We start from the raw sequence: 113,258 nt of genomic DNA on the forward strand, positions 1-113,258 counted from the left end.
ATGGCCACCGGAGTGGGGTCCGGGTGGCGAAAACGTAAGAAATACTCGTCGAATTGATTGTTTTTTGATCATTTGGCGAGTTTAAAAGTTGCGCTAGGTGGTATGCCGGGGAAATACATGGCTACTTCAGACCATCCCTAATGGGCTTGCACAAGAAAATATGCGCCATTACTACGAGCGTTATAATTCCGAATGGAACAACGATAATTTCTCACACGAATGGAGTGCACTTGAAAGCTACGTTATATGTGATGCAAATACTCAGGTTGGATTTTTTAGCTTAAGCATACACGGCTCAAACCTATACATACGCGATATACAGATTACAAAAAAACATACCGGCCAAGGTGTCGGAACTTGGGTAATATCTCAGATCACATCAATTGCAAAAAATCGAAATCTACAATCCATTCGCCTAAAAGTATTTATTGATAATCCAGCGAAAGATCTCTATCAGCGACTTGGCTTTCTCGTTGTAGGCAGCGAGCCTAATTTACTTCGAATGGAGCGCGGTGTTACCCCCTAACAAGTGACTCCAACCGTTCCCCCCACTCACTGCAACTGGCCAGGCCCCTCTCCCCTGCAAGCGCTTCACTTTCAGCTATTGCATAGCGCAACGGCCAACTCCCGCCACGCTGAACTGCTAAGGTCACGCATGGGCTCGCCTCATGTGGGCGAGCAGAGCCCAAGCCTATGTGGGCTGCTGCACTGAATCCACAGGGTCAACACGTACGCTCAGGCCGCTCTGAGCGAGTAACCGCCACCGATTCAGTTGCAGAGCACCGAAATGTCCGCCAAACCCCAGCCCGAACCCCAGCAGAATCATCTGCTGGCAGCCTTGTCGCCAGAGGTGCAATCCCGGTTGTTCCCGCACCTGGAACTGGTGCCATTGCCGTTGCGCGCAGTGTTGTATGAATCCCGCCGGCCGATGCGTCACGTTTACTTCCCGACGGACTCCATCGTCTCGCTGCAGTACGTGATGGAGAACGGGGCGTCAACCGCCATCCTGGTGGTGGGTAATGAGGGGCTGCTCGGCATCAGCCTGCTGATGGGCGGGGAAAGCACGCCGAGCCGTTCGCTGGTGCAGAGCGCCGGCTACGCCTATCGGCTCCCCAGGCATCGGGTGAAAGAGGAGTTCAACCGGCATGGCCAGCTGTTGATGCTGATGCTGCGTTATACCCAGGCGCTGATTACGCAGGTCTCGCAGACGGCGGTCTGCAACCGGCATCACTCGATCGACCAGCAGCTCTGCCGCTGGCTGCTGCTCTCCATGGATCGCCTGTCACACAACCACTTGACCATGACCCAGGAATTTATCGGCAACATGCTCGGCGTTCGCCGCGAGGGCGTCACTCAGGCCGCGTTAAAGTTGCAGCAACTCGGCGTGATTTCATATTCACGCGGCTTGATCAAAGTGCTTGATCGGCCAAAACTGGAAGCGCTGACTTGCGAGTGCTATTCGGTGGTCAAAAAGGAAACAGACCTGCTGCTTGATTACATACCGCAGCGCCAAATCATCACCGATACCGACGCCATTCCCACTGCAACGCTGCCCACGCTGTAGCACTGCGCTGATCACAGCCGCCTAGCGCCGGGGAAACTCAGCCTCTACCGCTTATTGGCACGCCACACGACGACCTATGAACCCAGAGATTCAGGCCAGATTTGATAGTTATCCGATAGCCGCTAAGCAGCAGCTTGAGCGGGTACGCGCGCTGATTCTGGCCATTGCCGCTGAGTACAAGCTGGGCAACGTAGAGGAAACGCTGAAGTGGGCCGAGGCCAGTTATTCGGTCAAGGGCGGTTCGCCGATTCGCATCGACTGGAAAGCCAAAGAGCCGAGTGCGATCAAGGTGTTCTTCCATTGCCAGACGCGCCTAGTGGCCACCTTCCGGGAAATCTACCGTGACGAGTTCGTCTATGAGGGCAACAGAGCAGTGGTGATCCCTCTGGATAGCGATATTGAGCAGGTGCCGCTCAGGCATTGCCTGCTGCTGGCACTGCAGTATCAGCGTCTGAAACACTTGCCACTGCTGGGCGCATAGGCTGACTGGCCGTCGACCAACACCCAATCCCTCTTCAATAAATCCGAGACAAACATGGACGTCAGAAAATCCGCACGCTTATTGATCGTCGATGCCGATGGTCGGCTGCTGCTGTTTAACTACAAAGACGAACATCAAGCGCCCTTCTGGGCGACCGCAGGCGGCGAGTTGAAGGCGGGTGAAGATTACCGGGCTGCAGCCGCCCGCGAGCTGTATGAGGAAACTGGGCTCAGGCTGGAAATCGGCGCGTTATTGAAAGAGCGGGATGAGGTTTACGCCGTAGCCCGTTCGGTGCCGGCCAGATGGCTTGAGCAGTACTTCCTGGTGGAGTGCCCGGCCAATACACCGGTGTTTGCCGCCGACTGGACGGAAGAAGAACAGAGCACGATTCAGCAGTGGCAGTGGTGGGACCTGGCGCAGCTGCAGCAAGCGCCGCCGTCACTCTTGAAACCCGAATGGCTACCGGAGTTGCTGCAATCCCTCTTGCTCGCTCGTCAGTCCTAACCCGCGCCGCGCAAGACTTCCCGCTGAAAACCCGGATAATGGCCGCCATTCGTTTAGCCCGTATTCTGGTAATCCCGCATGGAAATCAAGGTCAAGTTTCTCGACAACCTCCGACTTGAAGCCAAGTTCGATGACTTCACGGTGGTGGCTGACCAGCCCATCCGCTACAAGGGCGATGGCTCGGCGCCGGGGCCGTTTGATTACTTCCTGGCCTCTTCGGCGCTGTGTGCGGCGTACTTTGTGAAGCTGTATTGCGACACGCGCAATATCCCCACCGATAACATCCGCCTGTCGCAGAACAACATCGTTGACCCGGAAAACCGCTACCAGCAGATCTTCAAGATTCAGGTCGAACTGCCGGCGGATATCTCCGAGAAGGACCGCCTGGGCATTCTGCGCTCCATCGACCGCTGCACGGTGAAGAAGGTGGTGCAGGCCGGGCCAGAGTTCGTGATCGAGGAGGTGGAAAACCTCGATGCCGACGCCCAGGCGCTGCTGATGCCGGCGCTAACTGCCGGCGAGGGCACCCGCATCCTCGGCAAGGACCTGCCCCTCGAAGAAACCATCGCCAATATGTCGGGGATCATGGCCAAGCTCGGCATGAAGATTGAGATCGCCTCGTGGCGCAATATCGTGCCCAACGTGTGGTCGCTGCATATCCGCGATGCGCACTCGCCGATGTGTTTTACCAACGGCAAGGGCGCGACCAAGGAAGGCGCGCTGGCGTCGGCGTTGGGCGAGTTTATCGAGCGGCTGAACTGCAACTTCTTCTACAACGATCAGTTCTGGGGTGAGGAAATCGCCAATGCTGCGTTCGTGCATTACCCGGATGAGCGCTGGTTCAAACCGGGTCCCAAGGACGCGCTGCCAGCGGAGATTCTCGACGAGTACTGCCTGGCGATTTACAACCCGGACGACGAGCTGCGCGGCTCGCACCTATACGACACCAATTCCGGTAACACGCTGCGCGGCATCTGCTCGCTGCCCTTTGTGCGTCAGTCCGATGGCGAGGTGGTGTACTTCCCCTCCAACCTGATCGAAAACCTTTATCTCAGTAACGGCATGAGCGCCGGCAACACCCTGGCCGAGGCGCAGGTGCAGTGCCTGTCGGAAATTTTCGAGCGCGCGGTCAAACGCGAAATCCTCGAAGGCGAGCTGTGCCTGCCGGACGTGCCGGCAGAGGTGCTGGCCAAGTACCCGGCCATTCTCGCTGGGATTCAGGGCCTGGAAGCCCAGGGCTTTCCGGTATTGGTGAAGGACGCCTCCCTGGGCGGCGAATTCCCGGTGATGTGCGTGACCCTGATGAACCCGCGCACCGGCGGCGTGTTCGCCTCGTTCGGCGCGCACCCAAGCTTCGAAGTAGCGCTGGAGCGTAGCCTGACCGAGCTGCTGCAAGGCCGCAGCTTCGAGGGGCTGAATGATCTGCCGCCGCCGACCTTTGAAAGCCAGGCGCTGATGGAGCCGAACAACTTCGTCGAGCACTTTATCGACTCCAGCGGTGTGGTGTCGTGGCGCTTCTTCAGCGCCAAGGCCGACTATGAGTTCGTCGAGTGGGACTTCTCCAGCCAGGGCGAGCACGCCAACGCCGAGGAAGCCGCGACCCTGTTCGGCATCCTCGAAGCCATGGGCAAAGAAGCCTATACGGCGGTGTACGAGCACCTGGGCGCCACGGCCTGCCGCATCCTGGTGCCGGGCTATTCGGAGATCTATCCGGTTGAGGACCTGATCTGGGATAACACCAACAAGGCGCTGCTGTTCCGCGCGGACATCCTCAACCTGCACAGCCTGAATGATCGCGGCCTGAAATCCCTGCTGCGCAATCTGGAAAACAGCGATGTCGACGATTACACCGATATCACCACGCTGATCGGCGTCGAGTTCGACGACAACACGGTGTGGGGCCAGCTGACCATTCTTGAGTTGAAGCTGCTGATCAACCTGGCACTGAAGAAGTACGACGAGGCCAAGGAGCTGACCGAGGCCTTCCTGCAGTACAACGACAACACTGTCGAGCGCGGCCTGTTCTACCAGGCGCTGAACGCGGCGCTGGAGGTGCAGATGGACGACGAGTTGGCGATGAGCGACTTCGAGCCGAACTTCCGCCGTATGTTCGGTAATGAACGAATGGATGCGGTACTGGGCTCACTGGACGGCAGCGTGCGCTTCCACGGCCTGACGCCGACCAATATGCAGCTCGAAGGGCTGGACCGCCATCTACGCTTGATTGAGAGCTACAAGAAGCTGCACGCGGCGCGGGCCAGAGTGGCTGCTGTGTCGGGTTGAACACCACGCACACCCAATCACCACACACACGAGGGATTGTATGAACGTTGTAATAGGGAACTTCAAATGGCTAATGCTGGTGTCCGGCGTGCTCACCGCCAGCATGTTCTACGGCCTGTTCGCGCCGCAGGCGGCGCTTGAGTCGATGTTTGGCGTGTCGTTTACCGGCCAGCTGGAATCCATCGTGATTCGCAGCTGGTCAGCGCTGGTTGGCCTGATGGGCGTGATCCTGATTTATGGCGCGCTGAACGAAAAATACCGCGCCTTCTGCGCCACCATCGCGGCAACGAGCAAGGCGATTTTTATCACCCTGGTGCTGGTGTATGGCCAGGCGTTTCTCGGCAAGGCCGCAGCGGCGATCATCATGGATATCCTGGTGATCGCCGCCACGCTGATCTTCCTGCTGGCGTTGCGGATCAAGCGCTAGAGCGCTTAGCGTCATCCACCCTACGCTCTGGCTTATGGCGCTGCGGCCAGCACCGCGCAGTTGCGGCCCTGGTGTTTGGCTTTGTAGAGCAGGCGGTCCACGGTTTCGAGAAAGGCCTGGGGCTGATCGAGCGGGCCGGGGGTCAGGGTGCCGACGCCGAGGCTTAAGGTCAGCAGTGGGCTGACCTGAGAGTGGGCGTGCTGGATATTCTGCTCGCGAATCAGCTGGCGGCAGCGCTCGGCGACCTGGGCGGCGGCCTGGGCATCGGTTTCCGGCAGCAGCAGGACGAACTCTTCACCGCCATAACGGGCCATCAGGTCGCGCGGGCGCACGGCAGCGCCGCTCAGGGCCTGACCTACGCTTTTCAGGCAATCGTCGCCCTGGATATGGCCGTAGTGGTCGTTGTATTCCTTGAAATAGTCGATATCCAGCAGGATCAGTGACAGCGGCTGACCGGTGCGCTGGGCGTTGCTCCACTCCACCTGCAGGCGGCTGTCGAACATGCGCCGGTTGGCCACGCCAGTAAGGCCGTCGAGGTAGGACAGCTCTTCGAGCTGTTGCTGCAATTGCAGCAGCTGCTGCTCGGTCTGCTTGCGCTGGCTGATATCAAACATAAAGCCGATCAGCGACTCGACCTCGCCAGCCTCATTGCGCAGTACGTGCACCACATCGCGAATCCACACGTAGTCGCCATCGCGGGTCAGGGCGCGGTAGTCGGCTTCATGGTCGGTGCCGGCCTGGGACTGCGACACGCAGAAAGCCACTACGCTGTCGCGGTCTTCGGGGTGCATGCGCTCGGCCCAGTCGTTGGCGCTGACCCAGCTGGCCTGCGGCCAACCGAGCAGGGTTTCGATCTGCGGGCCGATATAGGCGAAGGTCATGCTGGCCCAGTCGATCTTCCAGGGGATGGCCTTGGTCGACTCCAGCAGGGTCTTGTACACCGCGCTATCGGTAATCATCGAGTTAGGCATGGCGAGCAATCCGGGCGAGGTATAGCGCAGGTTGTAACCAAGATCGGCAACCGACGCAACCGCAGGGCGGATGACTGGCCAGTACTGCCGCAGAATGCACAAGGGCCGCTAATGCGGCCCTTGTGGGTTACGCCGGGGTGCGATCAGGCATGCACCTGGGATGGGTCCCGACGGCTGTCCGGGCCGTTCATCAGCGCGGCACCGGTGGTTTCATCCATGGCCTGCTGCAGGGCTTTCTTGCGCTTCTCTTCGGCACGGTGGGCGAAGAACCACACCAGGAAGGTGGCGAAGGAAACCGCCAACAGGATCAGGCTAGCCACGGCGTTGATTTCCGGCTTCACGCCCAGACGCACGGCAGAGAAGACTTCCATCGGCAGAGTGGTCGAACCCGGCCCGGAAACGAAGCTGGCGAGTACCAGATCGTCCAGCGACAGGGCGAAGGACATCATGCCGCCGGCCGCCAGCGAAGGCGCAATCATCGGGATGGTGATCAGGAAGAACACCTTCCACGGTTTCGCGCCCAGGTCCATGGCCGCTTCTTCGATGGACAGGTCCAGCTCACGCAGACGCGACGACACCACCACGGCCACGTAGGCCGAACAGAAGGTGGTGTGGGCGATCCAGATGGTCAGCACACCACGCTCGGCAGGCCAGCCGATCAGCTGGGCCATGGCCACGAACAGCAGCAACAGCGACAGACCGGTGATCACCTCGGGCATCACCAGCGGCGCGGTGACCAGGCCACCGAACAGCGTGCGCCCCTTGAAGCGGGTAACGCGGGTCAGCACGAAGGCGGCCATGGTGCCCAGCGCTACGGCGGCAATCGCGGTGTAGCAGGCGATTTCCAGCGAGCGCATTACCGAGTTCATCAGTTGGGTGTTGTCGAGCAGGCCGACGTACCACTTCACCGACCAGCCACCCCACACCGTTACCAGCCGCGAGGCGTTGAACGAGTAGATGACCAGAATCAGCATCGGCAGGTAGATAAAGGTCAGGCCGGCCCACAGCATAAAGTTGGAGAAACTGAAACGCTTCATGGTCGACCCTCCATTTCTTTGGCCCGATTCTGGGTGGAAAGCCGGTTAAACAGAATGATGGAGGCTATGCCAGGGAACTGCTTCATGGCCGACCCTCCATTTCTTTAGCTTGGTTGCGGTTAAACAGAATGATGGGGACGATCAGGATCGCCAGCATCACCACAGCCAGAGCAGAGGCAACCGGCCAGTCGCGGTTGTTGAAGAACTCCTGCCACAGCACCTTGCCGATCATCAGGGTCTCCGGGCCGCCGAGCAGTTCAGGAATCACGAACTCACCCACCACCGGGATAAACACCAGCATGCAGCCGGCGATGATGCCGTTCTTGGCCAGCGGCACGGTAATTTTCCAGAAGCTGTTGTAGGTGCTCGAGCCCAGGTCCGCGGCCGCTTCCAGCAGGCTCTGGTCGTGTTTAACCAGGTTGGCGAACAGCGGCAGGATCATAAAGGGCAGGTACGAATAGACGATACCGATGTACACCGCCAGGTTGGTGTTGAGGATCTGCAGCGGCTCGTTGATCAGCCCCAGCCACATCAGGAAGCCATTGAGCAGGCCGTTGTTGCTGAGGATGCCCATCCAGGCATACACGCGGATCAGGATCGCCGTCCAGGTCGGCATCATGATCAGCAGCAACAGCACCATCTGCTTGTCCTTGTCGGCACGGGCGATGGCGTAGGCCATCGGGAAGCCGATAACCAGGCAGAGCAGCGTGCTGATCGTGGCCATCTTCAGCGAGCCCATATAGGCCGCCAAGTACAGCGCATCCTCACTGAGGAAGATGTAGTTACCCAGGTTGAGCACCAGGGTGAATTTGTTTTCCACCCAGGTGTACACGTCGGTGTACGGCGGGATGGCCACGTCGGCTTCGGCGAAGCTGATCTTCAGAACGATGAAGAACGGCAACATAAAGAACAGGAACAACCAGAGGAACGGCACCCCGATAACCAGGTGCCGGCCCGTGGGCATGCGGCGGCTGATGCTTCGGATAATGTTCATGAGCGCAATGCCACCCCGCTATCGTCCTCCCACCAGACGAACACTTCATCGTCCCAGGTAGGCCGAGCGCCACGCCGTTCGGCGTTGGCAACGAAGGACTGCACCACCTTGCCGCTTGGCAGCAGCACGTGGAATACCGAGTGGCCGCCGAGGTAGGCGATGTCGTGCACGGTGCCGCGCGACCAGTTGTGCTCGCAGGTTGGCTGCTCGGTGGTGACCAGCAGTTTTTCCGGGCGGATGGCGTAGGTGATGCTCTTGTCCTGCACCGAGGTGCTGACGCCGTGGCCGACGAAAATATTGCGTTCCAGGTCCGGGCTGGCGATCAGCGCATGACCTTCCATGTCCTCGACCACTTGGCCTTCGAACAGGTTGACGTTGCCGATAAATTCGCAGACCAGGCGACTGGTTGGGGTTTCGTAGATGTCCACTGGGCTGCCGATCTGGGCGATCCAGCCCAGGTGCATGATGGCGATGCGCTGGGCCATGGTCATGGCCTCTTCCTGGTCGTGGGTCACCATCACGCAGGTCACGCCGACGCGTTCGATGATCTCGACAAGCTCAAGCTGCATCTGCGAACGCAGCTTCTTGTCCAGAGCACCCATGGGTTCGTCGAGCAGCAGCAGTTTCGGCCGTTTGGCCAGCGAGCGAGCCAGGGCCACGCGTTGACGCTGGCCACCGGAAAGCTGATGCGGCTTGCGCTTGGCGTACTGGGTCATGTGCACCAGCTTGAGCATTTCTTCGACGCGGGCGTCGATTTCGGCTTTCGGCAGTTTGTCCTGCTTGAGGCCGAAGGCGATGTTGTCAGCCACGCTCATGTGCGGGAACAGCGCGTAGGACTGGAACATCATGTTGATCGGCCGCTCGTAGGGCGGCAGGTCGGTGATGTCTTCACCGTCGAGCAGGATGCGCCCTTCGGTCGGACGCTCGAAGCCGGCGAGCATGCGCAGCAAGGTCGATTTACCCGAGCCGGAGCCGCCGAGCAGGGCGAAGATTTCACCCTTGTTGATGGTCAGCGAAACGTCTTCGACAGCAATCGTTTCGTCGAATTTCTTGGTCACGCGCTCGATCTTGACCAGCACCTCTTTCGGTTGCTGATCACCCTCGAGAACCTTTTTATAGGCACTGGAAGCAACTGCCATTACCAAAACTCCCGCAAAGAATGGGTCGTGGACCCGAATATAATCTGCCGCGCGTGGCGCAGCGGGCCGTACGGTCAGGCCAGGCCTGCCGTACGCTGTGTTGCAGTTTCCGCTTAGCGACCCGACTTGATCTTCGACCAGGCGCGCGTCATCGCACGCTGGATCGTCGGTGGCAGCTCAGCAGAGATGTAGAGTTTGTCCAACACGGCCTGCTCTGGATAAACCGAAGGGTCGTTACGCACCTCCTGGTTCATCAACTCACCCGCCTTGAGGTTAGGGTTGGCGTAACCGACATAGTCGCTGACCTTGGCAATCACCGCCGGGTCGAGCAGGTAGTTGATAAAGGCGTGCGCTTGCTTGACGTTCTTCGCATCGGCCGGAATGGCCATCAGGTCAAACCACAGGTTGGCGCCTTCCTCGGGGATGCTGTAGGCAATTTCGATGCCCTTGCCCGCTTCCTCGGCGCGAGCGGCCGCCTGGAATACGTCGCCGGAGTAGCCGAACGCCACACAGATGTCGCCGTTGGCCAGGTCGCCGATGTACTTCGAGGAGTGGAAGTAGGTGACGTAAGGACGCACGGCCATCAGCTTGGCCTCGGCCTTCTTGTAGTCTTCTGGATCGGTGCTGCGCGGGTCGAGGCCCAGGTAGTTGAGTACGGCAGGAAACATCTCATCGGGCGAGTCCATAAAGGCCACGCCGCAGGCGTTGAGCTTCTTCAGGTTCTCTGGCTCGAAGAGCGTGGCCCAGGAGTCGATTTCGTCGACCCCGAGCACTTCCTTGACCTTGGCCACGTTGTAGCCAATGCCGTTGGTGCCCCACAGGTACGGCACCGAATACAGGTTACCGGGATCGTTAACATCCAGTTGCTTGAGCAACGCCGGGTCAAGGTTTTCCCAGTTCGGCAGCAGGCTGCGGTCGAGCTTCTGGAACGCGCCCGCCTTGATCTGCTTGCCGAGGAAATGGTTGGACGGCACCACGATGTCGTAGCCGGAACGGCCCGCCAGCAGTTTGCCTTCCAGGGTTTCGTTGGAGTCGAACACGTCGTACATGGCTTTGATGCCCGTGGCCTTCTGGAAATCGGCCAGGGTGGTTTCGCCGATATAGTCAGACCAGTTGTAGACATTGACCACAGGCTCAGCGGCTTGCACGGCGCTGATGCTGACGGCGGCGGCCAGCAGGCCAGCCAGAAGTGGAGTACGACGCATAGGAGCTTCCTTATTGTTGTAGGGCATGCGGCGGAGCAACCCGCCGCACACCATTAGGGCTATGGCCTCTTGCCGTTATGGCATTAGCGACCCGATTTGATCTTGGTCCAGCTGCGGTTCATCGCGCGCTGCGCGTTCGCTGGCAGATCCGGGAAGGTGTAGATCTTGGCCATGGTGGCCGCGTCCGGGTAGATGCCCGGATCGTTACGCAGTGCTTCGTCAACCAGCGGGGTGGCCGCGGCGTTGCCGTTAGGGAACTGCACGAAGTTGGTGATGTTGGCCATGACGTCTGGCTTCATCAGGTAGTTGAGGAACACGTGAGCGGCTTCGACGTTTTTCGCATCAGCCGGGATGGCCATCATGTCGAAGAAGCTGCCAGCACCTTCTTTCGGGATGCTGTAGGAGATGTTCACGCCGTTCTTGGCTTCTTCAGCACGGGACTTGGACTGGTAGAGGTCGCCCGAGTAGCCGATGGCCACGCAGATGTTGCCGTTGGCCAGGTCGCCGATGTACTTGGAGCTGTGGAAGTAGGAGGTCGAGGAACGGATCGAGAGGAACAGCTCTTCGGCTTTCTTCAGCTCGCCAGCATCGGTGCTGTCGGACTTGAAGCCCAGGTAGTTGAGCGCTGCCGGGATGATTTCGGTCGGCGAGTCAAGGAAGGACACGCCGCAGTCTTTCAGCTTGGCGATGTTTTCCGGCTTGAACACCAGGTCCCAGGAGTTGACCGGAGCGTCTTCGCCCAGTGCCGCCTTGACCTTGTCGACGTTGTAACCGATACCGATGGTGCCCCACATGTAGGGGATCGAATACAGGTTGCCTGGGTCGCTTGGGTCGAGCGCCTTGAGCAGGCCCTTGTCGAGGTTTTCCCAGTTTGGCAGCTTGGATTTGTCCAGCTTCTGGAACACACCGGCCTTGATCTGCTTGGCCAGGAATGGGTTGGACGGCACGACGATGTCATAACCGGAGCTGCCAGCCAGCAGCTTGGCTTCCAGGGTTTCGTTGCTGTCAAAGACGTCGTAGACGACCTTGATGCCGGTTTCCTTCTGGAAGTTGTCGAGGGTGTCTTCTGCGATGTAGTCGGACCAGTTGTAAACGTGCAGGACCTTGTTATCCGCGTGCGCGGCACTTACCACAGCCCCAGCAAGGGACAACGCGAGAAGGGTTTTGCCGAATGTGTTCATGCGTACAGCTCCTGTTGTTGTAGTCGTTTCCGGAAGATGCGCAGCCATCTGCAGCACCTTCCGGCGAGCCTGACCTACGCACTGGCGCAGTCTGGCAAGGTCACCCTCGGTTGACAACTTTCAGACGTAAGCATCTGAAACCAAAGATTATTAAACCTTAAACCAGCACCTCTGCAGCGGTCAGGTCGAGGCATTTACGGGCCTTTTCCAGCAGTTCGTCGATCTCAGCAAAGCTGATTACCAGCGGCGGCGAAATGATCATGGTGTCGCCTACGGCGCGCATGATCAGACCGTTAGTAAAGCAGTGCTTGCGGCATACCATGCCCACGCTGACATCGGCGGCGAAACGCGTGCGGCTGGCTTTGTCCTGCACCAGCTCAATGGCGCCCAACATACCGACGCCGCGCACCTCACCGACCAGCGGGTGATCGGCCAGCTCACGCAGACGCTTTTGCAAATACGGTGCCGTTTCTGCTTTGACTCGTTCAACAATCTTCTCTTCACGCAGGATGCGCAGGTTTTCCAGGGCCACCGCAGCGGCCACCGGGTGCCCGGAATAGGTAAAGCCGTGGTTGAAGTCGCCGCCCTGGTTGAGCACCTCGACGATATCGTCGCGCACGATCAGCCCGCCCATCGGGATGTAGCCGCTGGTCAGGCCCTTGGCGATGGTCATCATGTGCGGGGTGTTGCCGAAATAATCGCTGCCGAACCATTCGCCGGTACGGCCGAACCCGCAGATCACCTCGTCGGCCACAAACAGAATGTCGTACTTGGCGAGGATTTCGCGGATGCGCGGCCAGTAGCTGTCCGGCGGGATGATCACGCCGCCCGCGCCCTGGATCGGCTCGGCAATAAAGGCGGCGACATTCTCTTCGCCGACTTCAAGGATTTTCTGCTCCAACTGGTCGGCGGCCCAGATACCGAACTCTTCAGGGCTCATATCGCCGCCCTCGCCGAACCAGTACGGCTGCGGAATATGCACAATGCCCGGAATCGGCAGGTCGCCCTGCTCGTGCATGTACTTCATGCCGCCCAGGCTGGCGCCAGCCACGGTGGAGCCGTGGTAGCCGTTGACCCGACTGACGATCACCTTCTTGTTCGGCTGGCCCTTGATCGCCCAGTAATGGCGCACCATGCGCAGCATGGTGTCGTTGCCTTCCGAGCCCGAACCGGTGAAAAACACATGGTTCATCCCAGCCGGGGCCAGCTCAGAAATCGCCTTGGCCAGCTCCAGCGCAGGAGGCGTAGCGGTCTGGAAGAACATGTTGTAGTAGGGCAGCTCTTGCATCTGTTTCGCGGCGGCGTCTGCCAGTTCCTTGCGACCATAGCCGATTGCCACACACCAGAGCCCGGCCATGGCATCGAGGATCTTGTTGCCCTCGCTGTCCCACAGGTACACGCCGTCGGCCTTGGTGATGATGCGCGGCCCATTTTCCGCCAGCTGTTTGAAATCGCTGAACGGCGCGAGGTGGTGATCACGGCTCATGACCTGCCACTCGCGGGTTTTCGGGTTGGTCACTTGACTGTTCATAACAACACCTTGATTACACCGGCTGCGTGTTGCCGCAGCCGCAGAAAATTCTTGGCAGTGGCTGGCGCAGGGATCACCCGCGCCAGCCGCCTGAGGGTTACACCGACAGCAGCAGGAACTCACGCTCCCAGGAGCTTATGACCCGCTTGTAGTTCTCGTGCTCGGCGCGTTTTACCGCGACATAGCCGCGCATAAACTTGTCGCCCAGGTACTTCTCCGCTTCCTTACAGGCTTCCATGCGCTCCAGCGCGTGCTCGATGGTGATCGGCAGGCGCAGGTTGCGGCGCTCGTAACCACGGCCCTTGACCGGAACGCTTGGCTGCAGACCATCGACCATACCCATATAACCGCACAGCAGGGAGGCGGCGAGTACCAGGTAAGGGTTGGCGTCGGCACCGGCCAGGCGGTTTTCCACGCGGCGGTTCTGCGGCGTGGCTTCCGGTACGCGCAAGCCCACGGTGCGGTTCTCTTCGCCCCACTCAACGTTCACTGGCGCCGAGGTGTCCGGCAGGAAGCGGCGGAACGAGTTGACGTTCGGCGCGAACAGCGGCAACAGCTCGGGGATGTACTTCTGCAGGCCGCCGATGTGCTGCATAAACAGCTCACTCATGCTGCCGTCGGCATTGGAGAACAGGTTCTGCCCGGTCTTGATGTCCACCACGCTCTGGTGAATGTGCATCGCGCTGCCCGGCTGATCGGTGATTGGCTTGGCCATAAAGGTGGCGGCCACGTCGTGCTTGAGCGCCGCTTCACGCATGGTGCGCTTGAACACGGTGATCTGGTCGGCCAGGTGCAGGGCTTCGCCGTGACGGAAGTTGATTTCCATCTGCGCCGGGCCGTCTTCGTGGATCAGCGTGTCGAGGTCCAGGCCCTGGATTTCGCACCAGTCATACACGTCTTCGAACAATGGGTCGAATTCGTTGGCGGCATCGATGGAGAACGACTGACGGCCCACTTCCGGACGACCGGAGCGACCCATCGGCGCCACCAGGGGGAAGTCCGGGTCGCTGTTGCGTTTGGTCAGGTAGAACTCCATTTCCGGCGCGACGATTGGCTTCCAGCCCTTGTCAGCGTAGAGCTTGAGCACATTCTTGAGAATGTTGCGCGGCGACAGCTCGATCGGGTTGCCCTGCTTGTCGAAGGTGTCGTGGATCACCATCGCAGTCGGCTCAATGGCCCAAGGCACGAGGAACACGGCGTTCTCGTCCGGGCGGCAGAACATGTCGATGTCCGCCTCGTCGAGCAGGTCGTAATAGATGTCGTCCTCGACATAGTCGCCGGTTACGGTCTGCAGCAGCACACTCTCGGGGAGGCGCATGCCTTTCTCGTCGAGGAACTTGTTGGTCGGCGAAATCTTGCCACGGGCAATGCCGGTAAGATCGCTGATCAGGCATTCAACTTCGGTGATTTTGCGTTCTTTCAGCCAGCTCGAAAGCTGGTCTAATTTGGTGCTCATAGAGACCTCAGGGTTGGTTAGAGCCGACCTATATATAGTCGGCTCAGCGTTGCCCCGCCGTCTTCCTGCAAGCCTCACCAAAGGCCTGGAAGATGGCGAGATAATTCGGGTTGGATCGTACCTGCCATTCAGGGTGCCATTGCACCCCCAATGCGAAGCTTTTGGCACCTTCGACGGAGAAGGCTTCGATCAACCCGTCAGGCGCCAGTGCTTCTACGCGAAGGCCCGGCGCCAGACGCTGAACGCCCTGGCCATGAATGGAATTGATAAGAAACTCGTCCGGCAAGCCGATGCCGGCGAGCAGCCCGCCCGGCTGCACATGCAGCGCGTGACGCAGGCCATATTGCTGATCCGCCGGCAGCCCTTCGGGCTCGCGGTGATCCATATAGCCTTCGACCTCCTGCACCTTCTGATGCAGAGTGCCGCCAAAAGCTACGTTCATCTCCTGAAAGCCACGGCAAATGCCGAGCACCGGGATACCGGCGGCAATTGCTGCTTTAATCAAGGGAAGGGTTGTACTGTCACGCGCCGGGTCATGGGCGGTGCCGGGTTCGCTGGCATCACCCGCATAGTGGTGCGGTTCAACGTTGGATGGCGAGCCGGTAAACACCAGGCCATCGAGGTGCTGCAGCAGGTAAGCCTGATCAAGCTGCTCGCCCAGTGCGGGAATGATCACTGGCATACCGCCAACCACCTGAACGATGGCCTGCAAGTATTTATCGCCTGCGGTGTGGTAGATGTTGTGCCCGATCTGCTTGGTGCAGGCACTAACGCCGATAATCGGCTGGCGCGACATGAGACACCCGTTTTATTGCTGTTATGGGTTTCGACCGAGCTTAGCCTTGTTCATTTTTTTTCACAATAGTCATGTAAAAAATTGAACACACCCGACTGAGCACCCCGGCAGACAAGGCCTCCAGCAGGGCTGCAGTGCCCTGTAATGCCCTAAAACTGGCCATCAAGCCCCCTTTTGGGGCAAAATGCGCCTCTCTTGACAGCATCTGGTGTTTAAGATTGACTCACACCCGTGCAGTTGCATGATTGATATTTTTAACAAAAAAGGTGTTGCATCATGTCGGTACCCCCGCGTGCCGTTCAGCTTAATGAAGCGAACGCGTTCCTTAAGAAACATCCTGAGGTCCTGTTCGTCGACCTTCTGATCGCAGATATGAATGGTGTGGTGCGCGGCAAGCGTATCGAGCGTGCGAGCCTGCATAAGGTTTACGAACGCGGCATTAATCTCCCGGCTTCTCTGTTCGCCCTGGACATCAACGGCTCGACGGTGGAAAGCACCGGCCTGGGTCTGGATATCGGCGACGCCGACCGTGTCTGCTTTCCCATCCCCAACACCCTGTGCAATGAGCCATGGCAGAAGCGCCCAACCGCGCAACTGCTGATGACCATGCATGAAATGGAAGGCGAGCCGTTCTTTGCCGACCCACGGGAAGTGTTGCGCCAGGTGGTTGCGAAGTTCGACGAACTGGGCCTTACCATTTGCGCAGCCTTTGAAATCGAGTTCTACCTGATCGACCAGGCCAACGTGAACGGTCGCCCACAGCCGCCGCTGTCGCCACTGTCGGGCAAGCGCCCGCAGTCGACCCAGGTGTACCTGATCGATGACCTCGACGAATATGCCGAATGCCTGCAGGACATCCTCGAAGGCGCCAAGGAGCAGGGCATCCCTGCTGACGCCATCGTCAAGGAAAGCGCCCCGGCGCAGTTCGAGGTCAACCTGCACCACGTCGCCGACCCGATCAAGGCCTGCGACCACGCGCTGCTGCTCAAGCGCCTGATCAAGAACATCGCCTACGACCATGAGATGGACACCACCTTCATGGCCAAGCCCTACCCCAATCAGGCGGGTAACGGGCTGCACGTGCATATCTCGATTCTCGACAAGCAGGGCAACAACATCTTCGCCTGCGATGACCCGGTACAGAACGATTCCCTGCGCCACGCCATCGGCGGTGTGCTGGAAACCATGCCGGCCTCGATGGCCTTCCTCTGCCCGAACGTCAACTCCTACCGTCGTTTCGGCGCGCAGTACTATGTGCCGAACTCGCCGTGCTGGGGCATCGATAACCGCACCGTAGCGCTGCGCGTACCCAATGACACGGCCGACGCCGTGCGCATCGAGCACCGCGTGGCCGGCGCCGACGCCAACCCTTACCTGCTGATGTCAGCCGTGCTGGCAGGCATACACCATGGCCTGACCAACAAGATCGAGCCAAACGCACCGGTAGAAGGCAACTCCTACGAGCAGAACGAACAAAGCCTGCCGAACAACCTGCGCGATGCCCTGCGCGAGCTGGACGACAGTGAAGTGCTGGCGCGTTATATCGACCCGAAATACATCGATATCTTCGTCGCCTGTAAGGAAAGTGAGTTGGCCGAGTTCGAAAACTCGATCTCCGACCTCGAATACAACTGGTACTTGCACACGGTTTGATGCAACACCCAAACGCCGGCCTTTGAGCCGGCGTTTTCTATTCCACACGCTGCGTAGCACCTGCCCTTTTATTCACGCCTCGGCGTGATGACGGGCAACCTGCGCCGCGAATTCCTGCTGACGCGACATCAACCTATTCAGGAGATCTCCATGCCTCGCCTGTTTGCCTCACTGCTGCTTGCCCTGACGCCGCTGCTGGCCAGCGCCGAAGAGGTGATTCGCGTCTACAACTGGAACGACTACATCGCCCCGCAGGTGCTCAAGGATTTCGAGGCCGAAACCGGCATCCGCGTCGACTACCAGACCTACAGCACCGCCGAAGAACTCGAAGCCGTGCTGGCCAGCGGCGAAGCCATCGATGTCGCCGTGCCGTCGCATGACGCCCTGCCGGCGATGATCAAAAGCGGCACCCTGCAGCCGCTGGATTTCAACCTGCTGCCCAACCGCAAGCACCTCGACAAGCAGCTGCTCAGCACCCTGGTCGCCCTCGACCCGGCCAACCGCCATGCACTGCCCTACCTGTGGGGTGCAGTCGGCCTGGCGATCAACACACCACAGGCCGAAGCCGCCTTTGGCGGGCCGCTGCCCAATAGCTGGAGCCTGCTGTTCGATGCCGAGCAGAGTTCGCGCCTGGCCACTTGCGGCATCAGCGTGCTGGACGCTCCTGACGAGACCCTGACCCTGCTGCTCAACTACCAAGGCCGCAGCTTGGCGCGCAGCGCACCGAGCCGCATCGAGCGCTCCAGCCAGGTGCTGGATGACCTGCGGCCGAACCTGCGCTACGTCGACAGCGAGCGTTATATCGACGACCTCAACCAGGGCAAGCTGTGCGTGGCCATGGCCTGGGTCGGCGATGCACTGGCCGCCGCCGATGCGGGTCAACCCGTGCGCTTTTTAGTGCCGGATGAAGGCTCGATCCTGTTTATCGACAACCTGGTGATTCCCAGCAGCGCCAAGCGCGTCGACCTGGCACACCGCTTTATCGACTACCTGATGCAGCCCAAGGTTGCCGCGCTGATCACTGCGGAAACCCTGTACCCCAGCGGCAACGCCGATTCCCGCGAGTTTCTCGACGAAGCCCTGCGCAACCAGCCAGACCTCTACCCGGACCGCGACACCAAACGCCGCCTGCACCCGCTGGAAACCCTGCCAGAAAAGCACAGCGCGACCCGCGATGCCGTATGGACGCGTTTTCGGGATGGCAGTTGAGTGAAAACAGATATGTGGGAGGGGCTTCAGCCGCGACAAGAACAACAAGCTCGCCGCTAAAGCGGAATGCCGCCCAGCGCCTCCCACAGAGCCCTGCTGGTCTTACTTGACCAGCTGGCGCCAAGCCTTTAACGAACCGATGGTCAGCAGCTGCGCCTTGCGCGCAGCCAGCACTTCCGGGTCGATGGGCTGATTGGCCAGCTCCGCCAGCTTGTTCAGTTCACCGTACAGACGGTCGACTTCCGCCACGTCCAGCACCTCGCGGGCCAGATGCAGCCAGACCAACAGGCGCTCGATGCGCGGCAGCTGTTCGGCCAAATCTTCCGGCTGCTGCTGATAACGACGCAGTTGCAGGGCCGCGCCTTCTTCGGCAATCAGCGTCGGCAGCCAGTTGCCCAGCGGCGCAGCGCCCTGGCGATTACCCCGGTTGTTGCGTTCCAGCGTCCAGCTGCGGGCCAATAGCCAACGCGACAGGTTCAGCGAGAACAACCCCCAGCGATTGCCCTGCAGTTCGGCGGCGAACAACGCCGGGGCGTTCTTGCGCAGGCTGTCATCGTCCTGACCGGCCAGCAGGCGCGGACGCCACTCCAGCAGTAAGGCATCCAGCAATTCACGCAAGGCATGGCTGCTAGCACGCGGCGCGGCCTGGCCCAGGCTGCTGAGCAGCGCGCGCAGGCCGATCAGCTGTTCCAGCCAGTCGACCAGCAAGCGCCAGTGGCCATTGAAGCGGTACTGCTCGGCCAGACGCTGGCTGCTGCCCAGCAGGTGCCAGGCCAGTGCCGCAACGCTGTCATCCAGGCTGGTTTCCGCGCTCAGGCTCGGCGCCGGCAGACTCAGGCTGTAGCTGCCAGCATCAAACAGGCGATAACCGCGCTCGGCCTTGCTGATATCGCAGGGCATCAGCGCCAGGTCGGCCGCCAACTCGGCGGCCAGTTCCAGCAGCGCCTCAGGCTCACCCTGACGCAGCTCCAGCTCGCAGATTTCTTCTTCGCCTTCGCCAGCAATCACCTTGCCCAGGTCCAACGCGGCCTCAATTACCACCTTGGCCTTACCGCGACCCCAGGCGATTTCCGCCTTCTCGCGGATAAAGTCGGTGGTGAAGATCGGCACCAGCTGCTTCTTGTCCAGCTCGGCCAGGGCCGCTGGCCAGCAGCTGTCATCGAGTTTTTTCAGGTCCAGCTTGGCCTTGGCCAGATTCCAGTCCCACTCATTGCGCTCGGACAAACCGGCCACGCTTTGCCCACGGGTTTTCAGGGTCTGGATAAACTGCTCGCCATCACGGCGCACGCGCAGGGCCACCTTGGCGGCGGCCAGATCGCGCTCGGGGGTATCGAAGTACTGATTGAACAGTTCGCGCTGCTCCCAACCACTCTTGTTGCGTTTCTTCAGCAACGGGTGATCACGCAGGGCGGCCAGGGTTGCACGGCTAACCCGCAGTTTAATTTCGGTTTCTTTGTTCATGATGGTGGGGATCAACGCCTACTATGAAATTGTGACAGTCCGATTACCTGCGCTGGCGAGCCTGCGGACTGATCCGTATACTTGCCGCCTTCTTAACGCCGGGGTTCACCCTATGCCAGTCAATCCATTTGCCAGCCTGTTTGGCCGCTCACCGATTGGGCCGATGCAAAAACATTTTGCCAAAGCCCACGAGTGCGCAGCCAATCTGGTGCCCTTCTTCGAAGCCGTGATGGTGGAAGATTGGGCCAAGGTGGAACAGGTACAACAGGAAATGGCTAGCCTCGAACATGAGGCCGACAAGCTCAAGAAAAGCGTGCGTCTGCACCTGCCCAAGAGCCTGTTCCTGCCCGTACCGCGCTCGGATCTGCTTGAGCTGCTGAGTGTACAGGACAAAGTCGCCAACCGCGCCAAGGACATCGCCGGCCTCATGCTCGGCCGCGAAATGGCCATTCCGCAGGCTCTGCAGCCGCTGATGCGCGCCTTTGTGCAGCGTACTGTGGATGCCAGCGCGCAGGCGCTGAAAGCCATGAACGAGCTCGACGAGCTGCTGGAAACCGGCTTCGGTGGCCGTGAAGCGGCGCTGGTCGAATCCATGGTCATGGAGCTGGAACAAATCGAACGCGACACCGACAAGATGCAAATCGAAGTGCGTCGTGCGCTGTTCAAACTGGAGAAGGACCTTCCCGCTGTCGATGTGATGTTCCTCTACAAGATCATCGAATGGATCGGCGACGTAGCCGACCGTGCCGAACGTGTCGGCAACCGACTGGAACAACTGCTGGCGCGCTAAGCGCCAGTGTCCTTTCTGGAATCTACGGATTAATTATTTATGTCTCTGATTGCGGACTACGGCCTCGTATTGCTGCTGCTTGCCTGTCTCTTCGGCTTTTTCATGGCCTGGGGTGTGGGCGCCAATGACGTGGCCAACGCCATGGGTACTTCGGTGGGCTCCAAGGCCCTGACCATCAAACAGGCGAGCCTGATCGCCATGGTCTTCGAGTTTGCCGGTGCCTATCTGGCCGGCGGCGAGGTGACCGAAACCATCAAGAGCGGCATCGTCGACGCGTCGATGATCACTCCAGACCTGATGGTCCTGGGCATGATGTCGGCGCTGTTGGCAGCCGGCACCTGGCTGCTGGTGGCTTCTACCAAGGGCTGGCCGGTTTCCACCACCCACTCCATCGTCGGCGCGGTGATCGGCTTTGCCGCCGTTGGCGTGTCCATGGACGCGGTTCACTGGGGCGGCGTTGGCCCCATCGTGGCCAGCTGGGTAGTCTCTCCGGTGCTGTCAGGCATCGTCGCCTTCGGCCTGTTTGTCAGCGTGCAGAAGCTGATCATCGACACTGACAACCCCTTCCTCAACGCCAAGCGCTTCGTGCCGCTGTATATGTTTGCCACCGGTTTTATGGTCAGCATCATGACCCTGACCAAAGGCCTCAAGCATATCGGCCTGAACCTCTCCAGCACTGAAGGCTTCTTCCTTTCGCTGGGCGTAGGCGGCCTGATCATGTTGCTGGGCATCGTTCTGCTGAGCCGGATCAAGATCGACGTCGAAGCGGACAAGGACTTCCACTACGCCAGCGTGGAGAAAGTCTTCGCCGTACTGATGATCTTCACCGCTTGCGCCATGGCCTTTGCCCACGGCTCCAACGACGTGGCCAACGCAGTTGGCCCGCTGGCGGCGATTGTCGGGGTGATCCAGTCCGGCGGCGAAATGGCTGTTGGTGCCAAGTCGGCCGTACCAGGCTGGGTGTTGCTACTCGGCGCGGTGGGTATCGTGATCGGCCTCGCCACCTACGGCTACAAAGTGATCGCCACCATCGGCAAGGAAATCACCGAGCTGACCCCAAGCCGTGGTTTCGCCGCCGAACTGGCCACCGCCACCACCGTGGTTGGCGCCTCGGCCATCGGCCTGCCGGTGTCCACCACCCACACCCTGGTCGGTGCGGTACTCGGCGTCGGCCTGGCGCGCGGCATCGGCGCGCTGAACCTGGGCGTGATCGGCAAGATCTTTATGTCCTGGCTGATCACCCTGCCGGTGGGTGCAGCGCTGTCGATTTTCTTCTTTTATATCCTGCGCGGCATTTTCCTCTAAGAACCTATCTACGATCTGCTACGCGTCGGCCCTGCGGCGTTAAAAACAGGCTCGGCAAGCCACTTGTGGCTAACGCGCTTTAGCGCGGCCCGTGGGGCGAGTGAAACGAGTAATGCTCTTAATCACTCGCACCGCGGTTTTATCTGCGCAAGCGATGGCCCTATGATGGGCCTCGCTTGCGGAGATGACCGATGCCCCTGCCCTCCTTCAAAGAGCAATTCGCTGCCCTGATCGCCGCCCCGTCGGTGAGCTGCACCCAGGCGCATTGGGATCAGTCCAACCGCGCGGTGATCGAACTGCTGTCGAGCTGGCTCGGCGACCTCGGTTTCGCCTGCGACGTGCAGCAAGTCGCCCCCGGCAAATTCAACCTGCTCGCCAGCTATGGCACCGGCCCAGGCGGCCTGGTACTGGCCGGGCACAGCGACACCGTGCCGTTCGACGCCGCGCTGTGGCAGACCGACCCGCTCAAGCTGAGCGAAGTCGACGGCCGCTGGGTGGGCCTCGGCAGTTGCGACATGAAGGGCTTTTTCGCCCTGATTATCGAAGCCGTACAGCCTTTGTTGGAGCAGCGTTTCCAGCAACCGCTGCTGATTCTCGCCACCTGCGATGAAGAAAGCTCGATGTCCGGTGCCCGCGCCCTGGCGCAAGCTGGACGGCCGCTGGGCCGCGCGGCGGTGATCGGCGAACCGACCGGCTTGCGGCCGATCCGCCTGCACAAGGGCATCATGATGGAGCGCATCGATATTCTCGGGCAGAGCGGCCACTCCTCTGACCCCAACCTCGGCCATAGCGCCCTGGAAGCCATGCAAGACGTGATGCTTGAGCTGCGCGGCCTGCGTGCGCAGTGGCAGCGTGAGTACAACAATCCGCAATTCAGCGTGCCCAAACCGACCCTGAATTTTGGCTGCATCCATGGCGGCGACAACCCCAACCGTATCTGCGGCCAGTGCTCGCTGGAATTCGACCTGCGCCCGTTGCCGGGCATGCAGCCGGAAGCCCTGCGCGCGGCGATCCGCCAGAAACTGCAGCCGCTGGCCGAGCAGCATCAGGTGCAGATCGATTACGCCCCACTGTTCCCCAGCGTGCCGCCGTTCGAGCAGAACGCCGACAGTGAGCTGGTACGCATTGCCGAACGTCTGACCGGGCATACCGCCGCCGCAGTGGCATTTGCCACCGAAGCGCCTTATCTTCAGCAGCTTGGCTGCGAAACCTTGGTGCTCGGCCCCGGCGATATCGACTGCGCCCACCAGCCAGGCGAATACCTGGAAATGTCACGTTTGCAGCCTACTGTGCGTCTGCTGCAACAGCTGATTGAGCATTACTGCCTACAAGCCAAACAACCTGAGTCATCCGGAGGAGAGAACGCGTGAAGCTGCCCCAACTGCGACGATAAAACCGCTGCTCTCGGCTGCCGCCTGGCGCAACTCTGCGCCGTTCCCATGCGTTCCGTCTTCGACACAGGTTCTTCAAACAATGCACGACCACGTCAACTGGCTCCGCCACGCTTCGCCCTATATCAATGCCCACCGCGACTGCACCTTTGTGGTGATGCTGCCCGGTGAAGGCGTTGCCCACCCGAATTTCGGCAATATCGTTCACGACCTGGTGCTGCTGCACAGCCTCGGCGTGCGCCTGGTGCTGGTGCATGGCTCGCGCCCGCAGATTGAAGCGCGCCTGGCCAGCAACGGCCTGACCCCGCGCTTTCACCGCGACCTGCGGATCACCGACAGCCCGACCCTGGAATGCGTGATCGATGCGGTCGGCCAGCTGCGCATCGCCATCGAAGCGCGCCTGTCGATGGACATGGCGCGCTCGCCGATGCAGGGCTCGCGCCTGCGCATCACCAGCGGCAACTTTGTCACCGCGCGGCCGATTGGCGTGGTCGATGGCGTTGACTATCACCACACCGGCGAAGTGCGGCGCATCGACCGCAAAGGCATCAATCGCCAGCTGGATGAACGCAGCATCGTGCTGCTGTCGCCGCTGGGTTACTCGCCCACCGGGGAGATTTTCAACCTGGCCTGCGAAGACGTCGCCACCCGCGCCGCCATCGATCTGGACGCCGACAAGCTACTGCTGTTCGGCGCCGAATGCGGCCTGCTCGACGAAGCCGGCAAGCTGGTACGCGAGCTGCGCCCACAACAGGTGCCGGCGCATCTGCAGCGTCTGGGCAGCAGCTACCAGGGTGAACTGCTCGACGCCGCCGCCGAAGCCTGCAAGGCCGGGGTACGCCGCAGCCATATCGTTAGCTATGCCGAAGATGGCGCGCTGCTTAGCGAACTGTTCACCCGCACCGGCAACGGCACCCTGGTGGCCCAGGAGCAGTTCGAATCGCTGCGCGAAGCGACCATCGAGGATGTCGGCGGGCTGATGGAGCTGATCACCCCATTGGAAGATCAGGGCATTCTGGTGCGCCGCTCGCGTGAGGTGCTGGAGCGCGAGATCGAGCAGTTCAGCATTGTTGAACGTGAAGGGCTGATCATCGCCTGCGCTGCGCTGTACCAGATTGCCGACTCGGATTTCGGTGAGCTGGCCTGCCTGGCCGTCAACCCGGCCTACCGCCATGGCGGCCGTGGTGATGAGCTGCTCGAACGCATCGAGGAACGCGCCCGCGCCCAGGGTCTGAAAACCCTGTTCGTACTCACCACCCGCACCGCCCACTGGTTCCGCGAACGCGGCTTTATGCCCAGCAGCGTCGACCGCCTACCGGCCGCCCGCGCCTCGCTGTACAACTACCAGCGCAACTCGCAGGTGTTTGAAAAGGCGCTGTGAATCCAGCGGTACATAACCATTGTGCCAACCCACCCGTAGCCCGGATAAGCCCTAGCGCAATCCGGGAAACATAACGCCGCCAAAACCATGCCCCGGACTGCGCTGCGCTTGTCCGGGCTACTCCTCATCAGCCGGTGCTTTACTGGCTGCGTTTCGGCAAATGGGTCGGCAGATACAAACCCAGATAAGCATCAAACACCCGCATACCTTCCTCGGCCATACGCGGAGTGATTTCGCCGTGCAGCTGCACCGAGCGGGCATACACCCTGTCGCCCAGCTCCATGGCCAAGGCGAATACATCGACATCATCCGGCAGTTGCGGCAACGGGAAGTGGCGGTCGAACAACTGCTGCATCAGCTGGCCCAGCTCGATGTCGTGTTGCCTATCCGCCTGGGTCACTTCCGCCAGGCCGTGCTGCGCCAGAATCAACTGACGCGCGGCGGCATCAGCGGCATAGATCGCCAGCATGCGCTGCTCGACCAGCCGCGACAGATCACGCCAGTCGCGCAGCTGGGCATGTTCAATCGGTTCCTGCAGGCAGGCGCGAAACGCACTGTGAATATCCGCCGTCAGCCCTTCCAGCAAAGCCGGCACGCTGGCGAAGAAGTGATAGACCGAAGACGGTGGAATCTGCGCGCGTTCCGCCACGCTGTAGATCGACAGGCTGGCCACGCCCTGCTCAGCGAGCAATTCACGGGCAGCCGCCAGAATACCGGCAATGCGGCTTTGGCTACTGGCGCGGGGTTTGCGAGCAACAGGCGTACGTGACATGGCGAGACTCGGAGCAAGGAAATAGGGCGGATGACATTTCGCCGCCTACCCTACACCGAACCCGTAGCCCGGATAAAATCCGGGAAGGGTTTTACTGGCAATAAATGCTCCCGGATTGCACCCGGGCTACCAGAGCTATGTAGGGTGGATGACGCTGTTTTCATCCACCAATGCAGTGGTGGATGGATGAAGCGTCATCCACCCTACAAGCACGCGTTAACCACGCGCGCCGCGCACACCTTCAGCCAGCGCCGCACACAGACTCAGCACGCCATCCACCGCCTGCTCGCTGCTGCTGGCGTTGGCGATCTGGTCGATCAGCGCCGAGCCCACCACCACACCATCGGCAAGACGGGCGATGGTCGCCGCATGCTCCGGGGTGCGGATGCCGAAGCCGATGCACAGCGGTAAATCGGTGTGCCTACGCAGGCGGGCAACAGCCTGTTCGACGTGATCCAGGGTCGCCGAGCCAGCACCGGTCACACCGGCCACCGAGACGTAATAGACGAAGCCGGAGCTGCCGTTGAGCACCTTCGGCAGGCGCTTGTCGTCGGTGGTTGGGGTGGTCAGGCGGATAAAGTCCAAGCCCGCGACCTGAGCCGGATCGCAGAGGTCGACGTTATGCTCTGGCGGCAGGTCGACCACGATCAGGCCGTCAACACCGGAGGCCACGGCTTCGGCAATAAAGCGCTCCACGCCGTACTTATGGATCGGGTTGAAGTAACCCATCAGCACCAGCGGCGTGGCCTGCTCACCCTCACGGAACTCGCGGACCATCTGCAGGGTTTTCGCCAAGTCCTGACCGCCTTCCAGGGCGCGGATATTCGCCAGCTGGATCGCCGGGCCATCGGCCATCGGGTCGGTAAACGGCATGCCCAGTTCGATCACGTCGGCGCCAGCCGCCGGCAGGCCCTTGAGGATGGCCAGGGAGGCGTCATAGTTCGGGTCGCCGGCGGTGACGAAGGTCACCAGGGCGGCGCGGTTCTGCTGTTTCAGTTCGGCAAAGCGGGTTTGCAGGCGGCTCATCAGTGTTTCTCCTGCGCAGTGTTTTCCATGTGGTGCATAACGGTCTGCATATCCTTGTCGCCACGGCCGGACAGGTTGATCACCATCAGGTGCTCCTTCGGCAGCTTCGGCGCACGCTTGAAGGCTTCGGCCAGGGCGTGGGCACTTTCCAGGGCCGGGATAATGCCCTCCTTGCGGCAGCAGGTGTGGAACGCGGCCAGGGCTTCTTCGTCGGTTACCGAGGTGTATTCAACCCGGCCGACGTCATGCAACCAGGCGTGTTCAGGGCCGATACCGGGGTAATCCAGGCCGGCGGAAATCGAGTGGGCGTCGATGATCTGGCCGTCGTCGTTCTGCAGCAGGAAGGTGCGGTTGCCGTGCAGTACGCCCGGTACGCCGCCGTTGAGGCTGGCGGCATGCTTGCCGGTTTCGATGCCGTAGCCGGCTGCTTCAACGCCGACGATCTGCACGTCTTTATCGTCAAGGAAGGGGTGGAACAGGCCGATGGCGTTGGAGCCGCCGCCGATGCAGGCCACCAGGCTGTCGGGCAGACGGCCTTCCTGGGCGAGGATCTGATCGCGGGTTTCCTTGCCGATCACCGCCTGGAAGTCGCGCACCATCGCCGGGTATGGGTGCGGGCCGGCCACGGTGCCGATCATGTAGAAGGTATTGTCGACGTTGGTTACCCAGTCGCGCAGCGCTTCGTTCATCGCATCCTTGAGGGTGCCGGTGCCGGCGACCACCGGGATCACGGTGGCGCCCAGCAGCTTCATGCGGAACACGTTGGCCTGCTGGCGATCAATGTCGGTGGTGCCCATAAAGATCACGCATTCCATACCGAAACGCGCCGCAACGGTGGCTGTGGCCACACCGTGCATGCCGGCGCCAGTCTCGGCGATGATGCGTTTTTTGCCCATGCGCCGCGCCAGCAGGGCCTGGCCGATGCAGTTGTTGATCTTGTGCGCGCCGGTGTGATTGAGCTCTTCGCGCTTGAAGTAGATCTTCGCGCCGCCGCACATCTCAGTCAGACGCTCGGCGAAATACAGCGGGCTCGGGCGGCCGACGAAATCACGCTGAAAGTAGGCCAGCTCTTTCTGGAACTCGGGGTCGAGCTTGGCCTTCTCGTATTCGGCGGCCAGGTCGTGGATCAGCGGCATCAGGGTTTCGGCGACATATTGGCCACCGAACGAGCCGAACAGGCCGTTGGCGTCAGGGCCAGTGCGGAAGGAAGTCATGGCGTTCTCCACAGCAAGATAAAAAGGGTAGGAGCGGGGGGACGCCTAGTCGCCATGCCCGCGAATCGCGCCCATGGGGCGCTCCTACAGCGATGGACACAGGATAAAGCTGTGGCGCGCGCGGCAAAAGCGATAAGATCGCCGCAACCTGTCAGGAAAACTCACAGATGAGCCAAGACCTTCCACCGCTTAACGCCTTGCGCGCCTTCGAAGCGGCCGCGCGACTGAACAGCATCAGCCAGGCCGCTAATGAACTGCACGTCACCCATGGCGCAGTCAGCCGGCAGGTTCGTGCCTTGGAGGAATACCTGGGTGTGGCGCTGTTCAGCAAGGAAGGTCGCGGCCTTAAACTCACAGATTCGGGCATTCGTCTGCGTGATGTCAGCGCCGAGCTGTTCAACCGCCTGCGCAGCACCTGCGCCGAGCTGCAGCAGGGCCAGGCCGACGCGCCGTTTGTGTTGGCCTGCCCGGGCAGCCTGCTGGCGCGCTGGTTTATCCCGCGCCTGGACCGGCTCAACCGCGAGCTGCCGGAACTGCGTCTGCAGTTGTCCGCCAGCGAAGGCGAGCTGGACCCGCGCCGCGCTGGCGTGGACGCCACCCTGTGGTTCGCTGAACCGCCGTGGCCAGCGGATATGCAGGTCTATGAATTGACTGTGGAGCGTATCGGCCCGGTGCTTAGCCCACGCTATGCGCACTTCGCGGCACTGCATCAGGCACCCGCCGCCGCGCTGCTCGGTGAACCCTTGCTGCATACCAGCTCGCGCCCGCAGGCCTGGCCCAGTTGGGCCAGCAGCAATGCCTTGGATGCCGGCGCGCTAAAGCTCGGCCAGGGCTTCGAGCATCTGTATTACCTGCTGGAAGCCGCAGCCGCTGGCCTGGGTGTGGCCATTGCGCCGCAACAACTGGTGGCCGACGATCTGGCCGCCGGCCGCCTGGTTGCGCCCTGGGGCTTTGTCGAAACCTCGGCTCGCCTGGCCCTGTGGGTGCCGGCACGCCGCCTGGACAAGCGCGCCGAGCAATTGGCCAAGTGGCTGCACCACGAGCTGGAAGGCTAAGCGACTGAGTGGGCAGAACTGCGGCGACTCAACTAGCGTTGAATCATCAACCTGTGGAGAACACCCATGTCTGATCATCACACCTACAAGAAAATCGAAATCGTCGGCTCCTCGAAAGTCAGCATCGAAGATGCCATCGAAAATGCCCTGGCCGAATGCGCCAAGTCGGTACGCAACCTCGACTGGTTCGAGGTGGTGGAAACCCGTGGGCATATCGTTGATGGCAAGGTCGGCCATTATCAGGTCACCCTGAAAATCGGTTTCCGCCTGAGCAGTAGCTGACCCACACCACGGGCCGTCGCTTGCGCACGGCCCGGTTATCGCCGCCAGACCACCTGCCCCTTGGAATCCGCAGAACAAGCCCCACTATCTAACTCAGGTATTGGCGCTTTGTTGCGCCCGAACAAGCGGATAACCAACAGGTAGGCCCGATGAGCGCACTCGCACAGAGCAAGTTTTCCACCCTCGATCTCGCCCCGGTGCGTGACGACGGCAACGCCGCCCAGGCGCTGCATAACTCCCTGGCTCTGGCGCAGCATGTCGAGCGCCTGGGCTTTGAGCGCTTCTGGGTGGCCGAACACCACAATATGGATGGCATCGCCAGCTCGGCCACCGCCGTGCTGCTGGGTTATCTGGCCGCCGGTACGTCGAAGATTCGCCTGGGCTCTGGCGGAGTGATGCTGCCTAACCATGCGCCGCTGGTGATTGCCGAGCAGTTCGGCACCCTGGCCACGCTCTATCCCGGCCGTATCGAACTGGGTCTGGGCCGCGCACCGGGCGCCGATCACTTCACCGCCCAGGCGCTGCGCCGCGATCGGATTGGCAACGCCGATGACTTCCCCGCAGATGTCGAAGAACTGCAACGCTACCTCGGCCCGCGCACGCCGGATCAGCGGGTGATCGCCATGCCCGGCACTGACACCAATGTGCCGATCTGGCTGCTCGGCTCCAGTCTGTTCAGCGCCCAACTGGCAGGCGAAAAGGGCCTGCCCTACGCCTTCGCCTCACACTTCGCGCCGCGCTATATGCATGAAGCGATTCGCGTCTACCGCAATCACTTCAAGCCCTCGGCGGTGCTCGACAAACCCTATGTGATGCTCGGCGTACCGCTGATTGCCGCCGACACGGACGAGCAAGCCGACTACCTGGCCACCTCGGCCTACCAGCGCATTCTCGCGCTGATTCGCGGCCAGAGCCTGGTGCAGAAACCGCCCGTTACCAGCATGCAGGGCCTGTGGTTGCCGCATGAGAAAGAGGCGGTGAGCAGCTTCCTCGGCATGGCCATGATCGGCGGCCCGGAGAAAGTACGCGCGCGCCTGGAGGTGCTGCTGGAGCAGACCGGTGCCGATGAACTGATCTTCACCTGCGACCTGTATGACTTTGCCGACCGTCTGCATGCATTCGAGCTGGTCGCACAAATGCGCTAGAAGTTTTTCGAACTTGTGCCGCCCGAGCCTGCTCTCAACCCTATAACCCACGCACAGGAGTATTCGGATGAAGAAGACAGCCTCAGCTCATTGGCAAGGTGGCATCAAGGACGGCAAAGGTACGATCTCGACCCAGAGCGGTGCCCTGAAAAATGCGCCATACGGCTTCAATACTCGCTTCGAAGGGCAACCCGGCACCAACCCGGAAGAGCTGATCGGCGCCGCCCATGCCGGCTGTTTCTCCATGGCCCTGTCCAAGGAACTTGGTGAAGCCGGGATGACCGCCGAAAGCATCGACACGCAAGCAGAGGTGACTCTCGATAAACAAGATGGCGGCTTTGCCATCACCGCCGTGCACCTGACGCTCAAGGCACGCATCCCCGGCGCCGACCGTGCGGCCTTCGAGAAGGCCGTGGCAATTGCCAAGAACGGCTGCCCGGTGTCCAAGGTGCTGAACGCCGAGATCACCCTGGAAGCGGTGCTCGATAGCAGCCTCTAATTCAGAACCTGCTCACGATCTAGCGAGCTAGAGCACTGCAAGGCAAAAACAGGCAAGGAAGCGGACTGGGCTCGCACACGAGTGTACTTTTGTACATGAGCATTCCGACTGGGCTCGCATCCGAGCCTGTTTTTAACGCAGCAGGGCCGACGCGCAGCAGATCGTGGGCAGGTTCTTAGAAGGTGCCGCAGCGCAGTACCTTACCCCGCGCCAGCACATTGCGCTGCTCATCGTAGAGCCAGGCCTGCGCCTTCATTAGCAAGGGCCTGGCTTCCAGCCGGTAGCGCTGGCCGGCGACAAAATTGTCATGCCGCACGCGAATCTCGCAGGTCACCTGGCGTGGCTCATAGGCGCCATCCAGGCCACCGCCGCTGTTCACTTCAAACTGAAAGCGTGCCTGCAACTCATGGGCCCCGGCGGGCACCTGAAAGTAGCGGCCATCGCTCAAACGCTGACCATCGAGCCGATCCGCCATCAGCAGCGTGCCGCCGCTACTGCGCAGCTCGACCCAGGCCTGATTCGGATCAGGCGCAGGCACCGGCGAGGCGCAGGCACTGAGTACCAACGCAGCACTAAGCACAGCCAGATAACGCATGGGGCACCTCCACAAATCGCAACAACCGTTAGCCTACGCCGATCCCGCGCTGGAGGCAGCAGCGCCGATGCGCTAGCGTGGCAGCCTGATTCCTCACGGGTACTGATCAATGTTCGACGCCCTGCTCTTACGCTGGGTTCCACTGGCCGCCGCGCTGCTGCTCAGCGGTTGCAGCACCCTGGATTACTACAGCCATCTGGCCGGCGGGCATCTGCAATTGCTGCAGGCGCGCGAGCCGATTGCCGAGCTGCTGGAGAACCCGACTGCCGACCCTGAGCTGAAGCAACGCCTAGCCCTGGCTCAGCAAGCACGGGATTTTGCCAGCGCTCAGTTGGCCCTGCCCGACAACGGCAGCTACCGCCTGTACGCCGATATCCAGCGACCCTTTGTGGTGTGGAATGTGTTTGCCACCCCGGAGTTTTCCCTGTCGCCTGAGCTGCACTGCTTCCCGATTGCTGGCTGCGTGGCCTATCGCGGCTTCTACAGTCAGGGTCGGGCGCGCGGCTCGGCAGCGCTGCTCAAACAGCAGGGTCTGGATACCTACCTGGGCGGCGTCGAAGCTTACTCAACCCTGGGCTGGTTCGATGACCCGATTCTCAACACCATGCTGCGCTGGAGCGATGAACGCCTGGTAGCGGTGATCTTCCACGAACTGGCGCATCAGCAGCTGTATGTGGCGGACGACACTGCGTTCAATGAATCCTTCGCCAGCTTTGTCGAGCGTGAAGGCCTGCGCCAATGGCGCGCCAAACAGGGCCTGCAGCCCAGCGACCCGCAGGGCGAACAGCAGCGCGAGCAATTTATCGCGCTGGTGCTGGCAAGCCGAACGCGGCTGCAACAGCTCTACGCCAGTGATCTGCCGCCCACGCAGATGCGCAGCGGCAAGCAGGCCGAGATCGCCCGCCTGCGCGCCGAATACCATGCACTCCGCAAACGCGAGTGGGGCGGCAGCGGGCGTTACGACGACTGGATCAACGCGCCGATCAACAACGCCAAGCTGTTGCCGTTTGGCCTCTATGATCAATGGGTGCCGGCCTTTGCCGCGCTGTTCGAGCAGGTTGAGCGTGACTGGTCGCGCTTCTATCAGCGTGTCGCCGCCCTGGGCAAACTGCCCGAGGTAGAACGGCATCAGGCACTGGCCGACTTATCTTCAGGCTCTTAGAACTTACGTACCTAAAAACCACTCCAACCCCTGTAGTTTCTGTTCACGCAAAAGGAGCGATGCAATGAACAAATTCACCCTGGCCGTGCTGCTTGGTCTACTTAGCACCAGCGTATTGGCCGCACCCAAGCCCTGCGAAGAGCTGCGTGCGGAGATTGAAGTGAAAATCCAGGCTGCCGGCGTGGCCAGCTACACCCTGGAAATTGTACCCAACGAAGAAGCCCAGGACCCCAATATGGTGGTCGGTAGCTGCGACGGCGGCACCAAGAAAATCATCTATCAGAGAAACGGCTAACCGTGCGATGGGTTACGCCTACGGCTAACCCATCCGATTTAGCCCACGAACGCCTGGTGCAACTCGGCCAGGCTGTGGAAGTGATAGGTAGGCGCCTCGGCCTGCAACTCGGCAAAACTGCCAAAGCCATACCCCACCGCTGCCGCATCCAGGCCATTGCGCCTGGCGCCGATCAGGTCGTGCTTGCGATCACCGATCATCAGCGTCGCCTCTGGCGCAAGCTGTTCCTTTTCCAGCAGATGGGCGATCAGCTCGACCTTGTCGGTGCGCGTGCCGTCTAGCTCGCTGCCGTAGATCACCTTGAAGTGCTGGGCAAAGCCAAAGTGCCGGGCAATCTGCTCGGCAAACACCGTTGGCTTGCTGGTGGCGATATACAGCGTGCGCTGCTGGTTCTGCAGTAGCTGCAACAGCTCGCCCACACCGTCGAACAGCTGGTTTTCATACAGGCCCACCTCGCGGAAACGCTCGCGGTAGTGGTTCACCGCCTGCCAGGCCGTGGCCTCGTCAAACTGGTATGTGTGCATAAAGCACTGCAGCAACGGCGGGCCGATAAAGTGCTCCAGCGCCTGCAGATCAGGCTCATCAATGCCCAACTTGGCCAAGGCATGCTGCACCGAACGGGTAATCCCCTCACGCGGGTCGGTCAGGGTGCCGTCGAGGTCAAACAGGATGGTCGAGTAATGCAAAGCCGCTTGAGTCATCAGCTGCCGTAACCTTCCATCAGGTGCTGATCCTTCAGCCGTACGTAGTTGTCAGCGCTGTAGCGGAAGTAGCTGCGCTCCTTCTCGCTCAGTTCGCGGGCTTGTTTGGCCGGGCTGCCGACGTACAGGTAGCCACTTTGCAGATGGCTGCCTGGCGGCACCAGGCTGCCGGCGCCGAGCATCACCTCGTCATCGATAACCACGCCATCCATAATGATGCTGCCCATGCCGATCAGTACCCGGTTGCCGATGTTGCAGCCGTGCAGGGTGACGTTATGGCCGATGGTCACATCGTCGCCGATATTCAGCGGATAGCCGCGCGGGTTGAAGGGCCCGGCGTGGGTGATGTGCAGCACGCTGCCGTCCTGGATGCTGCTGCGCTCGCCAATGCGGATGCTGTGCATGTCGCCACGGATCACCACCAGTGGCCAGACCGAGCTGTCCGCGCCGATTTCCACATCGCCGAGCACCACGGCTGAGGCATCGACAAAGGCCCGTGAACCGAGCAATGGGGTGAACTGTTGGTAAGTACGAATTGCCACGATAGAAACCTCTTAGGCTGCGTCTGGCCTTGATTGTAATTAAGATGGCACCCATGTTCAGGATATGCGCGCTGTTTTGTCGATGGCGGTATCCACTCAAGCCTGCCCCTGGGAGCCTTTTGCGCCCGCCGGGGTCACAGCTGCAAACCCATTCCGTTACAGGTGACCTGTCGTGACTGCCAACAATCCACTGCTGCAAGCCTTCGATCTGCCGTCCTATGCCGCCATCCGCCCGGAGCATGTCGAGCCGGCGGTGGACAGCATTCTTGCCGACAACCGCGCGGCCATGAGCCGGCTGCTTGAACAACAGTCTGGCACACCGAGCTGGGATGGCTTGGTGCTCGCGCGGGATGAGTTGCGCGCACGCCTGAACCAGGCGTGGGGGCCGGCCGGCCACCTGAATGCCGTGTGCAATAGCCCCGAGCTGCGCGCCGCCTACGAGGCCTGCCTGCCGAAGCTGTCCGAGTACTGGACCGAAATCGGCCAGAACCAGCCGCTGTTCCAGGCCTATCAGAAGCTGGCTGAAAGCCCCGCAGCCGCCGGTTTCGACGTGGCGCAGAAGACCATCCTCGAACACGCCCTGCGTGATTTCCGCCTGTCCGGTATCGACCTGCCGGCCGAACAGCAGAAGCGCTACGGCGAGATCCAGATGCGGATATCCGAGCTCGAAAGCCGCTTCTCCAATCAGTTGCTTGATGCTACCCAGGCCTGGACCAAGCACATCACCGACGAAGCCGCTCTGGATGGCCTGACCGACTCCGCCAAAGCGCAGATGAAGCAGGCCGCCGAGGCCAAGAGCCTGGACGGCTGGCTGATCAGCCTGGAGTTTCCCAGCTACTTCGCGGTGATGACCTACGCCAATGACCGCGCCCTGCGCGAAGAGGTGTATGCCGCCTACTGCACCCGCGCCTCCGATCAGGGACCGAATGCCGGACAGAACAACAATGGCCCGGTGATGCTGGAAATCCTCGCCCTGCGTCAGGAGCTGGCCAAGCTGCTGGGCTTCGACAATTACGCCGAGCTGAGCCTGGCCAGCAAGATGGCCGAGACCACCGATCAGGTGCTGCACTTCCTGCGTGACCTCGGCGTGCGCGGCAAGCCGTTTGCCGAGCAGGACCTGCGCGAGCTGCAAGCCTTTGCTGCCGAACAGGGCTGCAACGATTTGCAAAGCTGGGATGTGGGCTACTACAGCGAGAAACTGCGCGAGCAGCGCTACAGCATTTCCCAGGAAATCCTCCGCGCCTACTTCCCCATCGACAAGGTGCTCAGCGGCCTGTTCGCCATCGTCGAGAAGCTCTACGGCATCCAGATTGAGGAGCTATCCGGCTTCGACAGCTGGCACCCGGATGTGCGCCTGTTTGAAATCAAGGAGAACGGCGCCCACGTCGGCCGATTCTTCTTCGACCTTTACGCCCGCGCCAACAAGCGCAGTGGCGCCTGGATGGACGGCGCGCGTGACAAACGCCGAGACGCTGCTGGCAAGCTGATCAGCCCGGTGGCCAACCTGGTGTGCAACTTCACCCCGGCAGTCGGCGGCAAGCCGGCGCTGCTGACCCACGATGAAGTCACCACCCTGTTCCACGAATTTGGCCACGGCCTGCATCACCTGCTGACCCGCGTCGAACATGCCGGCGCGTCAGGCATCAACGGCGTGGCCTGGGATGCCGTGGAGCTGCCGAGCCAGTTTATGGAGAACTGGTGCTGGGAGCCCGAGGGCCTGGCGCTGATTTCCGGCCATTTTGAGACCGGCGAGCCGCTGCCACAGGACCTGCTGGACAAGATGCTGGCGGCGAAGAACTTCCAGTCCGGCTTGATGATGGTGCGGCAGATCGAATTCAGCCTGTTCGACTTCGAACTGCACGCCACCCACGGCGACGGCCGCAGCGTGCTTGACGTACTCGAAGGCATCCGCCAGGAAGTCTCGGTGCTGCGTCCGCCAGCCTACAACCGCTTCCCCAATAGCTTTGCGCACATCTTCGCCGGCGGTTATGCGGCCGGTTACTACAGCTACAAGTGGGCCGAAGTGCTGAGCGCCGACGCCTTCTCCAAATTCGAGGAAGAAGGCGTATTCAACAGTTCCACCGGTCGCGCCTTCCGTGAGGCGATTCTGGCCCGCGGCGGTTCGCAGGAACCGATGGTGCTGTTTGTCGACTTCCGTGGCCGCCCACCCTCCATCGACGCCCTGCTGCGCCACCTAGGCCTGAGCCAGGAGGCCGCATGACAGATGCACCTGTAAATGTCAGCGCAAAACGCTTTATCGCCGGGGCGGTCTGCCCGGCGTGCAGCGAAATGGACAAGATCCAGATGTGGAATGTGGATAACGTGCCGCACCGCGAATGCGTGGCCTGCGGCTACGCCGACACCCTGGACGAACGCGGCAACTCGGTGCCGCGCGAGCTGCCGACGCGGGTCAATATCAGCGCACTAAAACCCAAGGTCGCCGACCCCAAAGTGCAAGTTGTGCAGTTCTTCCCTAATCCGAAGTTAAAAAAACCAACCGAATAAACAAACCGCCAAGGAGGGCATATGTGGCATCTGGTCTGTGGCGATGCAGCAGCCGAGGGGGTGGGCTTCGCCCTCGGTGAAAGCGTGGCGCGCACAGCTTTGCGGGTGATGCGTGATGATCTGGCAGTCGGGCCGCTGCAGGATATCGACAGCCCGCCGTGCAGTACACGCAGCGCCTACTGGCAAAGCGTCTGGCCGCACGCGGTGCAACCGGCGCCGGATTTCACTGCCGAACTGTCGGCCGATGCGCGGTGGCTGGCCGAACTGGCAACTGGCGAGCGCGCGGTTACCGTCTGGCATGGCGACAGTTGCTCCGAGCAATTGCTGCTGGCTCGCGTAGCCCATGCGTTGGCCGGCTCTGCTATCGAGTTATGGGAAGTCGCCTGCGGCAATCCACAGCTACCACCGCGCCGGGCGGTGTCCCTGCGGCGCCCTGAGGAACTGCCGGCGCTGTATCAGCAGCGCCAGCAACTGGATGCCGCCAGGCGCAGCTTGCTGGTCGAGCAGTGGCAGCAAGCGAAGCAGCACAACACGGCTATCCGTATCTGGCATGCCGGGCGCTTCAAGTATCACGAGCACGACTTGGTCGATAACCCCTTGCTGCAGCATTGCACCGAGGATTGGCGGCCATTGGCTCGAGTGATGGCCGAGGTGATGGCGCAGTGCAAAGGCTTCTTCCCGACAGATTCCTTTCTGCATTGGCGCGCCTGTGAGCTGGCTCGCGCTAAGCAGTTGCAGCTGTCCCAACCGTTAACGGCAGCCTACGCCGATCAGCAGGTACGCCAGCTCAAGGCGTAGCGCTTTCGCCCTGCTGCTGATGGCGATCAAGCATGCGCTGGTAATCGCCATTGGCGCGCAATTGCGCCAAGCCCTGGTTGAACTGCGCGATGATCACCGCCGCTTGCGGGTGACTGCGCGGCACGATCAGGTGCAAGGTACTGCTGCTGATCGCACTGTTGGAGCGGCGAAAGCGTTCGCTAGGCACTCCGGTCAATTGCAGCGCGGTTTCACCCAGGCGCCGATCGGAGATAAAGAAATCATCGCGATCCATCAATAGCAGGCGTGCGCACTCATTCAGCCCGGCCGGGGAGTGCCGGTTTAACTGCCCATCATCAAGCAACTGCTGAATGATCGGCGGTGGCTGCCAACCGAGTGGATAACACAGGCGGCGGCCCTGCATGCTGGACACATCGTCGACCTCGATCACCTCACCAGCACGGCTGAAAATATGCTGTTCGGCGATAAACAGCGGCTCCGAGTAGAGAAATACCTCTTCGCGCTGTGGGGTGCGTACGTAAGGGAAAGTCGCGTCATACTGCCCGCGCAGGGTTTTCAGGTATCCGCGGTTCCATGGCTGCCAATCCAGGCTGCTGTCGATACTGCTGCGCTGCAATGCCGCGCGCACCACCTGCGTCAGCATGCCACCTGCAGGCAGCGCCTTACCGGTAAAGGGCGCGTAGTCATCGCCAGTAACCAGACGCAACGGCGCCGCCAGGGCGCTGGTGCAGAGCGCTAGGCTTAAGAACAGACAGATAAGTGTTCGTGCAGGCATCAACCTGACCTTAGCGCGGGACGCGCAACGCAGAGCAGCAGTGATCCTGACTCCAGTGTAGGCGGCACTATGCGCATAACTAGTCAAATAACCCTAGCTGGCCATTGGTCGCGGTGGGGGCATCAGCATGCACAGCCGCAGGTGCATTGGCCAACCGCTCAGCCAGCCCCGCTGCCCGCTCCGCGCGGGTGGCCACGGCCTCGCTTAAACGCGGCGGCAAAGCCCAGATTTCCACCTTGTGTTTGGCGCGGGTGATGCCGGTGTAGAACAGGCTGCGGCTTAGCAATGGGCTGGGTTGCTCGGGCAACACCAGCAGCACTTCGGCGAATTCCGAGCCCTGGCTTTTGTGCACGGTCATGGCGAAGGCGCTGTCGTGGCTGGGCAAGCGCGCCGGGGCGAAGGGGCGGTAGCCTTCTTCACCCTCAAAAAACACTCGCAGGCCGTACTCAGTGTGTAGGCAGATACCGATATCGCCGTTAAACAAGCCAAGGGCGTAGTCGTTCTGCCGCACCATCACTGGCCGACCAACGTACCAGCGCTCGCGGCTGGCAACATGACTGCGGCGCTTGATCCGTGCCTCCAAGGCCTCGTTGATCCCAGCCACGCCCCAGGCACCTTCACGCTGGGCGCAAAGCGCGCGGAAGGTATTGAACGCGGCGAAGGCCGCAGCAGGGTCGGCACTTTTGGCAGCGCTGATATAGGGCGCGTAGCCCTGATCCAGACGCTCCAGCAGCTCGTTGGGCGTCGGCTGGGCATTCCAGGCCAAGTCGTGGCGGTCTTCCTTGAGCAGGTTCAGCGTACCGCTGACATCGCCGCTATTAATCCGCCGCGCCAATTCACCAATGCCGCTGTCGCCGGCAAAGCGGTGGCTGTGGGTCAGCAGTACCACGGCGTCGCCCAGTTGCGAGCTGGGTTGGCTGACCTGCACCTGCTGGCCGGTGATACGTTGCAGCTCGCTGGCGGCCTGAGCATCAAAGCCACGGCCCTCGCAGAGTTCGGCAAACACCGCGCCGGCTTCCACGGCGCACAGCTGGTCCTTGTCGCCGAGCAGGATCAGCCGCGCAGTGGGCGGCAGTGCATCGAGCAGCTTGGCCATCAGCGCCAGATCGACCATCGAGGCTTCGTCCACCACCAGCACGTCCAGCGCCAGCGGGTTGGCAGCGTGATGCCGCACCTGCGGGCTGTCGCCCCGGCTTCCGAGCAGGCGGTGCAAGGTGCGCGCCTCATCGGGCAGCGCGGCTTTGATCGCCTCGCTGACCGGCAATTCGGCTTTGGCATTACGAATGGCTTCGGCCATCCGCGCGGCGGCCTTGCCCGTTGGCGCGGCCAGGCCGATGGCCAGCGGAGCGCCGCCCGGATGTTCGCAGCCAGGTTGTTCTAATAACGCGGCGAGCAGACGCACCACAGTGGTGGTTTTGCCGGTGCCGGGGCCGCCGGAGATCACCGCCAGCTTACGCCGTACCGCTTGTGCGGCGGCCAGGCGCTGCCAGTCGGGTTGTTGCTGCCCCGCCTGTGATAAAGAGTTGAAAGCAAATAGCCGGGCCAGGCTTTCGCTCAATTGCGCCTCATCCACTACCGGCAAATCGGCTGCACGCCGCAACAACTGTTCGGCCAATTGACGTTCGTAGGCCTGGTAGCGCGCCAGATAGAGGCGGCCGTGTTCGAGAATCAGCGGGGTGAAATCACCGTCGCCGCCCACCAGGGCCGAGGCCTCAAGCTGAGCTTGCCATTCACCCAGCGCCGGCACGTTAAACGCGTGCTCGGGCCAGGGCCGCTGCCCGGCCAATCGCGCCAGTGGCAGGCACACATCGCCTTTATCCAACGCCATACACAGCAACGCCGCCGAGGCCAGCACCACAGGTGACGCCGTAGGATCAAGGCGCTGCAGGCTGTCGACCAGCGCGCGTTCCAATGGGCCAAGGGGTAGATCAGACAGCATGGCGATACCCCTGTAGGAGCGGGCCATGCCCGCGATGGTTTTGCGCTGCCACATTTTCGCGGGCATGGCCCGCTCCTACGCAAGATCCATAGCTCGCAGCCCGGATGCAAGCCGGGGCATGCGTGAGGCGGTACGATGACCTTTCCCGGATGGCATCCGGGCTACGAAGCGGCATCATCGGCCCTCCGCAAACAAGGTATCCAGCGCATCGAGCAGCCCATCGCTGGGCCGCGAAAAATACACCCCGGCGCTCGGCATGCCGCGCAGAAACAGGTAATAGGCGCCGCCCAGTTGGTCATTGCTGAAGTCGTCCAGGCGCTGACGCAGAAAGCGCCGCAACGCCACCAGATAGATCAGGTATTGCAGGTAGTAATGCTCGGCGGCCAGGGCTTGCAGCAGTCGTTCGCCGCCGTAGTAGCTGGCGTCCGGGCCGAGCCAGTTGGACTTGTAGTCGGCGATATACCAGCGCCCATCGTGCTCGAAGGTCAGGTCGATAAAGCCCTTGAGAAAGCCCTTGAGGCTGTCGAATTCCAGCCGCGCCGCTGCCTCGCGCATCGGTGCCGCCAGGCCATGGGCCGGGTCGCAGAGAATGGCGCGCAGGCGCTGCACATCCAACCCTGCCAGAGGGAAGGTAAAGCCCAGCTCAGGCAAACGCCGCGCCGGGTTGAGGCCGGCGAGGGTCAGGCCATTGCCATCCAGATCAGCGTCGATCACCAGTTGCAGGTGGGCCAGCGCCACCGTCTGCCAGTCGCTGCTGATACCGTGGCCGCTTAGCCCCGGCTCGATCAGCTCAGCCAGCGCGCCTTTGCCGCGCGCCCAGTCTTCGAGAATGGCGTGCAGGCAAGTACCGGCACGCGCACCACGGGGGAAGGCAAAGAAGCCGCTGCCCGGCTCGCTGGCATCCGGCAGCACCAGGCCGTCACGGTCCGGCGCTTCCATATGCATACCGGCGGCCAGCCCGGAGAAGCTGCCGATGCGCCAGGCGCTGTGCAGGCTGCGTTGCAGGCTGGCGAGTTGCTGCGGGGCTGGGGCACGCTGCTCATCGGCGGCGCTGGCCTCACCCTCACGCAGCGGCTGGATAATCATCTGGCCCTGGCTGCTGGCGATCAGTTGTTCAATTTCTGCACGCAAACCCTGCGGGCTAAGGCTTTGCAGATGACCAGCCAGCTCGGCCAAGGCATCCTCACCCGGCAACGCGCGGCCGTGCAGCAGCCAGGCCAGAGCGCTGCTGTGCAGGCCGCTGTCACCGAGGGTGCCGTCCTTTTTCGGTTTGCAGTCCACCGGCCCCCAGTGCAGCCACAGGCGATCCCGCGCACGGGTCAGGGCCACATAGGTGAGGCGCAGTTTTTCGGCGAAACGCTCATGACGGGCGCGCTCGCGGTGTGTGTCGAGCTGTTCGCTGCCGAGGTCCAGCAGCGGCGTGCCGTCGTCGGCGTGGCAGCTGATGTCTTCATGCTGGCGCAGCAGCGCGCCGTCCCACAGGTAGGGGCAGAACACCAGCGGGTATTCCAGGCCCTTGGAGGTGTGGATGGTGACGATCTGCACCCGTTCGGCATCGCTTTCCAGACGCAGCAGGGCGTCTTCGCCGTGGGCCTCAGCGCTGCGCTGGGCGTTGAACCAGGCGATTAATTGCTCCAGACCGGGGCGTTGCAGGCTTTCGGTTTGCAGCAGTTCGGCCAGGTGCAGCAGGTTGGTCAGGCGCCGTTCGCCATCGACCAACGCCAGCAGGCGCTGGGCCACCTGTTGCTCATCCAGCCAGGCGCGGAAGGCGCGCATAAAGCCCTGTTGCTGCCAGAGTTGATGGTAGCGTTCGGCGGCTTCGCGCTCGCGGTCCCAGGCTTGAGCGTCCTCACTGCAGGCGGCGAGATCGGCGGCACTACGACCCAGCAAACGGCTGGCCAGGGCATAACGCAATGCGCCCTCGCGGCCCGGCTCGGCATAGGCGGCGAGCACGGCGGACAGCTCATCGGCCTCCTCGCTGTGCCAGACGTTCTCCTTGCCTCGGCGCACGCTGGGCACACCACGGGCGGCCAGCTCGGCGGCCACTTCACCGGCCTGACGGTGACTGGCCACCAGCACAGCGATATCCCCGCCCTTGAGCGGTGTGCGCGTGCCATCCTGGTCAAAATAGGCCTGGCCCTGACTACTGGCGCTGAGCACCGCCGCAATGCGCCGCGCCGTATCCCGTGCCACCAATACGCCCGCTTCGCCCTTGCCCAGGTAGTCGTTATCCAGCCAGACCAATGCCAGCGGTGCGTCGGTTTCATCCTCAATACGCGGCAATACCAGTTGCGCCCGCGCCTTGCTGCTGGCCCCGACCTGTTGGTAAGCCAAGCCTTTCTCGGCAAAGGGCATGGACCGGTCGAACAGCTGATTCAGCGCGGCGATCAGCTCAGGCGTGGAGCGGTGGTTGGTGGCCAGGCTGTACTGGCGCGCGGCTTCACTGCGGGCCTTGAGGTAGGTCGCCAGATCCGCACCACGGAAGGCGTAGATGGCCTGCTTGGGGTCGCCGACAAAACACAGGTCGCCGGCGTCCTGATAAATACGGTGAAACACCCGGTACTGCACCGGGTCGGTGTCCTGAAACTCATCGATCAACGCCACCGGATACTGCGCACGCAGGGTGCTCGCCAGGTGCTCGCCGCCCTCGCTCTGCAAAGCCTGCTGCAGTTTGTTAAGCAGATCGTCAAAGGCCAGCAGCCGCTGCGCCGCCTTGCGCGCGGGCAGTTGCTCGTTGAGTTGATGGATCAAACGCACCTGCAGATCGATCAGGCGTTGCTCGGCCTCGGGTTGCGCGGCGTCGAGGGCATCGCAGAGTTCCTGTAGCGCAGCGGCCAGCGGATTGGCCGGGGCTTCGCAGCCCTTCTTGCTGGCCTTGTTCAAGCCTTCGCGGGCCAGGCGGCGATGCGCTTCGGTCTTGCTGAACAGCGCAGCGGCGTCGCTGAAATAACCGTCCAGCTCGGCCTGCCAAACGCCCAGCTTGGCTGGGTTGCACATATTGCTCTTGAAGCCATCGAAGGCCTTGAGCTGCGCCAGCCAGCCGGCGCTTTCACTCAACCAGAGGCGCTGCGTCTGCTGCCAGGCGGCGCGTAGGGCGCTCATTTCACTGCGCGTGCCCGGTTGCGGCTCGATGCGCAGGTACGGCTTGCCCAGGTGATTGCGCAGGCGCTGACGCAGAACTTGCGGGGTGATCTTCTGCTGCACCAGAAACGCCGCCCACTCCGGCTCGGCGCTGGCCAGCTCATGGCGCCAGAGGTCGGCGAGCAGGGCGTCGATAATTTCGCGGTCGTCGTGGGTCAGTTCGTTGTCGAAATCGCCACCCGCTTCAAACGCGGCGTCCTGCAAGGCGCGCTGGCAGAAGCCGTGGATGGTGAAGATCGCCGCCTCGTCGAAACCATGTACCGCCAGGAGCAAACGCCGATGACTGGCGGCATCCGGATACTGGGCATGCAGCTCGTTTAGCAACGCGTCGTCGCCAGGCCCCTGTTCGTAGACCACCAGCAGCTCGGCCAGACGTTTACGAATGCGCTCGCGCAGCTCGGCGGTAGCGGCGGTGGTAAAGGTCACCACCAGACTCTGGCTGACGTTGAGCTGCTTCTCCAGCAACAGGCGCGCGTACAACGCGGTCAGGGTCCAGGTTTTGCCGGTGCCGGCGCTGGCCTCGATCAACGAACGGCCGGTGAAGCTGTCGTGCAGCAGGTTCAGGCTGGCGCTGCTCATGCTTCGTCCTCGTCACTGCCTTGCAGGGCATCCAGCGCTGGGCCGTAGAGTTGTTCGGCCAGCGCTTCGAAGCGTTCGTCCAGCGGCTCACGGTCGCGGAAGGCTAGGGCGTTCCAGGGGTCTTGGCCTTCGCCGGTCATAAAGTCATTGCCTTGCCACATCACCCGCGCTTCGCTGCGGGCGGCGTCAATCGGCTCCTTGCGCCCAGGGTTGCGCCATTTGCGGGCAAAACCGTGGCTGCACTTGGCGAACAGCGGCAGCGGCTCGCATAACGCGCTTTTGTAGGCCTCCAGCCAGGGCAACAGCAGCTCACGGGCATTCGCCAACGCGCCCAGACGCCATTCGCTTTTCGGCGAGAGCAGGCGGCTGTCGCGGCTGATCTCGGGACTGGCGGCGCAGTTGAGCAGCAGGTGACGCAGCCAGAACGGCGCCAGCTCCCAGGCGCCGAGATCCCGCAGGCGGTAGTCGAACAGCCCGGCACTGGTCACGCCATCCAGCCAGCCGTGGATGCGTACGCCGGCCAGCTCGATATCGACCAACAGCGGTTGCGGCGCGTCATCCGGGCGCTCATCGAACAGCGTCGGGGCAAAGGCGCGGATCGGCCCGCGAATCTGTCCCCAGTGCGCCTGACCCAGCTCGCCCACCGGCAGCCAGCCCGACGCGGCGGCTACGGCGCGCTCCTGACGTTCGCTCCAACCCTGCTCGATGGCCTGCAAGGCCAACTGACGCAGGCCATGCTGGCTGGTCCACTCGACACTGAACGGCTCGTCGCCGGCCAGGGTTTCCTCGCTCTGCGCCAGGCGCAGGCCGAGGCGCTGTTCCAGCAGGTAGCGCGCCGGGTGTTTAAAGCAGTGAATCAGCTGGCTTGGTTCGATGCTTAACCAGTCCGCATCCGGCGCATCCAGAGCGCTGGCAAAGGGCGCGGGGGCTTGCACCGCCTGACTCAAGCGCTGCGCAGCGTGGAACCAGGGCGCGGCAAAGCCGGCATGGCGGTTGCCGGCGAAGTTGCCTGGCGCGAAGGGCTGCAACGGGTGGTGATGGGTGATATGGGCGCTGGCTCGTTTCTGGCCGGTCTGCTCGTCGCGGCTAAAGCCCCTCCCACAATCACCTTCACAAACAGCGGTGAGGTCGACCACATCCAGCAGTTCACTGACCAGCACCGAGGGCGGCAGCTCGGCGTTGCTGCGCGGGTCGCGGCCGACGTAACTCAGGTATAGGCCGCCACGGGCCGAAAGCAGGGTTTCCAGCAGCAGGTAGCGGTCATCCAGACGGCGTGCGCGGTCGCCACGGCGGGGCTTCTGGCTGATCAGATCGAAACCGGCGGCGGGGGTGCGCCGTGGCAGCGCACCGTCATCCAGGCCGAGCAGGCAGACCAGACGGAACGGCAGGCTGCGCATCGGCACCATGGTGCAGAAGGTCACCGCACCAGTGAGAAAACCCGAGGCGGCGCTGCCCTGCTCCAAGGCAGCGGTCAGCTGCTGACGAATCAGCGCCAGCTCAATCGGCCGCTCAACCCCCGAGGCCTCGCCCTGCTCCTTGAGCGCGGCGCAGGCCTTGGACAGCAGTAACAGGGTCTCGCCGGCCTCGCGCTCATCAAACAGCTGATCGATCAGCCCTTGCAGGCTCTCGGCCCATTCGCCCAGGGCGCGCGGCCGTTGCAGGCTCTGCGCCAGAACGGCCAGGCGCTCGACAAAACCCGCCAACCGCCCAAGCAGTTGTGCGCGGCCGCCTTCCAGCGCATCCAGCGGCCAACTGTCGCCCAGCAACGGTGCTGCCAGGCCTGCTAATTGCGGCGGCGCGGCAAAGCCCAGTAGCAGGCGATCCAGCCCTTGCCGCCAGGTAAAGGCCGCATCCGCCGGCAGGCCCAGTTGCTCGCGGTGCGTTGCATCGCGGCCCCAGCGCACGCCGGCGTCGCGCAACCAGTCGCGCAGCAGCGGTAAGTCTTCTGCCTCAATACCGACGCGGCGGGCGATGGCCGGCTGTTCCAGCCAGGCAAGGATTTCCTCGGCGGCGAAGCGGCTGTCCGGCAGCGCCAGCAGGTTGAGGAAGGCTTCGATCAGCGGGATTTCCGCACGCAGGCTGCGGTCGGCCAGGCTGAAAGGAATGCGCGGCACACCTTCGCGGGGGGCGAACACCGCCTCGATATAGGGCGCGTAACGCTCGATATCCGGGGTCAGCACCACCACCTGATCCGGAGTCAGGCCAGGCTCGGCGGCAAAGCGCGCGAGCAGCTGGTCATGCAGGATTTCCACCTCGCGCAGCGGCGAGTGGGCGACGTGCAGCTCCAGCGAGCGGTCGTCTTCGCGCAGCAGCAAACGTTCATCGGCGGTGCGGGTGCACAGGCGCAGGATGTCGTTCTGCAATGCCTGCAACAGGCTGGCGTCGTGCAGATCAACGTCTTCGGAATACAGGCCGATTTCCTGACTGCCCTCGCTGGAAGCAAGGCTAAACAAGCTGTCGAAAAAGTCGCGACCCTGCTTGCCCAGGCTTGCCAATAACGGATGGCCGACATCCAAATACCAATCGTCCGGACTGAGTTCGGGTTGTCTGGCCAACTCACGGATATCGCGAATCTCCCCCCAGGCTTCGCGGCACGGGTTAAGGGCGAAAACAATCACCTGGGTATGCCGCGCCAGGCCTTCGAGCACGCGCATATGGTGCGGCGGCAGCGAGCTGATGCCGAACACCAGCACGCGCTCGGGCAGCCCGGCGATGGGCGTGGCGTCATACAGGCGGGTGAGCAGCTCTTCCAGCAGACGCGCGCGGTGCGGGTGGCCGTCTTTGGTCAGCTCACGCCAGAGCAGCGCCTGCCAGCCTTCATCCGGGCCGAGATCGAGCAAGTCGTTGCGCTCCCAGCTGGCCAACCAATCGTCGCGATACAGCAGGTATTGGTCGAATACGTCGGCGATCTTCACGGCTAATGACAGCCTGCGGCGTTCATCGCCACCTTCCAGGTAATGCGCCAGGCGCGGCGCTTCGGCCAGGTGAGCCGGTTCGCACAGCCAGTCATACAGGCGCCAGCTCAGGCTGCTGGGACTAAAAGCCGATTGCTCCGGCAGCTGGCCCAAAGCCAGGCGCGACAAGTCCCAGACAAACTTGGCCGGCAGCTGCACCTCCAGCTGCATGGCGATGCCCTGCTTGCGCGCCAGCTCCAGAGTCAACCAGCGCCCCATGCCCTGGCTCGGTACCACCACCAACGCCGGCGCAAAGGGCTCGCGCATCGGCGTGGCGAGCAGGGTGGTGGCCAGCTCGCCAAGGGTTTCCAGATCGGGGGCGTGGTAGAGAGTGAGCATCGGAGGGGGCGCTTCCGTTCAGTAGCGGGCAAGAACCTGCTTACGATCTGCTGCGCGTCGGCCTGGCGGCGTTAAAAACAGCCTCGGAATGCTCATTTACAGCTCGTAAACTCCGCTTCCTCGGCCGTTTTTGCCTTGCCCGGCTCTAGCTCGCTAGATCGTAAACAGGTTCTAAGGTTATCAGCTCACGCAGCCTGGCGGGATTACGCGACAGTCTGTGTCGCGCGCTGGCGCGGATGGCCAACCCCAGCTAAAGCTAATTACAGGGCCTGCGCTTCTACAAGATGGGCCTTTATAACAAGTAAAAACCACGCGTCACGCTGCAACCGGGCTGACGCGCCAGGGAGCAGCACCATGCTCACCCTGCTTAATCTTCTGTCTGCCGTCGCCTTGCTGATCTGGGGCACCCATATCGTCCGTACCGGCATCCTGCGGGTGTATGGCTCGCACCTGCGCAAGGTGCTTAGCCATAACGTCAGCAAGCGGCCGCTGGCCTTTGCCGCCGGCATCGGCGTTACCGCGTTGGTGCAGAGCAGCAACGCCACCGCGCTACTGGTCACCTCGTTTGTCGCCCAGGGCCTGATGGCGTTGACTCCGGCGCTGGCGATCATGCTCGGTGCGGATGTCGGCACGGCGCTGATGGCCCGCGTGCTGACCCTAGACCTGAGCTGGCTGAGCCCGCTGCTGATCTTTCTCGGGGTGGTGTTCTTTCTCTCGCGCAAACAGACCCGCGCCGGCCAACTCGGCCGCGTAGCCATCGGCCTAGGCCTGATGCTGCTGGCACTCGAATTGATCGTCGCCGCGGCCACGCCAATCACCCAGGAGCAGGGCATCCGCGTGCTGTTTGCCTCACTGACCGGCGACCTGCTGCTGGATGCGTTGGTCGGCGCCTTGTTCGCGCTGATTTCCTATTCCAGCCTGGCCGCCGTGCTGCTCACCGCAACGCTGACTGGCGCTGGCTTAATCAGCCTGCCGGTGGCCATCGGCCTGGTGATTGGCGCGAATATCGGCAGCGGCGTGCTGGCCTTTCTCACCAGCAGCCTGCAAACCCCGGCAGGCCAGCGCGTGGCCCTGGGTAGCCTGCTGTACAAGCTGATTGGCCTGCTGCTGGTGATGCCGTTCCTCGACCCGCTGGCCAACTGGCTGGACAGCCTGAACTGGCGCCCCGAAGAGTTGGTGATCGCTTTCCACCTGCTCTACAACGGCCTGCGCTGCGTGCTGATGCTGCCCACAGTCGGATTGATGGCGCGCTTCTGTAACTGGCTGCTACCGGATCGCCCAGACGAAAACGGCGTCGCCCGCCCGCGCCATCTCGACCCCACCGCGCTGGCCACTCCCAGCCTGGCGCTGGCCAATGCGGTGCGCGAAACCCTGCGCATCGGCGACCTGATCGAGACCATGCTCAGCCACCTGCTGGAAGTGCTGCACGGTGGGCAAACCGCCCTGGGCAAAGAGCTGCGCCGCCTGGATGATGATGTCGATGCGCTCTACAGCGCGGTCAAACTCTACCTGGCGCAGGTGCCACGCGAGGTGCTGAGTGAGCACGACAGCCGGCGCTGGGCGGAGATCATCGAACTGGCGGTCAACCTTGAGCAGGCCGGCGACATCATCGAACGCATGCTCGGCAAAGTGCAGGATCAGAAGACCGCGCAGCGCCATTCGTTTTCAGACAGCGGGCTGGAGGAACTCACCACCCTGCACGCCCAGTTGCTGGCCAATCTGCGCCTGGGCCTCTCGGTGTTTCTCTCCGCCGACAAGGAAAGCGCGCGCCAGCTGCTGCGCGAGAAACGCCGCTTCCGCGCCCAGGAGCGCCGCCTGGCCCACGCCCATGTCAGTCGTCTGCACCATCAGGTGGTGCAAAGCATCGAAACCAGCGCCCTGCACATGGAGCTGATCGCCGATATGAAACGCCTCAACTCGCTGTTCTGCGCCAGCGCTTATGTGGTGCTGGAAAGCAGCGAGACAGGCGACCTGCATCACGAGGACGGCGGCGCGGAGTAACAACACAAGCAAATTGGTCTATACCACCAAACCTTAGTTGGGTTGAGGCAATCCAGGGCATAGGCTTTAAGTTGGCGTGCGGCATTGCAACAGTTCTGCCATCAATGCTCGCTAATACTGCTCAACTCCAACAACAAAAGAGCGCCTTCCCTATGAAAACCCTCACCTCCCTGGTCGTTGGTCTAGGCCTGGCTTTTAGTGCCAGCCACGCCAGCGCCTGGTCGCAACCTACACACAAGAATATCGTCAAGGACGCCCTGGCCTTCCTCAACTCGGCGCACGCCACGCCCGAGATGAAACGCGCCTACCAGTTCTACGTCGGCGCAGCTGGCAGCGAAGCCCGCGCGGGGGAAATCCTCGGCCAGGCAGCCTACGACGTCGATGACTTCCAGGACACCCGCCTGGGCGGCTGGTGGGTCGGCTACGAGCACGCGCCGGTGTATGGCGCAGCGGCTTCGCTGGTCAACTACACCTCCTATTGGCACTTTATCAACATGGCCCGCCAGGGCGACGCCCACGGCAACGACCACGGTGGCTACGACTACCGCTACCGCAAGGTGGACGGCAGCTGGAGCGGCGACGTCGACTGGTACGCCATGGTCTACCTGTACAACCGCGAGCTGAAGAAGAGCGACTTCGACACCACCGAAGCGCACTACCGTCAGGGCACCTACTCCAACTGGCAGACGCACTACGGCGACTTCCAGACGGCGGCCTTCCAACCCATCGATAACCTGGCCAAGTACTGGTTCGATCAGTTCAAGAACGCACCGTCCCTGCAAACCATCGGTTACTCGCTGCACACCACCGGCGATGTCGCGCAGCCGCACCATGCCTGGGTTACGTCGGGCAATGGCCACTCCGGCTGGGAAGGCTGGGTGGACGACCACTACTTCAGCGAAGGCCTGAACAATATGGCGGCAGTGGCCAACCGCGTCGGCAGTTACGACCCGCAGAAGCCGATCCGCGATCTGCTGACCCAGACCGCCCAGGTCGCCTACCAGCGCCCCGAGCCACTGTACGACACCAGCTACGCCACCCGCCTGCGAGTGGCCAAGGAGCTGATTCCCGAATCTATAGCTCTCACCGTCAGCGTGCTGACCAAGGGTGCCAACACCTTCTACGGCCAGGGTGGCCTGTAAGGTGCGCGCGATCATCCAGCGCAGTTTGCTGGTACTGGGGCTGACCGGCATCTGCCTGTCAGCCCTGGGCAGCCAGGACATGCGCATCAACGGTGAACGCCTGCCAGGCAAAAGCATCGGCCTGCTGGAGCAGGCCATGACCCGGGTCAAATTCAATACCGACCTGCGCCTGCTGCGCACAGGCCTGGCGGAAAACCACGTGCTGGCCCGCGAGGTGGAAGCCGAGCTGAATGCCAAGTACAGCGGCGATCTGGATGCCTTAGTCGAGCGCGAAGCCGCCAACCTGATCGAGCAGGTCTACGGCCGCCAGTTCGACCACGATGTGCGGCCCTTCCTGCGCCAACCACAAGCGCTGAGCAGTGCACGGCTGCGCCAGGTGCTGACCATGCAGACGCAAGGCGTGGTGCTCGATAGCCTGCAACTGAGTCCCCAACAGCAGGCCGACGCCGCGCAGGTGCAACTGATCAGTTGGCAATTCCCCGGCCAGGCCGAACAACGCCTGAATCTGCTCGAGCTGTATCAGGGTGATAACGTACAAGGTCGAGTGGAGCTGCAGCAGGGCAACCTGGTGTACCTGGCCGAACAGGTGCGTCAGCAGGCGCTGCGTGACTACCTCTGGTATCAACTCGGAGAGAAAGGCTTCAGCGCGGACGAACAAGCCGGCATCCGCCAATTGGTGCGCGACAAACTGATCCGCCACAAGTACCTGCATCAGCTTGGCCTGCACAACGACTTCCACCATGAGACCACCAGCCTGCGCGAGCGCGCAAGCCGGGTCAGCGATGCGGATGCCGAGGCCTACTACCAGCGCAACCTGCAGCTCTACCTGAACGTTGCTCAGGTGCAGGCCAGCCATATCCGCCTGGCTGATCAAGCCGGTGCCGACCGGGTGTATGCCGAACTGCAAAAGGGTCTGAGCTTCGATGACGGCGTGCGCCGCTACTCACTGGCCGAAAACAAGAACCACACGCCACCCGGTGACCTTGGCCTGATTCGCCCACAGGATGCGCAGCTGGACTTTCTGCGCAAGACCGCCCTGCTGCAGAAGGCCAATAGCATTTCCCAGCCGATGCTGATCGACGGCGCGTTCGAGATCGTCCAGGTGCGCAGCCGTGAGGATCGCCAGCTGCCACTCAGCGATCCGAGCGTGCGTTATGAGGTCAACCAGGCCGTCGCCAAGGAACAGCTGACACAAGCCTTCCAGGCCCGCGTCGACGCCCTGCTGGCCAACGCCAAGGTAGAAGGGCTATGAAGGCCTGGCTCGGCATCGGCCTGCTCGGCGTGATCACGGCCGTGACCATCGTCGTTGTGCGCACACTCCAGGCCGACACCGCGCCAACCGTTGCGCCCCAGACGGCAACGCCACCCAGCACACCCATTCGCTTGCCAGAGATGCCCGCCGCGCAGCCGACACAACAGCCAGAAGCAATCCCAGCGCCTGCAGAAAAGCCTGTGGACGCGCCGCCCAGTGAGCCGCACCTGAATGCCCAGGAAGCGCAAATGCTGATCCAGCTAATGGCCGACCAAGGCGACCCTCGCAGCCCGGCCCTAGGCCAACTCAAACCGCGCCAACCCGCATCCGCCGTCCAGCTGGCCGACCCGGCGCAGTACAACGCCTTCGAAGAACAACAAACCCGCGACCAGATCATGGCCTACGCCAGCGGCGTGCAGCAGATCCCCGCAATCCGCGAGCGCATCGAACAAGCCGCGCAATCCGGCGAACGCAGCCCAAGCGAACTCATTGAGGCCCGCGCCGCGCTGGAGCAGCTGGAAATGCTGCAGAGCAAACTGCAGAGGGAGAGGCCGGAGTTGTTGCCAGAGTCGCCCCTACAAAAACCCTAAATAGTGAAAAGCAGTCACGGGAAGTTTAATCAGTCTGCTCTAGAGAAGAGAGCGGGTAAGCCTGTCGAAGATACTGCTCATGGACGATTATTGACTCATAGTATTTCACTACACATCGCCACTCAAAACTGCAGCACTGAGACACTTTGCTCGCTGCACGGCAAAGTCTTTAACTTATCCAAAACCAAGCTTAGATGCCTGTCGAACTGGCTTTTGTTGGAAAAAATATAAAAAGGCCAATCAACATATTGGTTTGAATGCGGGCTAAGCCAAGAGGATTCAAGACAGATTATCTTCTTGGGCCGATCAATTATTACGCTCTTAAACTCACTCCAGTTGTACTCGAAGGTATTGTAGTCAGTATGCATTTCTTGGAATTTCTTTGAGTTGGCTAAGCCTAGGTACAGCAGCCCCATACCACCAGGCCCTGCAAGAGCAATCAATGCAGAAGAAGGATCAAGCGCGATAACAAACATAACGGCGATAGCGGCAATAACCGTCAGCCACTTCAGGGCAATCATCCAGCCTTTACCGGGGGCTTTCCATTCGCATACTTCAATACCTAGCTCGGTAAAGCGGTATGCAAATTTAGTTTTTTGATGCGTAGCCCCGTATAAAGCGAGAAAAAACATTATAAACCCTGGCACCGCAATAAAAAGTGTTTCTGAAACTGAAAAATGAGCACTTCTATAGAGTAGAAAATAGCTAAAGACAGACACGACGACTAACATAAATACAAACATCGCGTTCGCGACGGTTGTATTGTATGGCCGAGCATTTATTCTCCATTCCAACAGAGTGGGAAGATTGGCGTGCTTCCACTGATGATGCTCTGGTAGCTCAATGGGTTTGTTCCAAGGGAGAGCACGAGTAAGCCTGTCGAAGATACTACTCATGGACGATTATTGACTCGCATTCGGAATGTTCAGGGTAAGCAGTTGAGTGCCCTGTGAAGAGAGCACCATATCCGCATTGGGTTCCTTGCTGAAGGCATCACTTTTCAGGTCGGCCTCATCCGAAAATTAATCTACAACAAAGCGAAAAATACAATCCGCTCGTGGCGATTGTCAGCGTTTGTTAAGAAACACACTGTCAATATACGTAGGCGCATCGTGCAAATGAAAATAGAAGTCCAGAAACGGCCCACTCAACTCAGCCATCAGTAAATATCAAAAGCCTCATATGCTGATGGAATGCCAGGCAACTTCTCCCCAACCACGCCTAGGGTGCTATTAAGCTGGATTTCCTTACAATATAAAAAAAGCACACCTTTATCTATCGATTGCTGAGACGTGTTGAAGTAGTCAAAGTGCAGACCTATAACAGGCCGCTTGGGGTGAATTGATATTTTTTTATACCTATCCCAACTGTGGTCGCGGTGATGATACTCGGTGTGCATTTCCTGGTATTTACTGGAGTTAGCAAGGCTTAGATAAAGTAACCCCATACCACCTGGGCCGGCGAGCGCAATCCAGAATGCTGAGGGATCAAGAGCGATAACAAATATAACAGCGATAGCGGCAATAACCGTCAGCCACTTCAGCGCAATCATCCAGCCTTTGCCGGGGGCTTTCCACTCGCAAACTTCAATACCTTGCTCGGTAAAACGGTAAGCAAATTTAGTTTTTTGGTGAGTGGTACCGTATACGGCCGCCATTGTTAATAAATAAAACGGCATACCTATTGCTGCTACTGATATGGACTCAGGGTTAAATAACCCGCCCATCCATCCAAACATCAGCGTCGCAAATACGAATACAACTAGAAACATTCCGTTGGCGACGATTATATTGTACGGTCGCGCCTTTATTCGCCACTCCAACAGCGCGGGAATATTGGCGTGCTTCCACTGGTGATGCTCTGGTAGTTCAATGGGTTTATTCCAAGGAAGAGCACGGGTAAGCCTGTCGAAGATACTGCTCATAGACAATTATTGACTCGCATTCGGAATGCTAAGGGTAAGCAACTGAGTACCCTGGGAAGAGAGCACCATATCCGCATTCGGTTCCTTGCTGAAGGCGTCACTTTTCAGATCGGCCTCATCCGCAGACGAATCCACAGCGAGGCGGAACATATAGCCGCGGCCATTGGCGCTTGCTAGCACCTGCTCCGGGTAGCGCACCTCTAGCTCCAGCATGGGGCGGCGTTGATAGGCCACCCAGGTTTGCCAGACGCGGTGCTGCGCCTCCTTTTTATAGGTGCAGTCCCCAGGTAGCGCGCCACTGGGGCGTTGCGCAGGCGGCTGGCCGAACTGCTCCACGGGTGCCCAGTGGCCCTCAAGAAGCTGGTTGTAAAATTTATCTGACATACCTTGCATAAGGCTGTCGGAGAACCAGCCACTGTCGACCATGGCCGGCTGCAGTTTGACGCTTGTACCGGCCAGCTCAGACGGCAGCAAGAGCTGTAACCAGAAGCCTGTGTACGTACGGGGGCCGCGATCGTAGTAAGGCAGACTGGTCGCTTTGGCTACCAAGTTGGGACGCAGACAAATCTCGCGCAGGGTTCGCAGTTCGTCCTTGTGGTCCTCGTCGCTGTGGCTCCAGGTGGGGGCTTTACCCCAACTGCAGCGATACAGCCAAAGGCGTAAACCCTCGCGCTTGTACTGGTTGGCGATCATGCTGGATATCAGGTAGATCACACCAAGCAGGGCGATAATGATGGTGACCGGATTAGACATAACCCAGGCAAAGCCAAACCAGAAACCAAGACTGCTACCAATTAACTGCGCACCTGCCAGTGTTGTCATACCCATCAGAGTGTACATTTTGACATTCAGAGCAACTTGTTCGGTTGCGCTGGTAGCCTTATCAACATCCTTGGACACCTGCCAGGCCTCGACGCCGGCAGCAATGGCACCGAATGCCGCCATGCCTGCCGTGCGCAAAGCGAGGCTGCGAGCCAAACGGCCATATTGAGAGTTTATGCCCCAAGCCTTTACTCCGACCTGAGCAAGCTGAACGGTTTTTTCGTTCACGACGGCCTTGATGCCCGCCCACTTGTTCCAAGCCGGCACCACCCACAGCGCCATCAAGGCGTTGGCCGTATAGGCCGCGTTGGCACTCACCGTGCGCAGCTCATCGGCGCTAAGAATGCCGTCGTTGTTGGCCTTGCCCAGAGTGTTGAGGAAGTTCCAGATATTCAGCCCAGCAACCAGTACCGGCAGGCTGCCCCCAAGCTCCTGATTGACCCATTGGCGGCTGCGGGCGGCATGCCCTGCCGCGTTTTTTACCTTGAGTTGCAGCTGGTCGAGCAACTCCGATTGCCCCAGCGTGGCCAGCCACATATTTACCTGGCGGGATTGCACCGTGGTAATGCGGGTTTCGCTAACAATGGCTCCAACTACCTCGTTGGGCCTCTGCAGGTTGAGGGTTTCCCGCTGTTGTTCCAGCCCCCCCAACTGAATACGTGCCGAGCGCTTGTCGGGGCCTTTGCCAGGGAGTGCAAGGGTGCGCTGCAAGCCTTTGATCTGCTTCTCTAGCTGGGCGAACTGCATTTGCCATTTGCGGTTTTTCTTGGCGAAGTCGGCATCAATAACCAACTGTGTCTGGGTCGATATTTCCGTTGAAACCAAAACCTGGGTGACGCTGTAGGCAAAAATTCGCACCTTGGGGGCGAACTCTGTGCTTAGGGCAGGCAGCAGCGTAAAGGCGATCAGATTCCAGCTGTTCTTGGCTTTTTGCCCGACTACATTGCGCAGCGTTTCAAAGGCTCGCTTGGCAGGTTCGGAAAGGCTTTTATACAGTTGGCTGCTCTGCACGCTGGGTAGATCAAGTACGGACTTAACTTCATTGGTTCGAGTGGCCTCGCTGGTGGTATCAGAGAGCCCGCCATGGGCCTGGCCGCTGCCATCACCCTGTCGGCCTTGGTCATCGATAGTGCCGTATGTGCTGAAGTTGGCAGAGACCTTGTCAATCAATGCTGAAAGCTCTGGATTGAAGTTGAACAGTGCCAGGCCGGCTAGCGTGGTTGGGCGGCCGTACTGTTTACAGAGCCAGCGCTTACCCGTATCGCTTGCGCCTAATTGCTCGTAGAGGTTGGCCATGGTGGCGAGCAATTCGGTGGTTTGCTGCGGGTGACAGGGGTCGTAAGAGACCTCCTCGGCTTTAGGACTGAGACTTTCCAACCACGCGAGCAGATCAGTTTCGCTGCGCTGAATATGGCCATTCAGACGCTCTATTTCATCGGAGCGCTCCTGCAGGTAGGACCAGGCCTCATCGAAGCGAACATCTTCACGCCAGATTTTTTTCTGGTGCCACTCTTCAACCAGTAATTGCCACTTTGGCCCTGAAGGTAGCGTGCCCCACGTCGTGCGGAACTGCTTCTGAGCTTGCTGAACATTCAAGGATTTCAGCGTCAGAGTTGCGTCACTGCCATTGTGATGGCGTAGCTGCGCTTCTTTATCGAGCAGGTTGTGGGCATCTTTGATAAATGCCTGCTTACGGGTGGGACTGGCAGCAACCGCCTTGGGTATATAGGGCGCCAGTTCAACGCCGCAGAGCTTCTGTACCAAAGTGGCGCTACTGGTTTTGTTGCCGTGTTGCGTTTCGGCTGCAGCAAGCTCCAACCAGCGCCCCTGCAGGTTCATCGCCAGATCATCAACAACCGCCAGTGGATCGTCCAAGGCGACAAAGAGGGCGCTGTCTTGATCAGGCACACTGCCTAGCACCAAAGCCTGGTCAATGGGTTGCTTGCAGGGGCGAGACGCGTCTGTTGCGCTCGCGGCCACCAAGCAGCTGTTGAAAGTCGGCGCTTGTCCTCCGGCGAGGATATCGGCAACGGCACTGCCGAGCTCACGAATTGGCGCAGCGTGAGCGGCCTGCATGGTGTTGCAGTACTGCGACAAGTCCAGCGCGCGCATCCAGCGTTTTTGCTCCTGCGGGTTGCTGCGCATTTTTTCGCATAGTCGCCACGTCCACTGCACTGGCGCGTAGGCAATAAGCAGGCGGTTACGCCGTGGATAAAGCAGATAGGGTTTAGCGGCACCCGGATTGCTGCGCTCGTCTTTGCCTAGCTGCGCACTGCCCCACTGATGGCGAATAAACTGGTGCCCCTGCACCTGATACTCATGAAGGGTGCGGTCGGTTTCATCCCACACATAGAGCCAGCCATCGCGGAGCTGACGCAGGGTATAACTGCGCGTTTTGAGTGACGGTAAATGCGTACTGGACCAGCCTTTAGCTAATGGGTTGGGCCCCTGGGCGCTACCGCGTGCAGGTGACTCATCTATCGCATAACGAACGGGGTAGATCGCGATCTCACCTGCTTTAAGAGGGCACTGCCCGCTTGCACTGGCGGGCTTGTTCTCGAAAGCCTGATTACGCTTGGCTTGTTGCAGGGTTTTATCGGAAGTTGTCGTGCTCATGGAGATCCGTTCCTTTAGCCGGCAAGGCAGTCTTCATCCAGCGCTTGAATGCGCAGCTCTGGAGGCAATGTTTGGGCATCTGGTGTCTTGGCTAACCACGCAAGGTAAGGACTATCAGCGCGCGTGACGAAATCGTTACCCCAACACGCGCAGCGCTCGATCCAAATGGCAATGCTTCGCTCGTTGACCAGGCCCCAGGCCTCGGCATCCTGCAGGCGTTGCTCCAACCAATGGCCACACTCCTGCTCGCCCAGGCCCGACAAAGTCTGTGGGTAATCTCGGCTTACCCAGTCATAAAGACGCTCTTTGAAGCTCCGCCGATATGCTTGCTCCAGCGCCTGAACCTGTTCGTCTGCAAGATGATTAAGCTTGCTTTCCAGTACAGGGCTGTTCGGCTGCGGACGGTAGGAATGCCATTGCGTGGTCGCGGTAGCGGCCCAGCTAGGCGGCGACAGCGGTACAAGCCACTCACTGATCGGGCCAAGCAGGCTTTGATAGGCCGATGACGGGTAACTGCTTAACCAATATGAAGCCACCAATGGATCGGCAAAGCGGAAAAGGCTGTAGCTACCAGCGCTGTCGGTGACCGTGATGAACTGGCTAAGGTGATCAGCTACATCGTTCAATGAAGCAGAGCTTTGTATGTGGCTAGCTTGCCGCTGAAGCACCGGGCTGTGCTGCAACTCATGCAACAAGGATGAGTGCACGTCGAGCCCCACGAGGATAGGACCTAGCTCCTTAACTGCATCCCAGCGGCTGGCGTTGTAGATGGGAATTACTTCAATCGACTCTCCGGTGACATAAAGCCATTGCAGAGCGTCCTGACGGAGTACGCCATCAATGAGCAGAAAGTCCTTGCTCATGCTTTGGACTCCGCCTGTTTGGTCTGCTCGCAGATTTCACAGCGTGGTGTGGCTCTCAGCAACGCTTGCCGCTGCGCCTGAATCAACAGCTCGCCCGCCTTATCCGCATCCGCCTCTTTAACCTTGCCCGGCAATACCGGCGCCGCCCCCGACCCACTCCCCGGCGCGCCGCCGGAGTTGAATTTGATGATCGGGCCGACCATGGTGATGCCACCGGCATCCAGCTTGATAAAGCTACCGGCGGCTTTGAGGGTGAGTTCGCTGCCGGCTTCGAGCACGACTTTCTGGCCGCTGGAGAGGTGGATTTCCTGCCCGGCGTTGATGAACTGGCCTGTGCCGATTTTGATGTGCTGGTTGTTGCCGACGGTGAGGTGGTCGTTAGCTTTGATTTCGCTTTTGCGGTCGGCATGGGTGGTGCGGTGTTCTTCGGCTTTGAATTCGCTGTAGCTATTGGCTTCGACGCTGTCGTGGCGCTCGTTGCCGATGCGGATTTTCTGGTCGTGCTCGATGTTTTCATCCCAGTCGCGCTCGGCGTGGATGTAGATCTGTTCAGCGCCCTTTTTGTCTTCGATACGCAGCTCGTTATAGCCGCCACCGCCGGGGCTGCTCAGGGTCTTGAACAGGCTGCGGGTCTTGTTCGCCGGCAAGGCGTAGGGCACCACGTGTTCGGCGTGGTACAGGCAGCCGGTGACCAGCGGTTGATCGGGGTCGCCTTCGAGGAAGGTGATCAGCACCTCCATGCCCACGCGCGGGATGGCGATGCCGCCGTAGCGGTCGCCGGCCCAGCTTGAACTTACGCGCAGCCAACAACTGGTTTTGTCGTCGGCTTGACCTTCGCGGTCCCAGAAGAACTGCACCTTGATCCGGCCGTACTCGTCGCAGTGAATCTCTTCACCCGCAGGCCCGGTGACCACGGCGCTTTGGCTGCCGAGGATGCGCGGTTTCGGGTGGTTGAGCGGCGGGCGATACAACACGGTCCAGGGCGTGGCGGTAAAGCGGTTGCGGTAGCCCTGCTGGAAACCGTCGCTGACTTCGGTGTGACTGGTCACCGACTCTTCCAACACCTGCGGCTGTTTGCCCTCGTGGTGGATTTCGGTGAGCAGCCAGAGGTCGTTCCAGCTGGCGCGCGGGTGCTCGGTCAGGGCCAGGAAGTGGCCGCTGACCAGCAGCGGCTGATCGCCGTCGCCTTGCGCCAGTTCGAAGTCGTGTCGATGGCGTTCAAGAATGCGCTGGCTAAGGTGTTTGCCGCGCTCGCGGTCGACAAAACGGCCGGGGTAGTCGTAATCCTCAAGGTCTGGTTTGAACGCGCTCTTGGCGTCCGCCTCCATCAGCAGCTTGGGTTTTTCGAAGTCGTAGTCGCGGCGGGTCACCCGGCTTGAACGGGTTTCCACGCGCACGCCGAAGCGCTTGATTACTGGTTTGTCGGCGACCAGGCCGCTGTCTTGTTGATAGGCGGTTGGCGCAAGTTTGGGAAACGGCGTCTGGTCGTCGCCGAAGACCACTACATGGCCTTGTTCGCTGTGCTGGAAGTGGTAGTGAATACCCTCTTCCTCGCACAGGCGCTGGACGAAGTGCAGATCGGATTCGTCGTACTGCACGCAGTACTCACGCTCGGGGTAAATCGAGCCGAGTTGGAATTGGTAGGCGTTGGCCTGAATGCCGTGCTCTTGCAGCACTTGGCTGATGATCTTCTCCACCGTCAGGTGCTGGAAGATGCGTTGGTTGCTGCGGTGTGCCAGGTACGCCAGTTGCGGGCGCAAGGTCACGTGGTAGCGGGTCAGGCGCTTGCCGGATTCGCCCTGGGCGACGCGGTAGATCTGCCCGTGAATGCCGTGGCCGGCCTGATCGAACGCGAGAAAGGCGGCCTGATGCAGCAGGCTTTCCAAATCCAGGTCAGGACGTTCGCTGACCAGTTCCAGTTCGAACTCGAAGGGCTGACTGATCGCCTCGCGACCGGTGAATTCGAGCACCTGCAGGTCGTGGCTTACACCTTCGATCGTCAGGCTGAAATGCGTCTGGTTGGCGGCGGCGAACATTCGTTGTTCCTCTCGTTTCGTTCCATGAATCAAACCACTGCGCATTTCTAAACCAGGCTTGGCATGGAGGCCGTGCCTGTTCGCGATTTTGCGCGATGCCTGTCAGCGTTTGGCGACGCAGGTCTCACTAGAAACGCAGCGGCCAGGACAAGCCTGGCCGAAGCGGTATTGCGTGAACTCAGCCAATGCTTAGAACCTGCATACGATCTGCTGCGCGTCGGCTAAACGGCGTTGAAAGCGGCCTCGGAATGCTCATTTACAAATCGTAAACTCCGCTTCCTTGGCCGCTTTCGCCCCCGTTTATCTCTAGCTCGCGAGATCGTAAATAGGTTCTTAGGCGGAGATCGGGGTACGCCAGTCGTCGGAGCCAGAAGTACCGGAGACTTCGTGGGTCCAGACGATTTTGCGGTAGGTGAAGTACACGTCTTCCAGGTGAGTGAAGTGCGACATGTTCGGGTCCTGGCAGTTCGGCATACGCGACTGCACGTCAACGATCACGGCATCTTCCAGCTCGATGGTGAAGTAGTGCTCTTGAGTACCGGTAGAGGAAGTGCGGTACCACTCCAGACGGCACTTGGACAGACGCTCACCGGAGGTCAGGGAGTTGAAGATCAGCGGCGAGGATTTGTCGAAGACTTTGGTGATCATCAGCGGCTTGTGCACGCGCTGACCAGTCGGCTGACCGGACTGCGGATCACGCGGGATGATGACCTGGTGGTTAAAGGCTTGAACCAGGATTTGGTCTTCGTGACCTTCCTGGAAGATGTTACCGACGGAATCTTCGGTGAAGGTGCCAGCGGTGATCAGGCCTTGTTTGGTGCCTTCGAGGGACAGATACGCGGGTGTTGGCATGAGTGCTTTCCTTGCCTTGGGTCATGGATCTGCAGTGATCCGGGAACTCCCCCTATAGCGACAAGCATGCCAATTAAATAAAACCCTTATAAATCAGTGCCTTACTGAAAATAAATTTATATAGCTCAAGACAATGCGCACTGGATCACTGAAAGCTGAGCAAGTTGTTGCGCAAGGCTGCGCAATTTTCTGCGCAGCAGGCTGCACGTCAGTATCAGCAAGGCCTGTAGATGGATACCCACAGACTTATCAACAGCCTGCTGCGCAATAAACTGCGCAGCAGGCTGGCGCCACAGGTTCGGCTCACGCCGTGCCGTTAGCCCGCCGACGCCGCTGCAGCCAGACCACCAGGGCGAACAGCAGGAAGCCCGGAATCCACATCAGCTCCTTGGTCCAACGATCCGTTGGCGCGCGAACGCTGATGATTTGCTGGTCAAACTCCAGACCGGCTTCGGCCGCCGGGCTGCCGAAGGTGACGCTGTCGACCAGCACCTTGCCGCCCTCTTCGTAGGTCAGCAGGCCGAGTTTCTCCAGGCGTTCTTCGCCGCTGGCACCATCCGGCACGGGCAGCAGCAGGCTGAATTCACGGGCATCGCCCACCGCATTCTCACCCTTGATGCGCAGGCGCAGTTGGCTGCCGTCGGCCACATCACCCAGGGCCTGGGCCAGTTGCGCTGGCGGGATGTCGCGGTAAGGGTCGTGCACGATGTCCATCCAGAAGCCCGGACGGAACAGGGTGAAGGCCACCAGCAACAGCAGCACGCCTTCGTACCAGCGGCTGCGTACCAGGAAGTAGCCCTGGGTGCCGGCCGCGAAGATCAGCATGGCGATGGTCGCCACGATGAAAATCAGCACGCCGTGCCAGAAGTCCACGTCGATCAGCAGCAGGTCAGTGTTGAAGATAAACAGGAACGGCAACACCGCCGTGCGCAGGCTGTAGTAGAAGGCCTGAATGCCGGTCTTGATCGGATCGCCCTTGGACACCGCTGCAGCGGCGAACGAGGCCAGGCCCACCGGCGGCGTCACGTCGGCCATGATGCCGAAGTAGAAAACGAACAGGTGCACGGCGATCAGCGGCACGATCAGGCCGTTCTGCTGGCCGAGGGTGACGATCACCGGCACCAGCAGGCTGGATACCACGATGTAGTTGGCGGTGGTCGGCAGGCCCATGCCCAGCACCAGGCTGAAGATCGCCGTGAGCACCAGCATCAGCAGCAGGTTGCCCATCGACAGCAGCTCGACCAGATCGGCCAGCACCAGGCCAACCCCGGTTTGCGACACCGCGCCGACGATGATCCCGGCGGCCGCCGTGGCAATACCGATACCGATCATATTGCGCGCGCCAGCAATCAGGCCCTCGCGCAGGTCGATCAGGCCATCCATAAACGAGCCGTGGGCGTGCGTGCCATCGGTGCGCAGCCAGCTCAGCAGCGGACGCTGAGTGAGCAGGATGATTACCAGCATGACGCTGCCCCAGAAGGCCGACAGGCCGGGAGACAGGCGCTCGATCATCAGGCACCAGACCAGCACCACCACCGGCAGCAGAAAGTGCAAGCCAGAGAGCAAGACGGCGCGGGTTTGCGGCAGCTTGTCGAGCGGCGCGTCCGGGTCTTCGGCAGGCAATACCGGCACGCTGGCAGCGATTTTCAGCAGGCCCAGGTAGACCAGCGCCAGCAGCGCGCCGATACCCGGCAGGGCGTATTCACCCAGCGCCGGCTTAAGCCAGCCGAGGCCGTAATACACCGCCAGCGACAGCCCGCTGATCAGCGCCGCACCGAAGGCGAAACCGGTCAGGCGGCGCAGCCAGGGTTTGGGCTGATGCCCGGGCACCGGCTGCAGGCCGAGCTTGAGCGATTCCAGATGGACGATATACAGCAGTGCGATATAGGAAATCGCGGCAGGCAGGAAGGCGTGCTTGATGATCTCGACATAGGGCATGCCGATGTATTCGACCATCAGAAAGGCCGCCGCCCCCATCACCGGCGGCATGATCTGACCATTCACCGACGACGCCACTTCCACCGCGCCGGCCTTCTCGGCCGAGAAGCCGGTGCGCTTCATCATCGGAATGGTGAAGGTGCCGGTGGTCACCACGTTGGCAATCGACGAGCCGGAAATCAGCCCGGTCAAGCCGGACGCAACCACGGCCGCCTTGGCTGGGCCACCACGGAAGTGGCCGAGCATGCTGAAAGCCAGCTGAATAAAGTAATGCCCTGCGCCAGCGCGTTCGAGCAAGGCGCCAAACAGCACGAAGAGAAACACGAAGCTGGTGGATACGCCGAGGGCGATGCCGAACACCCCTTCGGTGGTGATCCACTGGTGGTTGGCCATGGCATTGAAGCTGACCCCACGGTGCGCCAGCATCCCCGGCATATAGGGCCCGGCCAGGCTGTAAACGAGGAACAGCAGAGCGATGATCGCCAGTGGCGGGCCAAGTACGCGGCGGGTGGCTTCCAGCAGCAACGGGATGCCGATGCATGCGGTGAGCATATCCGCAGTGGTCAGGCTACCGGGGCGCAAGGCCAGCTGCTGGTAGAAAATAAACAGGTAGGCGGCGCTGGCGGCAGCGACCAGGCCCAGGGCGATATCCAGCAGCGGTATGCGGTCACGCGGCGACTTGCGAAAGGCGGGGTAGGCGAGAAACGCCAGCAACAGGGCAAACGCCAGGTGGATAGAGCGGGTTTCGGTGTCATTGAACACGCCAATGCCGAACACGAACGGCAGCGGCGAGGCGATCCACAGTTGAAACAGCGACCAGAGCAGAGCCAGGCCGGTGATCACCTGGGCCATGGCCCCCAGCGGGGTGCGCGCACCGACATCCTGGGCGATCAGTTCTTCGGTGGACAGTTGCTTGTCATGCATGGGTTGAACCTGCATTCGAGAATACGGAAAACGGCAAAACCCGCAGCCTTGCAGCTGCGGGTTTGCTTATCTAGAGACACTAGCCCGTTTGGGCGGGCAGCGTGGGCCGCTTACAGCCAGCCGCGCTCTTTGTAATAACGCACTGCGCCTTCATGCAGCTCTGCACTGAGGCCAACTTTGATCATGTCTTCTTCTTTCAGGTCGGCAAATGCAGGGTGCAGACGCTTGAAGCGATCAATGTTGTCGAAGACCGATTTAACCAGCTGGTAGACCACTTCCGGGCTGGCCTTGGCCGAGGTGGAAAGCACCGCTTTGCCGCCAATCGACGGGGTTGGCGAATCGTTGCCTTTGTACACGCCACCAGGGATATCGGCTTTGGTGTAGTAGCTCTTCTCGGCCAGCAGCTTGTCGATTTCAGCACCAGTTACCGGCACCAGCACCGCGTCGGTGGTGGTGGTGGCTTCCTGGATGGCGCCATTCGGATGGCCGACGAAGTAGGTCATCGCGTCGATGTTGTTGTCGCCCAGGGCAGAAGCCTGTTCAGCCGGCTTCAGCTCAGCGGCCAAGGAGAACGCAGAGCGATCCCAGCCTTTGACCTGCATGATCTCTTCCAGGGTGTCGCGCTGACCGGAACCTGGGTTGCCGATGTTTACGCGCTTGCCTTTGAGGTCATCGAAGCTGGCGATCTTGGCATCACGGCGGGCGAGGATGGTAAACACCTCACTCTGCAGCGAGAACACCGCACGGATGTCCTCCATGGCGCCTTCTTTCTCGAATGGCGCGACGCCCTTCAGGGCCTTGAACTGGTGGTCCGACTGCATGATGCCGAAGTTGAACTCGCCACTGCGGATGCCGTTGACGTTGGCCACGCCGCCACCGCTGGCTGGGGCGTTGCACTTGATACCGTGCTCAGCCGCACCGCGATTGAGGAAACGGCAGATCGATTGACCGGCAACGTAATAAACGCCGGTTTGACCACCGGTGCCGATGGTGACGAATTTCTCTTCGGCCTGTACGGCGCTGCTCAGGGTAATACCTGCGAGTGCAGCCGACAGGGCCCATGCCAGGGATTTACCTTTCATGGGAGGTCTCCTTTTCTGTTTATTGTTGAGCCGGTCGCACCTTTTGAGTGCGCCCGGAAGGACAAGAGTCTAACCGCTCAGCCACAGGTTGCACGGAGTAATACCGGCCGCAGCAGTAACCAAGTGTTTAGCTAGACGTCTTAACGCTACCGCCAAGCCACAGCTTTGGGCAGAATCAGGCCATGTCCAAGCACACACTCGACTCGCAACACACCTCGGTCAGCGCCAGCATCACCCTCGCGGTGCTGCATGCCGCCAGTCGCCTGGGCGTTGATCGCGCCCAACTGATGAGCGCCTGCGAGCTGCATGACAACCAGCTCAGCGACCCCGATGCGCGTGTGCCCTTCGCCACTCAGGAACAGCTGTGGCAACAGCTTAGCCGCATCGAGCATGCCGAACCCGGCCTGGCCCTGGGCTGCAACCTCGCCCCCGGCCCGTTCAGCGTGCTTGGTTACCTGCTGCAGAGTAGCCCGACCCTGGGCGACGCGCTGGCTGCCGGGCTGCGCTATCAGCGCCTGGTCGGCGAAGGCGGCGAGGTGCAATTGCGTGAACAGGGCGATGAACTGCAACTGCTGTATCGCCCATTGCACCCCGAACTGCCGGCCACCCGCACCCGCGTACTGGCGCTGATGGCCTGCTGGGTACAGATGCTGCATCCGTTGCTGGATAACTGGCAGCTGTTGCGCGCGCAGTTTGTTCACCCAGAGCCGCCGACGCTGGACAGCTACCGCGACACCTTCGCCTGCCCATTGCAGTTTGCCGCCAGTGATTACGGCATCGTGCTGCCGCGCAGCCTGGCCAGCGCGCCGCTGATCCAGGCCAATCCGCCGCTGCAAAACCTGCTGCGCCAGCACGCCGAAGCCCTGCTCGCCCGTTTGCCCAGCGAAGGGCTAAGCGCCCGCGTAGTGGCCTTACTCGGTGAACAACTGGCGCGCGGTGAGCCGGACCGCAGCGAACTGGCGCGCCATCTGCACCTGAGCGAACGCACCCTGCAGCGACGCCTGGCCGACGAAGGCTGCAACTACCAGCAACTGCTGAATGACACCCGCCAGCAACTAGCCGAACAACACCTGAGCAGCGGCGACTTACCCGCCGCAGAAATCGCCCTGCTGCTGGGCTACTCGGAACCTAGCGTGTTCTTTCGCGCGTTTCGTCAATGGACTGGGTTAACGCCGGGTGAGTATCGGGCGCGGCAGAAAGCGAAATAACGGTTATTTAGAAAAGTCGGGGGAATCGTGCCTTTCAAACTGTACGGATACAAAGATGAAGGCCTGCCATCGGAAGAGGTTGTTCCGGCAGAGCTTGCAGAAATCACCCTTGTGGCGGGGCCCGCCGAGCTTCGGCAGATTGCCTCGTTTCTACTCCATGCAGCCGAAGGCATGGAGGCAAAAGGAAAGACCTGGGGGCATGAACATCTTTCAGACCGAATGCCGGAGTTCAGGAGCAGCCCACACTTCGTGGTTTATAACCCCGAAGTGGGCGAATAGGACATTGGTAATGTTTCAACACCACTTGCTCGCAAAACTCGCAAAACCGTGCTTTTGCTTGCCTGTTAGCCGTAATCGCTAAATCCCCTGCGCCCGTAAAAACGCCAGAAACGCCTCGCGCGAGCTATAGCGCGGGCTAAAGCCGAAGTCCTGTTTCAGCCGGCGATTGCTCAGCACCGGGCGATAGCGCAGAAAATCCACCTGCTCCGGGCCGTAGGGGCTGAGGCCGAGGGGTTTGAGTACGCGCAATGCGGCGCGGATTAGCCAGGCTGGCAGGGCGCGGTAGGGTTTGCCCAGCAGCTCGGCGATTTCCTTGAGCGATAGCGCGCCATCGCCGGCCAGGTTGAAGATGCCGGCGCTCTGCTGACGCAGGCCGCGGCAGATGATGTCGACCACATCCTGGTCCCAGATAAATACGAAGCGGCTGTCGCTGCCGCGAATGCCCAGCACCGCGGGTTTCTTGAATAGCTCGGTGATCTGGTTGTTCACCTGTTTGCCGAGAATCGTGCCGGGGCGCAGCACCAGCTGTTTGAGTTGCGGATGCTGCACCCGCGCTTCGGCCAGCAGCAACTCGACTTCACGTTTGTGCTTGGCGTAGGCGAACTGCGCATGGCCGCGCAGCGGTTGGTCTTCATCCAGCCATTCGGCATTCTGCGGGTCATAGCCGTAGGCGGCGCCGGAGCTGGTGACGATCAACTGTTCGACGCCATGGGCTGCAGCCGCCTGGATCAGCGCCTGGGTGCCGCCGACATCAATGGCATGCAGCTGGGCTTCGCTCATCCCGGGCGGCGGGGTGACCACTGAGGCCAGGTGGACGATTGCTTGCGGCTGCCAGGTGGCCACGCAGTCTTCCACGGCGGCCGGCTGGCTGATATCGAGCAGCACCGGCTCGATATTCAGCTTCATTCCCGCGCGGTTCTGCGGGCGAATATCGGCGGCAATCAGCAGCCACTGCGGGTGCTGAATAGCCAGTTGGTTAAGCAGCTGCTGGCCGATATAGCCGGCTGCACCTGTGATCAAAACGCGCATTACCCTCTCCATACGCAGCGCGGCCCGAGGGCGCGAAGGCTGCGTTTCTAACGACTGTGATACCCCATTGCAGGCTATCCAGTGGGTTGCGCGGCGGCAGTGGCAAGGCTGGCCAAACAGCGTGGCCAAAGGCGACAGATGCGTGTGCCCTGGCCGGCTGGGCACGCTATGCTCTGCGCCCCGCCATTCGCCCAGGTATGCCGCCATGAGCCAAGCCGAACAGAACCTGCGTATCGACTACATCGAGTTCGCCGCCGTCGACCTGCCGACGCTTAAGCAGTTCTATGCACAGGTTTTCGGCTGGCGCTTTACCGACTACGGCCCGCACTACAGCAGCTTTACCGACGGGCGCATGACAGGCGGCTTTACCACCGACAGCGCAGCGGGTGCCGGGCCGCTGGTAGTGATTTACGCCACGGATCTGGAGGGCGTGTGTGCCCAGGTGGCCGCTGCGGGCGGGCAGATCACTCAGGCAATCTTCAGCTTCCCCGGTGGGCGGCGCTTTGAATTCAGCGACCCAAGCGGTAATCGCCTGGCTGTCTGGTCGGAATAATCGAGTTCAATTTATGCCTGCGTGGAAACAACTGATCTTCAAGCTGGTGGCGCTGATTCAGCGCAACCCCGGGCTGGTCGCGATCTTTGGCTTTGCCTCGGGCTTGGCGAGCTTTCTGCTGGTCGAGCGGCATGCCGAACTGGCGCAGATTTTGGCGCTGGTGATGCTGGTCAGCTGGTTGTGGCTGATTCTGGAAAACATCCTGCGCGAGCGTATCGCCCAGTGGTTCGGCTTCGAGTTGCCGCCGCCGCTGCTGCGCTACGCGACGCAGATGATCCACCAGGAGAGCCTGTTCTTCGTTCTGCCGTTCTTCTTTATCACCACCACCTGGAACAGTGGCCAGCTGCTGTTCAGCGGTCTGCTGGCCAGCGCGGCGCTGATTTCGATTATCGACCCGCTGTACTACCGCTGGCTGGCGCCCAAGCGCTGGCTGTTTCTCGCTTATCACACCCTGGCGCTGTTCGCCGTGCTGCTCACGGCGCTGCCGATCATCTTCAAGCTGACCACACCGCAGAGTTATCAACTGGCCTTGGCGGCAGCGGTGCTGCTGTCGTTCCCTTCGCTGTTCGCGATCATCACCGTGCAACGCTGGTGGCGCGGCCTGCTGTTGGTGGGCATGACCCTGGCCATCGGCGCGGGCGGCTGGCTGGCGCGCGCCTGGGTGCCGCCGGCAACCCTGTGGCTGACCGAGGTGGCGGTGACCAGCGAATTCGACAACCTGAAGCGCGCGCCGGGCGAAAGCATCAAGCAGCTGAGCGTGGCGCAACTGCGCAGCCAGGGCCTGTTCGCCTACACCGCGATCAATGCGCCGCGCGGCCTGAACGAACGGATTTATCACGTCTGGCGCCGCGATGGCGGTGAAGTCGAGCGCATCGCCCTGGATATCCACGGCGGGCGCAAGGAAGGCTACCGCGCCTGGACCCACAAACAGAACTTCCCCGCCGACGCCGTAGGCCGCTGGCAGGTGCAGGTGCTGACCGAAGCCGGGCAGATGATCGGTGTGCTGCGCTTTAAGGTGGTGGAGTAGCGGCTTAGCGGTGGGTGCCTTTTATTCCCTCTCCCGTTTACGGGAGAGGGTTAGGGAGAGGGCTTGGTGTTTACTCACCCTCTCCCCCAGCCCCTCTCCCACACGTGGGAGAGGGGAGCTAAACGCTTAGCCAAAGAACCAGTAGCAAACGAAGATAGCCGCCACCACGCCAGCAAATTCGGCCAGCAGCGCACAGCCCACGGCATGGCGTACGCGCTGGATGCCGACCGCGCCGAAGTACACCGCCAGCACATAGAAGGTGGTTTCCGTGCTGCCCTGGATGGTCGCCGCCACCAGCGCAGCGAAGCTGTCGACGCCCTGGGTCTGCATGGTTTCGATCAGCATGGCGCGCGCCGCGCTGCCGGAGAAGGGTTTGACCAGCGCGGTGGGCAGCGCTTCGACAAAGCGCGTATCCCAGCCAACCACCTCGACCAGCCAGCGAATGCCATCAAGGCCGAATTCCAAGGCACCCGACGCGCGCAGCACGCCAATCGCACAGAGCATCGCCACCAGGTAGGGCAGCAGGCTCTTGGCCACGTCGAAGCCTTCTTTGGCGCCTTCGACAAACTCCTCGTACACCGCCACCTTCTTCAGCGCGCCGAGCAGCAGAAACAGCATGATGATGCCGAACAGGGTGAGGTTGCCGGCCAGCGACGACAGCGCTGCCAGCGCCGTGGCGGACATGGTCGCCAGCACGGCCATAAAGCTGCCCAGCAGCAGCGCGCCGGGGATCAGGTACGCCAGCACCACCGGGTCCCACAGACGCAGGCGCTGCATCAGCGCCACCGACAGCAGGCCGACCAGGGTCGAAGCACTGGTGGCCAGCAGGATCGGCAGAAACACCAGGGTCGGGTCGGGTGCCCCCTGCTGGGCGCGGTACATAAAAATGGTCACCGGCAGCAGGGTCAGCGACGAGGCGTTAAGCACCAGAAACAGGATTTGCGCATTACTCGCCGTGGTGCTGCTGGGGTTGAGGGTTTGCAGCGCGCGCATGGCTTTCAGGCCAATCGGCGTGGCGGCGTTATCCAGGCCCAGGCCATTGGCGGCGAAGTTCATGGTGATCAGGCCGAGGGCCGGATGGCCGCGCGGCACTTCCGGCATCAGCCGCGCAAACAGCGGGCCGAGCATGCGCGCCAGGGCATCGACCAGGCCGGCTTTTTCGGCGATGCGCAGCAGGCCGAGCCAGAGGGTTAAGGTGCCGAACAGCAGCACCATAACCTCAACCGACAGCTTGGCCATGGCAAACAGGCTTTCGACCATGGCGGCGAATACCGCCGGGTCATCACCGAGCAACCAGCGCGACAGGCCGGCCAGCGCCGCCACCACGAAAAACCCCAGCCACAGCCAATTGAGCATGCCGTCTCTCCCCCAGATCAGTGGGCGGGATGATAGCGCGGCTTAGCAGGCTGTTGAAAAACTACCTGCGTTGCCATCGCGGCGTTAAAAACAGCCTCAAAATGCTCATTTACAACTCGTAAACTCCGCTTTTTCGCCTGTTTTTGCCTTGCGCTGGCTGCCTCGCCAACGTTTTTCAACGGCCTGTTAAGAGAGGCTGGGGTGGGGGTTAACCGGTATGGCGCGCTTGAGCAGCGGGCCATACAACCACTAGCAATCGGAGGGCGGAGATGACGAAGCTTTTTCCGCCGCAGCGGGCGCTTTCACAACCGCTCAGCCGTACTCACAGCGCGCCATGGCCCCACCGAACCCCCACTAAGCGCCGACCAGTACCAAGCTGAGTTATCGCTAAAACTCTGCCCGGCGGCGTCCTCGATGTACTCGCATACACGCAGATCGACGCCACGACCACTGGCGACAAAACAGCGCTGCAAGCCGGCGCCATCACTGCGTTGCTCCAGATGGATGGCCTGAATGCGATAACCCAAACCGCGGTAGCAATCCGCAGCCGGATGCAACTTACGCGTGGGGCGAGTCACATGGCGCAGCGTGACCGCCCGCGCGCCCGTGCTAAAACGGGCGATAGCGCCGGGAAACTGCGCGGCGAAACGCTGCTCCACCGCTGACAAGGCCAACGGTTGCAATGGCTCACCAGCGTATTGCGCCGGCCACTCGACAAAGCTGCCGTACCTTGGCTCAACAGCCGCAGGCGCTGCCAACAGCGGCCATAGCGCCACGGCCACGAACGCCGTGAGCAACACCACTTGCAACGCCGGCTGCAGCGACGGCCGGTGGCCCGGCAGCTCAGTCGCCTGTGGCGCAAGCGTGACTTCGTGGGCCATGCCATTCGCCATCATATAGCGCAGCACCAGCGCACAAACGCAGACGAACACCAACAAGCCGGTGCCTTCGTGCATCCAGCTCGGCCAATCCAAACGCCCGGTTTCCTGCAGAATCAGCAGGCTATTGCGCAGAATATTGCCGGCCAGTATCAGCACCCCGAGCAGCGGCAAACGGCGCAGTAACTGGCGATCACCCATGCGTAGCCAGGCGGCGGTGGCGAACGCGGTGAAGTAGGCGACCCAGGCCATCTGAATGCCCGAACAGGGCGCATCGACCATGATGAGCTGTCCGGCCACCTCCAGGGTGCTGCCTTGGCGTTGTACCTCGAGCCCGCCGGCGCGCAGCAACCAGGCGCTGACCTCGGCGGTCAGCACCCGCAGCGGATAACCGATAAAGAACTGCAAGGACGACATGATCGGCAGCGCCAACAAGCCCAACCCCAGCCAGGCCAGCAGCGCCTGACCCGGCGCGCGCAGGGCCAACACCGCGACGAATAGCGTCAGCACCGCCAGCACCGCGCGCAATAGCGGCGGCAAGCCTGGCGCCAACCCGGTCGCAGCACAGAGCAGCAATGTCAGCAGCAGCCAGGGCAGCCGCGGAGCGTCCAACAACTGACGGCGCTCGCGCCAGAGCATCAGCACTAACGCAAGCAGCGCGACTATGCCGAACGGATCGTCGGAGCCATCGCTCATGCGCCGCACGCTCCACTGCCACACCGGCCATAGCGCCAGGGTCGGCAGCAGCAACCACAGCCACGCCGGCGCACGCGACCAAGCCACGGGGAGCTCGCGCATCATTTACACCTGCTCCTGGCGGGCATGCTGGCGCGCCAGCCAGCCCATGCCCAGGGCCGCGACCAGCAACATCAGCCAGGCGCTCGGTTCAGGCGTACTCGACACCAGCGCACCTATTGCCTGGTTGCTCACGCCCTGAGGCAGCGGCAAAGGCTGTTTGACGCTGGCGGCAGCGGCCGGATCGGGGTTGCGCACCTGTTCGTCCACGGCGATAAACGAGGTGTAGGCCGTCAACAGGTTGTATTTCAGACCCAGGTCGAGAATCGCCTGGCTATGGGCGTAGTCGCCTTCGAGGGTTTCCTGATCGGTAAGGCTGGCGACCTTATGCCGTGCCCATAAATAGCCCAGCGCCTGATTGCTCGCGCTGGCTATCTCGGGCCTGATCGGCACTTCAACTCGATACGGCCCGGCAGCGCCGCGCCCTTCCACCTGCAGGCTGCCGCGCGCCTCGCCGCGCCATTTGCCGAACACCACCAGCGGCCGTTGGGCGAACAGATCCGGCAAGGCCACGGGTTCGACGTCATAAACCTCCAAGCCAGCGAAGCGCACCTGGGGGTTGGCCAGCACAGGCGAATCGATCATCTGCCGAAAGCGCTCGGCCTGCTCGTCCGCCGCCGCCTCATTGAGGACTACGAAGGGCTCGCCTTGCCCGGCCCGCGCGAGGCCCTCGATCAGCTGACGATTGACCGAGCTACCAATACCGAAGGCGAACATATTGGCCTTGTCTAGATTGTTGCGCACCAGCTCGAAGGCCTCGCGTTCCACCGACACAAAACCATCGGTGACCACCACAAAGCTGCGCGCCCGCTCGGGATCGCTCGGCACCGCCAGAGCCTTGCGCAACGCCGGCAGCAACTCGGTGCCGCCCGAGCCCATCTGGGTATCGAGCATATCCAGCGCAGTCGCGATATTCGCCGAGGTGGCCGCCTGGGACTTGTCGGCGAGCATGCTGCTACTGCCAGAGAACAACAGCACATTGAAGCTGTCGACCGGGCGCAAACGCCCGAGCAGATTCTTCAGCAGGCGCTTGGTGGTATCCAGCGGGAAGCCATGCATGGAGCCGGAAATATCCACCACGAAGATATATTCGCGCGGCACCAGCATCTTGCTTTGCACCTTCGCAGGCGGTGCGATCAGCGCCAGAAAGAAGTTCTCCTCGGCGCCCGTGGACAGCAGCACACCGCTCTCGAAACTGGCGCTGCTCAAGCGATAGTCGAGGACGAAATCGCGGTTGTTGCTCTGCCCCGCGTCGGCGCCCAGGCTGACGGTAGCCTCGCTCGGCCTGGCCTGCAGCACCTTGATCCTGTGGCTCGGCGAGCGGATATCGGACAGCGGCACCGGCGATTGCAACTCGACCGAGAGCGAAAAAACATCACGCGTCGCTTCGCCTTCGGGCAGATAAGGCGTGCTGACCCAAGGCCCGGCCTTGTGACTCTCGCTGCCGGCACTGCCGTTGTAGTGCGGCCCGACCACGGTGGGAAAGACGAAACTGTATACGCCATCGGTGGGCAGCAGCAGCTCGGTATAACGCAGCTCCACATCGACCACATCGCCGGGCAGGATATTGGCGACATTCATCTGGAATACATTCTCGCGGTGCTGTTCGAGCAGGGCCGCGATCTTGCCAGCGCTCTTGGCCTCTTGATACTCCTTCTGCGCCTTCTGCTTCTCGCGGATCTGCGCGCGCAGCTCGCGATCGCCCAGGCGTACGGTCATGCCGTACACCGCCGCGCGAGTCGAGCCGGGAAAAACATAACGCGCTTCAAGCGCCCGCGTGCCCTCGTTGCGGTATTGCTGAACGACCCGCACATCGGCGATCACCCCCAATACCCGCACCTCGACTTTGGTGGCCTTGAGTGGTAAGCGATCCACTGCGGGATCGTCACTCTGTACCGCGAAATAAGGACTTTCGCTGTGCTCGGCGGCGGATTGCTCGCTGGCCAGCGCGGGCTGCGACAGAACCAAGACGATCAGCAGAACAAGCCAGCGACCGACGCTGACCTTAGGAATGGATAAACAATGAAACATGGCGAAGCTCCCCGTAAGTTATGCACACACGGGAGCCATGCTGAGGTCGCTTTGTGGTGGGAGTTTGCAGCCACTATGGCGATTGTGTGGATTCTTGCATCCATAGATCGCCATAACGGAGCTGCGCCGCTTAGCAGGCCGTTGAGAAACGTAGACGAGACAGCCGAGACAAGGCAAAAACAGGCGAGGAAGCGCAGTTCACGTGTTGTACATGAGCATTACTCGCTCCACTCGCCCTTCGGGCCGCGCTAGAGCGCGTTAGCCGCAAGCGGCTTCCGACCGGGCTGGCGCACCAGCCTGTTTTTAACGCAGCAGGGCCGACGCGCAGCAGATCGGAAAGAGAGTCTTAGTACCAGTTCGGATCGCTTCTCAGCTGCTCTTGCAGCAACTGCTGAGTGGCTTTATCCGGGTCGCCGAGCCAGCGTAGGGTGGCGTGCTGGCTGGGGGCCTTGTCCGTCGGCAGGCCGTCGGGCAGCTGCACATAGAGGGCGTAGGCGTCCTCCTTGTCCCAGCTGAAGGCTACATAGAGGCGCTGGTTAAAGCAGTTGTGCTCTTCACACAGCTGGCCGACCAGGTACTTGTCACCGTCGTCATCCAGGCCCTGCATAGGGCTGGCGATGCCGTTGAGGTTCATCACCCAGTCCGGCAGACGGCTTTCGTCTTCCACCAGCTTCTGCCAGCTTTGTTGATAAGCAGGGTCGCTGGCGAGCAATTCATTGAGGCGGAATTGGCCATCGGTGTCCGCGGCCAAAGCCGCCGCACTGCCGCCCAGCAAGAGGGCGGCAAGCAGCGTCTTGATGGTCATGGCGGCTCCTCTATCCACGTGGGCGGCGGCCCATGATGAAGGACACAATAAACATCACCAGGAACACCACGAAGAGAATCTTCGCGATACCCGTGGCGGTGCCGGCGATACCACCGAAGCCCAAGACTGCAGCGATGATGGCGATAATCAGAAAGGTAATGGCCCAACTCAGCATGGCGATACTCCTTGTTTACTCAGGTGTGCGCCGCAGCGCGTGAAGACCCGGTGTGGCGGCACACACCACACCGGAACGGACTCACTGCATGGACTGTTTCAGGGTGCGCATGCGGTCATGGTTGGCGCGTACTTTCGGCATTTCTGCAGTCAGTAGGGCTTGCACGTCCGGCTCCGCGCTTTCCAGGGCATCCTCGAAGGCATGCAGGATGCGATCTTCGGCTTCTTCCAGCTGCGCCACGTAGGTGGCTTCGGTGTCGCTGACCAGGGTCGCCTTGGTATCGGCGTAAACCTGACGCAGCTTGCCGACAAAGGTGCCGCCGCTGGCCGGGACTTCCTGGTTGGCAGCAACTTTTACCGACAGCGCGCGGATCAGCTCGCTCTTGCTCTGCGACATATCGCGGAACAGCACCTGCAGGCGCACGTCCTTCACTTCATCGTGGGCGTGCTGATAAAAGCGCTGGCCGTCACGGGTGATTTCGATCAGTTCGTTGAGTTGCTCGGTGGTAGTACTCATGGTGATTCTCCTGTGAGTTGTAGCGGCTGCCCGGATGACGGGGCAGCCTCAGACAACAGGTAGCGGCCGCCATGGCCGCTGCCCGGATGGATCAGCTGGCGACGCGCAGAGCATCGGCATCAACGCCGCGCACGCCACGGATGTTGCGTGCAGTCTCAATCGCCAATTGCTTCTCGGCGTTGCTCAGCACGCTGCCGCTGAGGCTGACCATGCCCTTCTGGGTGTCGACCGAAATATTCAGGCCGTCGAGGTTGCGGCTGTAGATAAAGCTGGATTTCACCTTGCTGGTGATCCAGGCATCGCTGATTGCCACAGCGGTGTCATCGGCAGCGTTCTGCGCCTTGGCCGCTGTGCTATCGGTGGCGCTGACGCTGAGCAGGTTGTTCACCTCACGCACGCCATCGGTGTTGGCCGCCAGGCGACCGGCCAAGTCCTTGGCTTCGGCGCTCTGCGCGCTACCGGTCAGGCTGATCATGCCGTTAGCCGCTGCGACCTTGATGTCCAGACCTTCGGTGTTGCTGTTCCACAGCAGCTTGGATTTCACCGTGGCGGCCAGGGTGGCGTCGTCAAAACGCTGCGACAGGCTCGGCTCAGTGCTGGCCTTGGCTTCGAAGGCCGGGTCGAGGGTCAGCTGGTTGTCGACCTTTTTCACCCCGTCGATACCCAGGGCGATCTGCTCGGCCAGGTCACGTTCGACATCGGTTTCCACCTTGCCGGTCAGCTTGGCGCTGCCGTTCTCCACATCCACATCGATGGTGAAGGGGTTGAGGTGGCGGTTCAGGGCAAACGCGGTCCAGATCGAGCCTTCCTGGCGCGCCTCGCTCAGCTCACGGCTGGTATCGCCCTCGGCAGCATAGGCAGCGAAAGGAGCCAGGCCAATAAGGCCGGCGGTCGCAGTGGCCAGGGCCAGAGTTTTCAGTTGATGCATGGCAGTTCCTCCAATGGATAACGATCAAGCTGGCAGCCGTTTGTCGCCGCCGTTACTGATAGATCGCAAGCCCCATGCCAGCTTCTTTAAACAAAATAAACCGTTAAATATCAATTACTTATAAACACTAGCCAGCCATGCCATGCGTGCACCTTGCATGATCGCCGGCGAACGGCCGTGCAACTTGCACGACGCCGCGCGGACTAACCCTGTGCACGCAATGACTGGGTGCGGGATAAGAAGGAGATGGCTATGCACGCAAGCACAGAGGAACACAGCCTGGGGCGCATTCTGCTGGTGGATGACGAGACGGCCATCCTGCGCACCTTCCGCTATTGCCTGGAAGACCAGGGCTATCAGGTGAGCACCGCGAGCAGCGCGGCCCAGGCCGATGCCCTGTTGCTGCGCCAGGTCTTCGATCTGTGCTTTCTCGACCTGCGCCTGGGCGCGGATGACGGCCTGGACGTGCTGGCGCAAATGCGCTTGCAGGCGCCCTGGATGCGCGTAGTGATAGTCACCGCGCACTCGGCAGTGGACACCGCCGTGGATGCCATCCAGGCCGGCGCGGCGGATTATCTGGTCAAGCCGTGCAGCCCCGAGCAGCTGCGCCTGGCCGCCGCCAAGCAGCTGGAAGCACGCCAGCTGATCGAACGCCTGGAGCGTCTGGAAGGCTATGTACGCAAGCCCGGCGACGGCCTCGACTCGCAGAGCCCGGCGCTGATGGCGGTGCTGCAGACGGCCAAACAGGTGGCCGACACCGACGCCAATATTCTGATTCTCGGCGAGTCCGGCACCGGCAAGGGCGAGCTGGCGCAGGCCATTCACCGCTGGAGCAAGCGCGCGAAAAAGTCCTGCATCACCATCAACTGTCCCTCGCTCAGCGCCGAGCTGATGGAGAGCGAGCTGTTCGGGCATAACCGTGGCGCCTTTACCGGCGCCAGCGAGAGCACCCTGGGGCGGGTCAACCAGGCCGATGGCGGCAGCCTGTTCCTCGACGAAATTGGCGATTTCCCGCTGGCCCTGCAGCCGAAACTGCTGCGCTTTATTCAGGACAAGGAGTACGAGCGCATCGGCGACCCGGTGACCCGTCAGGCCGATGTGCGGATTCTCGCGGCAACCAACCTCAATCTCGATGAGATGGTGCAACAGGGGCGCTTTCGCGAAGACCTGCTGTATCGCCTCAACGTCATCACCCTGACCCTGCCGCCGCTGCGTGAGCGCCGCGAGGACATCCTCGACCTGGCCGAGCGCTTTCTCGCGCGCTTTGTCGTCGAGTACGCACGCCCAGCGCGCAACTTCAGCGAGGAGGCGCGCGAGGCGCTGCTGACTTATGCCTGGCCGGGCAATATCCGCGAGCTGCGCAACGTGATCGAGCGCGCCAGCATCATCTGCACGGAAGCGCTGGTGCAGGTCAGCCACCTCGGGCTGAACGCTTCGAGCAGCCAGTGCGCACCGCAGATCGGTGACCAGTTAAGCCTGGAGGCCCTGGAAAAAGCCCATATCAGCGCCGTGATGGCCAACAGCGAAAGCCTCGACCAGGCGGCGAAAACCCTCGGCATCGACGCCTCGACCCTGTACCGCAATCGCAAGCAGCTCAGCCTGTGAACCTGCGCAGCCGGCTGTTTATCAGCAGCAGCGCGTTGCTCACCGTGGCCCTGGTCGGGCTGTTGCTGGGGATGTTCAGCGTGCTGCAGCTGACTCAGGTGCAGAGCCAGGCGATGACCCGAAATCTGCAGATCATCGACGCCAGCCTGGGCCTGCGCCAGGAGCTGGGCAAGCAGGTGATTCTGCTGCTCGCCGAAGAACTCGACCGCGAGGCCCTGCAGGCCTCCGATCAGCAGTTCAAGGTCTGGCTGCAACGCGCCAGCGAGAGCGCCACCAATGACAGCGACCGCCAGGCGGTTGGTGAAATTGAGCGTGCCTACGCCAACTTCGATGACCTGCTGGCCAAACCTCTGACCGTGCGCCGCGAGCTGCTGCGCAATGACAGCTTCGGCCGCGCCATCGAAGCCCTGCGTGATCGCATCAACGCGGTGCAAACGCGCTACGTCAAAGCCGTGGAGCAGGAAGAAGCACGCGCCCGCGAGCGTGCCTGGCTGATCGCCGGCCTGCTCGGGATGATCGGCCTTGCGGTGCTGGTGATCGGCTTTGTTACCGCGCATAGCATCGCCCAGCGCTTCGGCCGGCCGATTGAGGCCCTGGCGCGGGCCGCTGACCAAATCGGCCAGGGCGACTTTCAGGTCACCCTGCCGCTGACCCCGGTGGCGGAAATGTCCGCCCTGAGCCAGCGTTTCGGGCTGATGGCCGAAGCCCTGCGCGAGTTCAAGAACAGCGATGTCGAAGCCCTGCAAGCCGAACAGCAACGCTTGCAAGCGGTACTCGACAGCATCGATGACGGCCTGCTGATCTTCGACTGCGCCGGGCGGATCGAGCACATCAACCCGGTGGCCCTGCGCCAGTTGAACTGGGGCGACGAGCAGCTCGGGCAGACCCTCGACGTGGCGCTGAACCGCGCCGATCTGGCCGAGCAACTGCACCGGGTGCTGCAGGGCGAAAGCCTGGACGAAGCGCTGGACGACCTACCGGTGCAAATCGACGGTGAAACCCGGCTGCTGGCCTACAGCCTGTCCGGGGTCAGCCACAATGAAGGCCGCCTGATGTGTGCGGTGATGGTGCTGCGCGATGTCACCGAACAACGCGCCTTTGAACGGGTGCGCAGTGAGTTCGTGCTACGCGCCTCGCACGAGCTGCGCACCCCGGTGACCGGCATGCTGATGGCGTTTGCCCTGCTGCAGGAGCGCCTGCAGTTCGCCGCCGAATCCCGCGAGGCCGACCTGCTGAACACCGTGGATGAGGAAATGCAGCGCCTGCTGCGACTGATCAACGATCTGCTGAACTTCTCGCGCTACCAGAACGGCCTGCAAACCCTGGAATTGTCTGCCTGCGCTCTAGAACCGCTGCTGCTGCAAACCCAGCAGCGCTTCGGCGCCCAGGCCGCCGAGCTGCAGGTCAGCCTGGCCTGCGAGGTGCACGGCGAACTGCCGGACGTGCAGATCGACCCGCTGCAGATCGAACGGGTACTCGACAACCTGATCGGCAACGCTCTGCGCCACAGCCACCCCGGCGGGCATATCCGCCTGCAGGCGCGGCAGCAGGATGATCGGGTGGTACTCAGTGTGGAAGACAACGGCGAGGGCATCCCCTATCGCCAGCAGACGCGGATCTTCGAGCCCTTCGTCCAGGTCAGCCGCAAAAAGGGCGGTGCCGGCCTGGGCCTGGCGCTGTGCAAGGAGATCGTCCAGCTGCATGGCGGGCAGATCGGTGTGCACTCACGCGCAGGGCAAGGTGCGCAGTTCTATGTGGCACTACCGGTTTAACCACGTTACAGCTGGCGGTTAAGCACCAGCAGCAACGCCGCCGTCTCGGCATCCGGCTCGCCGTCATAGCGCGCCGGGCGGTATTTCATCTGCAAGGCGGCAATCACGTTGCGCGTGGCCTGGTCCAGCTCGCCATGGCTGGGCACGGCATAGCCTTGGCGCGCCGACTGCTCCTGAAACCACTGCACGCTCGGCAGGCTGGCACTGAACAGCGCCTGCTCACGCGCTACCTCGGCGGCATCCGGCCAAGGCATCAGGCCGGCATCGGCCAGGCGCTTCCAGGGGAACAGCGGGCCGGGGTCGACCTTGCGCTGCGGGGCGACATCGCTGTGCGCCAGGATGCTACCGGGAGCCAGCTGGTGGCGCTGCATGATGTCCTTGAGCAGCACGATCAGCGCATCGATCTGCGCCGGGGCAAAGGGCTGCCAGTAGCGGCCATTGGGGGTGTCGTAGAAACCCTGGTTAACCAGCTCGATGCCAATCGTGGTGCCGTTGAGCCAGGTGCGCCCTTGCCACTGGCTATCGCCGGCATGCCAGGCGCGGCGGTTTTCATCGACCAGGCGGTAGATGGTCGGCGGCGCTTCGCCGACCAGGTAGTGGCTGCTGACGTCGGTCTCGGTCAGTAGCTGTAGCGAGCGCGCCAGATCGGTGGAGGTGTAGTGCAGCACGATGTACTGCACGCGGCTGTTCTGCCCGCTGGCGGTATGGCTATCGTCGATGCGTAAACCGCTGCTGCAACCGGCCAGCAACAAAACCAGAAAACTTAAACACAGAACTTTCATGGGCTGATATGCAACACGCTTTGCAGGTTATCCAGCAGCATATCGACGCTGAGCATGATCAACAGCATGCCCATCAGCCGCTCCACTGCGGTCAACCCGCGAGGTCCGAGAAAACGCTGCAGGAGCGAGGCCTGCAACAGAATAAATGCGGTCGCCGCCCAGGCCAGCAGCACCGCGGCATAGAGTTCCCAGAGCGGCCCGTCGTGGGTATTGCGCAGGGTCATCAACACCGCCAGGGCTGAAGGCCCGGCCACCGCCGGGGTGGCCAACGGCACCAGCATCGGCTCGCCATCCGGCACATCACCCAACACCCCTTGCGGGCCGGGGAAGATCAGGCGCATGGCGATCACGAACAGGATGATACCGCCGGCAATCGCGGTTGCCTCCCGCGACAGGCCCAAGGCGCTGAGCACTTTGTCACCAAAGGTAAGGAACAGCAGCAACAGCGCCAGGGCGAACAACAGCTCACGCGCGGCGACCCACAGGCGGCGCTTGGCCGGCACGTTCTTCAGCGCGGCGATAAAGATGGCGATATTACCGAAGGGGTCAGTGACCAGAAAGATCAACGCGGCGATGCCGAAAATTTCCATGAAACGCTCCTCAACAGATCGGCAGAGTTTAGTGCGTATGCCGGCAGAAAACGCCTTTGATCAGGCAGAAACGCCACGCTGGTCTATTGCCTGGGCAAGGCGTGATGGACGCTGCTAGACTGAAATCTGTACAAATACGGAAATTCTGTACAGCTTTTGTATTGATTAGGAGATCACCACCATGCGCGCACTGCTGTGGTTCAAACAGGATCTACGCCTTGATGACCACCCCGCCCTGCAGGCGGGCCTGACCGCCGAATGCTTGCTACCGGTGTATGTGCTGGACCCGGCACTGCTGCAGCTCAATGAATTTGGCATGCGCCGTATGGGCGTGCACCGCGCGCGCTTTCTGCTGGAAAGCCTGGTGGCGCTGGAGGGCGAATTGCGCCAGCGCGGCTCGCACCTGCTGCTGGTGATCGGCTCGGCGGAGCAGGCGATTCCCCAGCTGGTCGCCCAGTTCAACCTGGACCAGGTACTGACCCTGGAGGAAATCGCCCCCGACGAACGCGCCCAGGTGGCCCGCGTAGCCCGGCGTCTCGGTGACATTCCCCTGCAGCAGACGCCGGCCAACAACCTGTTGCGCACAGATGAACTGCCTTTCGGTGTCGAACAACTGCCGCATGTGTTCAGCCGCTTCCGCAGCCTGGTGGAAGAACGCCTGCAGGTATTCCAGCCACGCCATGCGCCGGATCGTTTACCAGGGCTGCCCGATGGTGCGCTGGCGCTGATGCAACCGTTGCCGACGCTGTCGCAATTGGGCCTTGGCGAGCCGCTCAGTGTGCCGGCCAGCGCCTTTCCGTTCTCCGGCGGCGAACCCGCGGCGCTGGGCCGGCTGCGTGACTACCTGTGGAAAACCCAGGGCGTGCGGCAGTACAAGGACACCCGCAACGGCATGATCGGCAGCGAATACTCATCGAAGTTTTCGCCCTGGCTGGCCAATGGCAGCCTCTCTGCACGCCGTGTGGTGGCCGAGCTGCGGCGGCATGAGGCGCAGTTCAAACGCAACGACTCTACTCACTGGCTGTGGGTGGAAATGCTCTGGCGCGACTTCTTCCGCTGGACCCTGATTCGCCACGGCAGCGCGCTGTTCAAGGCCGGTGGCCTGAAAGCCACCGAACGGGCACCGCAGCAGCTGGATCAACGCTTTCAGGACTGGTCACGCGGGCGCACCGGCATGCCGCTGGTAGATGCCAATATGCGCGAACTGGCTGCCACCGGTTTTATGTCCAATCGCGGCCGGCAGGTGGTCGCCAGCTATCTGATCAATGACCTGCAGCAGGACTGGCGCCACGGCGCGGCTTGGTTCGAGGAACACCTGATCGATTACGACCCGGCCAGCAACTGGGGCAACTGGGCTTACCTGGCTGGCGTAGGCAACGATCCACGGCACAACCGGGTGTTCAATGCTCTGCGCCAGGCCCGTGAATACGACCCCGAGGCGCAGTACGTCAGCCTCTGGCTACCGGAGCTGCGCGATGTACCGCAGGCGCTGCGGCATACGCCTTTCCTGCTCGCTGGCGGGCATCTGCGCAGCCTCGGCTACCCGCAGCTGGACAGCATTCCGGAGAGTTGGAAGCCTTACCTGCACGCAGTGGCGTGAACCGAGTTAGCTCAACTCGACTCGATTACGCCCACCGCTCTTGGCGCGGTACAGCGCCTGGTCGGCACGTTCGAACACCTTGTCACTGCCTTCATCACCAACAAAGGCGGTCAGGCCAGCCGACAGGGTGATGGTCACGCGCTCGCCACGAAAGTGGAACGGGCACTGTTCAACGCCATCGAGCAGGGTTTGCAGAAGCTGGTGACCGCCTTCCATGGGCGTCGAGGGAATCAGCAGCACAAATTCCTCGCCGCCAAAACGGGCAATAAAATCGGTCTTGCGCAGGCGCTTGGCCAGCTCGCCGGCAATAATCTTCAACACTTTGTCGCCGGCCAGGTGGCCGTAGCCGTCGTTGATTCGCTTGAAGTGGTCGATATCCAGCACCGCCAACAGCAGCTCGCCGCCATAACGCTTCCAGCGCGCCATCTCCAGCTCCAGGCGTTCGGTCCAGCCGGCGCGATTGGGCAGGCCAGTCAGCGGATCGATCAGGGCTTTTTGCCGCTGCTCTTCAAGGTGATCGCGGAAGCTCTGCGCTTCCTGCTCCATATCGGCGACCTTCTGGGTCAGGCTTTGCAGGCGCTGCGCCACTTCTTCCTCATGGCCGTCGCGGTGCTTCTGGTGCTCGCTGACGGTGCTGAGCAAACCCTCCAGGCGCGCCTCCAGGGATTGCTTGAGGGTTGGCAAATCGACCGCATCCTGCACGCTGGCCTGCAAACCACTGACCTGCTCGCGCAGTTCCAGATTAAAGCTGCGCGCACTTTCCACCGACTCGCTGTAGCCCTCATGGGCCTCACTGAGGGTGGTGAGAAATGACGCCAGGCGTTCGTTGAGCTGTTTCAGGTAGCTGGCAAACTCGCGCTGGCCGCTGTCGGTCACGGCCAGCACCAGCACCGCCAGGTCATCCAGCACCGACACCAGCTCATACCAGTTCAGGCCGCCCTGCACGCGCTGGCGCAAGGCTTCGCCCTGAGGCTGATGACGCTCCGGCAGCTCCAGTTCATCAAGCAGGCCCATCAGGCTGTCGCCGATGTGCGGGGCGACGGCGCTGTAACCCGGCTCAGGAATTTCCGGCAGGGCGTAGGCCGGATCAGCAGAACCCTGGGCTGCTGCAACTATTGCAGGCGCCGCTGCTGTGCTGGGCACTTCGGCCACCACAGGCTGTGCTTCTGTCGCAGAACCTGGGGTGAGCGGTGCGACGGGCGCAGGCGCCTCGTTGTTCGGCTTCACCACCGTTTCAGCAGCCGCTGGGGTGGTTTGCGGTTGAGGTTGCGCGGCAACGGCCGGGGCAGGCGCTGCGGATTGCGTTATATCGACCAGAGCCGGCTCGCTAGCGGCAGGGCTGCCAGACGCAGGCTCCTTGCCGCCGAACAGACGCTGGAGGAACCCCGGCCGCGCCTGGTTGGGCTCAGCCTCAAGCGCGGCCAGGGCCTGCTGCTGCAGGCTGCTTAATTCGCTGAGCAGCGCCGGCAGTTCGCGCGGTTGGCTGGCACGTTCCTCGATGCGCTTGGCAAATTGCTTGAGCGCCTTGCGCACCTCACGCGGCGGTTCCAGGGCGAGCAGCTGATCGGTCAGGCTGGTGACCCCAGAGATATTTTGCTCGACCCGATCCTGGCGGCGCTTTTCCGAATCCAGCACGGCTTTTTCCAGGCGCGGAATCAGCGCCGACAGGCCGGCATCGATATCGTCGCGACGCAGAATATCGCGCAGCTCCTGCATGCACTGGTCAACCGACTTATCACTGCCCTCGGCGGCCAGCGAGCTGCGCACCAAGCCGCGTCTTAGCAGGTCGAGTCGGGCATCCCAGCTGCGTTCGAGTTTCTCTTGCTGTTCCAGGCTTTCCAGGTACTTGCTTTTCCAGCGCTGGGCATCATCGGTCATGGTTGCAGTCCAAACGTAGAAGCTGATTTCCGATCTCGCGAGCTAGAGTCCTGCAAGGCGCTACGTTAGTAACAGCCTCCGGCTGGTCAAAACGGCGAGGAAGCGGAGTTTACTGGTGTAAATGAGCATTCCGAGCCTGTTTTTAACGCAGCAGGGCCGACGCGCAGCAGATCATAAACAGGTTCTTAGGACTCAATCAGCATAGGCGCTGCCGGCCCATACAGTGAAGTGGGCAGACGAATTTGCACCGCCACCGGCAGGTGGTCGGAGATCGGCTGCGATAGCACCTCACAGCGCTCCAGCGGCAAGCCGGGGCTGAGCAGAATGTGGTCAAGGCAGCGCTGCGGCCGCCAACTGGGGAAGGTCGCCTCGATCTGCGGGGCGAGCAGGCCAAGGTCGCGCAGTGGCGAATGCAGCAGCAGGTCATTGGCATGGGTGTTCATATCGCCCATCAGCACGATGTGCCGATAGTCGCTCAGCAGTTCGCGGATATAGGCCAACTGGCGCGTGCGAGTACGCGCGCCAAGGGACAGGTGCATCATCACCACGGCAACCGCATCCGACCCTTCGCCGAGGCGCAGCAACATCGCACCACGGCCGGGTGGGCCGGGCAGCGGATGATCCTCCAGCAAGCTGGGGCGCAAGCGGCTGAGCACGCCATTGCTGTGCTGCGCCAAGCGGCCAAGATTGCGGTTGAGTTGCTGGTACCAGAAAGGGAACGCGCCGAGGTGCGCGAGGTGCTCGACCTGATTGACGTAGCCCGAACGCAGGCTGCCGCCATCGACTTCCTGCAGCGCGACCAGGTCAAAATCACCGAGCAGATCGCCAATCCGTTGCAGATTGCCGCTGCGCCCGGCATGCGGCAGCACATGCTGCCAGCTGCGCGTCAGGTAGTGGTGGTAACGCTGGGTGCTGATGCCCACCTGGATATTGAAACTGAGCAGCCGCAGGCTGCCATTCTGCGGCCAGTCAGCCGCTGGCGCACAACGTGGATTGACCTGTGGATCGCACAGGTCAATCGCCCTTCTGGCCGGCCAGCGCCTGAGCATTACGCGTTATCCGCGCACGCCAATTACTGCGCGGCGCGTTCTTTGGCGATCAGGTGATCGGCCACTTGCAGCGTTTGCTGCGGGCCACCCGAGCTGCTGATGTCGAAACGGTATTTGCCGTTGACGATCATCACTGGCACGCCGGTGATCTGGTAAGCCATGGCCAGTTTCTTGGCCTTTTCCAGCTGGCTCTTCACACCGAAGGAGTTGTAGGTCTTGAGGAAGGCGTCCTTGTCGATGCCTTCGGCCGCCAGGAAGCTGGCCATCTCTTCAGGGGTCGCGAGCTTCTTGCCCTGCACGTGGATGGCGTCGAACACTGCGGCATGCACCTTGTGCTCAGCTTTCATCGCTTCAAGGGTGATAAACAGCTGACCATGGACGTTCCACATACCGCCGAACATGGCCGGGATGCGCACGAAATTGACATCTTCCGGCAGGGTGTCGATCCACGGGTTGATGGTTTCTTCGAACTTGTAGCAATGGCCACAGCCGTACCAGAACAGCTCGACCACTTCGATCTTGCCCGGCTTGGCAACCGCTACCGGGTTGTTCAGCTCGACGTACTGCTTGCCCGCTTCAATCGGCTCGGCATGAGCGCTCAGGCCAAACAGGCTGGCGGTGACGAGAGTGGCACTGAGGATCAGGTTACGCATGCGTTACTCCTTGGCTATAAACGGTGCGTGATGACGAACCGAAGTTCGACCCGCGAAGCAATCTGGGGTTCCGTGCATTGTAGCGATGCGCACAACGAAAAAGGGTGGCCTGAGCCACCCTATTTCATTACGACATGTCGCGGTGTTAGCGGATCAATGCAGACCCTGGATAAAGCTGGATACCGCTTCGATATCCTTGTTGCTCAGCTTGGCTGCGATGGAACGCATGATCATGCTGTCGCCGTCATTGGTACGGTCGCCTTCGCGGAAGTCGGTCAGCTGCTTGGCGATGTAGGTTGCATGCTGGCCACCCAGTTGCGGGTAACCGGCGGCATCCAGACCTGCGCCGTTCGGCGAATGGCAGCCGGTGCAGGCAGGCATGCCTTCAGCCAGTTTGCCGCCGCGGAACAGCTCGCCGCCACGCTCGACCAGTTTCGGGTCGGCTGCGCCAACGCTCATCTGCTGACTGGCGAAGTAGGCGGAGATGTCTTCCAGGTCTTGATCGCTCAGGCCATCGAGCATCCCGGTCATTTCCACCACAGGGCGCGCACCGGACTTGATGTCCTTCAGCTGTTTGAGCAAGTAACGCTCGCCTTGACCAGCCAGTTTCGGGAAGTTCGGTGCAGCGCTATTACCATCGGCAGCATGGCACGCACCACACACAACAACCTTACCCTGACCGGCTTCAGCATTGCCTGCGGCATGTGCCAGGCCGGTGATGCCCAGGGTCAACAGCAGACTCACGAGTACTTTGTTCATCAGCTAATCCAATTTACGGCTAAGAGAAAGAGTTTATAAGCCGGGCTTACTCGGTCATCAACTTGATGACGGCTTGGTAGTCCTCGGCCGAGCAGTCCATGCACAACCCACGTGGCGGCATGGCACCCAAACCATTGGTAACGCTCTGTACCAGTGCATCGGTGCCTTTGGCCAGGCGCGGTTCCCAGGCAGCCTTGTCGCCTTTCAGCGGCGCAGTGGGAATCGCCCCGTTATGGCACACCCCACAAGAACGCGCATAAACGGCTTCCGGGTCCTGTGCAGCCTGAGCACTCAACGACAGCATCAATACACTGGCTGCAATCAGCAAGTTTTTCATCAGATCAACCTCATCAGGGAGGGGAACGTACTGCTTTCTAGGGGCAGATGATCTAAATCGTTCCCGTGAACACTTATCCAACAGCGGGAGAAAGCGCACACAAAATCTGCGCCATTATATACTGGCGTCATTGAAACGGAAACGACGCAGCTTGCCGCGCTATGCGCCAACAGGCAGGCTGCGCGCAAATGTCGCAAGGGCATCGCGCCTGTAACGCCACTCTACGCTCGCCCTCACGGATACCCAGATGCAAGCCAAGAACCCCATTATCGGTCTGTGCCAACAGGCTACTTTCCTTATCAGCGCGGCCAAAGTTGATCAGTGCCCTGAAGATTTCGGCCACGAAGTGGCCTTTGCCGGGCGCTCCAACGCCGGTAAATCCAGCGCGCTGAACACCTTGACCCACGCCAGCCTGGCACGCACCTCGAAGACGCCGGGGCGCACCCAGTTGCTCAACTTCTTCAAGCTCGACGAAGAGCGCCGCCTGGTCGACCTGCCGGGTTATGGCTACGCCAAGGTGCCCATCCCGCTGAAACTGCACTGGCAGAAACACCTGGAAGCCTATCTGGGCAGCCGCGAATGCCTGCGCGGCCTGATGCTGATGATGGACATCCGCAAGCCGCTGACCGAGTTCGATATCCTTATGCTGGACTGGTCAGTTGCCAGCGAAATGCCCATGCACATCCTGCTGACCAAGGCCGATAAGCTGGCTTTTGGTGCAGCGAAGAACACCTTGCTCAAGGTTCGCCAAGATATTCAAAAGGGCTGGGGTGATCGCGTGAGCATCCAGTTGTTCTCTGCGCCCAAGCGCATTGGCATCGAAGACGCTCAGGAAGTACTGGCGCAATGGATGCAACTGGGTGAGTTTGCCCTGCCGGAAGACGAAGAAGTCGACGCCTGATTAAAGACGCCACGAATGAAACGGCGTGTCCGATGGGCCTGCCATGAATCACAGGCATAAAAAATGACCGGGAGTCATTTTTAACGTCGCGCAGCGACGGCCCGGAGGGTGGCTGCCATGGATGGCAAGCCATAAAAAAACCCCGAAACTTCTTATGGGGGAGGGAAGTTTCGGGGTTCAACATCTGAACCGCTAGGGCGGGGTCCAGAATCTGCCAACACTTAACACAACAAAGGAGCATCGAATGGCGGTCTAGGCCATTCATAAACTCTGAGTGGTTAAGCCGAGGCAAAGTTCAGGATCGTGGCGTAATTAATTAGTTATAAGCAGCCCTGTATTGATACTCATGCGCCTTTAGCGCCCGCCATCCGGGCGCTGCAGCCGGGCTGTGGGACGTTAATCAGTGGGCTTCATCCCAGTTATCGCCCACACCCACTTCCACCAGCAGCGGCACATCCAGCGCGGCGGCATTGCCCATCAGCGGCTTGATCTGCGCGCTGACCTGCTCGAGCAGATCCTCACGCACCTCCAGCACCAGTTCGTCGTGCACCTGCAGGATGACCTTGGCATCCAGGCCGGACTCGCTCAGCCAGTTGTCCACGGTGACCATCGCACGCTTGATGATGTCCGCTGCGGTGCCCTGCATCGGCGCGTTGATCGCGGTGCGCTCGGCGCCTTTGCGCAGCGCCTGGTTCTTCGCGTGGATATCCGGCAGGTACAGACGGCGGCCGAACAGGGTTTCGACAAAGCCCTGCTCGGAAGCCTGCTCGCGGGTGCGCTCCATATAGGCCAGCACACCGGGATAGCGGGCGAAATACACATCGATATAGGCCTGCGCCTGCTTGCGGTCGCAACCGATCTGCTTGGCCAAGCCGAAGGCGCTCATGCCGTAGATCAGGCCGAAGTTGATCGCCTTGGCGCTGCGGCGCTGATCACCGGTGACTTGATCCAGCGGTACGCCGAACACCTCGGCAGCGGTGGCCTTGTGCACATCGCGGCCATGGCGGAAGGCATCCAGCAGGCTTTCGTCCTTGGCCAGGTGGGCCATGATGCGTAGCTCGATCTGCGAATAGTCCGCCGCCAGCAGCTTGTAGCCCTTCGGCGCGACAAAGGCCTGGCGAATACGCCGGCCTTCAGCGGTGCGGATCGGAATGTTCTGCAGATTCGGGTCGGTGGACGACAAGCGCCCGGTGGCGGCTACGGCCTGGTGATAGCTGGTATGGATACGCCCAGTGCGCGGGTTGATCTGCTCCGGCAAGCGGTCGGTGTAGGTGCTTTTCAGTTTGCTTAAGGAACGGTACTGCATCAGCACCTTGGGCAACTCGAAGTCCTGCTCGGCCAGTTCGGCCAGCACCGCTTCGGCGGTCGAGGCCTGGCCCTTGGCGGTTTTGCTAAGCACCGGCAAACCCAGTTTCTCGTAAAGAATCACGCCCAGCTGCTTGGGTGAGGCCAGGTTGAATTCTTCACCGGCAATCTCGAAGGCCTGACGCTCCAGCGCCACCAGTTTCTCGCCCAGCTCGTTGCTTTGCAGGCCGAGCAGGTTGGCATCCACCAGCGCGCCCTGGCGTTCGATACGCGCCAGCACCGGCACCAGCGGCATCTCGATTTCCTGCAGCACCTTGGCCAGGCTCGGCTCAGCCGACAATTTGGCCCACAGATGCTGGTGCAGACGCAGGGTCACGTCGGCATCTTCGGCGGCATAGGGCGCGGCCTGGGCCAGATCGATCTGGTCGAAGGTCAGCTGCTTGGCGCCTTTGCCGGCGATGTCCTCGAAACGGATATTGCTGTGATCCAGGTACTTGAGCGCCAGGCTGTCCATATCGTGACGGGTGGCGGTGGAGTCCAGCACATAGGATTCGAGCATGGTGTCGAAAGCCACGCCCTGCACCGCAATTGGCGTCGAGGCATTGGCGAGGATATTGATGTCGTACTTGGCGTGCTGACCGACTTTGGCTTTTTTCGGGTCTTCGAGAATCGGCTTTAGCGCCTTAAGCACCGCATCGCGATCCAGTTGGGTCGGCACACCCATATAAGAATGCGCGACCGGGATATACGCCGCCTCGCCGGCCTTAACCGCAAACGACAGGCCAACCAGCTGCGCCTGTTGCGCATCCAGGCCGGTGGTTTCGGTGTCGAAGGCGATCAGTTCGGCATTGCGCAGTTTCTCCAGCCACTCGTCGAACTGCGCCTGCTCCAGGATGCACGTGTAATCGCCCAAGGCGGCCGGCGCGGGCTGTTCGGCAGAGGGCGTTTCGACTGCAGTCGCTGCAGCGGCCGGTGCTGCGACTGCGACGGCACTGGCGCTGGGGGCCAGGGCAAACATATCGTCCGCCGCAGCAATTGGCGCTTTGGCTGCTGGAGCCGGGTTGCTGCGCAGCAACTCATCGCGCCAGGTCTTGAATTCCAGCTCGGCGTACAACTCGACCAGCGCAGGCACATCCATCTCGCCCGGGTGCAGCGAGTCGATGGCGATATTCAGCGGCACATCCAGCTTGATGGTCGCCAGGGCGTAGGACAGGTAGGCCATGTCCTTGTGCTCGGCGAGTTTGGCCGGCAGGGTCTTGGCGCCGCGGATCGGCAGTTCCGGGACTTTATCGAGGTTGGCGTAGAGCACATCGAGGCCGCCGCCGACCCCGACCAGCAAGCCCAGCGCGGTCTTTTCGCCCACGCCCGGCACGCCGGGAATGTTATCGACCTTGTCGCCCATCAGCGCCAGGTAATCGATGATCAGCTCAGGACCGACACCGAATTTCGCTTTCACGCCATCGATGTCGTAGACGCTACCGGTCATGGTGTTGACCAGCGTAACGTGCGGGCAAACCAACTGGGCCATGTCCTTGTCGCCGGTGGAAATCACCACGTCACGGCCCTCGGCGGCGCACTGGCGGGCCAGGGTGCCAATCACGTCATCGGCCTCGACGCCCTCGACGCACAGCAGCGGGTAGCCCATGGCCCTAACGCTGGCGTGCAGCGGCTCGACCTGGACGCGTAGCTCATCGGGCATCGACGGGCGATTGGCCTTGTACTCGGCGAACATTTCATCGCGGAAGGTCCCGCCCTTGGCGTCGAACACCACGGCAAACGGGCTTTTCGGGTACTGCTTGCGCAGGCTCTTGAGCATGTTCAGCACGCCCTTCACCGCCCCCGTGGGCAAGCCCTTGGAGGTGGTCAGCGGCGGCAGCGCGTGGAAGGCTCGGTAAAGGTAAGAAGAACCGTCAACCAGAACGAGAGGGGCTTGGCTCATGAGCAGGATCAACCTTTTCGGCGGGGGCAGCGGTAGAATGGCTGCACCATTGGAATCAAAGGGACAAGGTTATCATGCGCGCACTCAATCGCCTGTTGCTCGCCAGCCTGCTGGCATTCACCACCCTGGTCGCCCACGCCGAAGACCCGGTTTCGGCCGACCCGGATGTAACCATTCGCCAGGACGGCGACAAGACCATCCATGAATACCGGGTCAACGGTTTTCTCTACGCGGTCAAGGTCATCCCTAAAGGCGGCAAACCGTACTTCCTGGTACGCGCCGATGGCAGCGATGGCAACTTCGTCCGTTCGGACAGCCCGGATATGTTGATTCCGGCCTGGGAAATTTTCAGCTGGTAAGAAGGCAGTTCTGCGATGTCGGTGTTTACCCCGCTTGAGCGCCACGAGCTCGAGGCGTTTCTCGCCCCCTATGGCCTGGGTCGCTTACGCGACTTCCAGGGCATTGCTGCGGGCAGCGAGAACAGCAATTTCTTCGTCAGCTTGGAGCGGGGCGAATTCGTTCTGACCCTGATCGAGCGCGGCCCAAGCGCCGATTTGCCGTTCTTTATCGAACTGCTCGACGTGCTGCACGGCGCCGGTCTGCCGGTGCCCTATGCCCTGCGCACGGCCAGCGGTGAGGCGTTGCGCAGCCTGGCGGAAAAGCCGGCGCTGTTGCAGCCGCGCCTGGCTGGCAAGCATGTACATGAGGCCAACCCGCATCACTGCCAGGAGGTCGGCGCACTGCTGGCGCGCATCCATCTGGCCACGCGCAATCAGCCGCTGCCGCGCAAGAGTGATCGTGGCCTGGACTGGATGCTGGCCGAAGGGCCGAGCCTGGCCTTGCAGCTGCCCGATCAACAGTTGCCGCTGCTGCGCGATGCGCTGGCGGAAATCCACACGCTCAAGCCGAGCATCCTCGCCTTGCCGCAGGCCAATCTGCATGCCGACCTGTTCCGCGACAATGTGTTGTTCGACGGCAACCACCTGGCTGGGGTGATCGACTTCTACAACGCCTGCTCGGGGCCGATGCTCTACGACCTGGCGATTGCCCTGAACGACTGGTGCTCTTGCGAAGACGGCAGCCTCGACAGCAAACGCGCGCAAGCGCTGCTCGGTGCCTATGCCGGCTTGCGGCCATTTACTGCGGCAGAAGCCGAACTATGGCCGGCCATGCTGCGCATCGCCTGCGTGCGCTTCTGGCTGTCACGTCTGATTGCCGCGGAATCCTTCGCAGGCCAGGAAGTGCTGATCCACGATCCCGCGGAATTCCAGCGGCGCCTGGCCCAGCGCCAGCAGGTTGAGCTGGCGTTGCCATTCGCGTTCTAGAACCGGGCGCTAACTACAGCGCCTCCAGACAACCCGCCAGTTCGTCCGCCAGGTTTTCCAGCAAGGCCTCATAGCCGTTTGCATTCACCGGCAAGACGCCACCTATTGCGTCCAGTTCAGCCAGGGTGACCGGCAGGCCGGCAGTCAGGGTTTGCGCCAGCCGTGGGCGAAATGGCGGCTCGCTGAAGACGCAGGTCGGCCCAGCTTGTTGCAGGCGCTTACGCATGGCGGCGACGTGCTGGGCGCCCGGCTGTACTTCACCGAGTACGCTGAACACGCCGGCGTGCTTGAGGCCGTAGGCGGCTTCGAAATAGTCGTAAGCTTCGTGGAAAACGAAGTAGGGCTTGCCAGCCAGGCCGTTCAGGCGGGTTTTCAGGCGTTGATCCAGAGCATCCAGACGCTCGCCGAACGCCTGGGCATTCGCCTGATAACGCGCGGCATTGGCGGGGTCGGCCAGCGCCAGGTCGGTGGCGATCTTGCCTGCAATCACCCGAGCATTGGCCGGCAGCAGCCAGAGGTGCGCATCCAGGCTGCCGGGGCGATGCGCATGGTCATGCTGGTCGGCGTCGGCGTCTGCGTGATCTGCGTGATCTGCGTGATCATCCTGATGCTCGGTGTGTTGCCCAGTGCTGTCGCCGAAATGGCGCAGGTACATACCTGGCAAATTCTGCACGGCCACACTCGGCTTGTCGCGGCCGGCCAGGACGCGCGGCAGGAAGCTTTCCAGATCCGGGCCGACCCAGTACAGCAGGTCGGCGTCGCGCACGCTGCGCACATCGGAGGGGCGCAGTGCGTAGTGGTGCGGTGAGGCACCCGGCGGCAGCAGTACATCCGGCTGGCCAACGCCATCCTGCACGGCAGCGGCAATCAGCTGCAGCGGCTTGATGCTGGTCAGCACGCGCACATCGGCGTGAACCGCGAAACTCAGGGGAAAAGTGATAAACAACAAGGCAAAAGCCGGAAAAAGACGCAACACGGGGAGCACTCAAGCGGAAAGGAACGGGTAATATAATAACGTCTCTCACCTTATTCGTCGTTGCCCATGACTCAAGCGCCCCTGGCTTCACGCCCACACGACCATTCTCATTGCGTCAGCCATGCCCTGGCCGAGGCGGAAAGCATCTGCACGCGCCAGGGGCTGCGCCTGACCACCTTGCGCAAACGCGTGCTGGAACTGGTCTGGGCCAGCCACAAGCCGCTGGGCGCCTACGACATCCTCGGCGTATTGAGCGATGAAGACGGCCGCCGCGCCGCCCCGCCGACGGTATACCGCGCCCTGGATTTCCTCCTGGAAAACGGCCTGGTGCACCGCATCGCCTCGCTTAACGCCTTTGTCGGCTGCAGCCATCCGGAGCACGCCCACCAGGGCCAATTCCTGATCTGCCGGGGCTGCCATGCGGCCATCGAACTGGAGCAGGCGACGATCAGCGACGCCATCATTAGCAGCGCAGCCGGTGTCGGCTTCGCCGTGGAAAGCCAGACGGTGGAAGTGGTCGGCCTCTGCGCAGGCTGCCGGGAGCCCGCATGAGCGACGCCCTGATCCGCCTAGCCGGGGTCGGTGTGACCTTCGCCGGGCAGAGCGTGCTGCAGGATGTGCAGCTCAGCGTGAAGCCTGGGGAAATCGTCACCCTGATCGGCCCCAACGGTGCGGGCAAAACCACCCTGGTGCGCGCCGTGCTTGGCCTGCTCAAACCCGACACCGGCAGTGTCTGGCGCAAGCCTAAACTGCGCGTCGGCTATATGCCGCAGAAACTGCATGTCGATGCCACCCTGCCGCTCTCGGTGCTGCGTTTTCTGCGCCTGGTACCGGGCGTCACCCGCGCGGATGTGCAGGCAGCACTGGCCGAAGTCGGTGCCGAGCAGGTGATCGACAGCCCGCTGCAAAGCATCTCTGGCGGCGAACTGCAGCGTGTGCTGCTGGCCCGCGCCCTGCTGCGCGAACCGGAACTGCTGGTGCTGGATGAACCGGTGCAGGGCGTCGATGTCGCCGGCCAGGCCGAGCTGTACCGCCTGATCACCCAGCTGCGTGACCGTCATGGCTGCGGCGTGCTGATGGTCTCCCACGACCTGCACCTGGTGATGAGCACCACCGATCAGGTGGTCTGCCTCAACCGTCACGTCTGCTGTTCCGGGCATCCGGAGCAGGTCAGCTTCGATCCGGCCTTTGTCGAACTGTTCGGCGAGGACGCCAAGAGCCTGGCCGTCTACACCCACCACCACGACCATGAGCACGACCTGCATGGCGCGGTGGTCACTGAAACGCCGGCCGGCCTGAGCATCAAAGGCCCGTTAAAACCGCATATCCACGGAGATGGCTGCAAGCATGGCTGATTTTCTGCTCAACGCCCTGCTCGCCGGCCTGGCCCTGGCGCTGGTTGCCGGCCCACTGGGTTCCTTTGTGGTGTGGCGGCGCATGGCCTATTTCGGCGACACCCTGTCGCATGCCGCACTGCTCGGCGTAGCCCTCGGGCTGATGCTGGATGTCAGTCCAACCCTGGCGGTAACCGTCGGTTGCGTACTCCTGGCGGTGCTGCTGGTGACCCTGCAAAGCCGCCAGCCGCTGGCCTCCGACACCCTGCTCGGCATCCTCGCCCACAGCACCTTGTCGCTGGGCCTGGTGGTGCTGAGCTTTATGCAGGATGTGCGCATCGACCTGATGGGCTATTTGTTCGGCGATTTGCTGGCCGTCGGCCCCACCGACCTGGCCTGGATTATCGGCGGCAGCGCCCTGGTGCTGGTGCTGTTGGCGCTGCTATGGCGGCCGCTGCTGGCGATTACCGTGCATGAAGAGCTGGCCAAGGTCGAAGGCCTGCCGGTGGCGGCGATTCGCCTGAGCCTGATGTTGTTGATCGCGGTGGTGATCGCCGTGGCGATGAAGATCGTTGGCGTGCTGCTGATCACCTCCCTGCTGATCATTCCGGCCGCTGCCGCCCAGCGCCATGCGCGCACCCCGGAACAGATGGCGTTTGGCGCCAGCCTGCTGGGGATTGTCGCGGTGTGCGGCGGGCTGAGTCTGTCGTGGTTTCAGGACACTCCGGCCGGGCCGTCCATCGTGGTCAGCGCGGCAACCCTGTTTTTACTGAGCTTTGCCCTGCCACGGCGAACCGCCTGATACCTGCGGTTAAACGACTTCTCGTAGGCTGGGTTAGGCGCTTGTTACAAGCTGAATGGCCGGTGCGATTTGCCGTTGCGCCGTAACCCACCATCGACGCAACACGGCAGATCGCCTGGTGGGTTACGCGACGCGCCAAAGGGGCGGTGCCCGGAAGTACGAGGCATGGCGTCGCTAACCCACCCTACGCAGCCTGCCAAGGCGAACCACCTGAAAGATTGGTGATGCCCCCGAGCGCAGTGTAGACTTGCGCGTTTTTTGCACAATTCGAGACGCGCAGTAATGAAGTCGTTCGTTTTCCGTGGATTTCCCCTGATTCTGGTTCTGCTGCTGGCCGGCTGCCAAAACGCGCCGCAACAACCGGCCAACCTGCCGGTGGATGATCTGGTCAGCGCCTTTCGCCAGCTCGACCAGAGCCTCGCCAGTGGTGACCTGAGCGGCGCCGAAAGCCAGCTCGGCAGCCTGCAGCAACGCGCCGCCGGCGATACGCGCCTAGAGCAATACCAGCGCCAGCTCGCCGAAGCGCACCTGCAACAAGGCCAGAAAGCCCTGCAGGCCGGCGATCTGGATAACGCCACCAAGGCCCTGAGCCGAGCCCGCAGCCTGATGCCGCAAGCACCGGCACTGACCACAGGGCTCGATGGCGCAATCACCCAGGCCCGTGAAGCCGAACTGGCCGCCGCCGAACAGCAGCGCCGTGCCGCTGAGCAGGCGACCGCCCAGGCCGAAGCCGCGCGCCTGGAACAAGCGCGTCAGCTGCGCCTGGCGGCTGAACGTCAGGCCGCCGCGATTCAGGCGACTCAATTGCCGAATACCCCGCCAATCGAAGCACCTGCACCGGCCAAGCCGCAGGCTCGGCTGATCGACCCGGCCGCCGCCAGCAGCGTGATCGGCATGCCGATGCTGGATAACCAGGACAACGAGCGCCTGCGCAGCCTGCTCGACGGTGTGGCGGCGGATATGGTCGCGTTCAATTGCGCGGTGCGCATCGAAGTGCGCCAGGCCAAGGACTTCCCCTGGGTTGCGTCCCTGCTCAATGCGCGGATCAAACGCCTGGACCCGAGTTTCAACCCGCGCATAAGCCAGGTGATCAAGCCCGCTCAGGTGCCGCAGCTGGTGCTCACCCCCAAGCGCTGACACGGCTTGGGCAGCACAACGACCGGGCTTGCCCGGTCGTTTGCATTGGCGCTGACTACACTGCCCAGAGCTGTCAGTCATCTAATGCAATTTAGCTATAACCATAGGTCTACAAAGATTTTTGCGACCTAAACAGCGCCGGGTAGACTAGCCGCCGTTTCGGCCTACCCGGCAGCCCGAAAAACCCAAAAGGTTTATTCCGTGATCAATTTTCATCAGGTCCACAAGGCGTATCGCGTCAGTGGTCAGGACATCCCCGCGTTGCAACCGAGCGATCTGCAGATTGCCCGGGGCGAAGTGTTCGGCATCATCGGTCACTCCGGCGCCGGCAAAAGCACCCTGCTGCGCCTGATCAACCGCCTGGAACAGCCTTCCGGCGGGCGTATCGAGATCGACGGTGAAGATGTCACCGCGCTCGATGCCAACGGCCTGCGGCGTTTCCGCCAGCAGGTCGGGATGATCTTCCAGCACTTCAACCTGCTCTCATCGAAGACCGTCGCCGACAACGTCGCCCTGCCGCTCAAATTGGCCGGCGAGCTGCCGCGCAGTGCGATCAATGCCCGCGTGACTGAGTTGCTGGCGCGGGTCGGCCTACAGGATCACGCCAACAAGTACCCGGCGCAGCTCTCCGGCGGACAGAAGCAGCGCGTCGGCATTGCCCGCGCCCTGGCCACCGAGCCGAAGATTCTGCTGTGCGACGAGGCCACCAGCGCCCTTGACCCGCAGACCACCGCCTCGGTGTTGCAGCTGCTGGCCGAGATCAACCGCGAGCTGAACCTGACCATTGTGCTGATCACCCACGAGATGGATGTGATCCGCCGCGTCTGCGACCGCGTGGCGGTGATGGATGCCGGCATGATTGTCGAGTCAGGCCCGGTGGCCGAGGTGTTTCTGCATCCGCAGCACGCCACCACCAAGCGCTTTGTCCAGGAAGCCGAGCAGATCGACGAGAACGAACAGCGCGATGATTTCGCCCATGTCGCCGGACGTATCCTGCGCCTGACCTTCCAGGGCGAGGCCACCTACGCGCCGCTGCTGGGCACCGTGGCACGTGAGACCGGGGTGGATTACAGCATCCTCGCCGGGCGCATCGACCGTATCAAGAACACCCCCTACGGCCAGCTGACCCTGGCCCTGACCGGCGGCGACCTTGACGCCGCGCTGGCGCGATTCGAAGCCGCCGACGTGCATCTGGAGGTGCTGCGCTAATGGAAGCCTTACTGACTCGCCTGCTACCCAACGTTGATTGGGCGGAAATCGGCTACGCCAGCCTGGACACCCTGAGCATGCTCGGTGGCTCCATGCTGTTTACCGTGCTGCTCGGCCTGCCGCTGGGCGTGCTGCTGTTTCTTACCAGCCCACGGCAGATGTTCGAACAAAAGGCCTTCTACGGCTTCCTGTCGCTGCTGGTGAATATCCTGCGCTCGGTGCCGTTCGTGATCCTGCTGATCGTGATGATCCCCTTCACGGTGATCGTCACTGGCACCTCGCTGGGCGTCGCCGGGGCCATTCCACCGCTGGTGGTCGGGGCCACGCCATTCTTCGCGCGGCTGGTGGAAACCGCACTGCGTGAAGTTGATCGCGGGATTATCGAAGCGACCCAGGCCATGGGCGCGACCACCCGGCAGATTGTGGTCAACGCCCTGTTGCCCGAGGCGCTGCCCGGCATCATCGCCGCCATCACCGTGACCGCCATTACCCTGGTGTCCTACACCGCCATGAGCGGCCTGATTGGCGGCGGCGGCCTCGGCGACCTGGCCGTGCGTTACGGTTATCAGCGCTATCAGCCAGACGTGATGGCGGTGACGGTGATCCTGCTGCTGGTGCTGGTACAGATTCTACAAACCGTCGGCGACAAGCTGGTGGTGCACTTTTCTAGAAAATAACGTGCCCCACGGGGCGCACAAGACAGCGGGATACCGGTTACCTGCCGGCCTCCGCACACATCCCACAAGGAGCTTTACGATGAAAAAACTGATCGTTGCTGTCGCTGCCCTGGCAGCCTTTTCCGCCCAGGCTGAAAGCCTGAGCGTCGCCGCCACCGCCGTACCGCACGCGGAAATCCTCGAGTTCGTTAAGCCGGCCCTGGCCGCCGAAGGCGTTGAGCTGAACATCAAGGTGTTCACCGACTACGTGCAGCCGAACGTACAAGTTGCCGAGCAGCGCCTGGATGCCAATTTCTTCCAGCACCAGCCGTACCTGGATGAATTCAACAAGAGCCGTGGCACCGAGCTGGTCAGCGTTGCCGGCGTGCACGTCGAGCCCTTCGGCGCCTACTCCAGCCAGCACAAAACCCTCGCCGACCTGCCGCAAGGCGCCAACGTGGTGATCCCTAACGACGCCACCAACGGCGGCCGTGCCCTGCTGCTGCTGCAAAAGGCCGGGCTTATCACCCTGAAGCCGGAAGCCGGCATCCTCGCCACGCCGAAAGACATCGTCGAGAACCCGAAAACCATCAAGGTGCGTGAACTGGAAGCGGCCACCCTGCCGCGCGTGCTGACCCAAGTCGACCTGGCGCTGATCAACACCAACTACGCCCTGGAAGCCAAGCTCAACCCAACCAAGGATGCGCTGATCATCGAAGGTAACGACTCGCCGTACGTCAACATCCTGGTTGCGCGTGCCGATAACAAGGACAACGCTGCCCTGCAGAAACTGGCCAAGGCACTGAACAGCGCCGAAGTGAAAGCTTTTATCGCTGAGAAGTATCAGGGCGCCGTAGTTCCGGCGTTCTAAGACTCCGCGTTAGCTGCACCCTCTGCCAAACCCCGCCCCGTGCGGGGTTTGTCGTTTAAGGCGGCCTCGCGCAGACAGTCCAGCAGGCAGTCCAGAGCCGGCTGACGCTGAGCGCGGCGCAATATCGCCACCAGCTCGCGGTGGAAAGTCAGCTCGCCCAGCTCGATCACTCGCAACTGGGTTGGCCGCTGCAGCCACAGGCCCGCACGCGGAATCAGCGACACGCCAAGCCCGCACTCGACCATCCGCACGATGGCCTCCAGCTCATCCAACTCCAGTGCTTCCTGCACCGTCAGGCGCTGCTCGCGGAGGAACTGGTTGACCCGTCGCCCGCCGAACGAGCGCCGGTCGTAACGCACGAACGGCTGCTCGGCGAGGATCTGCAACGGATCATCCTCCGTCACGCCGAGCGGGGTGATCAGCACAAACGGCTCGCGCGCCAGACTGATCTGCAGCAGCTCCTTGGGCAGCTCGAACGGCGGCTTGATCAGCAGCGCCAGGTCCAACTCACCAGCATCGATCTGGCTCAGCAGGTTTAGCGATACGCCCGGCACCAGCTTCAGCTCGACTCGCGGGGCCGCCGCGCGAAAACGCGGCAAGGCCTCAGGCAGCAAACCGGTCTGCAGCGTGGCAATCGCGCCGACCTTGAGCTCGCCCTGCCACTCAGCCGCACTGGTCGGCAAGGCCATCTGCGCATACAGCCCGAGCATCTGCTCCGCCAGCGGCAAGGCATGCCGACCGGCAGCATTGAGCACCGCCGAGCGTCCACTGCGCTCGAACAGGCGGACGCCCAGCCCCTGCTCCAGCACACGCATCTGCGCGCTCACCGCAGACTGAGTCAAACCGACCTGCTGGCCAGCCGCAGCGAAGGTGCCATGCCGCGCCACCGCCAAAAAGGTTTTCAACTCGCGCAGCATTGACGCCTCGACTGATCAATTTTGTTTGTGCTTGCGAGCAAGGATATTCGCTTTTAATCAGAATCGCTGTTACTGAGAATCAGCAGACCGCCCTTTCAAGGAACTCCAGCATGGCGCTCGCACCCTTTCACCTGGCAATTCCCGTCTACGACCTGGCTGCCTCCCGGCACTTCTATGGCGAGGTGTTCGGTTGCGCGGAGGGTCGCAGCAGCGCGCACTGGGTGGATTTCGACTTCTTCGGCCACCAACTGGTGATTCACCAGGCGCCAAAGATGACGTATCAGGAAGAAGCGCACAGCAACCCGGTGGATGGCCACGACGTGCCGGTGCCGCATTTCGGTGTGGTGCTGGGCTGGGATGATTGGCAGGTACTAGCGGCGCGGCTACAGGCCAAGGGCACGCAATTTGTGATCGAACCCTATGTACGCTTCGCCGGCCAGGTCGGCGAGCAGGCCACGCTGTTCCTGCTCGACCCGTGCGGCAACGCCCTGGAGTTCAAGGCGTTCAAGGACATCAGTCAGCTGTTTGCCAAATAGCGCGTTATGGGCGATCAAGCAGGCCGGGCAGCTGCGCAGCCAGCTTGGTGTTGTTGATCGGCGCGCGGATAAAGCCGCGCTGCTTGCCGTCGGGGCCGATCAGCACCAGGTTGCCGCTGTGATCGACGGTGTAGTTTTCCTTGCTGGTATCGGCCGGGATAAACGGAATGCTGACGCCGTTGGCCAGTTTCTGGATGGTCGCTTCCTCGCCGGTCAGGCCGATAAAGCCTGCGTCGAAATAATCCAGGTACTTCTTCAACTGCTCCGGCGTGTCGCGGTGCGGGTCAACCGTGACCAGCACGATGCGCAGCTTGGCCAGGGTTTCCGGCGGTAGCTGGCCTTGCAGTTGGCGCAGTTGGGCGAGGGTGGCTGGGCAAATATCCGGGCAGAAGGTGTAGCCGAAGAACAGCAGGCTCCACTGATCCTTAAGCTGATCGACCGCCACTGTCTGCCCATCCTGATTGGTCAGGTTCAACTCCGGTAGGCTGCGGCTCTGTGGCAGTAGAACGATGCCGGCATCGAGCAGCACGGTGGGATCACCCTGGCCCTTGCTGGTCAGCACCTTGTTGACGGTCAGGCCCAGCACCAGGGCGACGATAGCAACGAGAACAAAAACGGTGATCTGGGTTCGGCTCATGGCACCAACGATTACAGGTTTAACAGCAGATAGTGGTCGACCAGCAGGGCGATAAACAGCGCGAAAAGATACCAGATGCTGTACTTGAAGGTGCTGATCGCCGCATGCGGTTTGCTGTCACGGTACAGCACCACCGCCCAGTACAGAAAGCGCCCGCCCAACAGCACGGCGCAGGCGAGATAGAGCAGCCCGCTCATATGGATGGCATAAGGCAGCAGGGTCACGGCAAACATCACCAGGGTGTACAGCAGGATGTGCACCTTGGTGTAGTGCTCACCGTGGGTCACCGGCAGCATGGGGATATCGGCCTTGGCGTATTCCTCCTTGCGGTGGATGGCCAGGGCCCAGAAATGCGGCGGCGTCCAGGCGAAGATGATCAGCACCAGCAGCAGCGGTTCGGCGCTGATATGCCCGGTAACCGCGACCCAGCCGAGCAGCGGCGGCGCTGCACCGGCCAGCCCGCCGATCACGATATTCTGCGGCGTGGCGCGTTTGAGAAAGCCAGTGTAGAGGACCGCGTAGCCGAGCAGCGAGGCCAGGGTCAGCCAGGCCGCCAGCTCGTTGGTAAAGGTCAGCAGCAGCGCCATTCCGGCTACCGCCAGCAGCAGGGCAAAACCCAGCGCCGCGGTCGGCGACAAACGCCCGGCCGTCACGGGCCGTTTATGGGTGCGCGCCATGATCGAATCGATGCGCCGATCGACCACATGATTGACCGCCGCGGCCGCACCGGCGCACAAACCGATGCCCAGGTTGCCGAAGATCAGCACTTCCCAGGCCACACCCGCACGGGTGGCGAGGAACATGCCGACCAAGGAGGTGATCAGCATCAGCACCACCACCCGCGGCTTGGTCAGCTCCAGGTAGTCGCGCCAGCTGGCGTGGGCTTGGTGTTCGCGCGCTAGAGTAGCCATAGGGTCTCTCCTCGATTGTTCTTGTTATTTACCGGGCAGCGCAGCAAAACCAGCCTGCGCGCTTGTCGCCGGGGATGCCAGCCGTACGCTGCTGCGCAGCCGATAATTGATCAGCACCAGGGTCAGCAGCAGCGCTGCGCCACCGAGGTTATGCGCCACCGCCACCAGCAATGGCAGATGGAATACCACGTTGCTGATACCCAGGCTGATCTGCACCGCCAGCGCCAGCACCAGCAGCCCGGCCAAATGCGTCAGGCCATGGCGCTTGAGTTGCCAGGCCAACAGCAGCAGTACCAGGGTCACCAGCAGCGCGCCGATGCGGTGGGTCATATGAATGGCGGTGCGCGCGTCGCTGTCGAGCTGGCCGCCGAGGTAGTTGGGGCCGATATGCTGAGTCAGATGAAAGCCGTTGGCGAAGTCCATCGCCGGCCACCATTCGCCATGACAGGTCGGCAGATCAACGCAGGCGACCGCCGCATAGTTGCTGCTGACCCAGCCACCAAGGGCGATCTGCCCGACGACCAACAGCAGTCCGAGCGCCGCCAGGCTGCGCAGGCGTGCGGGCAGATTGGCCAAGGCGGCCGCCTTGCCGGATAGCCGCAACGTTAAAAGAAACAACAGGCTAAGGGTGGCAAAACCGCCAAGCAGATGCGCGGTAACCACTTGTGGCCAGAGTTTCAGGGTCACCGTCCACATGCCAAAGGCTGCCTGCAGCGTCACCAGCCCCAGCAAAAACAACGGCAGTTTGAGTGGCTGACCCGCTTCGCCACGGCGACGCAGCGCCTGCACCGCCAGACCAAGAATCACCAAGCCCAGGGCGCCGGCAAAATAGCGGTGGATCATCTCGTACCAACCCTTGGCCACTTCAACCGGCGCTTCCGGAAAACGCGCTTCGGCCAGGGTCTGTTTATGCTCGCTCATCGGCACACCGATAAAGCCATAGCAACCCGGCCAGTCCGGGCAACCGAGACCGGCATGGGTTAAACGGGTATAGGCACCGAGCAGCACCACCACGACCGCCAACACAGTGGCGAACAGGGCAAAACGGTAACCGGGTTTGCTCATCATCAGTCCTTAGCCGAGGCAGCATTAACCAATTTGCGAGATTTTCAGCAGATGCCGCAGATCGTTGAGAATCGCCTTGCCCTTGCTGGTGGCGTCATAACGCAGCACCAGATTGCCGCGCGGATCGACGATCCACAGCTGCGCACCTTCGGCCTTGCCGGCGGTCTTGCCGTAGGCCTCCAGCTGCAACTGATAACGCGCCAGCTGCGGGTATTCGCGGCGTAGCTGGGCGTCATAGTCGCCAGCAATGGGTTGGGCAGTGGCCAGGCCATGGGCGGCGCGAGCGACATCACGGTTTAGGCCGATATGCACCTGACGGGCAAGGAACACCAGTTCCTTGCAGGCGGCATCGCAGACATCCGGCACGGTCACCAGCAGCTGCCAGCGCTGCTCATCGGCACCGACCACGCCGAGGTCGGCGCGGGTTTGTCCGGTGCCAATCAGTTCGCCGTGATAGCTGCGGGTTTCCGGCACCCAGAAGCGCCATTGGTACATGGCGCTGGCGAGGATCATCGGGCCGATAACCACGGCCAGAATCAAGATCAGTTGCAGCCGCCCACGGCGACGCTGGCTGGGTGACACTTCAGGCAGGGCGATGGCTGGGTTCATGGCGAGTCTCCCGCGCGTTAGATAGACCTAAATAGATAAACAGGCAGAGCAAGGCCGCCGCCAGGGCGAACCACTGCACGGCGTAGCCGAGGTGTTTGTCGGGGCTCATGGCGATAACCGGCCAATCGCTTTGAAATGACGCTGGGCCCGGTTCGATGCGTACTTCATAGCTCAGGCCACCGCGCCCCAGTTGCTGCCACAGGTCATCCGGCTTGACCTCACTGACCACCTGCGGCCAGCCCGCAGTGGCTTGCGCGCCTTGCAGTTGAAAGGCTTCACCCAGCGGTACATACACCGTGGCCTGCAGGCGCAACGGCGTATCCGGGGTGGCGAAGGTTGGCGTAATGCGCCGATCCGGCCAGGGCAGCCAGCCGCGATTGAGCAGCAGCCAGAGGCCGCTGGGTTGATCATAAAAAGGTTGCAGTACCTCGACGCCGACTTTGCCGTCGCGGGTGCGGTTGTCCAGCAGCAGGGCGTGGCGCGCATCGAAGAAGCCCTGTAACTGTACGCGCTGGTAAGCCGGGTTGGGCTGGCGCTCCAGCTCATCAATGCTGATCGGTGCGGCCAGTTGCTGGGCCTGGTGTGCGGCCAGCAGCTGGCGCTTTTCTTCGGCCCGCGCCAACTGCCAGAAGCCTAGGGCGATCAGACAGGGAAGCAGCAACAGCACCAGTACGCTGGGCAGCCAGCCAGGACGGAAGGCGCTCATAGCAACCTCCCTAAAGCCCTGTACAAGCTGGCTATACTGCAGCTGAAGCGCATTTCCCTTCCCCCGAAGTTCCGCTTGGGAGTCACGCATGCTCAAAGCCGCGATCGTCCTGTTACTACTGGCTACTCTGGTCAGCCTATTCAGTGGCCTGTTCTTTCTGGTCAAGGACGAAGGTAAAACCTCCCGGGTGGTCAACGCGCTGACTGTGCGCGTGACCCTTACAGCGCTGACCGTTGCCCTTATTGCCTGGGGTTTCTATAGCGGCCAACTGGTCTCGCAGGTCACCTGGTAGCCGCGTCAGATCACATAAACGAAGACGAACAGACCGATCCACACCACATCGACAAAGTGCCAATACCAGGCCGCCGCCTCGAAGCCAAAATGCTGCTCTGGGCTGAAATGCCCACGAATCACCCGAATCAGCATGATGCTCAGCATCAGCGCCCCCAGAGTCACGTGGGCACCGTGAAAGCCGGTGAGCATAAAGAAGGTCGCGCCGTAGATGCCCGAACCCAGGGTCAGACCCAGCTCGGTGTAGGCGTGGATATATTCCTCGACCTGCAGCACCAGAAAGGCGATGCCGAGAATCACCGTCAGCGCCAGCCACAGGGTCAGCGGTTTGCGGTGGTTCTTGCGCAGCGCGTGGTGGGCGAAGGTCAGGGTGAAGCTGGAGGTCACCAGCAAGATGGTGTTGATCAGCGGCAACCCCCAAGCGCTGATGGTGCCGCTCGGTGCCGGATAGAGCTTCGGATCAGGTGTATTGAGCAGCGGCCAGGTGTATTCGAAGCCCGGCCAGAGCATGTTGCTCACCCCTTTGTCGCCTTCGCCGCCGAGCCAAGGGCCCGCCCAGGTGCGCACGTAGAACAGCACACCGAAGAACGCAGCGAAGAACATCACCTCGGAGAAGATGAACCAGCTCATGCCCCAGCGGAACGAGCGGTCCATCTGCGGGCTGTACATGCCGGAGCGGCTTTCCTTGATCACATTGCCGAACCAGCCGAACAGCATATAGGCGAGAAACAGGCCGCCGATAAAGAAGATCAGCGGGCCGTTGGAGTCGGCGCGATCAGCCTTCAGATCGTTGAACCAGGTACCCACGCCGTACACCGAAAACAGCATGCCCAGGGTGGCGATGATCGGCCACTTGCTCTGGGCCGGAACGTAATAGCTTTCGTGACTTTCGTGACTCGACATTTATTGTTCTCCTTATGGAGTCGCCCGGGTAAGGGTCGCTTGTGCCACCGGCGGTTTGCGCGCGGTGATATCGAACAGGGTGTAGCCCAAGGTCAGGTGCTTCACGTCCTTGGGCAAGTCTCTGTCGACGATAAAGCGCACCGGCATTTCGATGCGCTCACCGGGTTGCAGTACCTGCTGGGTAAAGCAGAAGCATTCGGTCTTGTGAAAGTAGGCAGCCGCTTTGGACGGCGCCACGCTGGGGATCGCCTGGGCGCTCATCGGTTTGTCCGTGGGGTTGTAGGCCACATAGACCATCTCGGTGCTCTGACCGGGATGAACCGTCAGCTCATCGGCCAGCGGACGAAATTCCCAGACCATCTCGGCTGAGTTGGTGGCGAGAAACTGCACCCGCACCTGACGCGACTCATCCGTGCTTTGCAGCCCGGCCTCATAGGCACCGGCGGTTTTGCCGTTGATGCCGAAGGCCTGGCACATCACGTCATAGATCGGCACCAGGGCGAAGCCGAAGCCAAACATGCCGACCACCACCAGTAACAGGCGGGTAACCAGGCGGCGGGTCGACAGGGCTTCGCTCATCGGCCGGCTCCCTATTTCACTTCAGGTGGCGTGGTGAAGGTGTGATACGGCGCAGGCGATGGCACCGTCCACTCCAAGCCTTCGGCACCGTCCCAAGGCTTGGCCGCGGCGGGCTTGCCGCCACGGATGCACTTGATGACGATAAACAGGAACAGCAACTGGGTGGCGCCAAACATAAAGGCGCCGATGCTCGACACCATGTTGAAGTTGGCGAACATCATGTTGTAGTCCGGAATACGCCGCGGCATGCCGGCCAGGCCGACAAAGTGCATCGGGAAGAACGCCAGGTTCATACCGACAAAGCTCATCCAGAAATGCAGCTTGCCCAGGGTCTCGTCATACATGTGCCCAGTCCACTTCGGCAGCCAGTAATAGGCCGAGGCAAAGATGCCGAAGATTGCCCCCGGCACCAGCACGTAGTGGAAATGCGCCACCACGAAGTAGGTGTCGTGGTACTGGAAGTCCGCCGGGGCGATGGCCAGCATCAACCCGGAGAAGCCGCCAATGGTAAACAGGATGACGAAGGCCACGGAGAACAGCATCGGCGTTTCGAAGGTCATCGAGCCGCGCCACATGGTGCTGGCCCAGTTGAACACCTTCACCCCGGTCGGCACGGCGATCAGCATGGTGGCGTACATAAAGAACAGCTCACCGGTCAGCGGGATGCCGACGGTAAACATGTGGTGCGCCCAGACGATAAACGACAGAAAGGCAATGCTCGCCGTGGCATAGACCATCGAGGTGTAGCCAAACAGCGGCTTGCGGGCGAAAGCCGGGATGATTGCACTGACCGCGCCGAATGCCGGCAGGATCATGATGTACACCTCGGGGTGACCGAAGAACCAGAACACGTGCTGGAACAGCACTGGGTCACCGCCACCAGCGGCACTGAAGAAGCTGGTGCCGAAGTGGATGTCCATCAGCATCATGGTTACGCAGCCGGCCAGTACCGGCATCACCGCGATCAGCAGGAAGGCAGTGATCAGCCAGGTCCAGACGAACAGCGGCATCTTCATCAGGGTCATGCCGGGCGCGCGCAGGTTGAGGATGGTGGCGACCACGTTGATCGCGCCCATGATCGAACTGATACCCATCAGGTGCACGGCGAAGATAAAGAAAGTCACCGATTCCGGCGCGTAGGTGGTCGATAGCGGCGCATAGAAGGTCCAACCGAAGTTCGGTCCGCCACCCTCCATAAACAATGTGCTGATCAACATGCCGAACGCTGCTGGCAGCAGCCAGAAGCTGAAGTTGTTCATCCGCGGCAAGGCCATATCCGGCGCGCCGACCATCAGCGGAATCATCCAGTTGGCCAGGCCGACGAAGGCTGGCATGACCGCGCCGAAGACCATGATCAGGCCGTGCATGGTGGTCATCTGGTTGAAGAATTCCGGCTGCACGATCTGCAGGCCCGGCTGGAACAGCTCGGCGCGAATCACCATAGCCATGCTGCCGCCCAGCAGGAACATGGCGAAGCTGAACCACAGGTACATGGTGCCGATGTCTTTGTGGTTGGTGGTCAACACCCAACGCATCAGGCCTTTGGCCGGGCCGTGATGATGGTCATGTCCGACATGACCGTGGCCAGCGTGGCCCGGATCGATCACTGCACTCATGTCCTTACTCCTGAGCCTGTTTGAACGCGAGGATGTCTTTCGGCGTGACCATGTCGCCTACCGCATTGCCCCAGGCATTGCGTTCATAGGTGATGATCGCGGCGATATCGACTTCCGAGAGTTGCTTACCAAAGGCCGCCATCGAGGTGCCCGGCTTGCCGTTGACCACGATGCCGATATGCCCTTTGGCCTCACCCTTGGCGATGGCCGAGCCTTTCAACGCCGGGAACATCGGCGGCAGGCCTTCACCGTTTGGCTGGTGACAGGATGCGCAGTTGGTCTGGTAGGACTTCTCGCCACGGGCCATCAGCTCGTCCATGGTCCACTCTTTACTGGTCAGCTCACGTTCAGCGGCCGCAGCCACCTTGCGCTCGGCCAGCCAGGCGGCGTAGTCCTCTTTCGACTTGGCCTCGACCACCACGGGCATAAAGCCGTGGTCCTTACCGCACAGCTCGGTGCACTGGCCACGGTAGATGCCGGGCTCGTCGATGCGCGTCCAGGATTCATTGATAAAGCCGGGGATGGCGTCTTTCTTCACCGCCAGGGCCGGCACCCACCAGGAGTGGATTACATCGGCGGCGGTGATCAGGAAACGCACTTTGGTGCCGACCGGCACCACCAGCGGCTCATCGACCTCAAGCAGGTAGTGCTCGCCCTTGGTGGCCTTGTTGTTGATCTGATCCTTGGGCGTGGTCAGGTTGCTGAAGAACTCGACGTCTTCACCCAGGTATTTGTAGTGCCATTTCCATTGATAGCCCGTGACCTGAATATCCAGCTCGGATTCGCTGGAGTCGTATATCTCGATCAGGGTCTTGGTCGCCGGTATCGCCATCAGCACCAGAATCACCAACGGCACAACCGTCCAGAGGATCTCGACCGTGGTGCTTTCATGGAAGTGCGCCGGCTCCTGGCCGGTGGAGCGACGGTGAACGAGCATCGACCAGAACATCGCGCCGAACACGATCACGCCGATCACGACGCAGATCCAGAAGATGGTCATATGCAAGTCAAATACTGAGCGGCTGACCTCGGTGGCACCGGGCGTCATATTGAAGCCCCAGCTGGCGTGCGCCGAGCTGAATACCAACCACAACAGGAGGCCCATCCAGACTCGTGGATGTCGCATCATTGCGGGTTCCCCTTAATTTTTCTTGTTATCCCGCCGAACCGCTCAGTGGCTAAGTCTTCGCACATTTCACGGTGAAAATGCCTGCGAAGACCGTCCATGCCGCAGCCGATTCGGAGTTATCAGGTACTGCCTTTCGAATTCGAGTATAGACACGGACTTGCACCTGGCAATGCGAAAGCCGAAATGAGCAACAGACTGCAAGGCACGCGCTAGAGACCGCGGCTGGCGCGGGATAGGCAGGGGCGGCAAGTGCGGCATATAGCCGACTCGCATAACTGTTTAATAATTATGACAATCGGGTCTTAGCCGATGCGCTCAGCCAGCTAAGGTTCTCGCCCATGTCCTCATTTCAGGAGCAGTCATGAACATCGCCGCTTTGCACGCACTGATCCAGCGTGCGCACCAACACGAAGCCAGTACGGGTCACCTGGCCAGTCAAATGCAGGCCCACCTGGGGCAACTGCACCCGTCCATCCGCCTACCCAACGAAGACACTCAAGGCGTGCTGCAGCGTTTTGTCAGCGCCTATATCGAGCAGGTGCCAGAGCTGTTGCAAGCAGCCCATCAGGTTTCTCAGGAAGCGGGAATCGAGGCGCATATAAAACCGGTGCTCAAGGTTGCCGAACAGTTTTTTCTGCAGCCGCCCGCGCTGATGGCCGGCCATGAAGGGCTGGAAGGGTTGCTCGATGAAGCCTATCTGGCCCATCGTTTGGTCGAAGAAGTGAATGATCGCTACATCACTCACCTGGGTGCGCCGTTGATTCCGCTGGATACCACGGTGGCCAACCTGATCGCCCACCAGCTGATCGGCGAAGCCTTTGCCAATCAGCTGGATGAGGCCGTGCACCATGCCGTCGACGGCATGCTCGACGAAGCCAGCTTTGCCCAGGACTCGGTGCAGGCCTACCGCGAACGCCTGCACAACCCGCAGACCGACGCTGCCTGGCAGCGCTGGCCGTGCCTATCGCGGCAGCTCGGGGTTGAGCTGCAGCTGGATGAAACCCGCGCGGCGGGCTAACCGACCTTGGCAACCCGCGCGCGGTTGCCGGCTAGCTGCTCGGCAGGTAGCGCGCGCGTGGCGTAGCCATCGGCAACGGGCCGTCGCCGATCAGGCGGAACTCGCCCTTCTCCGCGTCGTAGGCCTTGATATCGCTGGTTTCGATGTCATACACCCAGCCGTGGATAAACAGCTGGCCGCAGGCCACCCGCGCCGCCACCGACGGGTGGGTACACAGGTGATTGAGCTGGGCCACCACGTTCTCCTCGGTGAGAATACCCAGCCTGTCATGGCCTTCACAGCCGCAGTTCGCCTCGACCACCTTGAGCGCCACTTCGCTGTGGCGCAGCCAGGCCTTCACAGTCGGCATGCTGTCCAGAGTTTCGGGGGCCAGCACTGCCTTCATCGCACCGCAGTCGGAGTGGCCGCAGACGATGATGTGCTGCACGCCCAACGCCAGCACCGCGTACTCGATAGCGGTGGACACCCCACCCATCATCTGCCCGTAGGCCGGCACCACGTTGCCAACGTTGCGATTGACGAACAGGTCGCCCGGCGAGCTTTGGGTGATCAGCTCAGGCACCACTCGCGAGTCGGCGCAGGTGATAAACATCGCGCGCGGATTCTGCGCGGTGGCAAGTTTCTTGAACAACTCTTCCTGCTGCGGAAAAATCTCGCTGCGAAAGCGTTTGAAACCACCAACGATGCTTTGTAGGGCTTCCTCGGCACTCTCAGTACCTGCGCGCCCCTGCAGCGGGATCAACTGATGCTTGTATGGCATGTTTGCGGCCTCTATGAACCTGAATAAACCCTGCTAAAACGACAGCCAAGGCCGCTAGCGAGTCACATACCAAGTGTTACTGCCGCAGGCCCTGACGGCAACCGTCAACCTTGCGAGGCTGTTAGAGCAGCGCCAGCTGGCCACCCGGCGGACAGAAGCCTGTGCAGTCCAGGTTGAACGCCTCGCGTCGATTCAGGCCCAGGCGCTTGCTGGCCAGGGCAAACCGCTGCGCGAGCAATTCAGCAAAGGCCCCTTCACCGCTAAAACGCTTACCAAAACTGCTGTCATACAGCGCCCCGCCACGGCTCTGACGGATCAGGCTAAGCACATGCTCGGCGCGCTGCGGGTAATGCGCCTGCAACCATTCCTCGAACAGTGGCGCAACTTCGCGCGGCAGGCGCAGCAACATGTAATTGGCACTCTGTGCGCCGGCCTCTTTAGCCGCTGCCAGCAAGTGCTCCAGCTCCATATCGTTGATCATCGGAATCATGGGCGAGCACAGCACACCAACCGGAATACGGTTTTCACGCAGCACGCGGATTGCCCGTAGGCGCGCTGCCGGCGCAGCGGCGCGCGGTTCCATGATGCGTTTGAGCTCATCATCCAGGGTGGTCAGGCTGATCATCACCGCCACCAGGCGCTGTTGTGCCAGCTCAGTGAGCAGATCGAGGTCACGCAGAATCAGCGAACCCTTGGTGACGATGGTGACCGGGTGACGGTAGTCGAGCAGCACCTTGAGACTGTTGCGCGTCAACAGATGCTGACGCTCAATCGGTTGATAAGGATCGGTGTTGGAACCCAGATTGATCGGTGCGCAGACATAGCCGGGCTTGCTCAGCTGCTGTTCGAGCAGCGCCACGGCATTGGTCTTGGCGATCAGCTTGGTTTCAAAATCCAGCCCCGGCGACAGATCCCAATAGGCGTGGCTGGGCCTGGCATAACAGTAGATGCAGCCGTGTTCGCAGCCACGATAGGGGTTGATCGAACGATCAAACGGCAAGTCCGGCGACTGGTTGCGGGTGATGATGCTTTTTGCGGTTTCGCTACGCACCTCAGTCGCCCGGCTGGGCGGCACTTCCTGAAACCAGCCGTCATCGCTGGCGATAATGCGCTGCGGGGCAAAGCGGTTATGCGGGTTACTGGCGGTACCGCGACCGCGCGGCGGCAGAGAAACGGACATGGGCTGGCTCCATAAATTACTGTATATAAGCACAGTAATTTATGTGCATCACCAACCCCCAGTCGTCAGCCGATCACCTTACACAGCACCTTAATCAGCCCGCCACCAGCAGCAACAACAACGGCAAACTGGCTGCCGCCAGCAGGGTTTGCAGGGTGATGATGCCGGCCATCAACTGGCTGTCGCCGCCCAGCTGACGAGTCAGTACGTAAGCCGTCGGCGCGGTTGGCAGGGCAAAGAACA

General features: G+C 61.5%; 103 protein-coding genes (1 of these 103 running past the window's edge). 45 read left to right on the forward strand and 58 right to left on the reverse strand.

The features are described from left to right. The first annotated feature begins 160 nt into the window (after window positions 1-160). From Q8O69_RS16075 to Q8O69_RS16100, 6 genes are all read left to right on the forward strand, one after another. Window positions 161-526, forward strand: a complete 366-nt coding sequence (locus Q8O69_RS16075) for an N-acetyltransferase (protein ID WP_305593250.1) — start codon at window positions 161-163, stop codon at window positions 524-526. 261 nt (window positions 527-787) lie between these two features. Then, entirely contained in the window at window positions 788-1,564 is a 777-nt protein-coding gene (locus Q8O69_RS16080) for a Crp/Fnr family transcriptional regulator (RefSeq protein WP_305593251.1), read from the forward strand. Window positions 1,565-1,640: 76 nt separating this feature from the next. Beyond that, the gene (locus Q8O69_RS16085; RefSeq protein WP_305593252.1) at window positions 1,641-2,045 is read left to right on the forward strand and encodes a DUF1801 domain-containing protein; all 405 of its coding nucleotides are present in this window, start codon (window positions 1,641-1,643) and stop codon (window positions 2,043-2,045) included. A gap of 54 nt (window positions 2,046-2,099) precedes the next feature. Continuing rightward, a complete protein-coding gene (locus Q8O69_RS16090; RefSeq protein WP_305593253.1) occupies window positions 2,100-2,549 on the forward strand; it encodes an NUDIX hydrolase in 450 nt (149 codons plus the stop codon). A gap of 78 nt (window positions 2,550-2,627) precedes the next feature. Next, window positions 2,628-4,832 carry an OsmC domain/YcaO domain-containing protein gene (locus Q8O69_RS16095; protein ID WP_305593254.1) on the forward strand — a complete coding sequence of 735 codons (2,205 nt, stop codon included), beginning with the start codon at window positions 2,628-2,630 and terminating at the stop codon, window positions 4,830-4,832. 40 nt (window positions 4,833-4,872) lie between these two features. Further along, window positions 4,873-5,259: a hypothetical protein gene (locus Q8O69_RS16100; RefSeq protein ID WP_305593255.1), complete on the forward strand. Its 387-nt coding sequence runs from the start codon at window positions 4,873-4,875 to the stop codon at window positions 5,257-5,259. A gap of 32 nt (window positions 5,260-5,291) precedes the next feature. On the opposite strand, the gene Q8O69_RS16105 is transcribed toward Q8O69_RS16100, so the two are convergent. From Q8O69_RS16105 to Q8O69_RS16145, 9 genes are all read right to left on the reverse strand, one after another. Next, the gene (locus Q8O69_RS16105; protein WP_275959848.1) at window positions 5,292-6,230 is read right to left on the reverse strand and encodes a sensor domain-containing diguanylate cyclase; all 939 of its coding nucleotides are present in this window, start codon (window positions 6,228-6,230) and stop codon (window positions 5,292-5,294) included. A gap of 143 nt (window positions 6,231-6,373) precedes the next feature. Beyond that, window positions 6,374-7,267, reverse strand: coding sequence for an ABC transporter permease subunit (locus tag Q8O69_RS16110; protein ID WP_275959849.1), 894 nt, complete (start codon window positions 7,265-7,267; stop codon window positions 6,374-6,376). Between the two features lie 82 nt (window positions 7,268-7,349). Next, window positions 7,350-8,231, reverse strand: a complete 882-nt coding sequence (locus tag Q8O69_RS16115) for an ABC transporter permease subunit (protein WP_275961549.1) — start codon at window positions 8,229-8,231, stop codon at window positions 7,350-7,352. A 26-nt stretch (window positions 8,232-8,257) separates the two neighbouring features. Then, entirely contained in the window at window positions 8,258-9,400 is a 1,143-nt protein-coding gene (gene potA, locus Q8O69_RS16120) for a polyamine ABC transporter ATP-binding protein (protein WP_275959850.1), read from the reverse strand. A 113-nt stretch (window positions 9,401-9,513) separates the two neighbouring features. Continuing rightward, on the reverse strand, window positions 9,514-10,605 hold the full coding sequence (locus tag Q8O69_RS16125; RefSeq protein WP_305593256.1) for a polyamine ABC transporter substrate-binding protein: 1,092 nt from the start codon (window positions 10,603-10,605) through the stop codon (window positions 9,514-9,516). Window positions 10,606-10,688: 83 nt separating this feature from the next. After that, the gene (locus Q8O69_RS16130; protein ID WP_305593257.1) at window positions 10,689-11,786 is read right to left on the reverse strand and encodes an extracellular solute-binding protein; all 1,098 of its coding nucleotides are present in this window, start codon (window positions 11,784-11,786) and stop codon (window positions 10,689-10,691) included. 157 nt (window positions 11,787-11,943) lie between these two features. Next, window positions 11,944-13,317: an aspartate aminotransferase family protein gene (locus Q8O69_RS16135; protein WP_305593258.1), complete on the reverse strand. Its 1,374-nt coding sequence runs from the start codon at window positions 13,315-13,317 to the stop codon at window positions 11,944-11,946. 97 nt (window positions 13,318-13,414) lie between these two features. After that, window positions 13,415-14,773 (reverse strand): glutamine synthetase family protein, encoded by a 1,359-nt coding sequence (locus Q8O69_RS16140; protein ID WP_275959854.1) that lies wholly within the window; start codon window positions 14,771-14,773, stop codon window positions 13,415-13,417. A 43-nt stretch (window positions 14,774-14,816) separates the two neighbouring features. Then, window positions 14,817-15,569: a gamma-glutamyl-gamma-aminobutyrate hydrolase family protein gene (locus Q8O69_RS16145; RefSeq protein WP_275959855.1), complete on the reverse strand. Its 753-nt coding sequence runs from the start codon at window positions 15,567-15,569 to the stop codon at window positions 14,817-14,819. A 276-nt stretch (window positions 15,570-15,845) separates the two neighbouring features. Here Q8O69_RS16145 and Q8O69_RS16150 point away from each other — a divergent pair, with 276 nt between their 5' ends. Beyond that, window positions 15,846-17,222 carry a glutamine synthetase family protein gene (locus tag Q8O69_RS16150; protein ID WP_305593259.1) on the forward strand — a complete coding sequence of 459 codons (1,377 nt, stop codon included), beginning with the start codon at window positions 15,846-15,848 and terminating at the stop codon, window positions 17,220-17,222. Window positions 17,223-17,372: 150 nt separating this feature from the next. Further along, window positions 17,373-18,431 carry an extracellular solute-binding protein gene (locus tag Q8O69_RS16155; protein WP_305593260.1) on the forward strand — a complete coding sequence of 353 codons (1,059 nt, stop codon included), beginning with the start codon at window positions 17,373-17,375 and terminating at the stop codon, window positions 18,429-18,431. Between the two features lie 102 nt (window positions 18,432-18,533). Here the strand turns inward: Q8O69_RS16155 and Q8O69_RS16160 are convergent, their stop codons facing one another. Then, on the reverse strand, window positions 18,534-19,892 hold the full coding sequence (locus Q8O69_RS16160) for an inorganic triphosphatase (protein WP_305593261.1): 1,359 nt from the start codon (window positions 19,890-19,892) through the stop codon (window positions 18,534-18,536). 112 nt (window positions 19,893-20,004) lie between these two features. On the opposite strand from Q8O69_RS16160, the gene Q8O69_RS16165 reads away from it, so the two are divergent. The 4 genes from Q8O69_RS16165 to argA all read left to right on the forward strand — a co-directional run bounded on the left by Q8O69_RS16165 (window position 20,005) and on the right by argA (window position 24,759). After that, entirely contained in the window at window positions 20,005-20,682 is a 678-nt protein-coding gene (locus Q8O69_RS16165; protein WP_160014094.1) for a TIGR00153 family protein, read from the forward strand. A gap of 39 nt (window positions 20,683-20,721) precedes the next feature. Next, window positions 20,722-21,987, forward strand: a complete 1,266-nt coding sequence (locus tag Q8O69_RS16170; RefSeq protein WP_305593262.1) for an inorganic phosphate transporter — start codon at window positions 20,722-20,724, stop codon at window positions 21,985-21,987. A gap of 191 nt (window positions 21,988-22,178) precedes the next feature. Continuing rightward, entirely contained in the window at window positions 22,179-23,357 is a 1,179-nt protein-coding gene (argE, locus tag Q8O69_RS16175) for an acetylornithine deacetylase (protein WP_305593263.1), read from the forward strand. 103 nt (window positions 23,358-23,460) lie between these two features. Next, the gene (gene argA, locus Q8O69_RS16180; RefSeq protein WP_275959862.1) at window positions 23,461-24,759 is read left to right on the forward strand and encodes an amino-acid N-acetyltransferase; all 1,299 of its coding nucleotides are present in this window, start codon (window positions 23,461-23,463) and stop codon (window positions 24,757-24,759) included. 139 nt (window positions 24,760-24,898) lie between these two features. Here argA and Q8O69_RS16185 read toward each other — a convergent pair whose 3' ends face one another. The 3 genes from Q8O69_RS16185 to trpB all read right to left on the reverse strand — a co-directional run bounded on the left by Q8O69_RS16185 (window position 24,899) and on the right by trpB (window position 27,771). Further along, window positions 24,899-25,531 (reverse strand): TetR/AcrR family transcriptional regulator, encoded by a 633-nt coding sequence (locus tag Q8O69_RS16185; RefSeq protein WP_305593264.1) that lies wholly within the window; start codon window positions 25,529-25,531, stop codon window positions 24,899-24,901. Window positions 25,532-25,747: 216 nt separating this feature from the next. Then, on the reverse strand, window positions 25,748-26,557 hold the full coding sequence (gene trpA / locus Q8O69_RS16190) for a tryptophan synthase subunit alpha (protein ID WP_305593265.1): 810 nt from the start codon (window positions 26,555-26,557) through the stop codon (window positions 25,748-25,750). Next, complete coding sequence (gene trpB / locus Q8O69_RS16195) at window positions 26,557-27,771, reverse strand: tryptophan synthase subunit beta (protein ID WP_305593266.1); 1,215 nt, start codon at window positions 27,769-27,771, stop codon at window positions 26,557-26,559. The genes trpA and trpB overlap by 1 nt, the downstream gene beginning before the upstream one ends. Window positions 27,772-27,938: 167 nt before the next feature. On the opposite strand from trpB, the gene Q8O69_RS16200 reads away from it, so the two are divergent. The 4 genes from Q8O69_RS16200 to Q8O69_RS16215 all read left to right on the forward strand — a co-directional run bounded on the left by Q8O69_RS16200 (window position 27,939) and on the right by Q8O69_RS16215 (window position 30,752). Beyond that, complete coding sequence (locus Q8O69_RS16200) at window positions 27,939-28,826, forward strand: LysR family transcriptional regulator (protein ID WP_305593267.1); 888 nt, start codon at window positions 27,939-27,941, stop codon at window positions 28,824-28,826. Between the two features lie 66 nt (window positions 28,827-28,892). Further along, window positions 28,893-29,108, forward strand: coding sequence for a dodecin (locus Q8O69_RS16205; RefSeq protein WP_275959867.1), 216 nt, complete (start codon window positions 28,893-28,895; stop codon window positions 29,106-29,108). Window positions 29,109-29,257: 149 nt separating this feature from the next. After that, window positions 29,258-30,253 (forward strand): LLM class flavin-dependent oxidoreductase, encoded by a 996-nt coding sequence (locus tag Q8O69_RS16210; RefSeq protein ID WP_305593268.1) that lies wholly within the window; start codon window positions 29,258-29,260, stop codon window positions 30,251-30,253. Between the two features lie 67 nt (window positions 30,254-30,320). Further along, window positions 30,321-30,752, forward strand: a complete 432-nt coding sequence (locus tag Q8O69_RS16215; RefSeq protein WP_305593269.1) for an OsmC family protein — start codon at window positions 30,321-30,323, stop codon at window positions 30,750-30,752. Between the two features lie 175 nt (window positions 30,753-30,927). On the opposite strand, the gene Q8O69_RS16220 is transcribed toward Q8O69_RS16215, so the two are convergent. Beyond that, entirely contained in the window at window positions 30,928-31,347 is a 420-nt protein-coding gene (locus tag Q8O69_RS16220; protein WP_305593270.1) for a hypothetical protein, read from the reverse strand. 109 nt (window positions 31,348-31,456) lie between these two features. Between Q8O69_RS16220 and Q8O69_RS16225 the strand changes: the two genes are divergently transcribed. Together Q8O69_RS16225 and Q8O69_RS16230 are read left to right on the forward strand one after the other, a co-directional pair. Continuing rightward, window positions 31,457-32,509 carry an aminopeptidase gene (locus Q8O69_RS16225; RefSeq protein ID WP_305593271.1) on the forward strand — a complete coding sequence of 351 codons (1,053 nt, stop codon included), beginning with the start codon at window positions 31,457-31,459 and terminating at the stop codon, window positions 32,507-32,509. A gap of 64 nt (window positions 32,510-32,573) precedes the next feature. Further along, the gene (locus Q8O69_RS16230) at window positions 32,574-32,804 is read left to right on the forward strand and encodes a DUF1161 domain-containing protein (RefSeq protein WP_305593272.1); all 231 of its coding nucleotides are present in this window, start codon (window positions 32,574-32,576) and stop codon (window positions 32,802-32,804) included. 38 nt (window positions 32,805-32,842) lie between these two features. On the opposite strand, the gene Q8O69_RS16235 is transcribed toward Q8O69_RS16230, so the two are convergent. After that, complete coding sequence (locus Q8O69_RS16235; RefSeq protein WP_305593351.1) at window positions 32,843-33,490, reverse strand: HAD family hydrolase; 648 nt, start codon at window positions 33,488-33,490, stop codon at window positions 32,843-32,845. Window positions 33,491-33,504: 14 nt separating this feature from the next. Further along, window positions 33,505-34,047 carry a gamma carbonic anhydrase family protein gene (locus tag Q8O69_RS16240; RefSeq protein ID WP_275959875.1) on the reverse strand — a complete coding sequence of 181 codons (543 nt, stop codon included), beginning with the start codon at window positions 34,045-34,047 and terminating at the stop codon, window positions 33,505-33,507. Between the two features lie 172 nt (window positions 34,048-34,219). Here Q8O69_RS16240 and prlC point away from each other — a divergent pair, with 172 nt between their 5' ends. Genes prlC through Q8O69_RS16255 form a run of 3 tightly spaced genes read left to right on the forward strand, consistent with a single transcriptional unit; the run spans window position 34,220 to window position 37,350 of the window. Then, window positions 34,220-36,268, forward strand: coding sequence for an oligopeptidase A (gene prlC, locus Q8O69_RS16245; RefSeq protein ID WP_305593273.1), 2,049 nt, complete (start codon window positions 34,220-34,222; stop codon window positions 36,266-36,268). After that, window positions 36,265-36,552, forward strand: a complete 288-nt coding sequence (locus Q8O69_RS16250; RefSeq protein WP_305593274.1) for a YheV family putative zinc ribbon protein — start codon at window positions 36,265-36,267, stop codon at window positions 36,550-36,552. The genes prlC and Q8O69_RS16250 overlap by 4 nt, the downstream gene beginning before the upstream one ends. A gap of 21 nt (window positions 36,553-36,573) precedes the next feature. Continuing rightward, the gene (locus Q8O69_RS16255; RefSeq protein WP_305593275.1) at window positions 36,574-37,350 is read left to right on the forward strand and encodes a DUF1835 domain-containing protein; all 777 of its coding nucleotides are present in this window, start codon (window positions 36,574-36,576) and stop codon (window positions 37,348-37,350) included. Here Q8O69_RS16255 and Q8O69_RS16260 read toward each other — a convergent pair. The 4 genes from Q8O69_RS16260 to recC form a co-directional block, all read right to left on the reverse strand. Beyond that, complete coding sequence (locus Q8O69_RS16260; protein ID WP_305593276.1) at window positions 37,340-38,104, reverse strand: ABC transporter substrate-binding protein; 765 nt, start codon at window positions 38,102-38,104, stop codon at window positions 37,340-37,342. The genes Q8O69_RS16255 and Q8O69_RS16260 overlap by 11 nt on opposite strands. Window positions 38,105-38,183: 79 nt before the next feature. After that, on the reverse strand, window positions 38,184-40,043 hold the full coding sequence (gene recD, locus Q8O69_RS16265) for an exodeoxyribonuclease V subunit alpha (RefSeq protein ID WP_305593352.1): 1,860 nt from the start codon (window positions 40,041-40,043) through the stop codon (window positions 38,184-38,186). A gap of 174 nt (window positions 40,044-40,217) precedes the next feature. Further along, window positions 40,218-43,763: an exodeoxyribonuclease V subunit beta gene (gene recB / locus Q8O69_RS16270; RefSeq protein ID WP_305593277.1), complete on the reverse strand. Its 3,546-nt coding sequence runs from the start codon at window positions 43,761-43,763 to the stop codon at window positions 40,218-40,220. Next, entirely contained in the window at window positions 43,760-47,056 is a 3,297-nt protein-coding gene (gene recC / locus Q8O69_RS16275; RefSeq protein WP_305593278.1) for an exodeoxyribonuclease V subunit gamma, read from the reverse strand. The genes recB and recC overlap by 4 nt, the downstream gene beginning before the upstream one ends. 354 nt (window positions 47,057-47,410) lie before the next feature. On the opposite strand from recC, the gene Q8O69_RS16280 reads away from it, so the two are divergent. The 4 genes from Q8O69_RS16280 (at window position 47,411) to Q8O69_RS16295 (ending at window position 52,041) form a co-directional block, all read left to right on the forward strand. Beyond that, window positions 47,411-49,057 carry a Na/Pi cotransporter family protein gene (locus tag Q8O69_RS16280; RefSeq protein WP_305593279.1) on the forward strand — a complete coding sequence of 549 codons (1,647 nt, stop codon included), beginning with the start codon at window positions 47,411-47,413 and terminating at the stop codon, window positions 49,055-49,057. 152 nt (window positions 49,058-49,209) lie between these two features. After that, window positions 49,210-50,199, forward strand: a complete 990-nt coding sequence (locus Q8O69_RS16285) for a hypothetical protein (RefSeq protein WP_304863624.1) — start codon at window positions 49,210-49,212, stop codon at window positions 50,197-50,199. A gap of 1 nt (window position 50,200) precedes the next feature. Further along, window positions 50,201-51,451, forward strand: coding sequence for a peptidyl-prolyl cis-trans isomerase (locus Q8O69_RS16290; RefSeq protein WP_305593280.1), 1,251 nt, complete (start codon window positions 50,201-50,203; stop codon window positions 51,449-51,451). Beyond that, a complete protein-coding gene (locus Q8O69_RS16295; protein ID WP_305593281.1) occupies window positions 51,448-52,041 on the forward strand; it encodes a hypothetical protein in 594 nt (197 codons plus the stop codon). The genes Q8O69_RS16290 and Q8O69_RS16295 overlap by 4 nt, the downstream gene beginning before the upstream one ends. A gap of 122 nt (window positions 52,042-52,163) precedes the next feature. Here the strand turns inward: Q8O69_RS16295 and Q8O69_RS16300 are convergent, their stop codons facing one another. The 8 genes from Q8O69_RS16300 to Q8O69_RS16335 form a co-directional block, all read right to left on the reverse strand. Then, entirely contained in the window at window positions 52,164-52,937 is a 774-nt protein-coding gene (locus tag Q8O69_RS16300) for a hypothetical protein (RefSeq protein WP_305593282.1), read from the reverse strand. A 263-nt stretch (window positions 52,938-53,200) separates the two neighbouring features. Beyond that, window positions 53,201-53,965 carry a hypothetical protein gene (locus Q8O69_RS16305; RefSeq protein WP_305593283.1) on the reverse strand — a complete coding sequence of 255 codons (765 nt, stop codon included), beginning with the start codon at window positions 53,963-53,965 and terminating at the stop codon, window positions 53,201-53,203. A 6-nt stretch (window positions 53,966-53,971) separates the two neighbouring features. Continuing rightward, window positions 53,972-57,403, reverse strand: a complete 3,432-nt coding sequence (locus tag Q8O69_RS16310; protein ID WP_305593284.1) for a T6SS effector BTH_I2691 family protein — start codon at window positions 57,401-57,403, stop codon at window positions 53,972-53,974. Window positions 57,404-57,417: 14 nt separating this feature from the next. Then, window positions 57,418-58,266 (reverse strand): DUF4123 domain-containing protein, encoded by an 849-nt coding sequence (locus Q8O69_RS16315; protein WP_305593285.1) that lies wholly within the window; start codon window positions 58,264-58,266, stop codon window positions 57,418-57,420. Beyond that, a complete protein-coding gene (gene tssI, locus Q8O69_RS16320) occupies window positions 58,263-60,302 on the reverse strand; it encodes a type VI secretion system tip protein TssI/VgrG (protein ID WP_305593286.1) in 2,040 nt (679 codons plus the stop codon). Before tssI ends, Q8O69_RS16315 begins: the two co-directional genes overlap by 4 nt. Window positions 60,303-60,635: 333 nt before the next feature. Continuing rightward, a complete protein-coding gene (locus Q8O69_RS16325) occupies window positions 60,636-61,154 on the reverse strand; it encodes an Hcp family type VI secretion system effector (protein ID WP_108490538.1) in 519 nt (172 codons plus the stop codon). Window positions 61,155-61,457: 303 nt separating this feature from the next. Next, window positions 61,458-64,016 (reverse strand): TRAP transporter permease, encoded by a 2,559-nt coding sequence (locus tag Q8O69_RS16330; RefSeq protein ID WP_305593287.1) that lies wholly within the window; start codon window positions 64,014-64,016, stop codon window positions 61,458-61,460. A 110-nt stretch (window positions 64,017-64,126) separates the two neighbouring features. After that, window positions 64,127-65,098: a TAXI family TRAP transporter solute-binding subunit gene (locus tag Q8O69_RS16335; RefSeq protein ID WP_305593288.1), complete on the reverse strand. Its 972-nt coding sequence runs from the start codon at window positions 65,096-65,098 to the stop codon at window positions 64,127-64,129. A 182-nt stretch (window positions 65,099-65,280) separates the two neighbouring features. On the opposite strand from Q8O69_RS16335, the gene Q8O69_RS16340 reads away from it, so the two are divergent. Continuing rightward, complete coding sequence (locus tag Q8O69_RS16340; RefSeq protein ID WP_305593289.1) at window positions 65,281-66,306, forward strand: AraC family transcriptional regulator; 1,026 nt, start codon at window positions 65,281-65,283, stop codon at window positions 66,304-66,306. Window positions 66,307-66,333: 27 nt separating this feature from the next. Then, complete coding sequence (locus Q8O69_RS16345; RefSeq protein WP_305593290.1) at window positions 66,334-66,585, forward strand: hypothetical protein; 252 nt, start codon at window positions 66,334-66,336, stop codon at window positions 66,583-66,585. A 78-nt stretch (window positions 66,586-66,663) separates the two neighbouring features. On the opposite strand, the gene Q8O69_RS16350 is transcribed toward Q8O69_RS16345, so the two are convergent. After that, window positions 66,664-67,614, reverse strand: coding sequence for an SDR family oxidoreductase (locus Q8O69_RS16350; RefSeq protein WP_305593291.1), 951 nt, complete (start codon window positions 67,612-67,614; stop codon window positions 66,664-66,666). Window positions 67,615-67,819: 205 nt separating this feature from the next. Here Q8O69_RS16350 and Q8O69_RS16355 point away from each other — a divergent pair, with 205 nt between their 5' ends. Next, window positions 67,820-68,167, forward strand: coding sequence for a VOC family protein (locus Q8O69_RS16355; protein WP_305593292.1), 348 nt, complete (start codon window positions 67,820-67,822; stop codon window positions 68,165-68,167). 13 nt (window positions 68,168-68,180) lie between these two features. Continuing rightward, window positions 68,181-69,194 carry a DUF5924 family protein gene (locus Q8O69_RS16360; protein ID WP_305593293.1) on the forward strand — a complete coding sequence of 338 codons (1,014 nt, stop codon included), beginning with the start codon at window positions 68,181-68,183 and terminating at the stop codon, window positions 69,192-69,194. Between the two features lie 126 nt (window positions 69,195-69,320). On the opposite strand, the gene Q8O69_RS16365 is transcribed toward Q8O69_RS16360, so the two are convergent. The 7 genes from Q8O69_RS16365 to Q8O69_RS16395 form a co-directional block, all read right to left on the reverse strand. Beyond that, window positions 69,321-70,550, reverse strand: a complete 1,230-nt coding sequence (locus Q8O69_RS16365) for a nucleoside recognition domain-containing protein (RefSeq protein ID WP_305593294.1) — start codon at window positions 70,548-70,550, stop codon at window positions 69,321-69,323. Window positions 70,551-70,852: 302 nt separating this feature from the next. Further along, entirely contained in the window at window positions 70,853-72,229 is a 1,377-nt protein-coding gene (gene xrtQ, locus Q8O69_RS16370) for an exosortase Q (protein ID WP_305593295.1), read from the reverse strand. Beyond that, a complete protein-coding gene (locus tag Q8O69_RS16375) occupies window positions 72,230-74,254 on the reverse strand; it encodes a VIT and VWA domain-containing protein (protein ID WP_305593296.1) in 2,025 nt (674 codons plus the stop codon). 346 nt (window positions 74,255-74,600) lie between these two features. Next, window positions 74,601-75,059, reverse strand: coding sequence for an inhibitor of vertebrate lysozyme family protein (locus Q8O69_RS16380; RefSeq protein ID WP_305593297.1), 459 nt, complete (start codon window positions 75,057-75,059; stop codon window positions 74,601-74,603). Window positions 75,060-75,069: 10 nt separating this feature from the next. Then, window positions 75,070-75,234, reverse strand: a complete 165-nt coding sequence (locus tag Q8O69_RS16385) for a DUF1328 domain-containing protein (protein ID WP_090379030.1) — start codon at window positions 75,232-75,234, stop codon at window positions 75,070-75,072. 81 nt (window positions 75,235-75,315) lie between these two features. Continuing rightward, on the reverse strand, window positions 75,316-75,750 hold the full coding sequence (locus Q8O69_RS16390) for a PA2169 family four-helix-bundle protein (RefSeq protein WP_305593298.1): 435 nt from the start codon (window positions 75,748-75,750) through the stop codon (window positions 75,316-75,318). Between the two features lie 91 nt (window positions 75,751-75,841). After that, entirely contained in the window at window positions 75,842-76,678 is an 837-nt protein-coding gene (locus Q8O69_RS16395; RefSeq protein ID WP_305593299.1) for a BON domain-containing protein, read from the reverse strand. A gap of 252 nt (window positions 76,679-76,930) precedes the next feature. Here Q8O69_RS16395 and algB point away from each other — a divergent pair, with 252 nt between their 5' ends. Together algB and Q8O69_RS16405 are read left to right on the forward strand one after the other, a co-directional pair. After that, complete coding sequence (gene algB, locus Q8O69_RS16400; RefSeq protein ID WP_305593300.1) at window positions 76,931-78,283, forward strand: sigma-54-dependent response regulator transcription factor AlgB; 1,353 nt, start codon at window positions 76,931-76,933, stop codon at window positions 78,281-78,283. After that, window positions 78,280-80,055, forward strand: coding sequence for a KinB sensor domain-containing domain (locus Q8O69_RS16405; RefSeq protein ID WP_305593301.1), 1,776 nt, complete (start codon window positions 78,280-78,282; stop codon window positions 80,053-80,055). The genes algB and Q8O69_RS16405 overlap by 4 nt, the downstream gene beginning before the upstream one ends. Window positions 80,056-80,060: 5 nt before the next feature. On the opposite strand, the gene Q8O69_RS16410 is transcribed toward Q8O69_RS16405, so the two are convergent. Further along, a complete protein-coding gene (locus Q8O69_RS16410; RefSeq protein ID WP_305593302.1) occupies window positions 80,061-80,837 on the reverse strand; it encodes an N-acetylmuramoyl-L-alanine amidase in 777 nt (258 codons plus the stop codon). Beyond that, complete coding sequence (locus Q8O69_RS16415) at window positions 80,834-81,427, reverse strand: MarC family protein (RefSeq protein WP_275959909.1); 594 nt, start codon at window positions 81,425-81,427, stop codon at window positions 80,834-80,836. Before Q8O69_RS16415 ends, Q8O69_RS16410 begins: the two co-directional genes overlap by 4 nt. Window positions 81,428-81,608: 181 nt before the next feature. On the opposite strand from Q8O69_RS16415, the gene Q8O69_RS16420 reads away from it, so the two are divergent. Then, complete coding sequence (locus tag Q8O69_RS16420; protein WP_305593303.1) at window positions 81,609-83,027, forward strand: DASH family cryptochrome; 1,419 nt, start codon at window positions 81,609-81,611, stop codon at window positions 83,025-83,027. 6 nt (window positions 83,028-83,033) lie between these two features. Here Q8O69_RS16420 and Q8O69_RS16425 read toward each other — a convergent pair whose 3' ends face one another. The 5 genes from Q8O69_RS16425 to Q8O69_RS16445 all read right to left on the reverse strand — a co-directional run bounded on the left by Q8O69_RS16425 (window position 83,034) and on the right by Q8O69_RS16445 (window position 87,703). Next, a complete protein-coding gene (locus Q8O69_RS16425) occupies window positions 83,034-84,905 on the reverse strand; it encodes a diguanylate cyclase (RefSeq protein ID WP_305593304.1) in 1,872 nt (623 codons plus the stop codon). A gap of 185 nt (window positions 84,906-85,090) precedes the next feature. Beyond that, entirely contained in the window at window positions 85,091-85,954 is an 864-nt protein-coding gene (locus Q8O69_RS16430) for an endonuclease/exonuclease/phosphatase family protein (RefSeq protein ID WP_305593305.1), read from the reverse strand. A gap of 23 nt (window positions 85,955-85,977) precedes the next feature. After that, window positions 85,978-86,607 (reverse strand): thiol:disulfide interchange protein DsbA/DsbL, encoded by a 630-nt coding sequence (locus Q8O69_RS16435; RefSeq protein WP_305593306.1) that lies wholly within the window; start codon window positions 86,605-86,607, stop codon window positions 85,978-85,980. A 153-nt stretch (window positions 86,608-86,760) separates the two neighbouring features. Further along, window positions 86,761-87,366: a cytochrome c gene (locus Q8O69_RS16440; RefSeq protein ID WP_305593307.1), complete on the reverse strand. Its 606-nt coding sequence runs from the start codon at window positions 87,364-87,366 to the stop codon at window positions 86,761-86,763. A 46-nt stretch (window positions 87,367-87,412) separates the two neighbouring features. Beyond that, window positions 87,413-87,703, reverse strand: coding sequence for a cytochrome c5 family protein (locus tag Q8O69_RS16445; RefSeq protein WP_275959915.1), 291 nt, complete (start codon window positions 87,701-87,703; stop codon window positions 87,413-87,415). A 247-nt stretch (window positions 87,704-87,950) separates the two neighbouring features. Here Q8O69_RS16445 and yihA point away from each other — a divergent pair, with 247 nt between their 5' ends. After that, on the forward strand, window positions 87,951-88,604 hold the full coding sequence (yihA, locus tag Q8O69_RS16450; RefSeq protein WP_275959916.1) for a ribosome biogenesis GTP-binding protein YihA/YsxC: 654 nt from the start codon (window positions 87,951-87,953) through the stop codon (window positions 88,602-88,604). A 400-nt stretch (window positions 88,605-89,004) separates the two neighbouring features. On the opposite strand, the gene polA is transcribed toward yihA, so the two are convergent. Next, window positions 89,005-91,848: a DNA polymerase I gene (gene polA, locus Q8O69_RS16455; RefSeq protein WP_305593308.1), complete on the reverse strand. Its 2,844-nt coding sequence runs from the start codon at window positions 91,846-91,848 to the stop codon at window positions 89,005-89,007. A 74-nt stretch (window positions 91,849-91,922) separates the two neighbouring features. Here polA and Q8O69_RS16460 point away from each other — a divergent pair, with 74 nt between their 5' ends. Then, window positions 91,923-92,207 (forward strand): DUF2782 domain-containing protein, encoded by a 285-nt coding sequence (locus Q8O69_RS16460; protein WP_275959918.1) that lies wholly within the window; start codon window positions 91,923-91,925, stop codon window positions 92,205-92,207. Between the two features lie 15 nt (window positions 92,208-92,222). Continuing rightward, complete coding sequence (locus tag Q8O69_RS16465; RefSeq protein WP_305593309.1) at window positions 92,223-93,173, forward strand: homoserine kinase; 951 nt, start codon at window positions 92,223-92,225, stop codon at window positions 93,171-93,173. Window positions 93,174-93,186: 13 nt separating this feature from the next. Here the strand turns inward: Q8O69_RS16465 and znuA are convergent, their stop codons facing one another. Continuing rightward, window positions 93,187-94,149, reverse strand: a complete 963-nt coding sequence (gene znuA, locus Q8O69_RS16470; RefSeq protein WP_305593310.1) for a zinc ABC transporter substrate-binding protein ZnuA — start codon at window positions 94,147-94,149, stop codon at window positions 93,187-93,189. 66 nt (window positions 94,150-94,215) lie between these two features. On the opposite strand from znuA, the gene Q8O69_RS16475 reads away from it, so the two are divergent. From Q8O69_RS16475 to Q8O69_RS16505, 7 genes are all read left to right on the forward strand, one after another. Then, on the forward strand, window positions 94,216-94,701 hold the full coding sequence (locus Q8O69_RS16475; RefSeq protein ID WP_305593311.1) for a Fur family transcriptional regulator: 486 nt from the start codon (window positions 94,216-94,218) through the stop codon (window positions 94,699-94,701). After that, window positions 94,698-95,504 (forward strand): zinc ABC transporter ATP-binding protein ZnuC, encoded by an 807-nt coding sequence (gene znuC, locus Q8O69_RS16480; protein WP_305593312.1) that lies wholly within the window; start codon window positions 94,698-94,700, stop codon window positions 95,502-95,504. Before Q8O69_RS16475 ends, znuC begins: the two co-directional genes overlap by 4 nt. Next, window positions 95,497-96,285 (forward strand): zinc ABC transporter permease subunit ZnuB, encoded by a 789-nt coding sequence (znuB, locus tag Q8O69_RS16485; RefSeq protein WP_275959922.1) that lies wholly within the window; start codon window positions 95,497-95,499, stop codon window positions 96,283-96,285. Before znuC ends, znuB begins: the two co-directional genes overlap by 8 nt. 282 nt (window positions 96,286-96,567) lie before the next feature. After that, window positions 96,568-97,422 (forward strand): PA5502 family lipoprotein, encoded by an 855-nt coding sequence (locus Q8O69_RS16490; protein WP_305593313.1) that lies wholly within the window; start codon window positions 96,568-96,570, stop codon window positions 97,420-97,422. Window positions 97,423-97,623: 201 nt separating this feature from the next. Next, a complete protein-coding gene (locus Q8O69_RS16495) occupies window positions 97,624-98,631 on the forward strand; it encodes a methionine ABC transporter ATP-binding protein (RefSeq protein ID WP_305593314.1) in 1,008 nt (335 codons plus the stop codon). Further along, window positions 98,631-99,308, forward strand: coding sequence for a methionine ABC transporter permease (locus Q8O69_RS16500; protein WP_090254404.1), 678 nt, complete (start codon window positions 98,631-98,633; stop codon window positions 99,306-99,308). The genes Q8O69_RS16495 and Q8O69_RS16500 overlap by 1 nt, the downstream gene beginning before the upstream one ends. A gap of 79 nt (window positions 99,309-99,387) precedes the next feature. Further along, window positions 99,388-100,158, forward strand: a complete 771-nt coding sequence (locus Q8O69_RS16505; RefSeq protein WP_305593315.1) for a MetQ/NlpA family ABC transporter substrate-binding protein — start codon at window positions 99,388-99,390, stop codon at window positions 100,156-100,158. Here the strand turns inward: Q8O69_RS16505 and Q8O69_RS16510 are convergent. Beyond that, window positions 100,155-101,075, reverse strand: coding sequence for a LysR substrate-binding domain-containing protein (locus Q8O69_RS16510; RefSeq protein WP_305593316.1), 921 nt, complete (start codon window positions 101,073-101,075; stop codon window positions 100,155-100,157). The genes Q8O69_RS16505 and Q8O69_RS16510 overlap by 4 nt on opposite strands. 110 nt (window positions 101,076-101,185) lie before the next feature. On the opposite strand from Q8O69_RS16510, the gene Q8O69_RS16515 reads away from it, so the two are divergent. Further along, a complete protein-coding gene (locus Q8O69_RS16515) occupies window positions 101,186-101,611 on the forward strand; it encodes a VOC family protein (RefSeq protein WP_305593317.1) in 426 nt (141 codons plus the stop codon). A gap of 4 nt (window positions 101,612-101,615) precedes the next feature. On the opposite strand, the gene Q8O69_RS16520 is transcribed toward Q8O69_RS16515, so the two are convergent. From Q8O69_RS16520 to Q8O69_RS16540, 5 genes are read right to left on the reverse strand one after another with little or no spacing between them, the layout of a single operon-like run. Then, complete coding sequence (locus tag Q8O69_RS16520) at window positions 101,616-102,248, reverse strand: SCO family protein (protein ID WP_305593318.1); 633 nt, start codon at window positions 102,246-102,248, stop codon at window positions 101,616-101,618. 11 nt (window positions 102,249-102,259) lie between these two features. Then, on the reverse strand, window positions 102,260-103,159 hold the full coding sequence (gene cyoE / locus Q8O69_RS16525; RefSeq protein WP_305593319.1) for a heme o synthase: 900 nt from the start codon (window positions 103,157-103,159) through the stop codon (window positions 102,260-102,262). A 24-nt stretch (window positions 103,160-103,183) separates the two neighbouring features. Further along, window positions 103,184-104,224, reverse strand: a complete 1,041-nt coding sequence (locus Q8O69_RS16530; protein ID WP_305593320.1) for a heme A synthase — start codon at window positions 104,222-104,224, stop codon at window positions 103,184-103,186. 24 nt (window positions 104,225-104,248) lie between these two features. Next, window positions 104,249-104,833 carry a hypothetical protein gene (locus Q8O69_RS16535; RefSeq protein WP_305593321.1) on the reverse strand — a complete coding sequence of 195 codons (585 nt, stop codon included), beginning with the start codon at window positions 104,831-104,833 and terminating at the stop codon, window positions 104,249-104,251. After that, window positions 104,808-105,539 (reverse strand): SURF1 family protein, encoded by a 732-nt coding sequence (locus Q8O69_RS16540; protein WP_305593322.1) that lies wholly within the window; start codon window positions 105,537-105,539, stop codon window positions 104,808-104,810. The genes Q8O69_RS16535 and Q8O69_RS16540 overlap by 26 nt, the downstream gene beginning before the upstream one ends. Before the next feature lie 88 nt (window positions 105,540-105,627). Between Q8O69_RS16540 and Q8O69_RS16545 the strand changes: the two genes are divergently transcribed. After that, window positions 105,628-105,831, forward strand: coding sequence for a twin transmembrane helix small protein (locus tag Q8O69_RS16545; RefSeq protein ID WP_275959934.1), 204 nt, complete (start codon window positions 105,628-105,630; stop codon window positions 105,829-105,831). 5 nt (window positions 105,832-105,836) lie between these two features. On the opposite strand, the gene Q8O69_RS16550 is transcribed toward Q8O69_RS16545, so the two are convergent. From Q8O69_RS16550 to coxB, 4 genes are read right to left on the reverse strand one after another with little or no spacing between them, the layout of a single operon-like run. Continuing rightward, the gene (locus Q8O69_RS16550; RefSeq protein WP_305593323.1) at window positions 105,837-106,733 is read right to left on the reverse strand and encodes a cytochrome c oxidase subunit 3; all 897 of its coding nucleotides are present in this window, start codon (window positions 106,731-106,733) and stop codon (window positions 105,837-105,839) included. Window positions 106,734-106,745: 12 nt separating this feature from the next. Next, window positions 106,746-107,312 carry a cytochrome c oxidase assembly protein gene (locus Q8O69_RS16555; RefSeq protein ID WP_305593324.1) on the reverse strand — a complete coding sequence of 189 codons (567 nt, stop codon included), beginning with the start codon at window positions 107,310-107,312 and terminating at the stop codon, window positions 106,746-106,748. An 11-nt stretch (window positions 107,313-107,323) separates the two neighbouring features. Further along, the gene (gene ctaD, locus Q8O69_RS16560; RefSeq protein ID WP_305593325.1) at window positions 107,324-108,928 is read right to left on the reverse strand and encodes a cytochrome c oxidase subunit I; all 1,605 of its coding nucleotides are present in this window, start codon (window positions 108,926-108,928) and stop codon (window positions 107,324-107,326) included. Between the two features lie 4 nt (window positions 108,929-108,932). Next, window positions 108,933-110,057: a cytochrome c oxidase subunit II gene (coxB, locus tag Q8O69_RS16565; RefSeq protein ID WP_305593326.1), complete on the reverse strand. Its 1,125-nt coding sequence runs from the start codon at window positions 110,055-110,057 to the stop codon at window positions 108,933-108,935. Between the two features lie 361 nt (window positions 110,058-110,418). On the opposite strand from coxB, the gene Q8O69_RS16570 reads away from it, so the two are divergent. Continuing rightward, on the forward strand, window positions 110,419-111,075 hold the full coding sequence (locus Q8O69_RS16570) for a hypothetical protein (RefSeq protein WP_305593327.1): 657 nt from the start codon (window positions 110,419-110,421) through the stop codon (window positions 111,073-111,075). Window positions 111,076-111,106: 31 nt separating this feature from the next. Here Q8O69_RS16570 and Q8O69_RS16575 read toward each other — a convergent pair whose 3' ends face one another. From Q8O69_RS16575 to Q8O69_RS16585, 3 genes are all read right to left on the reverse strand, one after another. Beyond that, window positions 111,107-111,835 (reverse strand): carbonic anhydrase, encoded by a 729-nt coding sequence (locus Q8O69_RS16575; protein ID WP_305593328.1) that lies wholly within the window; start codon window positions 111,833-111,835, stop codon window positions 111,107-111,109. A 121-nt stretch (window positions 111,836-111,956) separates the two neighbouring features. Then, a complete protein-coding gene (locus tag Q8O69_RS16580) occupies window positions 111,957-113,015 on the reverse strand; it encodes a PA0069 family radical SAM protein (RefSeq protein ID WP_305593329.1) in 1,059 nt (352 codons plus the stop codon). Between the two features lie 94 nt (window positions 113,016-113,109). Then, a protein-coding gene (locus Q8O69_RS16585; RefSeq protein WP_305593353.1) for an AEC family transporter crosses the window boundary here: on the reverse strand, window positions 113,110-113,258 show its 3' portion. 790 nt of this gene lie beyond the right edge of the window; 149 of the gene's 939 nt are visible here — the last part of the coding sequence; its start codon lies beyond the right edge, outside the window; its stop codon occupies window positions 113,110-113,112.

It is taken from the genome of Pseudomonas sp., from assembly GCF_030690725.1.
Taxonomy (GTDB): domain Bacteria; phylum Pseudomonadota; class Gammaproteobacteria; order Pseudomonadales; family Pseudomonadaceae; genus Aquipseudomonas.

Bases quoted from the DNA above. Each gene is read 5' to 3' on its own strand.
- Q8O69_RS16075 (WP_305593250.1), top strand. From the start codon at position 161: ATGCGCCATTACTACGAGCGTTATAATTCCGAATGGAACAACGATAAT.
- Q8O69_RS16080 (WP_305593251.1), top strand. From the start codon at position 788: ATGTCCGCCAAACCCCAGCCCGAACCCCAGCAGAATCATCTGCTGGCA.
- Q8O69_RS16085 (WP_305593252.1), top strand. From the start codon at position 1,641: ATGAACCCAGAGATTCAGGCCAGATTTGATAGTTATCCGATAGCCGCT.
- Q8O69_RS16090 (WP_305593253.1), top strand. From the start codon at position 2,100: ATGGACGTCAGAAAATCCGCACGCTTATTGATCGTCGATGCCGATGGT.
- Q8O69_RS16095 (WP_305593254.1), top strand. From the start codon at position 2,628: ATGGAAATCAAGGTCAAGTTTCTCGACAACCTCCGACTTGAAGCCAAG.
- Q8O69_RS16100 (WP_305593255.1), top strand. From the start codon at position 4,873: ATGAACGTTGTAATAGGGAACTTCAAATGGCTAATGCTGGTGTCCGGC.
- Q8O69_RS16105 (WP_275959848.1), bottom strand. From the start codon at position 6,230: ATGCCTAACTCGATGATTACCGATAGCGCGGTGTACAAGACCCTGCTG.
- Q8O69_RS16110 (WP_275959849.1), bottom strand. From the start codon at position 7,267: ATGAAGCGTTTCAGTTTCTCCAACTTTATGCTGTGGGCCGGCCTGACC.
- Q8O69_RS16115 (WP_275961549.1), bottom strand. From the start codon at position 8,231: ATGCCCACGGGCCGGCACCTGGTTATCGGGGTGCCGTTCCTCTGGTTG.
- potA (WP_275959850.1), bottom strand. From the start codon at position 9,400: ATGGCAGTTGCTTCCAGTGCCTATAAAAAGGTTCTCGAGGGTGATCAG.
- Q8O69_RS16125 (WP_305593256.1), bottom strand. From the start codon at position 10,605: ATGCGTCGTACTCCACTTCTGGCTGGCCTGCTGGCCGCCGCCGTCAGC.
- Q8O69_RS16130 (WP_305593257.1), bottom strand. From the start codon at position 11,786: ATGAACACATTCGGCAAAACCCTTCTCGCGTTGTCCCTTGCTGGGGCT.
- Q8O69_RS16135 (WP_305593258.1), bottom strand. From the start codon at position 13,317: ATGAACAGTCAAGTGACCAACCCGAAAACCCGCGAGTGGCAGGTCATG.
- Q8O69_RS16140 (WP_275959854.1), bottom strand. From the start codon at position 14,773: ATGAGCACCAAATTAGACCAGCTTTCGAGCTGGCTGAAAGAACGCAAA.
- Q8O69_RS16145 (WP_275959855.1), bottom strand. From the start codon at position 15,569: ATGTCGCGCCAGCCGATTATCGGCGTTAGTGCCTGCACCAAGCAGATC.
- Q8O69_RS16150 (WP_305593259.1), top strand. From the start codon at position 15,846: ATGTCGGTACCCCCGCGTGCCGTTCAGCTTAATGAAGCGAACGCGTTC.
- Q8O69_RS16155 (WP_305593260.1), top strand. From the start codon at position 17,373: ATGCCTCGCCTGTTTGCCTCACTGCTGCTTGCCCTGACGCCGCTGCTG.
- Q8O69_RS16160 (WP_305593261.1), bottom strand. From the start codon at position 19,892: ATGAACAAAGAAACCGAAATTAAACTGCGGGTTAGCCGTGCAACCCTG.
- Q8O69_RS16165 (WP_160014094.1), top strand. From the start codon at position 20,005: ATGCCAGTCAATCCATTTGCCAGCCTGTTTGGCCGCTCACCGATTGGG.
- Q8O69_RS16170 (WP_305593262.1), top strand. From the start codon at position 20,722: ATGTCTCTGATTGCGGACTACGGCCTCGTATTGCTGCTGCTTGCCTGT.
- argE (WP_305593263.1), top strand. From the start codon at position 22,179: ATGCCCCTGCCCTCCTTCAAAGAGCAATTCGCTGCCCTGATCGCCGCC.
- argA (WP_275959862.1), top strand. From the start codon at position 23,461: ATGCACGACCACGTCAACTGGCTCCGCCACGCTTCGCCCTATATCAAT.
- Q8O69_RS16185 (WP_305593264.1), bottom strand. From the start codon at position 25,531: ATGTCACGTACGCCTGTTGCTCGCAAACCCCGCGCCAGTAGCCAAAGC.
- trpA (WP_305593265.1), bottom strand. From the start codon at position 26,557: ATGAGCCGCCTGCAAACCCGCTTTGCCGAACTGAAACAGCAGAACCGC.
- trpB (WP_305593266.1), bottom strand. From the start codon at position 27,771: ATGACTTCCTTCCGCACTGGCCCTGACGCCAACGGCCTGTTCGGCTCG.
- Q8O69_RS16200 (WP_305593267.1), top strand. From the start codon at position 27,939: ATGAGCCAAGACCTTCCACCGCTTAACGCCTTGCGCGCCTTCGAAGCG.
- Q8O69_RS16205 (WP_275959867.1), top strand. From the start codon at position 28,893: ATGTCTGATCATCACACCTACAAGAAAATCGAAATCGTCGGCTCCTCG.
- Q8O69_RS16210 (WP_305593268.1), top strand. From the start codon at position 29,258: ATGAGCGCACTCGCACAGAGCAAGTTTTCCACCCTCGATCTCGCCCCG.
- Q8O69_RS16215 (WP_305593269.1), top strand. From the start codon at position 30,321: ATGAAGAAGACAGCCTCAGCTCATTGGCAAGGTGGCATCAAGGACGGC.
- Q8O69_RS16220 (WP_305593270.1), bottom strand. From the start codon at position 31,347: ATGCGTTATCTGGCTGTGCTTAGTGCTGCGTTGGTACTCAGTGCCTGC.
- Q8O69_RS16225 (WP_305593271.1), top strand. From the start codon at position 31,457: ATGTTCGACGCCCTGCTCTTACGCTGGGTTCCACTGGCCGCCGCGCTG.
- Q8O69_RS16230 (WP_305593272.1), top strand. From the start codon at position 32,574: ATGAACAAATTCACCCTGGCCGTGCTGCTTGGTCTACTTAGCACCAGC.
- Q8O69_RS16250 (WP_305593274.1), top strand. From the start codon at position 36,265: ATGACAGATGCACCTGTAAATGTCAGCGCAAAACGCTTTATCGCCGGG.
- Q8O69_RS16255 (WP_305593275.1), top strand. From the start codon at position 36,574: ATGTGGCATCTGGTCTGTGGCGATGCAGCAGCCGAGGGGGTGGGCTTC.
- Q8O69_RS16260 (WP_305593276.1), bottom strand. From the start codon at position 38,104: ATGCCTGCACGAACACTTATCTGTCTGTTCTTAAGCCTAGCGCTCTGC.
- recD (WP_305593352.1), bottom strand. From the start codon at position 40,043: ATGCTGTCTGATCTACCCCTTGGCCCATTGGAACGCGCGCTGGTCGAC.
- recB (WP_305593277.1), bottom strand. From the start codon at position 43,763: ATGAGCAGCGCCAGCCTGAACCTGCTGCACGACAGCTTCACCGGCCGT.
- recC (WP_305593278.1), bottom strand. From the start codon at position 47,056: ATGCTCACTCTCTACCACGCCCCCGATCTGGAAACCCTTGGCGAGCTG.
- Q8O69_RS16280 (WP_305593279.1), top strand. From the start codon at position 47,411: ATGCTCACCCTGCTTAATCTTCTGTCTGCCGTCGCCTTGCTGATCTGG.
- Q8O69_RS16285 (WP_304863624.1), top strand. From the start codon at position 49,210: ATGAAAACCCTCACCTCCCTGGTCGTTGGTCTAGGCCTGGCTTTTAGT.
- Q8O69_RS16295 (WP_305593281.1), top strand. From the start codon at position 51,448: ATGAAGGCCTGGCTCGGCATCGGCCTGCTCGGCGTGATCACGGCCGTG.
- Q8O69_RS16300 (WP_305593282.1), bottom strand. From the start codon at position 52,937: ATGAGTAGTATCTTCGACAGGCTTACTCGTGCTCTCCCTTGGAACAAA.
- Q8O69_RS16305 (WP_305593283.1), bottom strand. From the start codon at position 53,965: ATGAGCAGTATCTTCGACAGGCTTACCCGTGCTCTTCCTTGGAATAAA.
- Q8O69_RS16310 (WP_305593284.1), bottom strand. From the start codon at position 57,403: ATGAGCACGACAACTTCCGATAAAACCCTGCAACAAGCCAAGCGTAAT.
- Q8O69_RS16315 (WP_305593285.1), bottom strand. From the start codon at position 58,266: ATGAGCAAGGACTTTCTGCTCATTGATGGCGTACTCCGTCAGGACGCT.
- tssI (WP_305593286.1), bottom strand. From the start codon at position 60,302: ATGTTCGCCGCCGCCAACCAGACGCATTTCAGCCTGACGATCGAAGGT.
- Q8O69_RS16325 (WP_108490538.1), bottom strand. From the start codon at position 61,154: ATGCCAACACCCGCGTATCTGTCCCTCGAAGGCACCAAACAAGGCCTG.
- Q8O69_RS16330 (WP_305593287.1), bottom strand. From the start codon at position 64,016: ATGCATGACAAGCAACTGTCCACCGAAGAACTGATCGCCCAGGATGTC.
- Q8O69_RS16335 (WP_305593288.1), bottom strand. From the start codon at position 65,098: ATGAAAGGTAAATCCCTGGCATGGGCCCTGTCGGCTGCACTCGCAGGT.
- Q8O69_RS16340 (WP_305593289.1), top strand. From the start codon at position 65,281: ATGTCCAAGCACACACTCGACTCGCAACACACCTCGGTCAGCGCCAGC.
- Q8O69_RS16350 (WP_305593291.1), bottom strand. From the start codon at position 67,614: ATGCGCGTTTTGATCACAGGTGCAGCCGGCTATATCGGCCAGCAGCTG.
- Q8O69_RS16355 (WP_305593292.1), top strand. From the start codon at position 67,820: ATGAGCCAAGCCGAACAGAACCTGCGTATCGACTACATCGAGTTCGCC.
- Q8O69_RS16360 (WP_305593293.1), top strand. From the start codon at position 68,181: ATGCCTGCGTGGAAACAACTGATCTTCAAGCTGGTGGCGCTGATTCAG.
- Q8O69_RS16365 (WP_305593294.1), bottom strand. From the start codon at position 70,550: ATGCTCAATTGGCTGTGGCTGGGGTTTTTCGTGGTGGCGGCGCTGGCC.
- xrtQ (WP_305593295.1), bottom strand. From the start codon at position 72,229: ATGATGCGCGAGCTCCCCGTGGCTTGGTCGCGTGCGCCGGCGTGGCTG.
- Q8O69_RS16375 (WP_305593296.1), bottom strand. From the start codon at position 74,254: ATGTTTCATTGTTTATCCATTCCTAAGGTCAGCGTCGGTCGCTGGCTT.
- Q8O69_RS16380 (WP_305593297.1), bottom strand. From the start codon at position 75,059: ATGACCATCAAGACGCTGCTTGCCGCCCTCTTGCTGGGCGGCAGTGCG.
- Q8O69_RS16385 (WP_090379030.1), bottom strand. From the start codon at position 75,234: ATGCTGAGTTGGGCCATTACCTTTCTGATTATCGCCATCATCGCTGCA.
- Q8O69_RS16390 (WP_305593298.1), bottom strand. From the start codon at position 75,750: ATGAGTACTACCACCGAGCAACTCAACGAACTGATCGAAATCACCCGT.
- Q8O69_RS16395 (WP_305593299.1), bottom strand. From the start codon at position 76,678: ATGCATCAACTGAAAACTCTGGCCCTGGCCACTGCGACCGCCGGCCTT.
- algB (WP_305593300.1), top strand. From the start codon at position 76,931: ATGCACGCAAGCACAGAGGAACACAGCCTGGGGCGCATTCTGCTGGTG.
- Q8O69_RS16410 (WP_305593302.1), bottom strand. From the start codon at position 80,837: ATGAAAGTTCTGTGTTTAAGTTTTCTGGTTTTGTTGCTGGCCGGTTGC.
- Q8O69_RS16415 (WP_275959909.1), bottom strand. From the start codon at position 81,427: ATGGAAATTTTCGGCATCGCCGCGTTGATCTTTCTGGTCACTGACCCC.
- Q8O69_RS16420 (WP_305593303.1), top strand. From the start codon at position 81,609: ATGCGCGCACTGCTGTGGTTCAAACAGGATCTACGCCTTGATGACCAC.
- Q8O69_RS16425 (WP_305593304.1), bottom strand. From the start codon at position 84,905: ATGACCGATGATGCCCAGCGCTGGAAAAGCAAGTACCTGGAAAGCCTG.
- Q8O69_RS16430 (WP_305593305.1), bottom strand. From the start codon at position 85,954: ATGCTCAGGCGCTGGCCGGCCAGAAGGGCGATTGACCTGTGCGATCCA.
- Q8O69_RS16435 (WP_305593306.1), bottom strand. From the start codon at position 86,607: ATGCGTAACCTGATCCTCAGTGCCACTCTCGTCACCGCCAGCCTGTTT.
- Q8O69_RS16440 (WP_305593307.1), bottom strand. From the start codon at position 87,366: ATGAACAAAGTACTCGTGAGTCTGCTGTTGACCCTGGGCATCACCGGC.
- Q8O69_RS16445 (WP_275959915.1), bottom strand. From the start codon at position 87,703: ATGAAAAACTTGCTGATTGCAGCCAGTGTATTGATGCTGTCGTTGAGT.
- yihA (WP_275959916.1), top strand. From the start codon at position 87,951: ATGCAAGCCAAGAACCCCATTATCGGTCTGTGCCAACAGGCTACTTTC.
- polA (WP_305593308.1), bottom strand. From the start codon at position 91,848: ATGAGCCAAGCCCCTCTCGTTCTGGTTGACGGTTCTTCTTACCTTTAC.
- Q8O69_RS16460 (WP_275959918.1), top strand. From the start codon at position 91,923: ATGCGCGCACTCAATCGCCTGTTGCTCGCCAGCCTGCTGGCATTCACC.
- Q8O69_RS16465 (WP_305593309.1), top strand. From the start codon at position 92,223: ATGTCGGTGTTTACCCCGCTTGAGCGCCACGAGCTCGAGGCGTTTCTC.
- Q8O69_RS16475 (WP_305593311.1), top strand. From the start codon at position 94,216: ATGACTCAAGCGCCCCTGGCTTCACGCCCACACGACCATTCTCATTGC.
- znuC (WP_305593312.1), top strand. From the start codon at position 94,698: ATGAGCGACGCCCTGATCCGCCTAGCCGGGGTCGGTGTGACCTTCGCC.
- znuB (WP_275959922.1), top strand. From the start codon at position 95,497: ATGGCTGATTTTCTGCTCAACGCCCTGCTCGCCGGCCTGGCCCTGGCG.
- Q8O69_RS16490 (WP_305593313.1), top strand. From the start codon at position 96,568: ATGAAGTCGTTCGTTTTCCGTGGATTTCCCCTGATTCTGGTTCTGCTG.
- Q8O69_RS16500 (WP_090254404.1), top strand. From the start codon at position 98,631: ATGGAAGCCTTACTGACTCGCCTGCTACCCAACGTTGATTGGGCGGAA.
- Q8O69_RS16505 (WP_305593315.1), top strand. From the start codon at position 99,388: ATGAAAAAACTGATCGTTGCTGTCGCTGCCCTGGCAGCCTTTTCCGCC.
- Q8O69_RS16510 (WP_305593316.1), bottom strand. From the start codon at position 101,075: ATGCTGCGCGAGTTGAAAACCTTTTTGGCGGTGGCGCGGCATGGCACC.
- Q8O69_RS16515 (WP_305593317.1), top strand. From the start codon at position 101,186: ATGGCGCTCGCACCCTTTCACCTGGCAATTCCCGTCTACGACCTGGCT.
- Q8O69_RS16520 (WP_305593318.1), bottom strand. From the start codon at position 102,248: ATGAGCCGAACCCAGATCACCGTTTTTGTTCTCGTTGCTATCGTCGCC.
- cyoE (WP_305593319.1), bottom strand. From the start codon at position 103,159: ATGGCTACTCTAGCGCGCGAACACCAAGCCCACGCCAGCTGGCGCGAC.
- Q8O69_RS16530 (WP_305593320.1), bottom strand. From the start codon at position 104,224: ATGAGCAAACCCGGTTACCGTTTTGCCCTGTTCGCCACTGTGTTGGCG.
- Q8O69_RS16535 (WP_305593321.1), bottom strand. From the start codon at position 104,833: ATGAACCCAGCCATCGCCCTGCCTGAAGTGTCACCCAGCCAGCGTCGC.
- Q8O69_RS16540 (WP_305593322.1), bottom strand. From the start codon at position 105,539: ATGAGCGCCTTCCGTCCTGGCTGGCTGCCCAGCGTACTGGTGCTGTTG.
- Q8O69_RS16545 (WP_275959934.1), top strand. From the start codon at position 105,628: ATGCTCAAAGCCGCGATCGTCCTGTTACTACTGGCTACTCTGGTCAGC.
- Q8O69_RS16550 (WP_305593323.1), bottom strand. From the start codon at position 106,733: ATGTCGAGTCACGAAAGTCACGAAAGCTATTACGTTCCGGCCCAGAGC.
- Q8O69_RS16555 (WP_305593324.1), bottom strand. From the start codon at position 107,312: ATGAGCGAAGCCCTGTCGACCCGCCGCCTGGTTACCCGCCTGTTACTG.
- ctaD (WP_305593325.1), bottom strand. From the start codon at position 108,928: ATGAGTGCAGTGATCGATCCGGGCCACGCTGGCCACGGTCATGTCGGA.
- coxB (WP_305593326.1), bottom strand. From the start codon at position 110,057: ATGATGCGACATCCACGAGTCTGGATGGGCCTCCTGTTGTGGTTGGTA.
- Q8O69_RS16570 (WP_305593327.1), top strand. From the start codon at position 110,419: ATGAACATCGCCGCTTTGCACGCACTGATCCAGCGTGCGCACCAACAC.
- Q8O69_RS16575 (WP_305593328.1), bottom strand. From the start codon at position 111,835: ATGCCATACAAGCATCAGTTGATCCCGCTGCAGGGGCGCGCAGGTACT.
- Q8O69_RS16580 (WP_305593329.1), bottom strand. From the start codon at position 113,015: ATGTCCGTTTCTCTGCCGCCGCGCGGTCGCGGTACCGCCAGTAACCCG.